This window comes from Mucilaginibacter sp. 3215 (genome assembly GCF_050433785.1).
Lineage (GTDB): Bacteria > Bacteroidota > Bacteroidia > Sphingobacteriales > Sphingobacteriaceae > Mucilaginibacter.
The window spans coordinates 346,030-461,372 of record NZ_JBNPWO010000001.1 but is presented as its reverse complement, the minus strand read 5'-3'; the positions used below and the strand labels follow the sequence as shown (position 1 = coordinate 461,372).

At 42.3% G+C, this 115,343-nt stretch carries 90 protein-coding genes (2 of these 90 only partly in view); 56 read left to right on the top strand and 34 right to left on the bottom strand.

The features are described from left to right. From ABIC84_RS02080 to ABIC84_RS02070, 3 genes are all read left to right on the top strand, one after another. A protein-coding gene (locus tag ABIC84_RS02080; protein ID WP_090526978.1) for a FecR family protein crosses the window boundary here: on the top strand, positions 1–245 show its 3' end. 853 nt of this gene lie to the left of the window's left edge; the window shows 245 of its 1,098 coding nt (coding positions 854–1,098); its start codon lies off the left edge, out of view; its stop codon occupies positions 243–245. Between the two features lie 189 nt (positions 246–434). Next, positions 435–3,755 (top strand): SusC/RagA family TonB-linked outer membrane protein, encoded by a 3,321-nt coding sequence (locus ABIC84_RS02075; RefSeq protein WP_090526976.1) that lies wholly within the window; start codon positions 435–437, stop codon positions 3,753–3,755. An 11-nt stretch (positions 3,756–3,766) separates the two neighbouring features. Further along, entirely contained in the window at positions 3,767–5,944 is a 2,178-nt protein-coding gene (locus tag ABIC84_RS02070; RefSeq protein ID WP_254780092.1) for a glycoside hydrolase family 3 protein, read from the top strand. Between the two features lie 156 nt (positions 5,945–6,100). On the opposite strand, the gene ABIC84_RS02065 is transcribed toward ABIC84_RS02070, so the two are convergent. Next, positions 6,101–7,327: an RNA polymerase sigma factor gene (locus ABIC84_RS02065; protein ID WP_429262523.1), complete on the bottom strand. Its 1,227-nt coding sequence runs from the start codon at positions 7,325–7,327 to the stop codon at positions 6,101–6,103. Between the two features lie 40 nt (positions 7,328–7,367). After that, positions 7,368–7,718, bottom strand: coding sequence for a YciI family protein (locus ABIC84_RS02060; RefSeq protein ID WP_176627490.1), 351 nt, complete (start codon positions 7,716–7,718; stop codon positions 7,368–7,370). Positions 7,719–7,910: 192 nt separating this feature from the next. Between ABIC84_RS02060 and ABIC84_RS02055 the strand changes: the two genes are divergently transcribed. Continuing rightward, positions 7,911–8,897, top strand: coding sequence for an aldo/keto reductase (locus ABIC84_RS02055; protein ID WP_354483821.1), 987 nt, complete (start codon positions 7,911–7,913; stop codon positions 8,895–8,897). Between the two features lie 83 nt (positions 8,898–8,980). Then, positions 8,981–9,334, top strand: a complete 354-nt coding sequence (locus ABIC84_RS02050; protein WP_090526967.1) for a TfoX/Sxy family protein — start codon at positions 8,981–8,983, stop codon at positions 9,332–9,334. A gap of 248 nt (positions 9,335–9,582) precedes the next feature. Here ABIC84_RS02050 and ABIC84_RS02045 read toward each other — a convergent pair whose 3' ends face one another. The 3 genes from ABIC84_RS02045 to fbaA all read right to left on the bottom strand — a co-directional run bounded on the left by ABIC84_RS02045 (position 9,583) and on the right by fbaA (position 11,665). Next, a complete protein-coding gene (locus ABIC84_RS02045) occupies positions 9,583–10,008 on the bottom strand; it encodes a GNAT family N-acetyltransferase (RefSeq protein WP_429262522.1) in 426 nt (141 codons plus the stop codon). Further along, a complete protein-coding gene (locus tag ABIC84_RS02040) occupies positions 9,965–10,483 on the bottom strand; it encodes a low affinity iron permease family protein (protein WP_090527640.1) in 519 nt (172 codons plus the stop codon). Before ABIC84_RS02040 ends, ABIC84_RS02045 begins: the two co-directional genes overlap by 44 nt. A 102-nt stretch (positions 10,484–10,585) precedes the next feature. After that, positions 10,586–11,665 (bottom strand): class II fructose-bisphosphate aldolase, encoded by a 1,080-nt coding sequence (gene fbaA / locus ABIC84_RS02035; protein WP_090526963.1) that lies wholly within the window; start codon positions 11,663–11,665, stop codon positions 10,586–10,588. 269 nt (positions 11,666–11,934) lie between these two features. Here fbaA and accD point away from each other — a divergent pair, with 269 nt between their 5' ends. The 3 genes from accD (at position 11,935) to ABIC84_RS02020 (ending at position 15,757) form a co-directional block, all read left to right on the top strand. Then, positions 11,935–12,780: an acetyl-CoA carboxylase, carboxyltransferase subunit beta gene (accD, locus tag ABIC84_RS02030; protein WP_429262712.1), complete on the top strand. Its 846-nt coding sequence runs from the start codon at positions 11,935–11,937 to the stop codon at positions 12,778–12,780. 318 nt (positions 12,781–13,098) lie between these two features. Further along, positions 13,099–14,982, top strand: a complete 1,884-nt coding sequence (gene htpG, locus ABIC84_RS02025; RefSeq protein WP_429262521.1) for a molecular chaperone HtpG — start codon at positions 13,099–13,101, stop codon at positions 14,980–14,982. A 259-nt stretch (positions 14,983–15,241) separates the two neighbouring features. Next, entirely contained in the window at positions 15,242–15,757 is a 516-nt protein-coding gene (locus tag ABIC84_RS02020) for a DUF4251 domain-containing protein (RefSeq protein WP_429262520.1), read from the top strand. A 94-nt stretch (positions 15,758–15,851) separates the two neighbouring features. Here ABIC84_RS02020 and eutC read toward each other — a convergent pair whose 3' ends face one another. The 13 genes from eutC to ABIC84_RS01955 form a co-directional block, all read right to left on the bottom strand. Continuing rightward, complete coding sequence (gene eutC / locus ABIC84_RS02015) at positions 15,852–16,610, bottom strand: ethanolamine ammonia-lyase subunit EutC (RefSeq protein WP_429262519.1); 759 nt, start codon at positions 16,608–16,610, stop codon at positions 15,852–15,854. Between the two features lie 245 nt (positions 16,611–16,855). Continuing rightward, the gene (locus ABIC84_RS02010) at positions 16,856–18,223 is read right to left on the bottom strand and encodes an ethanolamine ammonia-lyase subunit EutB (RefSeq protein WP_429262518.1); all 1,368 of its coding nucleotides are present in this window, start codon (positions 18,221–18,223) and stop codon (positions 16,856–16,858) included. A gap of 97 nt (positions 18,224–18,320) precedes the next feature. After that, on the bottom strand, positions 18,321–19,673 hold the full coding sequence (gene eat, locus ABIC84_RS02005; protein ID WP_429262517.1) for an ethanolamine permease: 1,353 nt from the start codon (positions 19,671–19,673) through the stop codon (positions 18,321–18,323). Between the two features lie 280 nt (positions 19,674–19,953). Then, positions 19,954–20,883 (bottom strand): sugar phosphate isomerase/epimerase family protein, encoded by a 930-nt coding sequence (locus ABIC84_RS02000; RefSeq protein ID WP_429262516.1) that lies wholly within the window; start codon positions 20,881–20,883, stop codon positions 19,954–19,956. Positions 20,884–21,104: 221 nt separating this feature from the next. Then, entirely contained in the window at positions 21,105–23,705 is a 2,601-nt protein-coding gene (locus ABIC84_RS01995) for an MGH1-like glycoside hydrolase domain-containing protein (protein WP_429262515.1), read from the bottom strand. Between the two features lie 203 nt (positions 23,706–23,908). Further along, a complete protein-coding gene (locus ABIC84_RS01990) occupies positions 23,909–24,979 on the bottom strand; it encodes a dipeptidase (protein WP_429262514.1) in 1,071 nt (356 codons plus the stop codon). 13 nt (positions 24,980–24,992) lie between these two features. Beyond that, on the bottom strand, positions 24,993–26,105 hold the full coding sequence (locus ABIC84_RS01985; protein ID WP_426586806.1) for a D-TA family PLP-dependent enzyme: 1,113 nt from the start codon (positions 26,103–26,105) through the stop codon (positions 24,993–24,995). A gap of 124 nt (positions 26,106–26,229) precedes the next feature. Further along, complete coding sequence (locus ABIC84_RS01980) at positions 26,230–26,733, bottom strand: RidA family protein (protein ID WP_429262513.1); 504 nt, start codon at positions 26,731–26,733, stop codon at positions 26,230–26,232. Between the two features lie 125 nt (positions 26,734–26,858). After that, entirely contained in the window at positions 26,859–27,935 is a 1,077-nt protein-coding gene (locus ABIC84_RS01975) for a hypothetical protein (RefSeq protein ID WP_426586802.1), read from the bottom strand. A gap of 89 nt (positions 27,936–28,024) precedes the next feature. Further along, positions 28,025–29,131, bottom strand: a complete 1,107-nt coding sequence (locus tag ABIC84_RS01970; protein WP_426586800.1) for a hypothetical protein — start codon at positions 29,129–29,131, stop codon at positions 28,025–28,027. Between the two features lie 106 nt (positions 29,132–29,237). Beyond that, positions 29,238–30,053 carry a hypothetical protein gene (locus tag ABIC84_RS01965; RefSeq protein ID WP_429262512.1) on the bottom strand — a complete coding sequence of 272 codons (816 nt, stop codon included), beginning with the start codon at positions 30,051–30,053 and terminating at the stop codon, positions 29,238–29,240. Between the two features lie 29 nt (positions 30,054–30,082). Beyond that, on the bottom strand, positions 30,083–31,639 hold the full coding sequence (locus tag ABIC84_RS01960) for a phosphatase PAP2 family protein (RefSeq protein ID WP_429262511.1): 1,557 nt from the start codon (positions 31,637–31,639) through the stop codon (positions 30,083–30,085). Positions 31,640–31,669: 30 nt separating this feature from the next. Further along, positions 31,670–32,602 carry a transporter gene (locus tag ABIC84_RS01955; protein WP_208102495.1) on the bottom strand — a complete coding sequence of 311 codons (933 nt, stop codon included), beginning with the start codon at positions 32,600–32,602 and terminating at the stop codon, positions 31,670–31,672. Positions 32,603–32,630: 28 nt separating this feature from the next. On the opposite strand from ABIC84_RS01955, the gene ABIC84_RS01950 reads away from it, so the two are divergent. After that, a complete protein-coding gene (locus ABIC84_RS01950) occupies positions 32,631–32,792 on the top strand; it encodes a hypothetical protein (RefSeq protein WP_373613370.1) in 162 nt (53 codons plus the stop codon). Positions 32,793–32,860: 68 nt separating this feature from the next. Here ABIC84_RS01950 and ABIC84_RS01945 read toward each other — a convergent pair whose 3' ends face one another. After that, positions 32,861–33,412 carry a hypothetical protein gene (locus ABIC84_RS01945; protein WP_373613369.1) on the bottom strand — a complete coding sequence of 184 codons (552 nt, stop codon included), beginning with the start codon at positions 33,410–33,412 and terminating at the stop codon, positions 32,861–32,863. A 162-nt stretch (positions 33,413–33,574) separates the two neighbouring features. Between ABIC84_RS01945 and ABIC84_RS01940 the strand changes: the two genes are divergently transcribed. The 4 genes from ABIC84_RS01940 (at position 33,575) to ABIC84_RS01925 (ending at position 36,926) form a co-directional block, all read left to right on the top strand. Continuing rightward, positions 33,575–34,135, top strand: a complete 561-nt coding sequence (locus ABIC84_RS01940) for a YeeE/YedE family protein (RefSeq protein WP_429262510.1) — start codon at positions 33,575–33,577, stop codon at positions 34,133–34,135. 1 nt (position 34,136) lies between these two features. Continuing rightward, positions 34,137–34,547 (top strand): DUF6691 family protein, encoded by a 411-nt coding sequence (locus ABIC84_RS01935; RefSeq protein WP_429262509.1) that lies wholly within the window; start codon positions 34,137–34,139, stop codon positions 34,545–34,547. Positions 34,548–34,606: 59 nt separating this feature from the next. Continuing rightward, on the top strand, positions 34,607–35,191 hold the full coding sequence (locus ABIC84_RS01930) for a TlpA family protein disulfide reductase (RefSeq protein WP_429262508.1): 585 nt from the start codon (positions 34,607–34,609) through the stop codon (positions 35,189–35,191). Between the two features lie 187 nt (positions 35,192–35,378). Continuing rightward, on the top strand, positions 35,379–36,926 hold the full coding sequence (locus tag ABIC84_RS01925) for an alpha-N-arabinofuranosidase (protein ID WP_429262507.1): 1,548 nt from the start codon (positions 35,379–35,381) through the stop codon (positions 36,924–36,926). A 310-nt stretch (positions 36,927–37,236) separates the two neighbouring features. Here the strand turns inward: ABIC84_RS01925 and ABIC84_RS01920 are convergent, their stop codons facing one another. Beyond that, positions 37,237–39,813, bottom strand: a complete 2,577-nt coding sequence (locus ABIC84_RS01920) for a phosphoenolpyruvate carboxylase (protein WP_429262506.1) — start codon at positions 39,811–39,813, stop codon at positions 37,237–37,239. 274 nt (positions 39,814–40,087) lie between these two features. Between ABIC84_RS01920 and ABIC84_RS01915 the strand changes: the two genes are divergently transcribed. The 8 genes from ABIC84_RS01915 (at position 40,088) to ABIC84_RS01880 (ending at position 54,119) form a co-directional block, all read left to right on the top strand. Further along, complete coding sequence (locus ABIC84_RS01915; protein ID WP_429262505.1) at positions 40,088–42,244, top strand: FUSC family membrane protein; 2,157 nt, start codon at positions 40,088–40,090, stop codon at positions 42,242–42,244. A 206-nt stretch (positions 42,245–42,450) separates the two neighbouring features. Continuing rightward, positions 42,451–43,596, top strand: coding sequence for a methionine aminotransferase (locus ABIC84_RS01910; protein ID WP_188832631.1), 1,146 nt, complete (start codon positions 42,451–42,453; stop codon positions 43,594–43,596). A gap of 176 nt (positions 43,597–43,772) precedes the next feature. Next, on the top strand, positions 43,773–44,558 hold the full coding sequence (locus tag ABIC84_RS01905) for an amidohydrolase (RefSeq protein WP_429262504.1): 786 nt from the start codon (positions 43,773–43,775) through the stop codon (positions 44,556–44,558). A gap of 216 nt (positions 44,559–44,774) precedes the next feature. Then, positions 44,775–46,049 carry a TolC family protein gene (locus ABIC84_RS01900; protein WP_429262503.1) on the top strand — a complete coding sequence of 425 codons (1,275 nt, stop codon included), beginning with the start codon at positions 44,775–44,777 and terminating at the stop codon, positions 46,047–46,049. Positions 46,050–46,069: 20 nt separating this feature from the next. Beyond that, positions 46,070–47,173, top strand: a complete 1,104-nt coding sequence (locus ABIC84_RS01895) for an efflux RND transporter periplasmic adaptor subunit (RefSeq protein ID WP_223266271.1) — start codon at positions 46,070–46,072, stop codon at positions 47,171–47,173. A gap of 69 nt (positions 47,174–47,242) precedes the next feature. Next, positions 47,243–50,380 carry an efflux RND transporter permease subunit gene (locus ABIC84_RS01890; protein WP_429262502.1) on the top strand — a complete coding sequence of 1,046 codons (3,138 nt, stop codon included), beginning with the start codon at positions 47,243–47,245 and terminating at the stop codon, positions 50,378–50,380. A 207-nt stretch (positions 50,381–50,587) separates the two neighbouring features. After that, positions 50,588–53,635, top strand: coding sequence for a GH92 family glycosyl hydrolase (locus ABIC84_RS01885; protein ID WP_429262501.1), 3,048 nt, complete (start codon positions 50,588–50,590; stop codon positions 53,633–53,635). Between the two features lie 115 nt (positions 53,636–53,750). Continuing rightward, the gene (locus ABIC84_RS01880) at positions 53,751–54,119 is read left to right on the top strand and encodes a hypothetical protein (protein ID WP_429262500.1); all 369 of its coding nucleotides are present in this window, start codon (positions 53,751–53,753) and stop codon (positions 54,117–54,119) included. A 64-nt stretch (positions 54,120–54,183) separates the two neighbouring features. Here ABIC84_RS01880 and ABIC84_RS01875 read toward each other — a convergent pair whose 3' ends face one another. Next, positions 54,184–55,062, bottom strand: coding sequence for a polyphosphate kinase 2 family protein (locus ABIC84_RS01875; protein ID WP_426586772.1), 879 nt, complete (start codon positions 55,060–55,062; stop codon positions 54,184–54,186). Positions 55,063–55,312: 250 nt separating this feature from the next. On the opposite strand from ABIC84_RS01875, the gene ABIC84_RS01870 reads away from it, so the two are divergent. Together ABIC84_RS01870 and ABIC84_RS01865 are read left to right on the top strand one after the other, a co-directional pair. Next, a complete protein-coding gene (locus ABIC84_RS01870) occupies positions 55,313–57,640 on the top strand; it encodes a penicillin-binding protein 1A (protein WP_429262499.1) in 2,328 nt (775 codons plus the stop codon). A gap of 113 nt (positions 57,641–57,753) precedes the next feature. Continuing rightward, the gene (locus ABIC84_RS01865) at positions 57,754–60,969 is read left to right on the top strand and encodes a DPP IV N-terminal domain-containing protein (RefSeq protein WP_429262498.1); all 3,216 of its coding nucleotides are present in this window, start codon (positions 57,754–57,756) and stop codon (positions 60,967–60,969) included. A gap of 82 nt (positions 60,970–61,051) precedes the next feature. Here the strand turns inward: ABIC84_RS01865 and ABIC84_RS01860 are convergent, their stop codons facing one another. Further along, complete coding sequence (locus tag ABIC84_RS01860) at positions 61,052–62,053, bottom strand: phosphotransferase enzyme family protein (RefSeq protein ID WP_429262497.1); 1,002 nt, start codon at positions 62,051–62,053, stop codon at positions 61,052–61,054. A 91-nt stretch (positions 62,054–62,144) separates the two neighbouring features. Here ABIC84_RS01860 and ABIC84_RS01855 point away from each other — a divergent pair, with 91 nt between their 5' ends. Both ABIC84_RS01855 and msrB read left to right on the top strand, forming a co-directional pair. Beyond that, positions 62,145–62,705 carry a fasciclin domain-containing protein gene (locus ABIC84_RS01855; RefSeq protein WP_429262496.1) on the top strand — a complete coding sequence of 187 codons (561 nt, stop codon included), beginning with the start codon at positions 62,145–62,147 and terminating at the stop codon, positions 62,703–62,705. A 113-nt stretch (positions 62,706–62,818) separates the two neighbouring features. After that, on the top strand, positions 62,819–63,289 hold the full coding sequence (gene msrB / locus ABIC84_RS01850; RefSeq protein WP_429262495.1) for a peptide-methionine (R)-S-oxide reductase MsrB: 471 nt from the start codon (positions 62,819–62,821) through the stop codon (positions 63,287–63,289). Here msrB and ABIC84_RS01845 read toward each other — a convergent pair. Then, positions 63,276–63,632 carry a GIY-YIG nuclease family protein gene (locus ABIC84_RS01845; RefSeq protein WP_110584795.1) on the bottom strand — a complete coding sequence of 119 codons (357 nt, stop codon included), beginning with the start codon at positions 63,630–63,632 and terminating at the stop codon, positions 63,276–63,278. The two genes, msrB and ABIC84_RS01845, sit on opposite strands and share 14 nt — an antisense overlap. Before the next feature lie 86 nt (positions 63,633–63,718). On the opposite strand from ABIC84_RS01845, the gene ABIC84_RS01840 reads away from it, so the two are divergent. The 6 genes from ABIC84_RS01840 to ABIC84_RS01815 all read left to right on the top strand — a co-directional run bounded on the left by ABIC84_RS01840 (position 63,719) and on the right by ABIC84_RS01815 (position 68,037). Then, on the top strand, positions 63,719–64,495 hold the full coding sequence (locus ABIC84_RS01840; protein ID WP_429262494.1) for an XRE family transcriptional regulator: 777 nt from the start codon (positions 63,719–63,721) through the stop codon (positions 64,493–64,495). A 74-nt stretch (positions 64,496–64,569) separates the two neighbouring features. Then, positions 64,570–64,929 carry a hypothetical protein gene (locus tag ABIC84_RS01835; protein ID WP_429262493.1) on the top strand — a complete coding sequence of 120 codons (360 nt, stop codon included), beginning with the start codon at positions 64,570–64,572 and terminating at the stop codon, positions 64,927–64,929. Positions 64,930–64,994: 65 nt separating this feature from the next. Then, the gene (locus ABIC84_RS01830) at positions 64,995–66,128 is read left to right on the top strand and encodes an aminotransferase class I/II-fold pyridoxal phosphate-dependent enzyme (protein WP_429262492.1); all 1,134 of its coding nucleotides are present in this window, start codon (positions 64,995–64,997) and stop codon (positions 66,126–66,128) included. Beyond that, positions 66,121–66,738, top strand: coding sequence for a dethiobiotin synthase (gene bioD, locus ABIC84_RS01825; protein WP_426586755.1), 618 nt, complete (start codon positions 66,121–66,123; stop codon positions 66,736–66,738). The genes ABIC84_RS01830 and bioD overlap by 8 nt, the downstream gene beginning before the upstream one ends. Positions 66,739–66,787: 49 nt before the next feature. Continuing rightward, entirely contained in the window at positions 66,788–67,678 is an 891-nt protein-coding gene (locus ABIC84_RS01820; RefSeq protein WP_426586753.1) for a 3-hydroxyacyl-CoA dehydrogenase family protein, read from the top strand. Between the two features lie 68 nt (positions 67,679–67,746). Continuing rightward, complete coding sequence (locus tag ABIC84_RS01815; RefSeq protein ID WP_175489978.1) at positions 67,747–68,037, top strand: YXWGXW repeat-containing protein; 291 nt, start codon at positions 67,747–67,749, stop codon at positions 68,035–68,037. Positions 68,038–68,149: 112 nt separating this feature from the next. Here the strand turns inward: ABIC84_RS01815 and argS are convergent, their stop codons facing one another. The 3 genes from argS to ABIC84_RS01800 form a co-directional block, all read right to left on the bottom strand. After that, positions 68,150–70,078 (bottom strand): arginine--tRNA ligase, encoded by a 1,929-nt coding sequence (gene argS / locus ABIC84_RS01810; protein ID WP_426586749.1) that lies wholly within the window; start codon positions 70,076–70,078, stop codon positions 68,150–68,152. Positions 70,079–70,426: 348 nt separating this feature from the next. After that, positions 70,427–71,122: an ankyrin repeat domain-containing protein gene (locus tag ABIC84_RS01805; protein ID WP_429262491.1), complete on the bottom strand. Its 696-nt coding sequence runs from the start codon at positions 71,120–71,122 to the stop codon at positions 70,427–70,429. A gap of 12 nt (positions 71,123–71,134) precedes the next feature. Next, positions 71,135–71,563, bottom strand: coding sequence for a DUF1801 domain-containing protein (locus ABIC84_RS01800; RefSeq protein WP_429262490.1), 429 nt, complete (start codon positions 71,561–71,563; stop codon positions 71,135–71,137). A 141-nt stretch (positions 71,564–71,704) separates the two neighbouring features. Here ABIC84_RS01800 and ABIC84_RS01795 point away from each other — a divergent pair, with 141 nt between their 5' ends. Continuing rightward, positions 71,705–72,115, top strand: coding sequence for a DUF1348 family protein (locus ABIC84_RS01795; RefSeq protein ID WP_426586743.1), 411 nt, complete (start codon positions 71,705–71,707; stop codon positions 72,113–72,115). Positions 72,116–72,464: 349 nt separating this feature from the next. After that, the gene (locus ABIC84_RS01790) at positions 72,465–73,130 is read left to right on the top strand and encodes a response regulator (protein WP_426586742.1); all 666 of its coding nucleotides are present in this window, start codon (positions 72,465–72,467) and stop codon (positions 73,128–73,130) included. A 34-nt stretch (positions 73,131–73,164) separates the two neighbouring features. On the opposite strand, the gene ABIC84_RS01785 is transcribed toward ABIC84_RS01790, so the two are convergent. Next, positions 73,165–73,566 carry a hypothetical protein gene (locus ABIC84_RS01785; protein WP_426586741.1) on the bottom strand — a complete coding sequence of 134 codons (402 nt, stop codon included), beginning with the start codon at positions 73,564–73,566 and terminating at the stop codon, positions 73,165–73,167. A gap of 246 nt (positions 73,567–73,812) precedes the next feature. Between ABIC84_RS01785 and ABIC84_RS01780 the strand changes: the two genes are divergently transcribed. Continuing rightward, complete coding sequence (locus ABIC84_RS01780) at positions 73,813–74,319, top strand: hypothetical protein (protein WP_429262489.1); 507 nt, start codon at positions 73,813–73,815, stop codon at positions 74,317–74,319. A 142-nt stretch (positions 74,320–74,461) separates the two neighbouring features. Here the strand turns inward: ABIC84_RS01780 and ABIC84_RS01775 are convergent, their stop codons facing one another. The 4 genes from ABIC84_RS01775 to ABIC84_RS01760 all read right to left on the bottom strand — a co-directional run bounded on the left by ABIC84_RS01775 (position 74,462) and on the right by ABIC84_RS01760 (position 84,379). After that, positions 74,462–74,935: a hypothetical protein gene (locus ABIC84_RS01775; RefSeq protein WP_426586738.1), complete on the bottom strand. Its 474-nt coding sequence runs from the start codon at positions 74,933–74,935 to the stop codon at positions 74,462–74,464. A 112-nt stretch (positions 74,936–75,047) separates the two neighbouring features. Beyond that, on the bottom strand, positions 75,048–75,746 hold the full coding sequence (locus ABIC84_RS01770) for a head GIN domain-containing protein (protein ID WP_426586736.1): 699 nt from the start codon (positions 75,744–75,746) through the stop codon (positions 75,048–75,050). Positions 75,747–75,819: 73 nt separating this feature from the next. Then, positions 75,820–81,126, bottom strand: coding sequence for a PKD-like domain-containing protein (locus tag ABIC84_RS01765; RefSeq protein ID WP_429262488.1), 5,307 nt, complete (start codon positions 81,124–81,126; stop codon positions 75,820–75,822). A gap of 679 nt (positions 81,127–81,805) precedes the next feature. Next, on the bottom strand, positions 81,806–84,379 hold the full coding sequence (locus ABIC84_RS01760; RefSeq protein WP_429262487.1) for a BamA/TamA family outer membrane protein: 2,574 nt from the start codon (positions 84,377–84,379) through the stop codon (positions 81,806–81,808). Positions 84,380–84,726: 347 nt separating this feature from the next. Here ABIC84_RS01760 and ABIC84_RS01755 point away from each other — a divergent pair, with 347 nt between their 5' ends. From ABIC84_RS01755 to ABIC84_RS01710, 10 genes are all read left to right on the top strand, one after another. Continuing rightward, on the top strand, positions 84,727–85,026 hold the full coding sequence (locus ABIC84_RS01755) for a hypothetical protein (RefSeq protein WP_426586730.1): 300 nt from the start codon (positions 84,727–84,729) through the stop codon (positions 85,024–85,026). A gap of 299 nt (positions 85,027–85,325) precedes the next feature. Then, complete coding sequence (locus ABIC84_RS01750; RefSeq protein ID WP_429262486.1) at positions 85,326–86,390, top strand: hypothetical protein; 1,065 nt, start codon at positions 85,326–85,328, stop codon at positions 86,388–86,390. A gap of 10 nt (positions 86,391–86,400) precedes the next feature. After that, the gene (locus tag ABIC84_RS01745) at positions 86,401–87,228 is read left to right on the top strand and encodes a cytidylyltransferase domain-containing protein (RefSeq protein ID WP_429262485.1); all 828 of its coding nucleotides are present in this window, start codon (positions 86,401–86,403) and stop codon (positions 87,226–87,228) included. A gap of 7 nt (positions 87,229–87,235) precedes the next feature. Then, complete coding sequence (locus tag ABIC84_RS01740) at positions 87,236–88,102, top strand: transketolase (RefSeq protein ID WP_429262484.1); 867 nt, start codon at positions 87,236–87,238, stop codon at positions 88,100–88,102. Position 88,103: 1 nt separating this feature from the next. Continuing rightward, on the top strand, positions 88,104–89,042 hold the full coding sequence (locus tag ABIC84_RS01735; RefSeq protein ID WP_429262483.1) for a transketolase family protein: 939 nt from the start codon (positions 88,104–88,106) through the stop codon (positions 89,040–89,042). 11 nt (positions 89,043–89,053) lie between these two features. Next, positions 89,054–90,394: an aminotransferase class III-fold pyridoxal phosphate-dependent enzyme gene (locus ABIC84_RS01730; RefSeq protein WP_429262482.1), complete on the top strand. Its 1,341-nt coding sequence runs from the start codon at positions 89,054–89,056 to the stop codon at positions 90,392–90,394. A 2-nt stretch (positions 90,395–90,396) separates the two neighbouring features. Beyond that, positions 90,397–91,200, top strand: a complete 804-nt coding sequence (locus ABIC84_RS01725; protein WP_426586718.1) for an SDR family oxidoreductase — start codon at positions 90,397–90,399, stop codon at positions 91,198–91,200. 15 nt (positions 91,201–91,215) lie between these two features. Further along, the gene (locus tag ABIC84_RS01720) at positions 91,216–92,655 is read left to right on the top strand and encodes an N-acetylneuraminate synthase family protein (protein WP_426586716.1); all 1,440 of its coding nucleotides are present in this window, start codon (positions 91,216–91,218) and stop codon (positions 92,653–92,655) included. Position 92,656: 1 nt separating this feature from the next. Beyond that, positions 92,657–93,640 (top strand): sterol desaturase family protein, encoded by a 984-nt coding sequence (locus ABIC84_RS01715; RefSeq protein WP_429262481.1) that lies wholly within the window; start codon positions 92,657–92,659, stop codon positions 93,638–93,640. 7 nt (positions 93,641–93,647) lie between these two features. Beyond that, complete coding sequence (locus ABIC84_RS01710; protein WP_429262480.1) at positions 93,648–94,025, top strand: DMT family transporter; 378 nt, start codon at positions 93,648–93,650, stop codon at positions 94,023–94,025. Positions 94,026–94,033: 8 nt separating this feature from the next. Here ABIC84_RS01710 and ABIC84_RS01705 read toward each other — a convergent pair whose 3' ends face one another. Then, positions 94,034–94,954, bottom strand: a complete 921-nt coding sequence (locus ABIC84_RS01705; RefSeq protein WP_429262479.1) for a hypothetical protein — start codon at positions 94,952–94,954, stop codon at positions 94,034–94,036. A gap of 452 nt (positions 94,955–95,406) precedes the next feature. On the opposite strand from ABIC84_RS01705, the gene ABIC84_RS01700 reads away from it, so the two are divergent. The 3 genes from ABIC84_RS01700 to ABIC84_RS01690 all read left to right on the top strand — a co-directional run bounded on the left by ABIC84_RS01700 (position 95,407) and on the right by ABIC84_RS01690 (position 100,451). Beyond that, positions 95,407–98,025, top strand: coding sequence for a DUF5686 family protein (locus tag ABIC84_RS01700; RefSeq protein WP_429262478.1), 2,619 nt, complete (start codon positions 95,407–95,409; stop codon positions 98,023–98,025). 453 nt (positions 98,026–98,478) lie between these two features. Continuing rightward, complete coding sequence (locus tag ABIC84_RS01695) at positions 98,479–98,649, top strand: hypothetical protein (protein ID WP_429262477.1); 171 nt, start codon at positions 98,479–98,481, stop codon at positions 98,647–98,649. A gap of 389 nt (positions 98,650–99,038) precedes the next feature. Beyond that, positions 99,039–100,451: a pectate lyase family protein gene (locus ABIC84_RS01690; RefSeq protein ID WP_426586706.1), complete on the top strand. Its 1,413-nt coding sequence runs from the start codon at positions 99,039–99,041 to the stop codon at positions 100,449–100,451. Between the two features lie 90 nt (positions 100,452–100,541). Here ABIC84_RS01690 and ABIC84_RS01685 read toward each other — a convergent pair whose 3' ends face one another. Both ABIC84_RS01685 and ABIC84_RS01680 read right to left on the bottom strand, forming a co-directional pair. Continuing rightward, positions 100,542–101,525 carry a hypothetical protein gene (locus ABIC84_RS01685; protein ID WP_426586704.1) on the bottom strand — a complete coding sequence of 328 codons (984 nt, stop codon included), beginning with the start codon at positions 101,523–101,525 and terminating at the stop codon, positions 100,542–100,544. 3 nt (positions 101,526–101,528) lie between these two features. Beyond that, positions 101,529–102,959, bottom strand: coding sequence for an MBOAT family O-acyltransferase (locus tag ABIC84_RS01680; protein WP_429262476.1), 1,431 nt, complete (start codon positions 102,957–102,959; stop codon positions 101,529–101,531). Between the two features lie 395 nt (positions 102,960–103,354). On the opposite strand from ABIC84_RS01680, the gene glmS reads away from it, so the two are divergent. The 9 genes from glmS to ABIC84_RS01635 all read left to right on the top strand — a co-directional run. Then, on the top strand, positions 103,355–105,193 hold the full coding sequence (gene glmS, locus ABIC84_RS01675) for a glutamine--fructose-6-phosphate transaminase (isomerizing) (RefSeq protein ID WP_429262475.1): 1,839 nt from the start codon (positions 103,355–103,357) through the stop codon (positions 105,191–105,193). A 404-nt stretch (positions 105,194–105,597) separates the two neighbouring features. Beyond that, complete coding sequence (locus ABIC84_RS01670; RefSeq protein WP_429262474.1) at positions 105,598–106,266, top strand: polysaccharide biosynthesis/export family protein; 669 nt, start codon at positions 105,598–105,600, stop codon at positions 106,264–106,266. 34 nt (positions 106,267–106,300) lie between these two features. Further along, positions 106,301–108,613, top strand: a complete 2,313-nt coding sequence (locus ABIC84_RS01665) for a GumC family protein (protein WP_426586696.1) — start codon at positions 106,301–106,303, stop codon at positions 108,611–108,613. Between the two features lie 495 nt (positions 108,614–109,108). Next, entirely contained in the window at positions 109,109–109,672 is a 564-nt protein-coding gene (locus ABIC84_RS01660; RefSeq protein ID WP_426586694.1) for a UpxY family transcription antiterminator, read from the top strand. Next, positions 109,662–110,960 carry a nucleotide sugar dehydrogenase gene (locus ABIC84_RS01655; protein ID WP_426586692.1) on the top strand — a complete coding sequence of 433 codons (1,299 nt, stop codon included), beginning with the start codon at positions 109,662–109,664 and terminating at the stop codon, positions 110,958–110,960. Before ABIC84_RS01660 ends, ABIC84_RS01655 begins: the two co-directional genes overlap by 11 nt. A gap of 4 nt (positions 110,961–110,964) precedes the next feature. After that, positions 110,965–112,404, top strand: coding sequence for a lipopolysaccharide biosynthesis protein (locus ABIC84_RS01650; RefSeq protein WP_426586690.1), 1,440 nt, complete (start codon positions 110,965–110,967; stop codon positions 112,402–112,404). Continuing rightward, positions 112,401–113,576 carry a DegT/DnrJ/EryC1/StrS family aminotransferase gene (locus ABIC84_RS01645; RefSeq protein WP_426586688.1) on the top strand — a complete coding sequence of 392 codons (1,176 nt, stop codon included), beginning with the start codon at positions 112,401–112,403 and terminating at the stop codon, positions 113,574–113,576. The genes ABIC84_RS01650 and ABIC84_RS01645 overlap by 4 nt, the downstream gene beginning before the upstream one ends. Further along, complete coding sequence (locus ABIC84_RS01640) at positions 113,573–114,430, top strand: glycosyltransferase family 2 protein (protein ID WP_426586686.1); 858 nt, start codon at positions 113,573–113,575, stop codon at positions 114,428–114,430. The genes ABIC84_RS01645 and ABIC84_RS01640 overlap by 4 nt, the downstream gene beginning before the upstream one ends. Before the next feature lie 23 nt (positions 114,431–114,453). Beyond that, positions 114,454–115,343, top strand: partial view of a glycosyltransferase family 4 protein gene (locus tag ABIC84_RS01635; RefSeq protein ID WP_426586684.1) — the 5' portion only. The gene runs 280 nt beyond the window's last position; 890 of the gene's 1,170 nt are visible here — the first part of the coding sequence; the start codon lies at positions 114,454–114,456; its stop codon lies off the right edge, out of view.

The following is a 115,343-nucleotide window of genomic DNA, read 5'->3' as shown; positions in this document are numbered from 1 at the left end:
GTGCCATTTTAGAGACTTCGTGGACACAGAATAAACTCATTTTCAGGGATGAAAGCTTTGCCGACCTCGCCATGCGCATGGAACGCTGGTATGGTGTTGAGATCAAATTTAAAAATGATGAAATGAAAAAGTACCGTTTCAGCGGCACTTATGAAAAAGAATCCATTACTCAGGCTCTTGACGCATTACGCATTACCGAAGATTTTCATTATAAAATTAAAAATGCCGCTATTTATATCTATTAACTGATAATTCTACAGTTAGTTATCAGTACATTTGTTCCCATCAGTTGGCTTGGCTGTGGCTTTACAATATTCGTAATTGTTACCTACCAATTCGGTCATTTTACACTATTACCTGTGCTAATTATAAAATTTATGTAAATTTAGGCATCCCCAATGGATGTCGGCGACAGGTTTAGGTTATCAGTATAAATGAAAATACGGTTTACGTTAATATTATTCTTCAATTTACTGGCTATATTAACTGTATATTCACAAACCCGCGTCACTATCAATTTAAAATCGGCCGATTTTAAAAAGGTGATCTCAGCAATCGAACATCAAAGCATTTATCATTTTGTTTATAGTGAAAGAAAAATCCCTGCTTTAAACAAAGTTGACATAGATTCTGATAATGAAGATGTTAAAAGTATTTTAGATAAAATTTTGGCCAATTCGGGCTTCGCTTATACCGAGCTTGCCAATCACCTGATAGTAATTGCCCCGATTGATGAAATAGTTAATGTAGTTAAAGTAACGGGCGTTGTTGTTGATGAGAATGGCGCGCCGCTTGCAGGCGCTACAGTTAGGGTAAGAGGTTCAACCATGGGCTCACTCACCGACGCGAAGGGGGCGTTTTTGCTTGAAGTACCCTCCGGGTCAACATTGATAGTGAGTTTCGTAGGCTACGTTACAAAAGAGGTAAAACTTATTGGCGCTGTACCGGTAACTATTTCGCTTACGGTAAGTAACGTGCTAAACGAAGTGGTTGTAACGGCACTTGGCATTAACAAGGAACAAAAAAAGGTGGGTTATTCAGTAACTACTATTAGTGGTGAGGTGCTTGATAAAGCCAAGGAATCAAATGTAGCATACTCGTTGGAGGGGCGCGTAGCAGGTTTAAGTATCAATGGCATAAACGGCGGACCAGGATCTTCTGCGCGTATTTTACTAAGAGGCGTTACAAGTTTTGGTGCAAGCGCGCCACTCTTTATTATTAATGGTGTGCCCATGGATAATACCCAAAGGGGATCGGCCAATGAATGGGGCGGGGCCGACTTTGGCGATGGCATCAGCAATATAAATCCCGACGATGTTGAAAATATGACCGTACTAAAGGGCCAGGCGGCATCGGCACTTTACGGAGCACGCGCGGCCAATGGCGTAATTTTAATAACTACCAAAACAGGAAAAAAAAACACTCCATTTGGTGTTGAATTTAATACCAATTACCAAACTGATAAAGCAATTAATACCTTTGATTATCAAACACAATACGGCCAGGGTTTGTATGGGATAAGGCCGACTACCGTAACCAATGCAATATCCTCAGGCAACTATGGCTGGGGTGAAAAACTGGATGGTAAACCCACAATTCAGTTTGATGGCGAATATTACCCCTACTCCGCCGTAAAAAATAATATCAGTAAGTTTTACCGGCAAGGTTATACTTTTACCAACACTGCTGCATTTAGCGGCGGTAACGACAATGGTAATTTCCGGTTGTCGTTATCAAACCTTAGCAACGGCTCAATAGTGCGTAACAGTGATCTCAATCGCAAAACGTTCAACTTATCGGCAAGTCAAAATGTTACCAAAAAACTGAATATTAATGTTGTAGCTAATTTTATCAACGAAACTTCTAATTTAAAACCCAACCTGAGCGATGGGCCTTTTAATGTAAATAACATTCAATACCTGGCAGCCAACGAAGATCAGGCTATCCTTGCGCCGGGTTATGCCCCAGATGGCAGTGAAATAAGATGGAATAGCGACACCTTTACTACAAACCCTTATTTTACCGTTAATCGGTTTATTAATGATGTAAACCGTAACCGCTTAATAGCCGCATTATCGGGTAAATACAATTTCAATAATTGGATGTATGCACAGTTGAGGTTAGGTAACGACATCCTTTACGATAAACGAAAAACGGTTACCCCAACCGGAACCGCTTATTACGCCGGCGGAATGGGAGGACTTGATGAACAGTCAAACACGCGACGATCTGAACTAAACAGTGACCTGCTAATAGGTGCCAAACATGACATTATTGCTAAAGTGCTGAGTTTTGACATATCTGCAGGGACTAACCTACGTAAAAACACATACGAATACACGAAGCTTTTTGGAGGCCCATTCATTATACCATATTTTTATAGCTATAATAATTTGAACATCAAAAACAGCAATTACAACTATAATAGTACCGAAACGCATTCAAGCTATTATGCTGTTGATTTTTCATTAAGAGACTATTTAACAATAACTACTACCGGCCGCTACGATACCTACTCCACGTTGCCAAGTGATAACCGGAGTATCTTTACGCCTTCGGTATCGGCAAGTCTTTTATTTTCCGATCTCGTTCATATCCCCAGCCTTGACTTCGGAAAATTAAGGTTATCGTATGCGCAAACGAGCGGCGAGCCAACTGATGCATATGTAACAACCCAATACTACACAACAAATTATTCAATAAACGGTGTTGCCATCGGGAGTTTCAGCGACAGCCTGCCCAATTTATTCCTTAAGCCTTACACGCTTACCGAAATGGAAGCCGGCACCGAGCTTAAATTTTTAAATGGCAGGCTTGGAATTGATGTAGCCTATTTTCACCGTAAAACAAAAAATGAGATCATTAAAGGAGACCTTGATCTGGCAACCGGTTTTGCACGGCGGTTTATCCCTACGGGCTCAACCCAAAACAACGGCATTGAAATTGAGCTAAGCGGCACTCCTGTTAAAACAACGAGTTTTAACTGGTCGCCATCGTTTAATTTTACCTATGTACAAAACAAGATCCTTCAAACAGACGGTACTCCCGAGTCGGCTAACATAAGCTTCGGTACTTACCGCCCGCTAAATGCCGCTACAGCACTGGTTAAAGGCTTGCCAGGTCCCCAGATTATGGCCAACGATTACCTTAGAAACGATAAAGGACAGATCATTTTCGACGAAAATGGTTTACCCATGGCCGGCCCCCGTGTACCTATGGGTAGCGCGGTACCTAATATATACGGCGGATTAAACAACAATTTCGCATTTGGCAAACTAAGTCTCTCATTTTTGATCGATTACCGTTTTGGCAACAAAATATTATCGGCTACAAATTATAATAGCATTTACAGGGGCTTTAACCAGCTTACCCTTGCAGGCAGGGAAAACGGCGTTGTTGGCGATGGCGTAAACGCCAATGGTGAAAGGAATACCATTGCTGTACCTGCGCAAAACTACTACCAAGCGCTGGCCCAAAATGTATCTGCATTAAATGTGCTTGACGGCAGGTTTATTAAATTACGGCAGGTTACTTTTGGCTATACTTTTTCAAAGGGCTTTCTTAATAAAACACCGTTTGAAGGCATAACCTTTTCACTGGTAGGCAGAAACCTCTGGACCATCATGAAGCGCTCGGCCAATATCGATCCGGAATCTGGATTTTCGCCGGATATAAAATATGCCGGAATCGAGGGAGCAAGCCTTCCGCCAACCCATACTTATGGAATAAATATTAACTTTAAACTCAAAAAATAAATCATCTAAAAATGGCTTCCACCATAAAACACAAACTCCTATGTTGTTTGGTAATGCTTACGGCATTACTAAAATTTTCTACCGCAAATGCACAAGCTCCTTTTTATAAAGACGGTTCGCAATCGATTGATTCACGCGTAAAAGATCTTTTATCGAAATTAACCATCGAAGAAAAAATCTCCTTATTAGGCTACCGCAGCCAGGCCGTGCCACGTTTAGGCATCCCTGCCTATAACTGGTGGAACGAGGCTTTGCATGGCGTAGCCCGTGCCGGTGAAGCTACCATATTCCCACAGGCTATCGGGATGTCGGCTACATTTAATGAAGATCTGTTAAAACAGGTATCAACGGCAATATCAACTGAAGCCCGTGCAAAATATAACCTGGCCATTGCACAAGACAGGCACCTGCAATACATGGGACTTACCTTTTGGACGCCCAACATCAATATTTTCCGCGATCCGCGCTGGGGACGCGGGCAGGAAACTTATGGCGAAGACCCTTTCCTGACCGGCCGTATGGGCTCAGCTTTTGTTAAAGGTTTGCAGGGCGATGATCCTAAATACCTGAAAACATCTGCCACGGCCAAACACTTTGCCGTACACAGCGGCCCCGAAGCCACCCGCGATAAATTTGACGCTAAGGTTGATGAAAAAGACCTTCGCGAAACCTACCTGTATGCTTTTCACGAACTGGTTAAAAACCACGTTGAATCGGTAATGAGCGCCTACAACCGTGTTAACGGTGTACCAAACTCTATCAATAAAATGCTACTTACCGACATTCTGCGGAAAGAATGGGGCTTTAACGGCCATGTAGTAACCGACTGTGGTGCCCTGGATGATGTGTACCTTACCCACAAAACACTACCAACTGCGGTTGAAGTAGCTGCTGCTGCCATCAAGGCTGGTGTTGACCTGGATTGCTCATCCATTTTGCAGAACGATGGTATCAAGGCCATTAAACAAGGTTTACTTACCGAAAAAGATGTTGACCAGGCCTTGAGCGCTATCTTACGCACCGAATTTAAACTGGGTTTTTATGACGATCCGGCCGCTAATCCTTATCATGGTTACGGGGCCGACAGTGTTCACAATGAACAACATTTGGCTTTGGCCCGTAAAGTGGCCCAGCAAAGTATGGTATTGTTAAAGAACAACAACAATGTTTTGCCATTCAAAAAAAGCAGCTACTCCAGCATTATGGTGGTTGGGCCAAACGCGGCCTCGCTCGACGCCATGATAGCTAATTACCACGGCACCAGCAGCAAGGTGATCAATTTTGTTGAGGGCATTACCGGCGCTGTTGATAAGGCAACCCGTGTTGAGTATGATTTAGGGTGCGACTATAAAGATACCACCCATTTTGGCGGCACCTGGGCTGCGGGTAATGCTGATGCTACCATTGCTGTGATAGGCCTCTCCCCCGTTTTGGAAGGCGAAGCAGGCGATGCTTTCCTATCTGAAAGCGGCGGCGATAAAAAAAACCTGAGCCTGCCTGCCAGCGAAATTGCCTTTATGAAAGAACTGCGCAAAAGTGTAAAAAACAAGCCCCTTGTAGCAGTAATTACCGCAGGCAGCGATGTTGATATATCCGCTATTGAGCCTTATGCCGATGCCATTATATTTGCCTGGTACCCCGGCGAACAGGGCGGTAACGCTTTAGCTGATATTATTTTTGGCGAAGTTTCGCCATCTGGTCACCTGCCGCTTACTTTTTATAAAGATATGAGCGACCTGCCTGATTACAGCGATTACAATATGAAAAACCGCACCTACCGTTACTATACCGGCCCGGTGCAATATCCTTTTGGTTTTGGTTTAAGCTATACGTCGTTTAACTACACCCTGGGCAGTAAATTAAAAACTACCTATAAAAAAGCCGATACCCTTGCAGTAACAGTAAACGTTAAAAACGCCGGTAAATTTAATGGCGATGAAGTAGTGCAGGCGTATATTAAATATCCCAACATCGACAGGATGCCGGTTAAAGAATTGAAAAGCTTTAAACGCATCAGCCTGGAGCAGGATAAAGAAGGTACCGTTACTTTGAAAATCCCTGTTCAGGATTTACAGAAATGGGACCTTGCCACACACAAATGGAAGCTTTATCCCGGCAGCTACAAATTAGTACTGGGCAGCAGCTCGGCCGATGAAAAGTTGGTAGCTGATTTCAAGATATCTAATTAAAAACTAATAAAGACTTACGAAGTTTTAAAAACTTCGTAAGTCTGGTAATACTTAAAGGTGTCATTGCGTGGAACGAAGCAATCCCAAGCTATACAGGCGAACCTGCTTATCGGGGATTGCTTCGTTCCTCGCAATGACGTTTTTTTTATAACTAACTCACAGTAAAGCCTCTAAATCCTTCATAATTCTACTTTTATCTGTAGCGGTCTTAGCCAGTTTCAGGGCAGTTTGCAAATGCGATACTGCCTTTTTACGATCTACCCCTGTATACAAGTAACCAAGCAGCACATGGTACAAATGATTAGTATCCAATTTTAACTTTTCGGCCTCAATAATGGCATTCTCCTTCCCTTTTACCTTTGCCAGGGCATAAGCCCGGTTCAACGCAGCCGCGGGCGAATAAGCAGCGATAAGTAACCTATTGTAGAGCATTAATATATTTTCCCACTTTTCGGTAGTATCAGTTTTAACGGTATGCCAATAAGCTATAGCAGCTTCAATATGATATTTACCGGCGTCGTTTCCTTTTTTTGAGGCAAGGTTTAGGTAGTATCGTCCTTTTACTATCAAATCATCATTCCAAAGCATTCTGTCCTGGTCATCATAGCGGATCATTTCGCCATGTTCATCTACCCGGGCATCAAACCTTGAAGCATGAAAACACATCAATGACAACAAGGCATTCACCTCGGGCAGGTTGGTTTGCTTGTTTTCTATAAGGAGATAGTTAAGCCGCATGGCTTCTAAACACAAATCTTTTCGCAATGTAGTGCTCTGGCAGCTGGAGTAATAGCCCTCATTAAACAGCAGGTATAAAGTTTTCAGTACGATGCCCAGCCGATTAATAATATCAGCCGGTTCAGGGAAAACGATCTTCACTTTTTGTTCCCGAAGCTTTTCCTTAGCCCTGAACAGGCGTTTATTAATGGTTTCTTTATTCGATAAAAAAGCCTCGGCAATTTCATCAATTCCGAAACCGCAAAGGATACGTAATGCAAGGCCAATCTGCGCCTCGGCCGGCAATACCGGGTGACAAATAGCAAACATCATTTGCAGCTGGCTGTCGCTAATATTTTGGTCAGAAAGATCGATCTCTGCCTCGTAATTATCCTCTGCAACAATCCCTTCGGCTATTTTTTGCTTAAACCTGGAGCCACGCCTTACATAATCGGTTGCTTTATTGCGGGCCACGGTATATAACCATGCTTTAGGATTATCCGGCAACCCCTTGATTCCCCATGTTTCGGCAGCAGTGAGGAAAGTATCACTGGCAATATCTTCGGCGGCTTCTATATGTTCAAAGCCGAAATAATGGCATAATACCGCGATTATCTTTTGATACTCGGAGCGGAACAGATGTGGTAGAAGCTGATCTTGCTGCATAAAACCAGCAGCCTCCCGTATATGGGAGGCTGCAAATCAATTACACTTCCATTGGGATGATAGGACGAACTTCAACACTGCCCCCTACCGACAGGATCGGGCAGCCCTTTGATAACTCCGTGGCTTCTTCCAGCGATGACGCTTTGATAATACTGTAACCCCCTATGGCTTCCTTAACCTCAACATAAGGGCCGTCTGTTACTACATTGTCAGGTTTTACTACGCTGCCAGCGGTATCCAACCTATTGCCTACAGCAACCAGTTTGTTTTGCGCGGCAATCCCGCCAATCCATTCGCGCCAGTAATTCATCATGGTTTGCATCTGTTCGGGCGACCGCGTTGCTGCAGTGGCTTCTGCGTCTCTTCTGAAGATCAATAAGAACTCGTTCATGTTTTTTGAATTTAATGGTTAAAAACCAAAAGACGATCAGGGTTGGCTGAATTGGACAACCACTCATTTTTTTTTCAAATTAACCAGAAAAAGTTAATCTGCAATGTATAACCTTACATAATACTTATAAATTGAGGTTGATGTGCTTTTGTTATTTCACGTACTTTGATAGTACAACAATACTACCACATTATGAAATACAGAAAATTAGGAAATACCGGAGTTGAACTTTCGGCCATTGGACTGGGATGTATGGGCATGAACCATGCTTACGGCAAGCCGGATGACGATGAATCAATAGCCACCCTTGAAAAATCAATAGAAATAGGTATTAACTTTTGGGATACGGCCGATGTTTATGCCAATGGCCGCAATGAAGAATTAGTATCAAAGGTATTGGTACCCAATCGTGATAAGATCTTCATCGCCACCAAATTTGGTTTCAGGGCCGGTGCCGATGGCAAGCTGACTGAATTTGACGGCTCGCCGGCTTATCTTAAAACCGCGGTTGAGCAGAGCTTAAAACGCTTAAAAACGGATGTGATTGACTTGTACTACGCCCACCGGATCGACCCAAATGTGCCTGTTGAGGACATGGTTGGCGCCATGGCCGACCTGGTAAAAGAAGGTAAAGTAAAATACCTGGGGCTGTCTGAAGCTTCGGCAAACTCTGTCCGTCGTGCACACGCGGTGCATCCAATTAGTGCCTTGCAAAGTGAATATTCTTTATTAACGCGCGATGTAGAGGCTGAGGTATTGCCCGTGTGCAAAGAGCTTGGGATTTCATTCGTGCCATTCAGCCCACTGGTACGTGGTTTGGTAACAAACGCGTTGGATGTAACCAAACTGGCTGATAACGATTTCAGGAAAAGCCTGCCCCGTTATCAGGATGCCAACGCCGAAAATAACATGGGGCTGGCTCATGAGTTTGCAAAGCTTGCCACTCAAAAAAATTGCACACCTGCCCAGTTGGCGCTTGCCTGGGTGCTGGCACAAGGCGATAACATTATCCCTATTCCAGGAACAAAGAGGAGAAAATACCTTTTGGACAATGCAGGTTCGGTTGATGTGGAATTAACAGCCAATGATTTACAGGATATTGAAACCGTTTTAGCTAAATACCCGGATACCGGCGACAGGTATAATGAGGCTAATTACAAATTTGTTGATAAGAATTAATTGTAATTTTATTTCACTAAGGCGCTAAGACGCCGGATTCCGTTGCCGTCTTGGCGCCTCTGCGTGAAAAAATATAAACCCTTATGGCATATAACGAACAAATGGCCGATCGTATTCGCGAAGAATTAATGGACCTTCCGGTGGTGGAAGAAAAGAAAATGTTCCAGGGAGTTTGTTTTATGGTAGATGATAAGTTATGTGTTTGCGTACGCGACAATAGCATTTTGTGCCGCATTGGCGAACAACAAGCCGCTATTGAACTTGAGAAAGGAAACTGTAACCAAATGGTAAGCGGCGAAAGAGTAATGAAAGGCTATGTTTATGTTGAAGACTTCAACCTGCAAACCAACGACCAGCTGAATTACTGGATTAATTTGTGCCTTGAATTTAATCCGCTGGCAGAAGCATCTAAAAAGAGGAAATCCAAAAAGAAATAACCCTCATTTATTCACCGTTGGTTTATCGACCATAGTAGTCAGTCTGAGTGATTAAATCCGATGGCCTCTGAAGGTGTAATGACAAACTTTGAACTGTCAGTCTAAGCCCATCGAAGACTCGCGCGCAGAGGCCCCGCCCACCATGTTTCGAGAGCCTCAACATGACATCCTTTTTAACTTGTCATGGGCAGGTAGGAAGCAACAACGCTTTCTTTACTTTTAAATAGTCGCTGCAAAACGACAACGTTTTACTTCTTCACCATTTTATAATGTTTGATCCCGGCTTCTTCAAACTCCGGCCCTGATGCTTCAAAACCCAGTTTTTCATAAAAAGGTACCGCGTGGGTTTGCGAATTAAGATAAACATAATCCGCATCGGCTGGCAAATCAGTTAACACCGCTTTCACCAGCTCTCCTCCTATCCCAAATCCTCTGAACGTTTTCAATACGGCAAACCGCTCAAGCTTATAACCATTTTCGGTTTTACGCCAGCGGCAGGCACCGGCCGGTTCTCCATCAACGGTAGCTAAAAAATGATGAGATACATCTTCATGTTCATATTCCAGCTCGGGAGGGCAATTTTGTTCAACTACAAATACTTCCCGCCTTATGGCATGCACGATATCAAGATCAGCTTGCTCCGTTACTTTTTTTACTATGGTTTTTGCGGGCATTGATGTAATGCGGTTTTGTTTTGAAATGATTGAGTTTTGTGGTGTGGTTTTCCCTCGCGGCATCAATAGAGTGCGTACAGGTGATATCATCTTCCTCTTCGGCAAGGCCGGCCAGTTCCACATAAAATTTATGCAATTGATCGAGCTCCTTTTCGGTAATATCTTCAATATCAACCATCCGGTTACTTGCCCCCTGGTGCGAGGCAAGCAGCTCATTCAGTTTCAAATGTATAGCCTTCGAATCTTTATTTTGTGATTTCTGGATCAAAAAAACCATCAGAAAAGTAACCACAGTGGTACCGGTATTGATAACCAGTTGCCAGGTATCTGAATAATGGAATAACGGTCCGGTTATTCCCCAAACAATGATAATACCAAAAGCCGTGATAAATGCGCCCGAACTGCCCGTGGCTATAGTGGCCCAATTGGCAAAGCGTTCAAATAAATTCTTTTTCTTTTTATTAATTTCAACCATATAGCAGACTTTATCTTTTTTTAATGGAGCCGCCTGCTGCCTGTAAACAACAAAGCGCCTGTACAACAAATGTACAAGCGCTTTGTTAATTTCTGATGAATATTATAATTTGCTGTAAACGTCGATACAGTTAAGGTCTTCAAAGGCAACAGAAAGCCTTTTTACAAAGTTTTCCTCACCTTTACGTAACCAAACACGCGGGTCATAATATTTCTTGTTGGGAGAATCCTCACCATCCGGGCTGCCGATCTGGCTTTGCAGGTATCCTTCTTTTGATTTATAGTAATCTTTAATGCCTTCCCAGTAAGCCCATTGCATATCGGTATCAATATTCATTTTGATAGCACCGTATGAAATAGCTTCGCGGATCTCTTCCTGGCTTGAACCAGAACCACCGTGGAATACAAAGTTGATCGGTTTTTCGGCAGTTAAACCAAATTTTTGTTTAACATATTCCTGTGAGTTATGCAGGATAACCGGCTGTAACTTAACATTACCCGGTTTGTACACACCATGAACGTTACCAAAAGCAGCAGCTACAGTAAAACGGGGGCTTACTTTTAAAAGGTGCTCATATGAATAAGAAACCTCCTCTGGCTGGGTATATAAACGTGAACTGTCAACGTCAGAATTGTCAACACCATCTTCTTCACCGCCGGTTACACCCAATTCAATTTCAAGGGTCATACCCATTTTAGCCATACGCTCAAGGTATTTAGCCGAAATTTCAATATTCTCTTCAATAGGCTCTTCTGAAAGGTCGAGCATGTGCGATGAAAATAAAGGCTTGCCGGTTTCAGCAAAAAACTTCTCGCCATGATCTAACAAGCCGTCAATCCAGGGTAATAATTTCTTGGCAGCATGGTCCGTATGCAGAATAACTGCTACGCCATAATGCTCAGCCAACAGGTGAACGTGCTTTGCAGCAGATACACCACCTAAAATACAAGCCTGAAGTTTTGAATTATCCAATGATTTGCCGGCGTAAAACTGTGCACCGCCATTTGACAGCTGAATAATAACCGGAGAGTTAACAGCTTTAGCTGTTTCCATAACTGCATTGATAGTGTTAGTACCAATAACGTTTACTGCCGGCAAAGCAAACTGATGCTTTTTTGCTGCTTCAAATAGTTCCTGCACCTGATCGCCGTGCAGAACACCTCTATAATTTTTTAAATCCATTAGCGTTTATTTGGGGCTCGAAGTTATAAAATTTATTGAATTCGGATAAGCAATCTTAAAAGTATATTAAAACGGTAGTAAAAATAGGGTTAATTTAAAAATATGATATAATTAATTAACAATCCGATCCTTTTATTACAAAAATAGCATTAAATAAGTAATTAAACTTTCAAGCAAACAATTTGCCCTCCATAACTTTTTATATACCGGCACTACATGTTTAATATTTTTTGTTTCTTTGTACCCAATTGAAAGAGTTAGACACAGATATGGCATGGTTTAAACGAGAGTTGAAAGGGATAATTACGACTACTGAGGAAAAAAAGGAAGCCCCCGATGGCATCTGGAATAAATGCCCTAATTGTAAAAAACCTTTACACTATTCTGAGCAGGTAGAAAATCAATATGTGTGCCATTACTGTGGCTTCCACCTGCGCATAGGTTCAAAAGAATATTTTTCGGTACTATTTGATAATAACGAGTTTACAGAACTTTTTTCTGACCTTACCTCGGGTGATCCGCTTCATTTTGAAGACACCAAAAAATACACTGACCGGCTTAAGGAAACTCAGCACAAAACAGGTTTAAAAGATGCAATAAGGGCAGGCGCCGGTAAAATTGACGGTCAGGACCTGGTTATTGCCTGTATGGACTTTAACTTTATTGGGGGATCAATGGGATCGGTAGTTGGTGAAAAGATAGCCCGCTCTATTGATTACTGTATCCAACATAAAGTCCCGTTCCTGATGATCTCAAAATCAGGTGGTGCGCGCATGATGGAAGCCGCGTTTTCGTTGATGCAGATGGCTAAAACATCAGCCAAACTTGCCTTACTTGCACAGGCAAAAATCCCTTATATCTCATTACTTACCGATCCTACTACAGGCGGTGTAACAGCATCATACGCTATGTTAGGCGATATCAATATTGCCGAACCTGGCGCGCTGATAGGTTTTGCAGGGCCAAGGGTAATTAAAGAAACTATTAAAAAAGATCTACCGAAGGGTTTCCAGACTGCCGAATTTGTGCAGGAACATGGCTTCCTTGATTTCATTGTTGACAGAAGAGAAATGAAAGAAAAATTAGCCTCGTTTATCAAAATGATGGCCGATTAACGATATAAGCAATCTTTATTATATGGTAAGGGATAAGCTTAAATGTTTATCCCTTATTTTTTTGCTATAGCTTTTGGAAAATCGTCATTGCGAGGAGGAACGACGAAGCAATCGCGAACTCTGCAGGGGCACTTACATAGCGTCTGTAAAGTTGGGGATTGCTTCGTATCTTGCAATGACGGGTGAATAAGCCTTACCTCCACGACTTATCTGACCAAAACCCCTCATCCTGCCATTTTGACAATATAATAACAATTGGAACACACATTGATGTTGCATTGGCGACAATCATTAAATCAATCCTATTAAAATATAGTTATGCAAGAAAAAGGCAGCATTTCGATCCACACCGAGAACATTTTCCCGATCATTAAGAAGTTCTTATACTCTGATAATGAGATATTTCTGCGCGAGCTGGTATCAAACGCGGTAGATGCTACCCAAAAAATTAAACGTTTAGCTTCATTAGGCCAGTACACCGGCGAACTTGGCGACCTCCGTGTTGAGGTTGCTTTTGATGCAGACAAAAAGACCATCACCATTAGCGATAATGGTATCGGTATGACCGCCGAAGAGATTAAAAAGTACATCAACCAGATCGCTTTCTCAGGCGCCACCGAATTCATGGAGAAATTCAAGGAAGCAAAAGATGCCAACGAGATCATCGGTCGCTTTGGTTTAGGTTTTTATTCAGCATTCATGGTGGCTGATAAGGTGGAGATCCAAACCTTATCATACCAGGAAGGCGCAGAGCCTGCTTTCTGGGTATGCGACGGTAGCACCGAATTTGAAATTGGCGAAGGTATTTTAGAAGAGCGCGGTACTGAGATCACTTTGTATATCAATGATGAATCGGCTGAGTTCTTAAGCCAGTACAAATTGCAGGAGATCCTGGATAAATATTGCAAATTTTTACCTGTGCCTATTAAATTCGGCACTAAGACAGAATCCGTTGAAGATGGCGTTGACGAAGAAGGCAAACCAAAATATACTTCAGTTGAAGTTGATAATATCATCAACACCACCAACCCTATCTGGACAAAAGCACCATCTGAATTAAAGGACGAAGATTATCTTGACTTTTACAAGCAGCTTTATCCATTCAGCGAAGATCCATTGTTCTGGATCCACCTGAATGTTGATTATCCTTTCAACTTAACAGGTGTACTATATTTCCCTAAGCTGAAAAATGATTTTGAGTTCCAAAAAAACAAGATCAAATTATTTAGCCGCCAGGTATTTATTACTGATGAAGTAAAAGATATTGTCCCTGAATTTTTAATGCTGTTGCATGGTGTTATCGATTCACCGGATATTCCGCTTAACGTATCACGCAGCTTTTTGCAAGCGGACAGCAATGTTAAAAAGATCAACAGTTATATTACCAAAAAGGTAGCTGATAAATTGTCAGACCTGTTCAAAGCAGACCGTAAAGCTTACGAAGAAAAATGGACCGACATTGGCCTGTTTGTAAAGTATGGTATGGTGAGCGAAGACAAGTTTTATGACAAAGCCAAAGACTTTGTTTTGGTTACCAACACCGAAAAACAAAACTTTACGCTGCCCGAGTATAAAGACAAAGTTGAAGCTAACCAAACAGATAAAGACGGTCAATTGGTTTACATCTACACCAATGACCCTGCGAAACAGGATTCGTTTATCCAGTCTGCCAATAAAAAAGGCTATGATGTATTGGTGATGAACTCTCCTATTGACAATCACTTCATCAGCCAGTTGGAGCAAAAATTAGAGAAAACATCATTAAAACGTGTTGATGCTGATGTTGCTGATAAACTGATTAAAAAGGATGACGCGCTTGAAACGGTACTTACCGAAGAACAAAGCACCCAGGTAAAAAGCATTTTTGATAAAGCCATCAACAAGCCAGCTTACAACGTTCAAATAGAAAGCCTTAACCCAGACGAGTTACCGGTTACCGTAACTATGGACGAGTTTATGCGCCGCATGAAAGATATGGCAGCTATGGGTGGTGGAATGAGCTTTTACGGCAACATGCCTGATAATTACAAGGTAATTGTAAACGGCAACCACAAACTGGTAAGCCGCATTTTGCAGGAAGAAGACGAAACTGTACAGGCGCAGCTTTCAAAACAGGCTTTTGACCTGGCGCTGTTATCACAAGGTTTATTAACCGGTGCAGATTTAACCGAGTTTGTTAAACGCAGCGTTAGTTTGATATAATATTTCAAATCCCCTCTTGAGAGGGGGCGCGGAGGAATGAGCGTTAGCAGGGGTGTGTTTCTGCGTTAGAGTTATCAAAGCAGAAACACACCCCTCCACCCCTCTCAAGAGGGGAATCGCACAAGCTGGCCCTTTTTGATATTTTCTATTTCAAAAGCCACCCAAACCGGGTGGCTTTTTTGTTTAAAAGATTGCTTAAATTTGAGTGTACTTAAACCTAAATAACTCTTTGCCGTCTAAATATTTAAACATTTATATCATGAAAATCTTAAACAAGATAGCCATTGTGGCTGCATTTATATTTATTGGGCTTAACGTGACTTATGCCCAGACCAAAGCCGAGAAAAAAGCGGCAAGGCAAGCTGAGATCAAAAAAATGATCGATGATCAAAACTTTGTTTTTAAAGCAAACTACGCTTTGCCGATGCGTGGCGGTACAAGGCCGCTTACCTCTGATTACGATCTCACAGTAAGTAAAGACACCATTGTATCATTCTTACCTTATTTTGGCCGGGCCTATGTAGCTCCACCTCCCGGAACAACAGATGGCGGAATCAAAGTTAATACTACAAAGTTTACATACTCATCGACCCCAAAAGGCAAGAGCTGGAATATCACTATTAAACCCAAAGAAAAAAACATAGCCGACTGGCGCGATGTACAAACGTTTAATCTAAGTATTTCGCAGGATGGCTACGGCTCCCTGCAAGTGATCAGCAGTAACCGTGATCCAATATCATTTAATGGTTATGTGGAAGCGAGAAAAAGTAAGTAGGTAAAGCTTAAAAGCTAAAAGCCCAAGGCTTAAAGCAGTAAAAATTGGCCCGGAGCATAAAGCTTTGGGCCTTTTGCTTTCGGCGTTCAGCTTATCAACCTTCAGCTATAAGCCCCGCGTTATCCTTCAGCTCCACTCCCGACAGTTTCCGTTTAAATGCTTCGTTAATTAAATAGAAAATTTTCCTTGCTGCTTTTCTATAGGTTAAACCTTTGGGGCGGATATTAGAAACGCAGTTTCGTGATTCGTCGGTTAAGCCCGGTTTGGGGTTATAGGTAAGATATACACCAAGACTATCCGCGGCACTTAGACCAGGGCGCTCACCAATCAAGATCAAAGACAGTTTAGCCTTCAGGCCATACCCAATATCATCGCCAATAGCTACCCTGCCTTGTTCAACCAGACTTATTGGCGCAAGCTTTAAACCATCGGCAACCAACAAAGGAATTAGCGCATCGAGCAAACCAATTGTATTTTCATTTACCGCTGTCGCAGAGAGACCATCAACTATCATAATAGCCACATCACTTTCAATACTGTAGCCGTTTAACTCATTCAATGAGGCCTCATTAAGTTTACGCCCAAGATCGGGCCGTTGCAGGTATTGCCGCCGGTCTGTTACCTGGCTATGCAGGTGCAGGATAGGCTGTTCAAAGTGTTTAAGGGAATTAGTTAGTTTGCCTGAATTTAATTCAGAGTATACAGCATCACGTGCATGCGCATGTGCCAGTTTAAACTCAAGCGACTGTTTTAAGGGGATACTCGTTCCCACCCGGCCAATAGCTATCCGCGCGGAAGTAAATTCCTGCAAAGCTTTTAGTGGCTCAATTTCCTGTGGGATATTTCGTTTCATTTAATGGTTTACTTATGTCCTTGATATAGCAGCAACCTGTCACTCTGCCTTCGCTCGGCTCCAGCTGAATGACCATTATTCATAGGCCCCCGGCCTGTGTGCCATAAGAGCTTACGTCGGCCAGAGGCCGTGAGATAGCCGACACTCGGCTGGAGCCGAGCGACGGCAGAGGATGACGCCGTATTTTTTATTTTTCGTCAGTTCAAAAAACCTTTTATCTTTCGCCTTTACCCTTTCGCCTTCAATCAAAAACCTCTCAACAACCCGTGTTCCGTAACAGGCAGCATATAACCTTTATCATCAACAATCCCCTGCTTTATCAACCAACCCTCAAACTCGGGAGCGGGTTTCAACCCCAATACTTTACGCAGGTAAAGGGCATCATGAAACGAAGTTGACTGGTAATTAAGCATAATATCATCCGAGCCCGGAATACCCATCACAAAGTTGCAACCCGCTACACCAAGCAACGTAAGTAGGTTATCCATATCGTCCTGATCGGCTTCCGCATGATTGGTATAGCAAACATCAACTCCCATGGGCAAGCCAAGCAGTTTTCCACAAAAATGATCTTCAAGCGCGGCACGAATAATCTGTTTGCCATCATACAAATATTCGGGGCCAATAAAACCAACTACAGTATTCACCAGCAAAGGATTAAACTTACGGGCGACGGCATAGGCCCTCACTTCGCAGGTTTGCTGATCTACCCCGAAATTGGCATTGGCCGATAGGGCGCTACCCTGTCCGGTTTCAAAATACATTACATTATTGCCAACAGTACCCCGCTTTAACGATAGTGTGGCCTGGTAAGCTTCCTCAATCAAGCTTAAATTAACCCCGAAGCTGGCATTAGCTTTTTCCGTGCCTGCAATAGATTGAAAACATAGGTCGACAGGGGCACCTTCGTTAACCAATTGTAATGTGGTAGTTATGTGGCTTAGCACGCAGGTTTGTGTAGGAATGTCGAAACGGTGCCGTAAGTCATCCATCAAAGTTAATAAACTGCTTACCGCCGCTGGACTATCAGTTGCCGGGTTGATGCCTATAACAGCATCGCCGCTGCCAAATAATAAACCGTCGATAATGCTGGCCGCTACTCCCCGCGGATCATCAGTTGGGTGGTTGGGCTGTAAACGGGTACTGAAATGCCCTTTTAAACCGATAGTATTGCGAAAGCGGGTAACTACCTGGCATTTATTGGCCGTGGCAATCAGATCCTGGTTACGCATCAATTTAGATACTGCAGCAACCATTTCGGGTGTTAAGCCGGGAGCTATAGTTGTTAAAGTAGCACAGTCAGTTTCATCACTTAATAACCAATCGCGCAGTTCACCAACCGTTAAATGACTGATGTGGCTAAAGGCTGTCTCATCATGATCATCAATAATAAGGCGGGTAATTTCATCATCCTCATAAGGGATCACCACTTCGTTTAAAAAATTTTTAAGCGGCACATCGGCCAGGGTAATTTGTGCAGCCACACGTTCCTCATACCCGGCGGCACAAAGCCCGGCCAGTTCATCGCCCGAGCGATAAGGCGAAGCCTTCCCCAGTAACGTTTTAAGGTTGGGAAATTTATAAACCCGGTGATGTATGTTGTGGCGGTACATATTTATATCATTATGTCATTGATCATTGGGTCATTTTTTTCAATCATTATGTCATTGGGTCATTATTCAAAAAGCGAACAAACAAATGACTTATGACTCAATGATTAATGACCTCATCATCCATCGGTGCGCTCATCATGTCTTCTGTTAATGCAACTTTATGTTTACCCATCACTATAAAAATCAGCAATACAATTACTAATCCTCCTGCAAAAATGAGGCTCATATCGGGGTTAAAATATATAGTAGCAAATAAGCATACTACACAAATAACCAAAGCTATTGCCGGGAAAACCGGGTATACCGGGGCCAGGAAGGGCCGGTTTAAGCGCGGCTCCTTTTTGCGTAGTATAAACAGGCTCAGCATACTCATGATATACATAACCACTGCACCCAGTACCGAGAGCATGATGATCTGATCTGTTTTAAATTTATAAATGAAGATGGAACTTACTATACCGCTTATCACAAGGGCCCAATGCGGCGTTTTGAACCTGTGGTTAATATCAGATAGCATCCGGGGTAAATAACCACTGCGCGCCATAGCAAATACCTGCCTTGACGAAGCAAGGATGATCCCGTGCAGCGAGGCAATCAAACCAAACAAACCTATACTGGCAAATACTTTGGTTAAGCCATTACCTTTACCCAATACTATCCCAATAGCCTCGGGCAGCGGATAATCCAAATGGCTTAGCTTGTGCCAGTCGGTCAACCCGCCGGTTATGATCATTACCCCTAAAGCCAGCACAACTAATGTTACGATGGCCGAAATATAGCCGCGGGGGATATTCCTTTTGGGGTTCTCCACTTCTTCGGCCACCATGGCTACCCCTTCAATAGCGAGGTAAAACCAAACTGCAAAAGGCAAGGCTGCAAATACGCCAGCCCAACCAAAAGGCATAGGATTTGTAAGATAGTTTACCATTTTAAAATGCGGCGACACAATGCCCAGGTAAAGCATTAGTTCAACCACAGCAAGTATGGTAATGAATACCGAAAAGGTTGCCGACTCCTTTACGCCCAACATATTGAGCAAGATAAAAAGAACATTAAAGCCCATGGCGGCCGCAGTTATAGGAATTACCGGATATAAAAAGTGAAGGTAACTTCCCAAAGAAACCGCCACGGCAGGCGTAGCGACCAGGAAGTCCACAAGCGTTGCATAACCCGCTATCAGCCCGCCAAATGGCCCCATGGCTCGATATGCGTAAGCAAAAGCGCCGCCCGCATGAGGTATGGAGGCAGTTAATTCGGTATAACTAAAAATAAATGTAATGTACATTAAGGTGATAACCAGGGTGGCTATCAGCAGCCCGATCGTACCTGAAACAGCCCAGCCTAAATTCCATCCGAAATATTCGCCCGAAATAACCAGACCAACGGCTATGGCCCATAGATGGATAGGTTTTAGGACCCGTTTTAAATGTTCTGTAGATGTTTCTGCCATGCGCCGCCGTTATAAATAATATTTTATCGCCTTAAATTACTCAACAGGCAGGTTAAATCAAAATTACGGCACATTATGGAATTGTTAAGCCCTGCTTTTTCAAAAAACACAACAATTTACAGCACCATCTTATATAAAAAAGCTTACAAACCAAAACAACACAAAACTCAAAGCTGCCCATAGCCACTAACAATAAAAACAGCGGGTAAAATTCAATTTACCCGCTGTCATTCTATTATAAAAACAATCAACAGTTAGTGATTCAAACTACTTTTCCTATTTAAACCATTAACTTATCTTTCAAATAAGCCATACTTGCGGTAATACTTGCAAAGGCATCCTTAGGCATATCATGCTCGACAAAAAAGTGCTGCATCCCTGCTGATTTTGCCGCCGCAAAAATCGGTTTAAAATCAATGGTGCCGCCACCTACCGGCTGTATATTTTCCCTGCCGGCGTCCAGATCCTTCACGTGCCAAAGCGGGAAACGCCCCGGGTGCTCCTTAAACATCTCCACCGGATTTTTACCTGCTTTAACAGCCCAGGCCAAATCAAGCTCCATTTTTACATTATTTGCATCGGTTTCACTTAGCAGCAGATCATAGGGTACTTTGCCATCAACTGCATGGAACTCCATATCATGGTTATGATAAGCAAACTGGATCCCCGCTTTTTTTGCAGCCTCCCCAGTTTTGTTTAATACCTCAATGGTGCCTTTTATTTCTTCAAGTGTAGCCGTAGGCGAATTAGCACAAACCAGGTATTGAACGCCGCCTTCAGCAACCTCGTCAATCACCTGCTGCATATTATCGCGCAGGTTCAATACAGGAGGCAATACCATCGGCTTACCATCTGCACCTGCAGGCATTTTTGCTCCCGGTGGCAGTTTAAACGGAGCGCCAAGAACATGGTGCGAAGTCCAGCTCATGCCCAGGTCATTCACCATAGCTTTAAATTCTTTAGGTTTCATACCATAGTATCCGCCTTTTTTACTAAAAGCCGATTCTATTTCTTTGTAGCCAATAGCGGCTATTTTGCTAAGCGTACCCTTAACATCTTCGTCAATAACGCCAAAAAAAGTAAACAACTGTAACCCAACAGGATGATGCTCCATATTAGTCAAAAAACCTGCCGCTTTGCCCGATAAGGCCATGCCGCCAAGCACCAATGCCCCGGTGCCTTTAATAAAATTTCTTCTGCTGTAATTCATGCTTCGATAATGGTTAATAATTAACTGGTACAGTAAAGCTAATTAATTAATAATGAGCAAAGAAATCTTATTGTGTCTTTTTTACACAATAATTATATCAAACTAAAAGCATAACGCTGAAGGCCGATTGACAGATGGAAGGGTGTACATGATCTGCAGCAGTCCAACCATGGCACAGTGTTGATTTATAGCACCGTGCCAGGTTATTATATACATACACCCTATTCCAGATACAAACAATTGGCAATCAGGCCTGTCCAGCCGGTTTGATGTGCGGCACCTAAACCAAGACCTGTATCGCCATCAAAAAACTCATAAAACAAAATGTGATCTTTAAAATGCGGATCGGTTTGCAGTTTGGGATTTTTACCATACACCGGCCGCTCAGCATTTTCGTTTTTCATAAACAGTTTGGAAACCCGGGCATATAGTTCGTTAGCTACCTCTTTCAGGTTCATAAAATTTCCCGAGCCGGTTGGGCATTCTATTTTAAACTCATCGCCATAAAACATATGGAACCGGTGCAAACTATCAATAATCAGGTAATTGATGGGCATCCAGATAGGGCCGCGCCAGTTGCTGTTACCACCAAATAAACCGCTGTCACTTTCGCCCGGCACATAGGATATGCCAAATTCAACTCCATTTACCGAAACATGATAAGGATGTTTAAGGTGATACTTTGAAAGTGAACGGATCCCATAGTCGCTTAAAAACTCATTTTCATCTAACATGTATTTGAGCAATGACTTCATCCTGTAACCACGCAGCAAACTTATCAGGTGCTTACCGTTACTCCCCTTCTCGTTCCAGCGTGAAACCAGCGATGCAAGATCGGGCCGGTTTTCAGCGAACCATTTCATACGATCTTTAAATACCGGACTTTCCATGATATCTTTTTCGTCCAATACTTCGGTAGCAAACAGTGGAATCAACCCTACTATACTCCGTACCCGCATTTTAATAGAACCATCATCAGGGAAACGGATCTGATCATAAAAAAAACCGTCGTCATCATCCCAAAGGCCTTCATTGTTTTCGCCCAGGTTTGACATGGCCCCAACAATATAAATGAAATGCTCAAAAAACTTGGAAGCGATATCAGCGTAAGCTTTGTCGGTTTCGGTAAGCTCGGTGGCAATGCGAAGCAGGTTAAGCGAATACATGGCCATCCAACTGGTACCATCGGCCTGTTCCAAATGCTGCCCGGAGGGTAAATGCATGTTACGGTCGAAAACGCCAATATTATCCATGCCCAGGAAACCACCCTCAAAAATATTGTTCCCCGATTGGTCCTTACGGTTAACCCACCAGGTAAAATTAAGCATCAGTTTGTGAAAAACCCGCTCCAGGAAATAAGTATCCCCTTTTCCATTGTTATTTTCCTTATCGGTTTTATATACGTTCCATACAGCCATGGCATGTACCGGAGGGTTTACATCGCCAAAGTCCCATTCATAGGCCGGCAACTGCCCATTCGGGTGCATATACCAGTCGCGGGTAAGCAAGATCAGTTGATTTTTGGCAAAAGTCATATCAATAGTTGCCAACGGAAGGCAATGAAAAGCCAGGTCCCAGGCTGCAAACCAGGGATACTCCCATTTATCGGGCATCGAAATAATATCGCGGGTATTCAGATGTGCCCATTTACTGTTACGGGCCTTTTCTCTTTGTGCGGGAGGCCGCGGCATCCCTTTGTCTCCGCCCAGCCAATGGCGGATATCTGAATAGTAAAACTGCTTGTTCCATAGCATACCGGCAAACGCCTGCCGCTGAATAAGACGGCGATCGGGGTTCATTGCAGCACCATGGATATCATTATAAAATTGATCGGCTTCTGTTTGACGAATATCAAAAACCTCGTCAAAATCTTCGAAACTATAATTGGCATCTTCAGACAGGCGCAAACGCAAGACTACACTTTGCCCCGCCGGGATATTCAGATCGTAGTTTACCGCTGCTTTGGTACCCATATTTTTAGGGGTTACGGTATTCTCACCACGTACAATATAATCGTTTATACCGTCTTTATAATACTTCCTGCCATCGTCATAATTATAAAGCTTGCGCGAGTTGGTTTCGTTATCGCAGAACAGGAGTTGAGCCTCTCCTTCGGTATGCAGCCACATTTGTCCAAGGTCTTTATGAAAAATGCTAATCACTTTATCCGAAGACGCACAAAGATCTGGCTTGCGTGAATCATACCCCCAAGCCCAGGTATTGCGGAACCATAAGGTCGGCATTACATTAACCGGTGCATCTTTATCACTACGGTTATGAACGGTTATTTTTATCAGGATGTCTTCCTGGGCGTTTTTTGCATATTCGGTAAATACGTCAAAGTATTCGTTATGATCAAAGATACCCGTGTCCATCAGTTCAAACTCCGGATCCTGGCGGCCGCGGCGTTTGTTCTCATCAACCAGCCACTTATAAGGGAACTCATTTTGCGGATATTTATATAGCGTTTTCATGTATGAGTGCGTAGGCGTACTATCTAAATAATAGTACATCTCTTTTACGTCTTCACCATGGTTACCTTCGGGGTTACTCAGGCCAAAGTAGCGTTCTTTAATAATAGGGTCTTTTTTGTTCCACAACGCAATTGCAAAGCAAAGGTATTGCTGCCTGTCGCAAATACCGGCTATGCCCTCCTCACCCCAGCGGTAAGCCTTGCTGCGGGCCATATCATGGGTAATATAGTTCCAGGCATCACCGTTGGCACTGTAATCCTCACGAACGGTACCCCATTGGCGGTCGCTCACATAAGGTCCCCACTTTTTCCAGCCTGTATCCTTTAACCTTGATTGTTCTGCATTCATAGTATAGGTAGCAAATTTACCCTATCCTCAATTTAAGGTAAGTGTTTTGCAAAGTAGATTTAATTAGGTAAAAATACGTTAAGGTACGGTTTGTTTTACCGTACTATGAAGAATAGGCAGAATTTGAAGGTTGTTATTCGTTTAGTGCTATCGCTTCGACCAGTGTCTAAACTGCCTACAGCAAACTAAAAACTGCAAACTGATCAAGCCCAGGCCTTCCTTAAAAACCTAAGCCAGTTGCCATGCATCATATTTTGGATATCCGCATCGGTATAGCCGCGTTTCCTTAACAGGTCAGGCACTTTTTGCAAATCGGCAATTGTTTCCAGATCATAAGGGCATTGCTCACGGCCGAAGGCCCCGTCAAGATCAGTGCCCATGCCAACATGCAGCGCATTACCGGCTATCTGGCAAATATGATCGATGTGATCAACCATGACTTCCATATCACAGTTCATTCCTTTTGGTGTGGATACACCCCTCACCCAGCCCGGCACCATCATCCAGGCATCAAGCGCTGCTCCGATCACCGCGCCGCGGCCTATCAGGGCTTTGATCATTTCATCACTGTACTGGCGGTTATGGTTCACCAACGCGCGGCAATTAGTGTGGCTGGCCCAAACATGGCCGTTAAAATGGTCAAGCGCTTCCCAAAAGCTGTCATCGCATAAATGAGTTGCATCTAAAATGATATTCAGGCGCTCCATTTCTTTTAGCAACTCATGACCTTTTGGCCCCATGTAACCGGTGGCATCGGTACCCTGTGCATACCTGCCGGGGCCATAATGCGCTGGCCCAACCGCCCTTAGGCCATAATTATATGCCCGCTCCAGGTATTTAACAGTTACTATAGAGTCAGCGCCTTCCAAACTCAAAATATATCCCACCGGCTTCTTTTCCGCCGGTGTGCCATCATTCCAGAGTTCAAGATGTTTTTCAAGTGATGACAAATCATTCACCTGCACCATTTCCCCGGCATCTTCCATGGCCTTATACCAGGCTACCTGTCCCTGGGTTTGTGCCCATGCCTGTTCAGGCGAGTGCCAGCCGGGCAAGGGATTATCCGGTGCTACGTAACGACCTATCTGTGTAGCTACTACCAGGCCAATGTTGCCTTTACGTAATTCGGGCAGGGCAACAACCGCTTTGGCGCGATCGGGTTTATCAGTTAAACCTCTCTCGCGTTGGTTTACCTCAGCCAGCGGACGCGTGAGGTCGCGGTTCCACTCCAGTGCGTTCATGCTTAAATCTAAATGGGCATCTACAACAAACATTGCTTAGGGGAAATTAAATGGTGATCTTGCGGTCGCGGGCCTCGTTGAGCCACTCGCCGCTTATATTTTCGTGCTCAATAGTATAAACGCGCTCGTATAACGCAACAGTAGGGCAAATATGGTGCGGAATGCCATAAAGCACATCGCCTACCTTATATTGGTGATTGGGTCCCGCTTCAACTACCAAATGTTCTTCACTTTGGCTTACCGGGTAAAGTTCGGGCGCATTTAAAAAGTAAATGCGTTTACTTAATTCATTTTCTGCCGAAACCGACTTATGCCCAACATCCAGACAAAGCTTTGTTGCGCCGGGCAGAGAGATTACACGTGTAATAACCAGTGCGGCAGGCAAAAAATCCTGCTCGGGCATACCCACCTGGTAGCCTTTGTCCCAGTAAACAAACGTACCGGGGCTGCATTCAACGTATTTACGTTTAGTGTGAATGGAAAAAGTTGGCGAACCACCAGCCACGATAACCGGTTCGGGATAGCCCTTACCTTTTATGGTTTGCTGCAATTTAAGTACGGGGGCAAATGCAAACTCACAGCGTTCGGCCCGTTTTTGCAGATCGACATCATGAATGTGGCCGTCATAAGCGTGCAAGCCTACCGGGTTAATACCCGGCAATACACCGCAATCCATATAAAGCTGCAAAGCTTCAAAACCTGGCGTTATACCTGTACGGTCCATACCTACGTTCAAGTCCAGATAAACATCGACATTAGCATTAAATCTTACCGCTTCGTCAGAAATCTCCTTTGCCGATGTGGAGTTATCAACCAAACACGAAAAACGCGTATGCGGATAAGCATGGATCAGCCTGATGAAACGGTGCAGTTTAGGCCCCTGGGGTTGGTAAGCCAGCAAAACATCGGAGGCCTTGCTTATGGCCAGCAGTTCGGCCTCGGCGATGGTAGCGCATTTGAACTTGCTGATGCCGGCCTCCAGCAGTAAAGCGGTAACTTCGGCATTTTTATAGGTTTTAACATGTGGGCGCAAACGCTTAATATCATCAATCATGCCGGTAAGCGTGGCTATGTTTGTTTTAACCCTGTCGGGGTAAACCACCAGTGCCGGGGTATCCAACTCATCAATATCCTGTATATTATACCAGTTAACGGTCATGGTTTAATTATTTTTTCATGTAGAGACGCATAATTGCGTCTTCGAATATACAGAGCCGCCATTATGGTACCTCTGCAAGCGGGATACGCAATTATGCGTCTCTACAGAATGGAAATTGTAGATTTTATTCTAATTCAAACAGCGCTTCAATTTCAACGGGGATATTATCGGGTAATGAGCCCATACCTACCGCGCTGCGTACGCCTATGCCATTCTCCTCGCCCCAAATTTTGGCAAAAAGTTCACTTGCGCCATTTATGATGAATGGGTGCTTTTCAAATTCGGGTGTACAGTTAACCATGCCCAACACTTTTATAACACGTTTTATCTTATTGAAACTGCCGATGTTGGCTTTAATGGTAGCAAGCATAGTTAAACCAACCTGTTGTGCGGCGAGCTTGCCAGCTTCCTGGCTTACGGTATCACCAATGCGGCCAATAATCAGCGAAGCATCATCCTGTACCGGACCATGGCCCGACAGGTATAAATATTTGCCATCAACTAAACATGGTTTATAAACGCCAAGTGGTTTTGGTGCAGGCGGCAGATTTAAACCCAGCGCTGCAAAGTTTTCTTCGGGAGTGTTCATGAACGTAAAACTATTGTTTTTAAGTAAAAAAGTATCCATAAAAAATAATTTTACACGAATGCTGCCCACCGAAGAGAATTTAATTCCGAAAAATTAGTTTTAAATAAAAAAGCCGGGGATCTCACTCCCGGCTTCACCAAATCAACTAAGTAGTATATATAATCTCAAAATTTAAACGACACTCCAAAATTGATAGCATAATCGGCAAATGCCGCGTCGCCGATAACGTATTTACCGGTGGCTATCGAGTTTTCTTTATCAGTAACACTTTGTGTGCGGTCGCGTTTCAGGGCGATGGGCACGCTGGCAAAAATGCTCACCTTTTTAAAGGCGTAGCTTAGGGATGGCTCGGCCGAAATAATATAACCCGGACGGCGGAAAGCATCGCTTTTACCGATCAGGTCATGAACAGGGATCCCCTCAATACGACCGCCTGCTGATATAGTGAACACATGCGCTATGGTGTAGTTAACACCTAAACGGGCAAGATACTGATCAGGCACGCTTGAAATAGCTTCGTTTGCAAGCGTAGCGCTCAATGTTTCGCGATAAGTACGGGTACCGTTGGTATTGCGCGGGTTGCTCATATAATACAGGTTACTATACCCGCTAAACCCACTGCCAAAACCCAGGTAGCCATTTGCTTCGGCAATGATGCCAACGCCGCCATCGCCTAACTGGATAGATTGATCAACAGGGCGTTCGGATGGGATCACGTTATAGAAATGTGATTTATAATTAAAATCGCCGGTAGGCAGCTTAATACCTAAACCAACCTGGATATTACCATTGCTTTTGCGGCTGTCAAACAACCACCTGTTAACAACGATGCGGGCATCACCAATACCTTGGGAGTATGACTTACGGCGCTCTTTACCGCCATGCTCATATAATGAAGAACGGGTGTTAACAAGGTACGGTACACCAACAGATACCGACCAATACTGATTAAAATTACGGGTAAGGTTTAGATCAAAAGTATGCTGATGGTTAATCACCTCGTTACCTATCACCAGGCGCTGCTTTTGCTCATCGCTGCCTTTAAAATGACGGAACGATTTAAAATAGCGCCACGAAGCGGTAAGCTCCCAGCCTTTGTATGAGGTATCCTGAGTAGTATGCTCCATGTTGCTGAACGGGCCATCAGCCTTAATGGCAACACAGCCCTGGGCATGCACACCAGTATAAGTTAACGTCAGGCATATCGCTGTACAAAAAAGAAATTGTAAAGTATGTTTCATAATATAATGTTTACGTTAAGGCGTTTTGTAAATGATTGGTTAAATAAAGCCGGGGATTCACGCCCGGCTTTAATCGACAAGCCAATTCTCTATTTAATTCTAAAAGTTACTCCTACGTTAATGGCATAATCTGCAAATGCAGCATCACCCTGGGCATAAGTTCCTGTTAAGCGGGTTGTAATTTTATCCGGTACACTTTGAGTGCGGTCGCGTTTTAATGCTACAGGAACAAAAGCATAAATTGAAAATGATTTAACACGATAGGTAACGCCGGGCTCGGCAGAGATGATATATCCAGGCCTGCGGAAGCCATTACTGCCACCTACCAGGTCATGCACGGGCAAGCATTCGTAACGAACACCGGCCGAAAAATCAAACTTGCTGACACCATAACTTGCACCACCGCGGATCATTACCTGGTCGGGCACACTCATTACGTCGCTTCCATTGGCAACCGCCTTGGCACTTGGCGTACCCCCACGGGCCGATGACACACCATTTTGCTCCCTTGGACTAATGAGGTAGTAAAAGCCTCCGTATAAGCCAAACTGATGCGTGAAATTATAATATGTATTAATCTCGGTAGTGATACCGGTGCCGCCATCACCTAACTGGATAGACTGATCAACGGGACCAAGGGTTTTGCCATCATTGGCAGCTGTATGGTAAAAATAATCCTGGTAATTATAGTTTCCGGTTGGCAATTTTATACCCAACCCAACCTGGATATTTCCGCGACGCGCCTTTGCCGGGTTTAGCAGCCATGCATAAGCGGTTAAACGTACATCGCCCAAACCAAATGAATGAGTTTGCAAACGTTCTTTACCGCCATGCTCATATAATGATGAACGGCTGTTGTCAACTATCGGCAAGTCCACAGCAAACGACCAACGGTTATTGAATATGCGGGTTAAAGTAAGATCCTGCGTATATGAATGATTAATTACATTAGTTCCCTGCGCAATACGTTGTTTTTGCTCTTTGGTACCCACAAAATGTTTATAAGAACGAAAATACCGGTTATTACTGTTTAACAGCCAGCTACCGCTATTGGTAATACTATCGGGATGTTCATCCATAGTACATAGGCCACCCGTACTTCTGATGGCAACACAGCCTTGTGCGTTTACTTTTGCAAAGGTTGTAAATATGATGATCGTTATAACGCCAATAAATTTCAGGACCGGTTTTTTCATAGTGTTATTAAAAGTGTTGGTTTGCATTTGCAATTGTTTGGTTAGTAAGTTTATAGGGCAGGGTAATTTTCACCCTGTTCAGTAGATATTTTTTTGTTTTGATGATTTAGCTTGCTCTTAAATGTGAGGTATGTTTAAAAGGCCAAAGTATAGATCCGGCAGGGGCTTTCTTAAGTGCAAACCATAAGGCCAGCAATATACCATAGCTCCCGCCACGTTCTATCCACTCAAACATTTCGTATTTGGGATAAAAGAGCTCGCTGGATATTTTCCATATAATAAAAACGAGGAGTATATTTTTAAAAGGACGAATAAGCACTGTTAACGCAGCCAGCACCTCAAACAAGCCAACAAACTGAGCCGTTTTAGCCGGATCGGCAAAACCAAGCGTATGGTATTGATTTAATAAACCTTGCTTTTGGATAAGGTTGAGCCAGCCATGGCCTATTAGCAGCAAAAATGCAAATACCCTTAACCAGGTAATAACTTTAGCCAGGGCTTCGGCATTTATACTAACATTATCATCCATACGGGCAATCCATTGTTTTTTACCTAAGGGGAACCCTCCCTGTACCAGCAGTAAAGTAAACGGTGCACCGTAATTGCCGGCCCGTTCAATGAACTCAGCAAAAGGTTCGCCCGATAATGGGCGCATAGATGCAGTAGCCAGTCCCCAAACCACCAGCCATGCAGCTATGGCACGGGTTGGGTAAAACAGCATAGAAATCCCCATCAATATATCAACGGTACCTACATATGGCATCAGGGTATAGGCCATTTCTTTACCTATTCCAAAAACACCAAAGTAGTTACACCAGGTCTGCTTGGTGATAATTCCAAAAGCACCATGCCCAATGAAACACATAATCACCGCAAGGCGAAGTGTGAAATATATCTTTTGATCCTTTGTTAAGCTGCGCATTGTTTATTCGTCCTCAAATCAACATCCTGTTATTTCGCGTCTGCCCTATCAGCCTTCCCTCTGTTAACTGCGTACTGGCCAACTTTATTTCCGGTTACCAAACCAACTTCGCAGTCGCTACGATAGTGAATAGCCCCATACAACCTCGACATAGCCGCCGCATGCGCCATATCGGTAAATTTACTCCCCCTATCAGGCAGCAAATAGGTTAGTACAGTAGCAGCCGCACCGCTAAAGTTAGAGTGACCTGACGTATACGCCGGAAAATTTGGTACGCCGGTTAATGTTTTGATATTTGGGTTAGCCTGCGACGGGCGCTGGTTAAAGTAAAAATATTTAGTATCCCAACATACAATAGCGGCGTCCATTTCGGCCATATTCAATAATGCAAAGTTACGTGCCCAGCGTACTTCGCTGTAATTTTGTTTTACAAATTCATCAGCTGCAATAGCGTTCCAGTGACCTGTAGGCGTATAAGTACCGGCACCATCGGCCCAGAAAGCAACCAGCTCTTCATGATCGCGGCTATGGTCTTTACTGAATGACAATACTTCTTCTGTTTCTTTTTTAAACTCGGCCGAATTTGTTGCGTACGGAGCCGGAGGTCTGATTGCAGCTACAGTAGTCGAGTCGAACAAGAAAGGCGCAACTTTTGAAAACAACGGCAGCATCGGTGGCCTTTTGGGGGTTTCCAGGCTTACCCAAAATTGCTCGCCTTTGGCAGCGGTGATGGTTTCAAAGCTTTTCCATATAGCAGGAGAACCGCCGGCTTTGCCTGCCCCGTCGTTACGGGCGCGGGTGGCAAATATGGCAGCTACCTGCCTGCCTAACGATTCGCCGGCAGCAAATTCGCCACGGGTATTAGCTCCTGATGCCATCCTGTATAATCTTTCTTCATCAACCTTTTGTTGTATATAGGCTACATCCGCAGGGAATAATAATTTCATGATCTCAGATGTCGCACCAGATACTACCGCGTCCTCGCTTGGGTACGAAGGCAGGTCGGATGCCGGGATCAGTGCTTTAACACCCGAGTCGTTTTTATATGGTGCCGTACGTTTATAAACGTTTTTGAAATGCCATGCAGCTATCAGCGCATCATATTGTGCAGCACTTACATAAGCGTAGGCACGCGCAGCATAAGGCGGGTTTGAAAACGGAAACTCCGGGTAATTAAAAGGGTTGGCCGAGTTTGGTGCCGGGTAAGTGCCATCAGGGTTCTGGTACGGCGGTATATTATGTTTGGCCACCAGTTCGCGCAAAATCTCATTCCATCTTAATACAGAGCCCGCGCTCCAATATTGGATCTTTGACTGCTGATCGCTGGTTAGGTTTTTCTGTAATCCTTTGATCTCGTTCAGATCGGCTACATAGGCCGGTGATGTAACAGCATCAGGCGCGGCTACGTTCAACACACTAAAATCTTTAACCAGCACGGGGTTCCAGGTATCGGCAGTAAGATCCAGGTTTGAGGGTTTAAGCGCCGGGTATAACGCAGTGCGGTCTAAAATATCTTTCCTGCACGAACTAAACGTTGCCGCTGCCAACGTTGTAATTGTAAATATATTAAGTATAGTTTTTTTCATTTTATTGATCATTGATTGTCCAACCGCTAATTACTTCTCTTTTTTGGTGCTAAATACATAATACACGCCTGCAAATCCCGACCGGGTTTGGCCTACATTACGTCCGTTTAAAACATAGTTACCGCCTGCAGTAAACTCAAGCCCGCTGATAGACTGGAAACTGTATTTCAATATTAAACCAACAGCGGTGCTATTCATGCGGTTACTTGGAAAAGGCATATCGTTTTTACGGATATCAAAGCCGCTTGTACTTGTAATTTTTGTAAAAGTGGCCTCGGCATTAAATTTAAGGCTGCGGTAGCCGCTGCTAAACATAAAGTTGGTAGCGTTTGGTAACTGCACCTCGTTAGTGTAATGCATTTCGGTAGTGTAGTACGAATTTCTGTCGATAGTAATATTATCGCGGCGAATGTACTGACCTGAGCCAGCCACAAAGAATCTGCCTGTCTGATAGTTAAGCAAGGCGCGTAAGGCCACGCTTTTGCTGTGCAAACCTACAGACAGGGGTAAAAAATCGGCTTGATAATTGGCTAAAGGCAATGAACCCGTAGCTATAGCATGAACGCTAAACAAACCACTGCCTATCTCCTCTTTTACGGCCATCCATTTAAACGAAACCATAAGATCCTGGAATGACTTTTCGCCTCTTAAAGTACCGGCCGAAGCGTTAGTAGTTACATAAGGAACCATGAATAGCAGGTTGATCCGGTTTGAAAGACCATAATTACCACCCAGGCTGTAAACATTGGTACTCACTGTGCCCAAATTTGGATTGTCCCGTTTAAAAGTACCTTCCCAGTAATGGTCCCAACTCCCATGGGTATATACTGCGGCAGCACAAAAATAATTTTTAGGGATCATCAATGCATCAGCATCGGTTTGGGCTTTGGCACATTGCGCAACAGCCAATAAAAAGGAAACTACAATACAACATCTGTAAAAATACAGCGACATAAATTTCATTACGTTTAAATAAAGGGTATAACTAAAAATGGTAAAACAAAAGCCGGATCAACATTATCAACTGAAATCGCTTAACCACCGATTTGTTGATAATACATCAGCATTAAGAAGCATGATCAAAGCTGTAAACGAAACTGTTGTACCTAAAATTAACAGCACAGTTGTTGTGCAGGTTCAAACAACAAAATGATAAAAAAAGCTTTGTGTCCTTAAGAGCAGGCACAAAAATCAATTTAACTCATAATTTACAGGCAATAATCAGCAGGCAGAGTTTGGCGGTTTGCCGGGCGACTCGATGAAGGGTGAATTTACATGGTAGGCTATAGGGCGTGGTTTTACCTTTAATGTCCTTCCGTAAGATAAGAATTGATAATGCATAACCTGGAAGCTGTATTCGCCCCCGGCGTTTATCTTTTTTTGCGATGAATCATGCCCCTTTTTACTTAAAGGCACATCGCTTATTTCTTTAGCAATAATGAGGTTTGCATTAACCAAACGGGTTTTAACACTATTGGCTATACAAATAAATGACATGGTATCCTGCGTAACCTTATAACGCAGGTAATTGTAGTAAACACCTTTTAATTGCAGTTGCCCCTGATCATGGACATAGCCACTCCAACTGTGAATTTTGGGAAGATGTACAGGAATCTTGATCTCTACAAGTTTGGTAGCGTCAACCTTATTTTCATAGATCTGCTTAACAATTTGTACTTCGGACCGGTGAATAAAATACTCAAATACTAAACTATATCCGCCCAAATTGAACAGATGTACATTTAATAAGAGTATCGCTATAAGCTTCTTCACCAAAAGAAATTTTGTCAGGGTATATAATTGCCAGTAAATATATGTAACAATATTGTTAAAACAAATAAAAAGTAAAATTGTATCAAACACAGTTAAACGCCAGCCTAATTAGTATTTTGCCAATTTACATTAGATATATTTGCGGGTATTAACCTGTAAACTATGGATGTGATAACCCAACCCTGGCCCTGGTATGTAGCCGGCCCGCTGATAGGCCTTGTTGTACCTGCCCTGCTTATTATCGGGAATAAAACTTTTGGTATCTCATCATCACTGAGGCATATCTGCGCGGCATGCATTCCGGCTAATATTTCCTTTTTTAAGTATGATTGGAAAAAGGAAAGCTGGAACCTGTTTTTTGTTGCCGGCATCGTTTTAGGAGGCTTCATATCCGCGGAATTTTTATCAGCCAATCACCCGGTCGATATTAATCCGCAAACCCACGCTGTGTTGCAGCAACAGGGCGTTAAGGATTTTAACGGATTACTGCCAAAAGATGTTTTTAGCTTCGATCAGCTCCTTACCTTAAGAGGTTTTATTTTTATGGTGATCGGCGGTTTTTTGGTAGGCTTTGGCACCAGATATGCCGGCGGCTGTACATCAGGCCATGCCATTATGGGCATTTCCAACCTGCAGTGGCCATCCCTTGTGGCGACATGCTGTTTTATGGCAGGCGGCTTTATCATGACTTGGTTTATTTTACCCTACCTATTACATTTATAATATGCACAATATCAAATACCTGTTTGCAGGCCTCCTTTTTGGCATAGTGCTGGTGAAATCAGAAGTGATATCGTGGTTCAGGATCCAGGAAATGTTCAGGCTGCAATCGTTTCATATGTATGGTATCATTGGCAGTGCTATTATTGTAGGAATGATCTCTGTTATGATCATTAAACGCTATAAGATCAAAACCCTTACCGGCGATGCCATCGTTATCCCCAACAAAAAATTTAATTGGGGCAATGTATATGGCGGGTTGATATTTGGTTTAGGCTGGGCAGTCACAGGCGCCTGCCCCGGTCCTCTGTTTGCGCAGATCGGAAGCGGCTTTTTGGTTACTTCGGTTACGCTTTTAAGCGCTATTTTGGGGACCTGGGTTTATGGCCTGCTCAGAGAAAAATTACCACATTAAATTAATTTCATGCAAAGGCGCAAAGCAGCAAAGAATTTACAAGCCCTTAATATCAATTCATGATCCAACGAAAAAAGATCCCGGTTTCAAATATTTTCAACATCCTCATTATGGCATTGGCATTGTTGATAATTTTTAACCCAAATTCAAAAGGCTATCTGATCAGGGGATTGATGTCGCTGGGTTTTTTCCAGCCCGATCCCGGAGGGTACGCTAAGCATCACGAAAATGTTGCCAATGTACCGGATATCCAGTTTAAAGATGCAACCGGTAATAACATATCGTTAAGCACCTTAAAATCTAAACTGGTATTTATAAACTATTGGGCTACCTGGTGCCCTCCCTGCATCGCAGAAATGCCTAAAGTAAATGAACTCTACAAAAAATTCAGGAACGATCCAAAAGTTGCCTTTCTTTTGGTTGATGTAGATAACGATCTGCCTAAAGCCAAAGCCTTTATGCTTAAAAACAGGTACGACTTACCTTTATATATACAAGAGAGCAATGTACCCGGCACTTTGTTAGATGGAACTATCCCTGCTACCCTCGTATTTGATAAAGAGGGCAAGCTTATTTATAAACACGCCGGCGCGGCAGATTATAGCAGCGAACAGTTTGAAGAGTTTATTAAGAACCTTGATTAGCTTGATTAAAGGATTTCATGATAATCTGAATCTTGCAGGTTAACCGCTGGCTTCGTTTCCAGCCTGCTTATAATTCAAGAAAATCCTCCAATCCTATTAATCACGGTTCTTTTTTATTGTTATTTCAACACTTATTCTCAAAATTTTTCTTTTCTTTACTGCACAATTAGTTAAATCCTAAGTTTCAATGAAAAAGAACCCGTTTTTACACCTCGGCGTTATCGCTTTGTCCTTATTGAGCTCGGCATCCTTCGGGCAAACAGGTACACTTAATATCAGTACCGATTCAAAAACAACCATTAGCAAGCACATTTACGGCCAGTTTGCCGAACACCTTGGCCGTGGCATTTATGGAGGCTTTTGGGTTGATAAAAATCTTCCTGTAAAAAAACAGGACCGCATCAGGCTTGATATTGTTGATGCCCTCAAAAAGATAAAGATTCCTAACCTGCGCTGGCCCGGCGGCTGCTTTGCCGACGAATATCACTGGCGCGATGGTATTGGTCCGGCTACCGCACGCCCACGCATGGTAAATACCAATTGGGGCGGTGTTACCGAAGATAATAGCTTTGGCACGCATGAGTTTTTGGAACTTTGTGATTTACTGGGTTGTGAGCCTTATATTGCCGGTAACGTTGGCAGCGGCACGGTTGACGAAATGTCGAAATGGATAGAATATCTTAACTCAAACAGCAGCAGTACGGTAGTACAGGAACGCAAAAAGAATGGGCATCCGGCTCCTTATAAAGTAACATTTTGGGGCGTAGGTAACGAAAGCTGGGGTTGCGGCGGCAATATGACACCTGAATATTACTCCGACCTTTTTAAACGATACGCTTCATTCGCTAAAGATTACCCCGGCGCCAAATTAAATAAAATAGCCAGCGGACCGAATGCAGATGATTACCGCTGGACGGAGGTTTGCATGAAAAACATTTCGAGCGGGATGATGGCAGGTTTATCGTTGCATTATTATACCATACCAACAGGTAATTGGGGCAAAAAAGGTTCGGCAACTAACTTTGACGAGAAAGAATACTTTAGCACTATGGTAAACTGCCTTAAAATGGAGGAACTGGTTACCAAACATTCGGCCATTATGGATAAATATGACCCGGATAAAAAAGTGGCCCTCGTTGTTGACGAATGGGGCATCTGGACCGACCCGGAACCCGGCAACTGGGGTGTTCTGTATCAGCAAAATAGCTTGCGCGATGCTTTAATAGCAGGCACAACGCTTAATATATTCAATAACCATAGCGACCGTGTTAGAATGGCTGCACTTGCACAAGCCATCAACGTACTGCAGGCGTTGATATTAACTGATAAAGAAAAAATGGTGCTAACGCCTACCTACCATGTATTTGATATGTATAAAGTGCACCAGGATGCCAAATATCTGCCCATTAAGTTGAGCGTACCTGATTACAAAGTTGACGGCAAAAAGATTGAAGCTGTAAATGCATCTGCTTCGCAGGATGCGGCCGGCAAGGTACACATCTCATTAGTTAACCTTGATCCGCACAATACCATTACTATTACAACCGGCCTTAGCGATGTAAAATGGCAAACCGTTAGCGGCCAGGTATTAACTTCGGCTAAATTAACCGATATTAATACATTTAAAGATGCCAACAAAATTCACCTTAACGCTTTTACCGGCGCTAAAAAAGACGGTGACAAACTGGTAGTAAGTCTGCCTGCAAAATCAATCGTAACACTCGAATTGAAATAAAATTCCTTTCCCTAAATACAAATGAGGCTGCATCAAATACAAATGATGCGGTCTTTTTTTTTGCATATAAAGCAATTGAACAAACACGGATAACCAACCTGTTAGTTTTAAGCTTTACGTATTCTGCTTTTAATTTTATAATGGCTCCCGGTTTTTTCTTTAAGTTGAGGACAGTGGCTTTTCAGATCAAAAGTTAAAACCTTTGAAAAAGTTTTTAACACCGCCCATCATGATCATATAATTAAATCAAAAAAAATCCACCTGCTATTGCTAACAGGTGGATGGGGATATAAATTAAAACAATAAACTCTTAAGCCAAATTGCGCCCGGCATTTACAATACCGTAAACCGTACGGATCACCAATTTATTATAAACATCATTAAGCTCAGTATCCTTTTCATAATTGATACATTGCAGGGCGTAGTGCTGAATGATCACCAGCGGTAACACTATTTTTTCGCGAATAGCGATAGAACGCCGTTCAACCGGGTATTCTTCCATCAGTACAGTGCTACCGGTTAGTTCAAGAAGCATTTCGCGGGTGAGGATAAACTCATCACGAAGCATTTTCCAGAAGGCGCCAAATTTTTCATCCTGTTCCAGGTACGCTGTAACCCTGAAGTCCGACTTCGACATCGACATCATACAGTTATCCAGCATAGTTTTAAAAAAGCCTGATGTTTGGTAAAGTTCTTTGATCTCGTCCCAGCCGCCGGTTTCTTTAACTTGTTTAAGTGCTGTACCTACACCATAAAAACCGGGGATACTTTGTTTTAACTGGCTCCATGAAGTTACAAAGCTGATAGCCCTAAGGTCTTCCAGTTTCAATTGAGCTCCCGCATTACGTTTAGTTGGGCGGCTGCTGATATTAATCCTTGATAATAATTTCAGCGGACTGAATTTTTCGAGGTATTCAACAAACAGCGGATGTGCACGCAGATCGATAAACAGCTTATAGCTTACATCGGCCATTTGCTGAATGAGTTCCTTGTGACGGTAATCCAGCAGATCGTTACGGTTGGGATGCAATGCTGAAATAATACCTGCGTTGATCAGTTGCTCCATATTAAATTGGGCAGTTTCAACAGAGCCGTATTGTGAACTAACGGTTTGCCCCTGTATAGTTAACTGGATATGCTCGTTAGCAATCTCTTTACCCATCGACGCATAGAAACGGTGTGTTTTACCACCACCGCGGGCCGGGGGCCCTCCCCTGCCATCAAAAAACGCCAGCTGGATGCCGTATTTACGGGCCATCGCGGTAAGCTCAACTTTAGCTTTATATATTGACCAGTTAGCCATCAGGTAACCGCCATCCTTAGTACTATCCGAAAAGCCAAGCATAATAGTTTGCTGGCTCCCCCTGTTTTTTAAATGTTCTGCATAAAACGGATGTGTATACAACTGTTCCATGATGCCTGCAGCATGTTCCAGATCGTTCACGGTTTCAAACAGCGGCATAAAATCGATGCTTAAGCTGTCTTTTTTCCACCCGCTCCATAAAAACAGGTTAATCAACTGCAAAATATCCGAAGCGCGCTGACAGTTACTGATAATAAAGCGCTGGCACGCCCTTTCACCATTACCCTGTTGAATTTGCTTAACCAACCTAATGGTATCCAGTGTATCGTGGATCATAGCATCTTTTTCCTCTTTAGGGCAAACAAAATCGGCCTCTTTAAAGGTGATGCTCTTTATTTTATCTTCCTCGCTTAGTTCCGAATAACCTTCCGCTACACCTGTGTCAATATTTTTGGTTCCGTATTCAAACACCTTACGTAAAATACGGCTGTCCTGCCTGATATCAAGTGTTGCAAAATAACATCCAAAAAGGCGTACCTTCTGGATCATATCCTCAACAATATTCACGAACAAACCATCGTGATCCCGAAGGATAACTTCTTTTATAGAAAGCAGCAGCTCCAACAGTTCGCCTTGAAGATCAACCGGGGTTAATTGTTCGTTAGCGTTTTTGTAAAACAGCGTTTCCAGTTTAGTCATGGCCTCCTCAACACCACGGAAAGTGATCCGGCGCTTAAGTACCCTGAAATCGCGGTAATAACATCTGAACAGGCGCTGCCTTAAAAAGCTGGCAACTTCTTTAGTGGTTTGGGTTGTTACGTTAGGATTACCATCACGGTCGCCACCTGGCCAAAAACCAAGCTCCAATATCTGGCGGCTTGCAGCGTCGATATCAAACTCCTCTTCCAGTTTTGACTGGATCCCAGATACGGCATGATAAAATATATTTTCCAGGAACCAGGAAAGGCTGATAGCCTCATCAACCGGTGTCGGCGATGTTTTATTAAAAAATGGCGTTTTACCTAATTGCTGCAGCAATACATCAATATTATTGATATCGTTGGTTTTTACAGCTTCAATTAAATCCGTCATGATGCCTAGCACCGTACCTGGATAAAACTGCGTAGGGTGAGCAGTAAGCACCAGGCGTAACGAAAAATCTTTTAATCTTTCACTGATATCCTGCCGACTTTCATCACTGATGGCTGCATGCTGCAACAGGCTTTGCAGGGTACCACTGTCATCAAACTTACCTATTTTATTAAATGACGAATCTTCAATGGCGTCAAATAAAACCACCTGCCGTTCAATGTACTGAATAAACCTAAACATGCGGTTAATCTGCTCGCGATGATCGATATCCGGTACATACTTTTCAAAAAACGACTCGATAATATCTGTCGGCGAATCATGGGTAATAGCGCCTTTCTCACAATGCGAACTAAAAAACGGTAATAAGATCCCTGTATCCTTTACCTGGTAAAACGGAAGTGTTTGAAACAAACTGTTATATAACTCAAATCGGGTAACAACCTCGTTATTGAAGGCTGCTTCTCTTTGGCTGAGTTTTAACGTTGGCGACATAGTAAAAAATTAAATTGAGGTAAAATTGATTGGTTTAGCTTTTGGCCTTTTCCGGGGGGTGAATTTACTGATCTTTAATTTAATTTCATCAAAAAGTAAATATTTATTAACGCAAATCTTCAATTAATGCCATTTTTATCAAAAACAGATACATAAATTAAAATTATGTAAATTTGAAACGTCATTTTAGGCCAATAAATTATATTTAATAAAAACAGGCCGAACAAACAAAATTGCTTATAATAGTTCTGTTATTTACAAAGCTACTGCTACCATGTCTATAAACACCAGGGAAATAAAAAGTTTCTTTTACAGTCAATATTTTTCTGATGGGATCCGCATTTGTATAGGCATTTTACTGCCCTCCCTCCTGCTAATGCAGTTTGATAAGTTTGATCTGGGCCTTACACTTTCACTGGGTGCATTGTGTATCTGCGTTATAGATACTCCCGGCCCGGTGTCGCACAAGCGTAATGCTATGGCGGCCGGTAACCTGTGTTTGTTTTTGGTTGCTGCTATTACCGGTTTTGCCCGGCTCAATGTATTTACGCTTGGTTTCGAGATCACCTTCTTCGCTTTTTTGTTTTCCATGTTTACAGTTTATGGCAACAGGGCAGCATCCGTAGGCACTTCATCGTTACTGATCATGATCTTTATGATGGATAAGGCATTGGCAGCTCCCGAGGTATTGGGTTACAGTGCAACTATCTTAGCGGGTGGCGTTTGGTATATGATCTTCAGTTTGTTGTTTTTCGGTATCCGCCCTTACCGCGCGGCACAGCAGGCCCTTGGCGAAAATGTTACCGATATAGCTCGTTTTTTACGCATCAAAGCCGATTTTTATTTGTCGGATACCGATATTGATGAAAACTACCGCAAGCTGGTTTCCAAACAAATCCAGGTGAGCCAGCACCAGGATGCTGTGCGCGAACTGCTTTTTAAAAGCCGCATCATGGCCCGCGAATCAACGGCACCAAGCAGGATCCTGGTACTTACCTTTGTAGACCTGGTTGATATTTACGAGCAGATCATGGCCACGCACTATGACTACAACCACATTCGCGAAAAATTTAAAGACACTGGTGTACTTACCGAAATAGCCCGTATTATCCATAACATGGCCGATGAGCTTGATGATATAGCCTACATTATATTATCAAACACCCGTCGCCGCCATCTCACTGATTTTAATATCGAGCTGGAAAAACTAAAAATAAAAATTGACTCCATCGGCAAAAGCAACCAGGAAACCAGCAATCTGGTACTAAAAAAGGTATTGGTAAACCTGCGTTCACTTAGCGAGGGTATCAACAATATTTATAAGTACTACAGTTCAAAAGCAGCCGAATCATTAAACGAGCCCAAAGGCGATGTAGAGTATTCGGCTTTTGTTACCCACCAGGATTTTGCACCGCATATTTTCTTCGACAATTTTACGCTGGCATCCGGCGCATTCAAACATGCCCTGCGTGTAGCGTTGGTATGTTTGGTAGGTTTTATCACAGCTAAATTAGTATCATTAGGCCATCATAGCTATTGGGTGCTGCTTACCATTATTGTAATATTGAAGCCCGGGTTCAGTCTTTCAAAACAGCGTAACTACCAGCGTTTAATAGGCACTATTGGCGGTGGTGTTATTGGTATAGCCATACTTACCTTTATCCCTAACGTCACCGTGCAGTTTATTTTCCTGGTGATTTTTATGATGGGTGCCTACAGCTTTCAACGCCTTAATTATGTAGTGAGCGTAATTTTCATGACGCCTTATGTACTTATATTGTTCAAGTTCCTGGGCGTTGGATTGCTCAATGTAGCCCAGGAAAGAATTTTGGATACCGTCATAGGTTCAACTATCGCGCTGGTGGCCAGTTACCTGATATTCCCCACCTGGGAATTTGAACAGATCCAGGAAGCACTTAGGGATGTGTTAGTGGCCAACATCAATTACCTGGTTACCATTGCCGAAAGCATCTCGGGTAAAATGATCAGTATTACCAGTTACAAACTGGCGCGAAAAGAGGTTTATGTAAAATCGGCCAACCTTTCGGCCGCATTTGAGCGCATGACATCAGAACCTAAAAGCAAACAGCGTAAAATAAAGGATGTACATAAATTTGTGGTGCTTAACCATATCCTTTCATCATACATCGCTACCATTGCATCAGCACAAAGCAAAAAGGAAATCCCGGTTGCACACCCCGAAGCCATGAAGCTCATCAAAAAAAGTATAACCGTTTTGAACGATACCGGTCAAAAACTGCATGCTCAAAATATTGAATTTAATATAGGTAAAATCCCCCCTGTTAACCCGGAAGCTCTAAAGCCGGTAGCCCAGGCCGAAGATGCTTTGTTGAAAGAGCAATTAGGCTTTATCAATAAGATCAGCTACGATATTGCAAAGATTACGGATAGTATATTGCTTGAACCATGATTTAGAGGATTTAGGATTGCCCTGACGCCAGGTAATGTAGGGTAAAGACCTATAATCTCCTCTCTATAGTATCAGAATAATCTTCTAATCCTAAAAATCATGGCACAGCAATATGTTTAAACCTTTAAATTAAAATATTTCCAAATACAAAAAATACCGGGTTATGGGGATACGTTCATAATGATTTTTCCCTACTTTAGCCATTGATGATACCTGTTGTTTCAAAATTACCCCAAACCGGAACTACCATATTCACCATTATGTCGGCCCTGGCCAACGAACTGGGTGCAATAAATCTGTCGCAGGGTTTTCCTGATTATGACTGTTCGCCCGACCTGATTGAGCTTGTAAATAAAGCCATGAAAGAAGGGCATAATCAATACGCGCCCATGGCTGGTGTCATGGCTTTAAGAGAGCGTATTGCCGAAAAAACCGAAAAGCTTTACGGCGCGGTTTATAACCCCGAAACAGAGATTACCATCACTGCCGGTGGTACACAGGCCATTTTTACAGCTATAAGTGCTGTAATTCACCCCAACGATGAGGTGATCATATTCGAGCCGGCTTTTGACTGCTATGCCCCTGCCATAAAACTGATGGGCGGCGTTGTAAAATCGCTTGCCCTTGAGCCGCCTAATTACCGCATTGCATGGGACATGGTTAAGCGGTTGATCAACCAAAAAACAAAAATGATCATCCTTAACTCGCCTCATAACCCAACGGCAACTATTTTGCATAAGGAAGATATTGACGAGTTGAGCGCATTGGTAAAAAACCAGGATATCCTGATCCTTAGCGATGAGGTATATGAACACCTGATCTATGATGGCGAAACCCACCACAGCATGGCCCGCTACCCTGATCTGCAGCAGCGCAGCTTCATCGTAGCATCGTTTGGCAAGCCTTTTCATGCTACCGGCTGGAAGGTGGGCTATTGCATGGCGCCTGCTTATTTGATGAATGAGTTCAGGAAAATCCACCAGTTTTTGGTATTCGCCGTAAACACTCCTATTCAGTATGCCATCGCCGAGCATTTAAAAAACGAAGAAACTTATCTCGGCCTGGCCGAATTTTTCAAGGAAAAACGCGACTATTTTAGAAAAGGCCTTGAACAAAGCCGTTTTAAGCTTTTGCCATGTTCAGGATCATACTTTCAGTCAGTAAGTTACCGCTCTATTACCGACGAAAAAGATGCCGACTTTTCTATCCGTGTGGCGAAGGAATTTGGGGTAGCGTCCATACCTGTTTCGGCCTTTTACAGCAAGGGGATTGATCACCATGTATTAAGGTTTTGTTTCGCCAAAAGGCAAGAAACTTTAGATAAAGCCGTTGATAGGTTAATTCGAGTTTAATTTTTGGTTAATGGTCCATAGATCATGGATCATAGCCAGATCATAAGTTTGATTTTGGATCATGGTCTATAATTCATGGATCATAGCCAAATTGTATAAGTTTTATCCGTATGGATCAACCAACCATCATGCATTTTTGCCATGATCCATGATCCATCAACTATGAACCAAATATTATGGAGAATCTTAAAATTACTGTTTTTCAAGGCTACCTTTTTTGGGAAAATACCGATAAAAATCTTCAGAATATTACCCTCAGGTTATCGGGAGGGATCCGCGAAAAAACAGATCTCATCATACTGCCCGAGATGTTCAGTACGGGTTTTACCATGAACGCCGCCGAATTGGCTGAGCCTATGAATGGCAAAACCATGCAATGGATGGAAAAAATAGCCAAACAATATGATTGTGTGATAACCGGGACCATTATTATTAAAGAAGGTGGCAAGTACTACAACCGGTTAATCTGGATGCGCCCTGACGGCAGTCATGAACATTACGACAAACGTCACCTCTTTGCACTTGGCCAGGAACATAATACCTACACCGCCGGCACCAAAAAGCTTTTCGTTGAACTTAACGGCTGGAAAATTTGCCCGGTAATTTGTTATGACCTGCGTTTCCCGGTGTGGCTGCGTAATATAGAAGCTAATCCTTACGATCTGCTCATTGTGGTTGCTAACTGGCCCGAGCGCAGGGCTGCGCACTGGCGTACCCTGATACCTGCCCGTGCGGTTGAAAACCAGTCGTACGTGATAGCAGTTAACCGCGTAGGCCACGATGGAAACGAAATTTACCATAGCGGCGATTCCACCTGTATCGATCCTAACGGTAAGGTAGTTTACTATAAACGTGATGAAGAAGACCTTTACACTTTCAGTATCATAAGTGATGAGGTTGAAAAAGTGCGCCGTGCACTACCTTTTTTGAAAGATGCGGATAATTTTGAAATAAATATCTGAAAGAACCCTGATTCATAGGATTTGAAGATTTCTTGATTTTGTCTGAACCGGAATTTGAAGAATATATTGAATTGCCAGAATATAGAATTCAATAAATTCTTCAATTCGTTTAATTCGAGTTCAGACAGTTCCCGTTCCTACCATTAGTTTTCTTTCACTTCATACAAAATTCATAACCGTTTCGAATTTTTGTACTGTAGAATTGAAGAAGGAAACATGCGTACTATAAAATCCCTGCTATTTATATCACCGTTATTTTTTAGTTTATTAACACAAAAGGCCGAAGCGCAAACAGATACGTTAAAGATCACTTTCCCTGATGCTGAAAAACAGTTCATTGAAAACAACCTAAGCCTGCTTGCCCAAAAGTATAATGTTGATGCCTCAAAGGCGCTCATTCAACAAGCTAAATTATGGGACAACCCTGTGTTAAGCACCGACCAGAATATCCATGACGGTAGCACCAATAAATTTTTCAACCACTCAAACGGAGGCGGACAAATATTTGTCCAGTTAAACCAGGTGTTTGCCACTGCCGGCAAACGCGGCAAACAGGTAAAAGTAGCCGAAGACGATGCTAAAGTTCAGGAAGCCGCCTTTAATGACTTGATGCGTAACCTTCGTTATAATCTGCAGCTTGATTTTAGCCAGTTGGGCTCCTTGAATGCGCAACAATTAGTTTATCAAAACGAAATTAAATCAGCCACTGAACTGGTTAATGCAATTCAAAAATCATTTGATGTAGGTAATACCTCAATGAAGGACCTCATCCGTTTGAAAGCCCTTTTGTTCGGTTTGCAAAATGATATGGTTGAAAATAATCGCCAGATCAACGATCTGCAAACAGAGCTTAAAACATTACTGCAAACAAAGGAAACCACATTTGTACAGCCTGTTATAAATGATAAGCCGGTAGAAACCGTAGATCTTGATGTGCAGTCGCTTATTAGTCAGGCCATGACCAACAGGCCCGATTATTTATCGAACCAGTATCAATTAAATTCGGCCACCCATAATCTTGCTTATCAAAAAGCCCTTGCCGTGCCTGACGTTACCTTAGGTGCATCATACGATCAAAACAGCAGTTATGCCCGTCATTACTATGGCTTACAAGTTGGTTTTCCGATACCGTTGTTTAACCGCAACCAGGGCAATATCAAGTCGGCACAATACAATATCAAAAGCCAGGAGAGCACTCTGAAACAAAATGAATTCCAGCTTAAAAACGATGTAGTTGCTGCTGTTAATCAATATAAATTGAATGTGCAGTTGTTCTCAACCCAGCAAATCGCCTTTAATGAACAGTACGACAAACTGTTTGGTGCAATGCTCAAGAGTTTCCAGCAGCGCCAGATAAGCCTTGTGGAGTTTGTAGACTTTTTCGACACCTATAAGGACACCAAATTAAAAATATTGCAACAGCAATTCAACCTGCAAAAAGCAATTGCCGACCTCAATTTTGCTGTTGGCATTACCGTAATAAAATCCTGACTAAACTTTTAAGACTTACTATGATGAAAAGAGAAACGCTGTTTTCCGGCATCTCAGCTTTGCTACTACTTGCCGCTTGCAAAGGCAAGACACCTCCTGCTGTTGAAAACAAACAGGTAACTGTGAGTGATTCGATGGCAAAAATTATCACAATCGATACTGCCAGGATCGCTACCATAAAAAATGAGCTTACACTTTCGGGCGAGGTATCATATGATGACAACACCGTTGTTAAAGTATTTCCTTTTTCAAGCGGGCAGGTGTTAGATGTAAAAGTTTCGCTGGGCGATAAAGTGAGCAAAGGCCAAACCCTCGCCATTGTACGCAGTGCCGATGTTGCAGGTAATTATACCGACCTTAGCTCGTCAAAATCCGACCTTGCTATTTACAAACGTCAGCTTGAACAGGCTGAATATCTGTACAAAAACGGCATCTCAAGCGAGCGCGATTATACCGAGGCTAAAGAAAATTTCAACAAAGCCGAAGCTGCCTACAACAAAGTAAAAGAGCAAATTGCAATCAACGGCGGCGGTAATACCAGCCCCGGCGGTACATTGGTGATCAAAGCGCCTGAAAGCGGTTTTGTGGTTGAAAAAAATATTACAGCAGGCGGCTATATCCGTCCGGATAATAACAACAGCATGTTTACTATATCCAACATGAAAGATGTTTGGATCTGGGCCAACGTGTTTGAATCAGACATTAGCCGTGTTAAAGTAGGTTATACAGCCAAAGTTACTACGATTGCCTACCCCGATAAAGTTTTTACCGGCAAAGTTGACGCTGTTAGTTCTGTGCTCGATCCGGACAACAAAGTATTGAAGATTAAAATCGTATTGCCCAACGATGGCATGCTGCTTAAGCCGGAGATGTTCACCAGTGTGGTAATAGCCAACAGTGAAAAAGCGCAGTCGGTTGCTATACCAGCAAAAGCCGTTGTTTATGACAATAGTAAAAACTTTGTAGTGGTTTATAACAGTAAAGACGATTTGAAGGTGCGCCAGGTAGCGGTTATTAAAACCGTTGAAGACACCACCTATATATCATCAGGTTTGCAAGCCGGTGATAAGATCATCTCAAAAAACCAGCTGCTTTTTTATGATGCCATTGCCGGCAACAACTAACAGGTGGGTAAACCAAAATTGACGGGTTTTAAATCCGGGCATTTACGTTTTTAAAATACAAAGACTACAATGAACAAGTTCATCAAAAATATCATATACTTCTCGCTCAGGCACCGTTACTTTGTGTTTTTTATGACACTGGTATTGGTAGCATTAGGTGTGTGGAGCTATACCAATACCCCTATCGAGACTTTTCCCGACGTTACCAATACACAAATCATTATTATAGCCCAATGGCCGGGCCGCAGTGCCGAAGAGATGGAAAAAATGGTTACCATCCCTATGGAAACCGTTTTAAACTCGGTACAAAAAAAGGCTAACCTTCGTACCACATCATCTTTTGGTTTATCATACATCCGTATTATTTTTGATGATGATGTTGATGATGCGTTTGCCCGCCAACAGGTATTAAGCCGCTTGGGCAACGCTGATTTGCCTGATGGTGTTAAACCCGAGGTTGAACCGCCATACGGCCCAACAGGTGAAATTTTCCGTTACACCCTAAAAAGCCACACCAAATCTTTGCATGACCTTACCGCTATACAGGATTGGGTGCTTGACCGCCAGTTTAAATCAATCCCCGGCGTAGCTGATGTGAACAGTTTTGGTGGCGAGGAAAAAACTTATGAAGTGAGTGTAAACCCTTCGCTGTTACAAAAATACGGTCTTACTTCGCTTGATGTTTACACGGCCCTTAATCGTAGTAACATTAACGTAGGTGGTGATATCATCGAAAAAAACGACCAGGCTTATGTAGTGCGTGGTATTGGCTTAATTAATAATATCGAAGAAATTCAGAATATTATTATCAAAAACGTTAATAACGTTCCTATCCTGGCCCGTGATATTGCCGAGATTAAAGAGGGTGGTTTACCGCGTTTAGGTCAGGTGGGCCGGGATAAAAACAACGACGTTATTGAAGGTATTGTGGTAATGCGTAAAGGTGAAAACCCTGCTGAGGTATTAAAGCTCATTAACCAGAAAGTTGTCGACCTCAACAAAAGCGTGTTACCTGCCGATGTAAAGATCTCCACCTTTTATGATCGTACCAACCTGATGGATTTTTGTACCGAAACGGTGATCCACAATTTATGCGAAGGTATCATCCTGGTAACCGTCATCGTATTCCTGTTTATGGCCGATTGGCGCACAACGCTCATTGTTGCTATCATTATACCGCTGGCATTATTGTTTGCATTCATCTGTTTACGGTTAAAGGGAATGAGCGCCAACCTGCTCTCTATGGGTGCAGTCGATTTTGGTATTATTATAGATGGCGCGGTGGTGATGGTTGAGGGAATCTTCGTGGCGCTTGATCACCGGGCTAAGGAAGTGGGGATGCAAAAATTCAACGGGTTGGCTAAACTTGGCCTATTCAAAAATGTCGGCGCCGAGATGGGTAAAGCTATCTTTTTCTCCAAGCTTATCATCCTTACCTGTTTGGTACCAATTTTCGCATTCCAAAAGGTTGAAGGTAAAATGTTCTCACCTCTGGCTTACACTTTGGGCTTTGCTTTGCTTGGTGCGTTGATCTTTACCCTTACCCTGGTACCAGCTTTGTCAAGTATCTTACTTAACAAAAATGTAAGGGAGAAGCATAACCCGGTAGTGATATTCTTTGAAAACGGTATCCGCCGTATGTTTAGTTACACATACCGTAACCAAAAACTAAGTCTCATTGTAGCAATAGCCTTTATGTCGGTTACATTCTTTTCGGCTAAATTTTTAGGTTCGGAATTCCTTCCGCAGCTTAACGAGGGCGCCCTGTGGGTAACCGCGCAGCTGCCAATGAGTACCTCGCTGGAAAGTTCGGTTAAGGTAACTGATAAAATGAGGCAGATCCTGTCAACCTTCCCCGAGGTGAAGCAAACCCTGTCGCAAGTGGGCCGTACCAATGACGGTACCGACCCTAAAGGTTTCTTTAACGTGCAGATCCAGGTTGACCTTCTGCCTAAAAAAGAATGGAAACGAAGCATCAGCCAGGAAGAGCTGATAGCCGAAATGGATAAAAAGCTGAGTCAGTTTCCGGGTATTGTATTTAACTATTCGCAGCCTATTATAGATAACGTAGCTGAGGCTGTTGCAGGTGTACCTGCATCTATGGCAGTAAAAGTATTCGGGCCCGATTTCCAGGTGCTTGATCAGAAGGCCGATTCGGTAATGGCTGTGCTCAAGAAGATCCACGGTGTTGAAGATCTCGGGATCTTGCGCAACCTTGGTCAGCCGGAGTTCCGCATCGAGCTTGATCAGCGCAAGATGGCACTTTACGGAGTGTCTACTGCCGATGCCAACTCGGTTATTGAGATGGCTATAGGCGGTAAAGCGGCCTCACAGCTTTATGAAGGCGAACGTAAATTTGATATCCGGATCCGTTACCAAAAACAATTCAGGGATACTCAAAGCAAAATTGAGAACCTGATGGTACCTACATTAAACGGTTCAAAAATTGCGATTAAAGAGATTTCTAAAATCACCACACTAACTGGCCCCGCATTTATTTACCGGGACAATAACATGCGTTACATCGCTGTGAAATTCTCGGTGCGTGGCCGCGACTTAGGTAGCACCATAGCCGAAGCGCAGGAAAAAGTAGGCGCCGCCGTAAAACTTGACCAGGGATATTCATTTACCTGGAACGGTGAGTTTGAAAACCAGATCAGGGCATCAAATACATTAGCGCACGTAGTGCCTGTGTGTTTACTGGTGATATTCCTGATCCTGTTCATCACCTTCGGTAACGCTAAAGACGCAGTATTAGTTATCTTAAACGTGCCATTTGCGCTGATAGGCGGCATTTTAGCATTACATATTACAAACACAAACTTTAGTATATCGGCAGGTATTGGTTTCATTGCCTTGTTTGGTGTATGTATCCAGAACGGTGTGATCCTGATCTCGGTTTTTAAGAAAAACATTGAAGAAAAAATGCACCTCGATGAGGCCATTATGCAAGGCGTGATATCACGTGTACGCCCGGTAGTGATGACCGCGCTGATGGCTGCCATTGGTTTAATGCCCGCAGCTATTTCAACCGGTATTGGTTCGGAAACTCAGAAGCCGCTGGCTATAGTAGTTATAGGTGGGCTTGTGACCTCCACCATACTAACCTTATTGATATTACCTATTATTTACGCAATCGTGTACCGTTTAATACACCGTCGTGAAAACCGTAAACTGCTGAAAAAAGTAGGTATGATAAAAGGATAAAACTGAACACTAATTATTTCGAATTAAATCGAATTTCACGAATTAGTTATTCTAAAACAAATAGCGATGGGGATATGCCTGTCGCTTTTTATTTTTAGCGACCATTTATAATACTAATAATACAATAGGGAACTTTCCTGTTAGCAAATATTCGTGGTAATTAGTGTAATTTGTGCACACTCAAATCATATAATTGGTTTTAATAATATGTCATTGATCAAACCTGTATTCCGCTCTGCTTTGCCGGTCGCCCTGTTGCTTGTTCTGCCTTTTTTATCATCGGCACAAAAGAAAAAAGAGAAGGAAAAAGACTACGCCCAACTGGTTGATCCATTTATAGGTACTGGCGGACATGGGCATACTTATCCCGGTGCGGTGAGGCCTTTCGGCATGGTACAGCTTAGTCCGGATACCCGGTTGGAGGGTTGGGATGGCTGTTCCGGTTATCATTATACCGATAGCCTGGTATATGGTTTCTCGCACACGCACCTGAGCGGTACCGGTGTGCCTGATTACTGTGATGTATTGTTTATGCCAACCACCGGCGATCCTAAATTTAAAAACACCGAATACCGCTCGCACTTCAGCAAAAAGAATGAGAGTGCCACACCAGGTTATTATAAAACACTGCTCGATAAATATAATATTGGCGTTGAGCTAACTGCAACTACCCGTGTAGGTATGCATCGCTACACTTACCCTTCAACCGATAAGGCAAATATCATTATCGATTTGCAACACCGCGATGAGGTTTTGGATTCATGGATAGAAGTGGTAAATGATCATGAATTACGTGGTTTCCGTATGTCGAAATCTTGGGCCGATAAACAGCAGGTATATTTTTACGCTAAGTTTTCAAAGCCTTTTAAAACTTACGGTATTGCTTTAAATAACCAGGTACAAAATGGCCAAAGCAAAGCACAGGGCAAGAATGTAAAGTTGTTTTTGCAGTTTGATAATCCCGGCGAAGTGATCAGCAAGGTGGGTATCTCGTCGGTAAGCACCGAAGGTGCTTTAAAAAACCTGGATGCAGAAATACCTGATTTCGACTTTAAAAAAATTCAGAAAGATGCCAAAATAGCCTGGAACCATGAATTGAATAAGATTCAGGTAGAGGGCGGCGCACCGGCCCCGGCAACCCAAACCCAACCCGTAGGCGGAACCAGCCCCTACAGTTATGCTCCTCCTGCTAAAAAAGTAGTGCAGCCAGACTATGCTAAAATCAAACAAACCATATTTTATACCGCCTTATACCACAGCATGGTTGCTCCCAATATTTACAGTGATGTGGATGGGCAATACCGTGGTATGGATCAACAGGTACATACAGCTCAGGGATTTGATTATTACACCGTTTTTTCCTTATGGGACACCTACCGGGCTGAGAACCCGCTGCTTACGCTGATAGACCGCAAGCGCACGCTCGATTTTATCAAGAGTTTTATGGCGATGTATGATCAGGGCGCCTTATTACCGATATGGCCGCTTGCGAGTACCGAAACTTATTGCATGATCGGCAATCATTCTATCCCGGTTATTGTGGATGCTTACGCGAAGGGCATCCGCGATTTTGATGCCGAGAAAGCTTTTGCCGCCATGAAAGCCGCCGTAAACCGTAACCAGTTTGGGCTGGATAATTATCGCCAAAACGGCGCAGTTCAATCAGATAAAGAAGATGCGTCTGTGTCTAAAACATTGGAGTATGCTTATGACGATTGGTGTATAGCCCAAATGGCAAAAATGCTCAACAAAACCGACGACTATACCCAATATATTCAGCGGGCACAATACTGGAAAAACGTTTTCAATAACCAGAACACCTTTATGCAGGCCCGTGCAAACGGCGGCTGGCTGGAGCCTTTCGATCCTGCAGAGATCAATGGCAATTATACCGAGGGCAACTCCTGGCAGTATTCGTTCCTGGTACCCCACGATGTAGAAACCCTGATTGATAAAATGGGCGGCAAACAGGCATTTGAAAATAAGCTCGATGAATTGTTTAGCACACAATCAAAACTTAGCGGCAGTGACATTCCCGATGTAAGCGGATTGATAGGCCAATACGCACATGGCAACGAACCAAGTCATCACATGGCGTACTTATATAATTTTACCGACTCGCCGGATAAAACCCAGTTTTATGTGAGCCGTATTTTGCGCGAAGAATACAGCAACAAACCTGATGGTTTAGCCGGTAATGAGGATTGCGGGCAAATGTCGGCTTGGTATGTGATGAGTTCTTTAGGAATTTACAATATTGCACCCGGCCAGCAGGGTTTTCAGATTGGGATCCCGCAGTTTGATAAGGCAGTGATCAATTTGGAGAACGGCAAAAAATTCAGCATTATTAACCCCGGCGCTGGCATTACCCGCAGCAATATCTATCTGCAGGGCATGAACCTTGATAAAAACGTGTACAGTAAGCTTTTTATCAACTACGATGATATTACCAAAGGCGGGGATTTTGAAGTGTTTACCGGCAGGCTGGCTAATAAGATCTTTACCCAGGACCTGGAAAAACCTGTTTCAAAAATTACGGATAACCTGATTATTTCTAACCCATATATCATTGCACCTGCTAAATCATTCAAACAGCCTTTCACCCTTCAAATCAAAGACCAGGATGCCGACGCGAAAATCTATTACACGCTCGATGGCTCTGCTCCTACTGCATCGTCAACACCTTATACACAGCCAATTACTATTAGCGATAACATCCTGGTAAAAGCTATCGCGATAAAGGAGGGTAAAAGCAGCTTTATTGATGAGGCAAGTTTCATCAAACTCCGCAACGATATTAAGCTAACTATACAGAACAAATACCTGCCAAACTACGCGGCTAAAGGCGATGAATCATTAATTGATGGACAGCACGGCACTACCAACTGGCGTTTAGGCAATTGGCAGGGCTACCAGGGAAAAGATTTTATAGCCATTGTTGATATGAGCGCCGTTAAGCCCATCAAACAAATCAGCATCAGTACATTGCAGGATAGCCGAGCATGGATTGTGTTCCCTAAATATGTACAATTCTGGACATCAAACGATGGTAAAACCTATAAGCTGGCTGCCACCGTTAATACCAAAATTGACATTAAAGATACCAACGTACAAACACAGGAGTTTGTCACGCCACTAAACACTAATGCCCGTTACATTAAACTCATTGCCAAACAATACGGCCCGCTTCCAGATTGGCATGAGAATAAGGGCAGCCAGTCCTACATTTTTGCTGATGAGATAACCGTGGAGTGATTTTAGATGTGTGGATGTGCAAATGATTGAAGTTTTGCTATAGCTAACCATTTAAAAATGAATAAAACTATTTCATTTTTAAACGGTTAGCTTTATACAAAAAACTTTACCACACATGGAAAATTACAAACCAACAACCGACGACGGTAAGACCGCCGGCATCATCAGTTATTTTACGCTTATCGGGTGGCTTATTGCTTATTTTGCATTATACACCAACAATAAAACACCGCTTGCATCCTACCAGATGAGGCAAACCTTATTGTTTCACCTGGTTTCAATTCTTATTTCATGGATTGCCGGTTTTATTATAGGCATGGCCTTTGTAACATCAGGAATATTCATTGGTGCGTCTATCCTCTGGATTATACGCTTGGGCTTACTGGTTATTTGGATCATCGGTTTAATTGGCGCAATTAACGGCGAAAGAAAACCAATGCCCCTTATAGGCGAGCCCGCACAAAATATGTTTTCAGGCATTTAAGATTTTCACAGCGCAGTTTAAGACTTACGAAGTTTTGAAAATTTCGTAAGTCTTAATATTTCCGTTATTGTTTTTCTAACAACTGTTTAGCCTCCTGTAGTTTTTCCATTTCGTCTTTAGGCAAAACAGGGAATTCCAGCTTCAACTTTTTCAAGGTATCCCTGATTATAGTTGATATCGCGATGCGCGTAAACCATTTCTTATCAGCCGGGATAACATACCAGGGACAATCATCTGTAGCAGTTTCGTTAATGGCTTTTTCATAAGCTTTCATATACTCATCCCAATGCTCCCGTTCCGCAATATCGCTGGCCTGGAACTTCCAATTTTTTTTGGGGTTATCTATTCGCTTTAAAAACCGCTTTTTTTGCTCCTGCTTTGAAACATTAAGGAAAAATTTAATCACAACAGTTCCGCTGTTACAGATATGCTTTTCAAAATTGCGGATGCTCTCATATCGTTGTTCCCAAAACTGTTTATCAATATCTTCTACTTGTTTTATCGCGGGGTTATTTTCTTTTAAAACAAGCTCCGGATGGACTTTAACGACAAGCACATTTTCATAATGCGACCTGTTATGGATACCAATACGCCCTCTTTCAGGCAGGGCTTTATAATGTCGCCATAAAAAATCATGGTCATAGTCTTCTGAACTGGGCTGTTTAAAGCTATACACCTGGCAGCCCTGCGGGTTTATGCCCGACATAGTGTGCGCTATAGCACTGTCTTTTCCGGCAGCATCCATCGCCTGAAAAATAATAAGCAATGAATAACTATTTGAGGCATAAAGTTGCGCCTCCAATTTAGAAGTTTCAGCTATCAGTTCATCCAAAACAGACCGAGCATCTTCTTTTTCGTAACCATCACTAAATGCAGGATCATGATCACTCAGCGAAAATTTGCTATTACTTGGTACTTTAAATTGTTCTGTTAAACTTTTCATATAAATAGATATCCATACAAAGTACAAAAACAACATTAAAGTTTTAGCAACTTGATTTCAAATACACGCGGCAACCTTCAATAGGCGATTTTTTATATCCAAAAAGTTTTTGATTTATTTATTGTGTACTTTGCACAATATAAATATGTATTATGCCAGCGTTAACCTAAAATTTACCTGTCTATTTTACGTTGTTTATATTTGTTAAACTGCACTATGATATAGTGTCATAATTTTACATCTTTACCCAATGTTCAGACGTATACGCAACCGATTTCTGAGATATTTTGTCATATTCATTTACTTCGTAATTATTTTCTTTTGTTCTATTGAGCTTAACTTCCTTTGGCTTTTCGGATACTCACCTGACATGCAGGATATTAAAAGCCCCGTACTTTCGGTGGGATCGGAAGTTTACACTGCCGATGGAAAGCTAATAGGCCAATATTACAAGGAGAACCGCTCACCAATTGAATTTAAAGAGATCTCCCCCAACCTCATAAACGCCCTTGTGGCAACTGAGGATGTGCGGTTTTACAGTCATGGCGGCGTAGATTTTTACTCCTTTTTTACCAGTGTGCTCTCAACAGCCAAAGGCGACCGCCGCGGCGGCAGTACCATAACCCAGCAGTTAGCCAAAAACCTTTTTGAAACGCGTAAAAAGAAATCGCAGGGCGTCATTAAGCATATCCCGGTACTGCGCACCATTGTTTATAAATGCAAGGAATGGCTTACTGCTTTTAAAATTGAGCACGTTTACAGCAAGCAGCAAATATTGACGTTGTACTTCAATACCGTGCCCTTCGGCAACAATTCATACGGTATTAAAACAGCATCGTTAAAATATTTTAATAAGCAGCCCGGCACCTTAAACCCTGCCGAATCAGCCTTACTTATCGGCATGCTGAAAGCTACATCGAGCTACAACCCCATTAAAAATCCGCAGCGCGCTACCGAAAGGCGCAATACTGTATTGGGACAGATGGAGAAATATAAGTTCCTCACTGCCGACCAGTATAAAAGTAACGTCGCATTGCCACTCGGGCTCGACCTGAGTTATGTTGAAGACGACTCCCACGGCGATTCATACCTGCGCCGCGCCGTTGAGAAATGGCTGGATAAATGGTGTAAGGAAAATGATTACAACCTTTATGAAGATGGCCTGAAGATCTATACTACCATCGATTCAAAAATGCAGCAATATGCCGAAGAAGCTGTTACCGAAAAAATGAAGATGCTGCAAAAACGCTTCTATAATCTTTGGGGGAACAAAAATCCGTGGCGCGATTCAAAAGGCGTTGAGATCAAAGATTTCATTCTCAAAAACGAACAAAGGCTCCCTATTTACAAGCTACTTGAAAAAAAATACGGCGGTGATACGATAAAGATCCAGGATTACTTTAAAACGAAAAAGCGGATGACTGTGTTTACCTGGCACGGAGAACAGGACACTACTTTTTCTACTATAGATTCTATAAAATATTACGCTAAGATCCTGAACACCGGCATGATGACACTGGAGCCATCAACCGGAAAAATAAAAGTTTGGATTGGCGGTATCGATCACCGTTTCTTTAATTACGACCACGTAAACCAAAGCCGCAGGCAAGCAGGTTCAACCTTCAAACCTTTCGCTTACCTTACTGCGCTTGACAATGGTTTTACCCCTTGTGATAAATTTACTGACAAACCAGTATCGATCAAATACAAAGACAACGGCGAAGATAAAGTTTGGGAACCCAACAACGCCGACTTCCATTTCTCTTATCGCGAAATGTCCCTGCGTTGGGCAATGGGTAAATCTGTAAACTCTATTACTGCTCAGCTAACCGAAAAAGTAGGTTGGGATAAAATTGTGGAATATGCCCATCGCTGCGGTATTGAAAGTCCTTTAAAATCAGTTCCATCAGTATCGTTAGGTTCAAATGATGTTTCAGTTTATGAAATGGTAAGGGCGTACAGCACATTCCTTAATAAAGGTGAAAAACTTGATCCACTGCTGGTTACAAAGATCACCGATCAACAGGGTAATGTAATACAGGAGTTTAAGCTTAAAACCGAAAAAGTATTGAGCGAAGAAACAGCCTGGCTCATGCTTTATATGTTCCGCGGTGGTATGGAAGAACCCGGCGGTACTTCCCAAGCACTTTGGGAATACAACGGCCTATGGAAAAAAGACAACCAGATAGGCGGTAAAACAGGTACATCATCTGATTATGTGGACGGCTGGTACATGGGCATCACCAAAGATCTGGTAACCGGTGTTTGGGTTGGTGCAGATGACCGTTCTGTACACTTTACTACTTCCGAAACCGGTGAAGGCTCGCACACTGCCTTACCTATCTTCGGCAGCTTTATGGAGAGGGTTTATGCTGATAAGTCCTTAGGATATACTTACGGACCATTCCCAAAACCATGGACCAAGATCACCAAAACTTATAATTGCCCGTCGCCGCATATTGAAGAAGATACAACCTCAACAGATAGCATAAGCAACCCAATTGATACAACAGGCGTAACACCTGTACAGGAAAACAATCCGGAAAACCCGGAAAACACTCCGCCGGGCAATAAATAAAGGATTATCGGCGCTTACTTTCTGTTAATGAAGAGAAAATGAATAAGGTTGTTTTTTAATTAAGAGCAACCTTATTTTGTTAAATTAGCCATATCTATTTAGTTAAATAATATATGAATAAAGTTTACTCACTTTTCAATAGAGTTAAAAAGCACACCATTATATTCATTTGTTTTGTTGGCCCGCTGTTGATAAGCATCAATGCCAGGGCGCAATATTTTGGCCAAAACAAGGTAAGGTACAAAAACCTTAAGTTTAACGTTTATAAAACCCCTCACTTCGAGATTTACTATTACCTGAAAAATGATAGTATGGTAAAACGCTTTGCCCAGGAAAGTGAACTGTGGTACACCCTGCATCAACAGGTTTTCAAGGATACATTTAAACATGCCAATCCAATAATATTATATGCCAACCATCCCGATTTTCAGCAAACAACCGCTATTGATGGTGAAATTAGCGTAGGTACAGGCGGTGTTACCGAAGGCCTAAAAAACCGGGTGGTGATGCCGGTGATGGAAACCAACCAAACCACGAGGCACGTTATCGGGCACGAGTTGGTACACGCTTTCCAATATCGTTTATTGCTGGGACATGATTCATCCGAATACGAAAATATAAACAACATTCCGCTTTGGATGATAGAGGGTATGGCCGAATACCTGTCTTTAGGTAAGAAGGACACTTATACAGCCATGTGGATGCGTGACGCCTATTTGAACCATGATATTCCTACTGTTCGCGATCTTACAGAAAGCAGCAAATACTTCCCTTATCGTTATGGCGAAGCTTTCTGGTCCTTCATAGGTTCAACTTATGGTGATACGGTTATAGTGCCCTTCTTTAAAAACGCCGCCAGATTTGGTCTGGAATATGGTATCAGACGTACATTTGGTTATGATGACCGGACGCTCTCCCGACTTTGGAAAAACTCTATCGAGGCTACTTATAAACCATTTTTAAAGGATACCACTCAAACACCAAAAGGCATCAAACTGGTTGACAGTAAAAACGGCGGTGACCTTGTGGTTGCTCCATCCATTAGTCCCGATGGCAAATATGTCGCCTTTTTATCGGCCAAAAGTTTATTCAGCATTGATCTTTATTTGGCCGATGCTAAAACAGGGCGCATATTACGAAAGCTCACGAGTAAGGTATCCAACACCCATATTGATGAGTTTAACTTCATCGAATCGGCAGGTGCCTGGTCGCCAGACGGGACTAAATTCGCCTTTAGTGTATTTAGCAAAGGGCGTAACAGGCTCGATGTAGTTGACCTGAAAAGCGGCAATGTAATTGATGATATTTCGATGGAGCAGGTAGTCCAGTTTAGTAACCTGTCATGGTCACCCAACGGCAAGGATATCGTTTTCCAGGGATTGGTAGAAGGGCAAGGTGATCTGTACTCTTATAACTTCGATACTAAAAAGATCACGCAACTTACCAACGATAAGTTTTCCGATTACCAGCCAAGCTATTCACCGGACGGTAAAAAGATCATCTTTTCGAGCGATAGGACCACTTATGATCAGTCGTTGGAGCAGGATATCCCCTTTAATCTGGCCGAGCTTGATCTAACAACCGGAAAAGTAACCGACATTAAAATTTTTAACGGCGCAAACAATCTGAACCCGCAATATTCGGCTGATGGCAAGCAGATCTACTTCCTGTCAAACCGTGATGGCTTTCGCAACCTTTACCGCTATACTATCGCGTCGGGTCAGATAGAACAAATGACCAACCTGTTTACCGGCATTTCGGGCATTACTGAATATTCACCGGCATTAAGTATTTCCAATCACGATGACGTGGTTTACTCTTACTATCGCGCGCAAAAATATTCCATTTATAACGCCAAAGCGTCCGACTTTACTCCTGTTGTTGTGCAGCCGGGTGAAGTTAACTTTGCAGCAGGCACTCTGCCGCCAAACCGCTCTGTTGGCGTCGACCTGATCAACTCTAACCTGAACAACTTTTTAGCCTATCGTAAAATCCCGACTGATTCGGTTAAGGCTATTCCGTTCCGTTCCAAGTTTAAGCTTGATTACCTTGCAGGAAGTGGCATTGGTGTTGGTGTAAGTAACTTCTATGGCACAAGTCTTTCAAGCGGGATCCAGGGCGTATTCAGTGATATATTGGGGCGCAACCAAATCTTTGCCGCTGCATCGGTAAACGGGCAGATCTATGATTCAGGCGCTGCTGTAACCTACGTAAACCAAACTGGCCGCTGGAACCTTGGTGTGGGCGTTTCCCACATCCCTTACCAGTTCGGCTTCAATACAACTACTTACCCGGTAAGAAATGTGGGCGGTAAAAATCAAACCGTTTACTCGGATAACATTGACATTATCCGCAATTTTGAGGATGCGGGCAGGGTGTTCACCTCATACCCTATTTCCAGGACAACCCGTTTTGAGGTGAGCGGGGCTGCTTCGCACAACTATTACCGCGTTGACCGCTACAGCGATTACTACCTTATTGATACTGCGGTAGTAAATGGCAAGCAGCAAATAGGAATTGGTAATTACATCAGCTCCGACAGGAAAAAAATCCCTAACGAAGAGGAGTCTGCAACCCTTAATCAAAATTACGGTTCAACCTATTTCTATAATTTAAAATCATATTCCATTCTAACGCTTTCAACCGCGTTAATTGGCGATAATTCGTTTTTTGGTGTAACAGCGCCGTTGAATGGTTTCAGATATCGACTGGAAGCGGGTTATAACTTTGGCACGTATCGTTTCTTTTCGCCTACTATTGATGTAAGGAAATATGTACGCACCGCCCCTGTAACCTTTGCGGCGAGGTTCTTTGCAACGGGCAGATTTGGTGATGATAAGGGACTTTATCCCTTATTTGTAGGCTATCCATTCTACATCAGGGGTTACGAAGGGCAAACATTTTATAACAACGGTAAAGCTACAACCAACGGCTTTACTATCGATCAATTATCAGGCAGCCGTTTAGCTGTGTTTAACTTTGAGGTACGTTTACCATTTACCGGCCCCGAAAAATTGGCTGCCATAAAATCAAAATTCCTCTTTACCGATCTTAACTTATTCTTCGATGCAGGTTTGGCCTGGAACGCCGGAGATCATATCTATTTTCAGAAAGATCCGCCGGTGATTGGTCAACAGGATTTTATAAACTCTGACGGCACTACTACAACACAAAACGTTTACGGCCGGGTACCTGCCTTGAGCGCGGGGATTTCTCTTCGTATTAATGTATTTGGTGCTTTTATTTTAGAGCCTTATCTGGCTGTTCCCTTTAACCGCAGCGACGTTAAAAAACCGTTGTTTGGTTTAGGTTTTACACCGGGTTGGTAATATGTAATATCACTTATATGATGATAAAACAGAAAAAGCGGCTGCATGGCCGCTTTTTCTGTTTTATATGCCTAACAATAAGCTATGACAATAAAAGATGAGCTGTCTCCATCCATTTCTTAATCAATGCGACGCGGTCTTTCATAAACTTAGGCCCCCAGAACAAATTCGACCAGTCATCAAAGTTTTCATACTGAAAGCCAAAATAAAACACCCAAAATCCAAAACCTAAATATGGTATGGCGGCTATTTCTTCAGTTGATAAGGGCCGTACTTTACGGTAACTATTAACAAAAGTCCGGAAAGCATCACGCGCTTCTTGCTTAGTGATTTTTCCGTAGGTAAACTCTAAAAAGTAGTGAATAAAAAAAGATGTAATATCATAAGCCAACAGGCCTTTACCTGCGAAATCAAAATCAAAGAAAGTTATATTACCCGCATCATCGAAATGAAAGTTTTTCGGGAGAAAATCAAAATGGCAATAGCCATAACTAAAACCTTCGTCAAATTGATTATACCTCCCAATTACTTCAGCGGCAGTTTGCTTTAGATTGGCAAAATCATCCTCCAGTCCAACGAATGCAGGCTCAAGTATTTTAAGTGGATTAATGATAACAGTTTCTATTGAGTACGTATGACGGTAATAGCTTAGCTCAATTGCAGATGTAATATTATGAATGGCGGCCATCTCCCTACCTACGGTTTCAATCTGCTGACCATTCATAGTATAAACAACGTTACCTTGTGCCCATGCAAACAAAACACCATACCGGGTTCCTTCGGCCGCGTTGAAAACCTGCAATATTTCGCCATTTATATCAGGTATTGGCCGGGATACCTTTGCACCTCTTTGAAACAGGATAGTTAATAACTCTACCTCGCCTTTGATCTCTTCCAGCTTTCGGTGTGCATCCCTGTAAATTTTAAAAATGTACTTTTCGGCTGCATTTTCTATAATATAAGTGTCGCTCACATTGCGGATCAATAACCGGCATGTTGTATGGCTTAAACCATAACTTTCCTGAAGTTTTATATTCAGCGCTTTTGAGGATAAGGTTGAGTATTGCGTAGGGAAGATTTCCATAGGTTAACAAAGGTAGCTTATAATCTACAACCTGACTATCCATTTTAAAACCTATTTATATTTTGTATGTTTAACCTATAACCTACACACTATGAAAAAGTTACTGCTGTTAATATCCATTGTATTTTGCCCGGCATTATTGCTGGCCCAAACCGCAAACAAAAGCAGTAATACCACAGCAATGCTCCCGGCCAATGATATTGTAAAAAACATATCCGCAGCGCCCAATACGCATACCTTTTACATTTTTATTCAAAAAACAAACCTTGCACTCACTTATACCAGCCGGGGACCAATCACCGTATTTGTGCCGGTTGACGACGGATATAGCGACATGCCTACCGGAAAGTTCGACTCTCTTGCCAAACCTGCGCATATTTGGGAACTTACAGATTTAGTTACCTACCACGCCATTGCCGGGCAGCTAAAAGCAAAGGATATTCAGAAAAAGATCAACAAAGGAAAAGGGTTGGCGGTGTTTACCACGCTATCGGGCGGTAAATTGTTCGCTAAAATAGATAGCAATAACAATATTGTTTTGATTGATGGCAACGGAGGTAAAAGTACAATCAGTCAGTTTGATATTAAACAAAACAACGGCATAGTACATCTGGTAAACAAAGTACTGGTACCCAAAAAGAAGCTCATATAAACAGACTGCCAAATGACAATCCTCATACAATAAAATTACGTATTTGAGTTAAAGCTCATAATAGTTTCCGGCAACGAAAAGGAAGCATCTATAACATCAAAACATAATGGGTTATGAAAACAACAGTGATAGCTTTAAGCATCCTGATAGCATTAGGATGCCAAAATACCAACGGGCAGGGTGCCAAACGTAAACTGAGCAAACCTGCCGATGAATGGAAAAAGACGCTTACATCCAATCAATACCATATTATGGTTGAAAGTGGCACCGAGCCACCCTATCAGAACGAATATTGGAATAACCACGAAAAAGGTGTTTACGTAAGCGCCGCAACTGGCGACACGCTATTTACCTCTGATGACAAATTTGACAGTGGTACAGGCTGGCCAAGCTTTGTTAAACCGGCTGACCCTAAAAAAGTTGCAATAATTACTGACAACAGCTACGGCATGAGCCGCGACGAGGTTATCGAAAAAAGTACAGGCTTACACCTCGGCCACGTATTTGATGACGGCCCTGCCGACCGCGGCGGCAAAAGGTACTGTATGAACTCGGGCGCTTTAAAGTTTATTAAAAAGCCATAACCCTGCGACTTGCATTTAATGACGGGCGTAGCTGTGGCCTTACACGTAAACCCTGCTCATATTTTAAGCCAATGGTGAGGTCTATCCAATCGGCATTAACAGATCTGATCATTTTTTCTTTTTGCGGGCGTGTAAAAGTGCTCACCACTTTAAAACGTTCCATTGCCTGCTCTTCGGTATTGATCTCCTCAAAATAAACCAAACGGTTAAGCTGCTGTGCATTATCGAAAAACAAAGTTGGCATTTCGCTGTAAAACTGGATGGTTTTCATCAGGTCTGAACATAGGCCAACATGCAGATTTTTACGGTTCCTGTCGGTAATGATATAAACAAAACGTTTCATTTTATGATAAAAAATTTGGTGAACAGATAATTATTACTAACTTTATGAGCATAAAATTACTAATAAATTTAGCAAATCCAAATTTTATGTCAATAATTTCACAAAATATTAAGTTTCTCCGCAAAAAGAAGGGTTTAACGCAACAGCAATTTGCGGATGAATTAGGTATAAAACGCTCATTAGTAGGTGCTTACGAAGAAGACCGGGCCGATCCTAAATATGACCTACTAAAAACATTAGCAACCTATTTTGATGTTACTATTGATGACTTTATCAACGAAACCATCAACGAAAAATGGCAGCCAAAACCAAAAGGCAACCCCGCCAACCTGCGAATCCTGAGTATTTCTATTGATAAGGAAGAAAATGAAAATATAGAAATGGTGCCCGTAAAAGCCAGCGCCGGATACCTTAATGGTTATGCCGATCCTGAATACGTGGCACAGCTTCCTAAGTTTTATCTGCCTATGTTTAAACAAGGCACTTACCGTGCTTTCGAGATCAAAGGCGACTCCATGCTACCCCTTGTATCCGGTACTATTATAATAGGTGAATATGTAGAGAATTGGGGCGATGTGAAAAGCGGCGAAACCTATGTAGTAATATCTAAAAATGACGGTGTGGTTTACAAACGCATTGGCAATAAATTTAAAGAGAACAAAAAGCTAAAGCTTATTTCTGATAACCCGGTTTATGAACCTTATGAAATATCGGGCGAAGATGTACTGGAAATATGGAAAGCTAAAGGTTATATTTCAACACAATTACCAACACCTTCTCCTGAGCCTACCATGGAAAGCCTTACAGCAATGATGGCCCAGATGCAGCGTTCGATATCCAACTTACAGCAAGGCAACAATTAAGTTACATCGGCTTTTTTAAACCATTACGATCTATCTTTATCATACTGATAAAACGTAAATTAAATTAAAAAGCTATGAAAAAATTATTGTTAATGTGCTGCTTCCTTTTAGGAATTTCAGCAGCCAGCTACGCACAGGGTGGCATGAGAAGAAGCCCGGAAGAAAGAGCAAAAGATTTGCAAACCCAGCTTAAATTAACAGATGATCAAACTACTAAGATCACGGCAATTTACAAAGAGCAGGCAACCAAAATCGACAGCGTACGCACTGCTGCCAACGGCGACAGGGATGCAATGCGTTCGGCAATGCGCCCCATGATGGAAGCAACCAACACCAAGATCAAAGCTATTTTAACAGCCGAACAAGCTGCAGCTTATGATAAAGCAATGAAGGAAAGAATGGACCGCATGCGCCAGGGCGGCGGCGGCCGGTAAACATTATCAAATAGAAAAAAGCGGCCAATGGTCGCTTTTTTTATTTTTGCACAAAACGAAGCACATTGAACTCAGCCGAAGATTTTTTAAAACGCAAACTGCAGGAGCGACAACAAGCTGGTAACTACCGTGAACTGAAACCCGAAAACAGTAGGGTTGACTTTTGTTCAAACGATTATCTCGGTTTTGCCCGTTCGTTAGTTTTAAAGCAAAGCATCGCTCAGGAAGTAAACACCAATCCGCTTAGCTTAAACGGCGCAGCCGGGTCAAGACTGCTATCGGGCAACATCCGATATGCCGAAGATCTGGAGGATCAAATAGCTGCTTATCACCAAAGTGAAGCCGGCCTGCTTTTTAATTCGGGTTATGATGCTAACCTGGGTTTGCTTTCGTCCCTGGCCCAGCGCGGTGATACGCTAATTTTGGACGAGCTGGTACATGCCTCGATCATCGACGGCGCAAGGTTAAGCTATGCCAATCGCTATAGTTTCAGGCACAATGACCTGGAAAGTTTAGAAGCCAAATTAAAGTTAGCTAAGGGCAACTGCTATGTGGTTATTGAAAGTGTTTACTCCATGGATGGAGATACCCCTCCCCTTTTAGAGATTTTCAACCTTACTGAGAAATATAACGCCGCCCTGATTGTTGATGAAGCACATGCTGTAGGTCTCTATTCTAAAGGGTTGGTTTGTGAACTTGGTTTACAGCAAAGGATCTTTGCCCGTGTGATTACGTTTGGTAAAGCTTTGGGTAGTCATGGTGCAATAGTACTTGGAAGCAGCAACCTACGGAATTACCTCATCAATTTTTCACGTTCTTTTATTTATACTACTGCTGCATCTTTCCATCAGCTTGCGGCGATCAAAATGGCATATCAGCTATTGGAAAACTCAAACGAGGCCATCATTAACCTAAAAAGGAACATTCGGTTATTTAAACAGAAAGTAAACGCGGGCGAAACCTATACACTGCTAAACAGCGATAGCTCCATCCAATGTATCGTGCTCAAAAGTAACGAAACAGCCCGGGAAGCAGCCAGGCAGCTGCAAACCAATAATCTTGATGTGAGGCCCATTTTAAGCCCTACGGTTCCACAAGGTACCGAGCGCATCAGGATCTGCCTGCATAGTTTTAATACCGAAAATGAGTTAACTTTGCTTGCTGCAACGCTTAACAAATTTATACTATTACATGCCTGATAAGCAACCGATATTTATTTCCGGTATTGATACCGGCATAGGTAAAACCTTGGTTTCGGCTATTTTAACCGAAAAATTAAACGCAGATTACTGGAAGCCCATACAGTCGGGCGATCTTGATAAAAGCGATACGCTGAAAGTTAAAAGTCTTATCTCAAATCCGGTTACCCAATTTTTCCCGGAGGCCTATGCTTTAACTCAGCCATTCTCCCCTCATAAATCTGCTGCCCTTGATAAAGTGACTATCGATCTGGAAAACATCGTTCTGCCTAAAACCGATAACCAGTTAATTATAGAAGGAGCCGGTGGTTTGATGGTACCTTTGAATGATAATTTCCTGATCATCGATCTCATTAAACAGCTTAATGCCCGGGTAATACTGGTAAGCAAACACTATTTGGGCAGCATTAACCATACCCTGCTTTCGTTACATGCATTAAAAAAATACGGCATCCCGGTTATGGGGGTCATTTTTAATGGAGATAAGGATATCTATTCAAAAAGTTATATTCTTGAATATTCAGAAGTTGCCGATCTCGGTCAGATCCCTGAATTTAAAACTATCAACAAAAAAACCGTTAAAGAGGCTGGTAAGTTTATTACCTTGTAATCGGCAGCTTTCATAAACCGATATTTTGCCGGCTTCGTAAATATACACTATGGAAAACATCACTGTAATTGGCTCAGGTACTATGGGCAACGGTATCGCCCACACTTTTGCCCAGCATGGCTTTAAGGTATCATTAGTTGATATCAGCGATAACGCCCTGAGTAAAGCCCTGCAAACTATTGACAATAACCTGGACAGGCAGCTGAAAAAAGGCATTATAAATGAAGATGTAAAAGCCCAAACTATGAGCCGGATCCATGTTTTTACTGATCTGGCAGAAGGTGCTCAAAATGCCGACCTTGTAATTGAAGCGGCTACCGAAAATCAGGAAATAAAACTTAAACTGTTTAAACAGCTGAGTGAAATTTGCAATGATAAAGTTATCCTTGCTTCCAATACCTCATCTATCTCCATCACTAAGATTGCATCGGTAACCAAATCCCCGGGCAACGTTATAGGCATGCATTTCATGAACCCGGTACCGGTGATGAAGCTTGTCGAAGTGATACGCGGATATGCCACTACTGATGCCGTTACCGAAACCATTATGGAGCTTTCGCGCACTTTGGGCAAAGATCCGGTTGAGGTTAATGATTATCCAGGCTTTGTAGCCAATCGGATTTTAATGCCGATGATAAACGAGGCTATTTACACCCTGTATGAAGGTGTAGCCGGCGTACAGGAAATTGATACGGTGATGAAACTGGGCATGGCCCACCCTATGGGACCGCTGCAATTAGCTGATTTCATTGGGCTTGATGTTTGCCTTGCTATTTTGAAAGTTTTACACGATGGCTTTGGCAATCCCAAATATGCGCCTTGTCCGTTGTTGGTAAATATGGTTACGGCTGGCCACTTAGGAGCCAAGACAGGTAGCGGGTTTTATAAATACTCCGCGAGTAGCAAAGATTTGGTTGTGGCCGATAAATTCATAGCCTAAACGCCGTTAAACTTTCGATGTTGGATGTTGTCAAAAGTTATTATACTGAACAACTAAAAACATCTGAAATGAAAACCATTGCTAAATTAGGAATAGTACTCGCCCTAACAGGCTCATTATTTGCATCATGCTCAAGCCAGGCTTACGTAACCGAACGCCCGGTTGAACCGGTTTATGTTCGTCCGGTAGCTCCCTACCCTAATGCTGTTTGGGTACCCGGCGAATGGGTTTGGCGCGGTAACCATTACGTTTACCGCCAAGGCTTTTATGCAAGGCCAAGATATAACCGGGTATATGTTCAGGGACATTGGCAACCAACCAATCGGGGATATGTTTGGGTAAGGGGGTATTGGAGGTAGCCCCCCGGCCCTAAAGAGGGAGTTATAAAACAGAAAGCCTTTAGCATTTTTTTTCTGCTAAAGGCTTTTTCTTTTAACCGCTCTTGTTCCCCCCTTAGGGGGGTAGGGGGCTTTACATCCTTTCCGGCACTTCAATACCTAAAAGTTTCATCCCTTTGCTGATCACCTTGGCTGATGATGCCGATAAGGCCAGACGGAATTGTTTTGAATCCTCATCTTCAGCCTGTAAGATCGACTTTTCATGATAGAACTTGTTATATGTTTTAGCAAGCTCATATACATAATTGGCGATAACAGCCGGGCTATAACCTTTTGCAGCTTCTTTAACTGTTTCAGGGTATTTATCAAGTAATACAATTAAATCGCGTTCAACGCCTGCCAGTTCAGTTACAGTCGGTTTAATTCCAACCTGATAATCAGCCCTGCTTAATACCGACTTAATCCGGGCGTGGGTATATTGAATAAACGGTCCGGTATGTCCCTGGAAATCTACCGATTCGTTAGGATCAAACAGCAAACGTTTTTTTGGATCGACTTTTAACAGGAAGTATTTAAGTGCGCCCATACCAATGGTATGATATAATGCAATCTTATCTTCTTCGTTAAACGCATCAACCTTGCCCATGGCTTCGGTTTGCTCTTTGGCGGTTGCTTCCATCTCGGCCATCAAGTCATCAGCATCAACTACTGTGCCCTCGCGCGATTTCATTTTGCCAGATGGAAGATCAACCATACCATATGATAGATGAAACAATCCATCTGCACCTGTTTTACCCAATTTCTGCAATATCAGGAACAGTACTTTGAAGTGATAATCCTGCTCGTTACCTACCACATAGATTGATTTATCCATGTTGTAATCGTTATACTTTAACTGTGCGGTACCCATATCCTGGGTAATGTAAACCGATGTACCATCTCCACGAAGCACCAGTTTTTCGTCAAGACCGTCTGACGTAAGGTCTATCCAAACCGAGTTATCTGCTTTTTTAAAGAATACGCCTTTTGCAAGGCCTTCTTCAATAATATCTTTACCTAAAAGGTATGTGTTAGACTCGTAGTAGTATTTATCAAAGTCAACACCCAGTTGCTTGTAAGTTTCAGCAAAACCGGCGTACACCCAGCCGTTCATGGTGCGCCAAAGATTCATTACCTCTTCATCACCGGCTTCCCATTTTTGCAGCATCTGCTGGGTTTCGATCATGATAGGAGTGGCATTTTTGGCTATCTCTTTGATCTTATCTTCTTCGCCTGCAATTTTCTCATTCAGTTCGCCGATCAGCTTTTGATTTACTGCATCGGTTTGAGCAAGTTTATCCTTTACCTTAACTATGGTAGCTAACGAATCTTCAATCTTCGTTTTCTGATTTTCTTTAAACACCGAAAGATCATGCTTTTCATAAACATCGTTCAGAACAGGTTTAAGCTGCTCTCTCAGTTCCTTATCAAACAGCACATAATACTTGCCTACCAAATGATCGCCTTTCATACCAGATGATTCGGGAGTTTCGCCGTTACCGAACTTTTGCCAGGCCAGCATGGATTTACAGATATGGATTCCGCGGTCATTAACCAGGTTGGTTTTGATCACCTCATAGCCATCGGCTGCCAGGATCTCAGCAACCGAATAACCCAACAGGTTGTTACGGATATGGCCAAGGTGCAGCGGTTTATTGGTATTGGGCGATGAATACTCAACCATCACCTTTTGTCCGTTAGGTTTTGCTGCCGCGAAGTCATCGGCAATAATATTATTATATAACTGGCTAATCCAGTATTCGTCGGTTATTGAAAGGTTCAAAAAGCCTTTGATCACATTAAAAGAAGCAACTTCCTTCAATTCGTTTTTGAGGTACTCCCCTATTTCGGTGCCGGTTTGTTCCGGGCCTTTGCGCGAAAATTTGGTGAACGGGAAGGTTACTATGGTTACTTGTCCTTCAAACTCTTTACGAGTTTCCTGTATGCTAACGGCAGCCGGTTCAATATCAGTTTGGTATAGTTGTTTAACTGCTTTTACGGCTGCTTCAATAATAAAATCCATTCGGCAAAATTAAATAAAATGGGCAGATTGCGAATACTAAAATGGTGATGTTTACACGTAGACTAGGAGGCACCATACGGAGTCATATTAATATTATGTCATACCGTAAATACATAACAGGATTATCTCAAAATCTGTAACCTTTTTTGGGACGAGACCTTTTGGTTAATAAAACTTCATGCTGAAGAAATTGCTTTATCAATTCGTCAGGTTTAGCCATTTCAAATTCACTAAAATCAAAACACGGCGTAACGGCACAGCACCTCCTTTAGAACAAACATTCAGCAGCAAATCATGTGCTATTTGCATATTGAAAGACGCAATTACGCGTCTCTATGTAAAAAATATTTAACAGGCAAACAGCTTTAAAACGCCCTTCTGGTTATTTTGTTCTGCCAATTTCTTGGCAGATAGGCCATCCTTATTCTTGATATTAAAGTCAGCGCCATATTGCAGTAATAGCCTGATCTGGTCAAGTTTGTACTTTCGTTTCACAGCATGAAAAAGTGTCGTATTTCCATCCTTATCAGCAAAATTCACATTGGCGCCATTCTTTAAAAACCACCTGGCCACTTCAAAGCGTTTCCAATTGTAAGCAGCCATAAATGGCGTATCATTACCCGCACTACTATCAATTTGTGCGCCGTAGCTTTTAAACAGTTCAGCTGCTTCAGCATCATTATACCAGGTTATGGCATACATACAATGTTCCGGGTCTGCCCCATTTGCCAGCAGGTACTTGTATAACAGCGCGTTTCGTCCACGGGTATAAGCATACCAAAGCGGTGTGGCCGGGAAGAAACCGCATTCTTCTTTTATCCGGTGGATTGAATTGATATTCATACCGCCGGTCAATAATAATTCGAGTATCGTTAAACTATCTTCAGCCTTATCCGGCTTCTTCACAATCTCAACAGCGCATAAATAATGGAGCGCGTTTTTACCATCGTCTTCAGTCCAGGCAAGCCATCTGGGATCTTTCCTGATCATCGCCTTAACAGCTTCAATGTTAAAATCCTTTATATGCTGAATAAATTTAATCATAGTGCGTGTTTGCTATTTATCCAACAGTGCCAACCATGTTTTAACCGCGCTTTTTAATGCATTTTCTTTCACCACAACCTCATCCATACTATAAAAAAATGCCAGGCGCCTGCCATCTGCATAATCGCCGGAAAGCAAACCCGAGGCATCATTGATCTTGGCGCCGGAAAGGAATACCAGCCTGATACAATCTGTTTGGTAAACGTTTGAAACAATCAGGTATCTTTTATACTTTTGGGGATCAAAAGGTTTCATCTCTCCGGTATACAAAAAGCTTGGTGCATTCCATTTGATGTGTTCGCCAATTTCATCGTCAACACTTAGGATGATTTTTCTTAAAGCCTCTAATACTTCCTTTAGTAGATGATCAAGCTTTTGCATATATGCATCTACACCTTCAGAATCGGCAAGGATGGCTGTTTTTGCAGTTTTGGCTTTCATGATTAAACCGGTAATAAATTGGTTGTGAGGCTTAATCTAAGTTAAAAAAAGAATAGTTAATACCAAAGGAACCGTAAATAGTACCACAAAACGAACATGGATCCTTTTAACTTTGGTGAATCAAATTAGATTATTACCATCATGGAACAGAGGCTGCCACTCCCCCCATTTAATTTTGAAACTGCCACCCAAAAAGTACAATTGGCCGAAGATGCCTGGAACAGCCAGGACCCGGCACGGGTTTCATTAGCATATACCATTGATACCGAATGGCGCAACCGCTCAGAATTTGTGAACGGCCGCGAACAGGTTGTTGCATTTTTAACCCGCAAATGGCAAAAGGAACTTGACTATAAGCTAAAAAAAGAACTCTGGGCCTTTACAGATAACCGCATTGCTGTAAGGTTTGAATATGAATACCATAACGCCCAAGGAGAATGGTTTCGCGCTTACGGTAACGAGAACTGGGAGTTTGACGAAAACGGGCTTATGCAAAAACGCTATGCCAGTATCAATGACTTACCCATCAGGCAAGAAGACAGGCGGCTGTAAAAATAGGATAACCCATTGTAAAAGCCGACGGCTTTTACAATGGGTTAAACATCAATATTAAAATAATTAAGTAAAAAGGTTTAGGCTCCTCTTCAGTTAGGTTTATAAACGTTCGAAGTAATTTCTACATCCTTACGCTTTTAATGGTCATAAGCATATTTCATTCAGGGGTACAAATATTAAACCGGGGGGCCTTTATATCTCAAATTTCGTTTAAGCACTAAAAATTAGAAAGGGTGAAATCGCCCTTTTTTTAGTTCAAAACAGATAATAAAATGAAATAGAAGTTCATTATTTTTCATACTTTGCATTATAGTTAACACCGGTTAACAGATATAACCTTTAATTAATGCAAACTTCTACATCGGCCGCGCCTATACAAATTGCCATTATCGATAACCACACTTTGTTCAGGCAGGGCATGATTAGCCTGCTCGAAGACTTTAAAGAGGTTGAAATTCTTTTCGATGCTGAAAACGGGGAGGATATGATCAGTAAACTTAAAAAGTCATCCTTGCCTGATATTGTTTTGATGGACATTACCATGCCTGTGATGGATGGTTATAAAGCAACCGCCTGGCTACGGGAAAACCACCCAACGGTAAAAGTATTGGCGCTAAGCATGTCTGACGAGGATAAACCGATCATCAACATGCTTAAGAACGGGGCGGTTGGTTACATGCTTAAGGATTCGAAGATCAGGGATGTAGTGTATGCGATGCAAACTATCCAGAAGCATGGTTACTACCTTAATGAACTGGTAAGCGGCAAATTGCTTTATACCATGCAAAATAAAAATGCAGCTGCCGATAAATCCAAAGAGCTTACCTCTAACGAACTTACATTTCTGAAACTAAGCTGTTCAGAGCTAACCTACAGGCAAATTGCCGATGAAATGAACCTGAGCCCTCATACTATTGATAACTACCGTGAATCACTGTTTCAAAAATTCGGGCTTAAGTCAAGAACGGGTATGGTGCTTTTTGCTATTAAAAACCAGATCATAAGCGTATAAGGCCCTTTCTGATCTCAATCTCTTTTATCATATGCTAAAAAATCAGTTTAAGCACAAAAGGTACCACAATAATCCCCAGGCTAATCAACACATAATTACGGTAAATTTTGCTGCCGCGACTTGGATATAGGTTCATCAGCTTATTATAGCGGTCATTGTAAAAAATGAGCAGATAATTCAATATCACAAAGGGAATAAAAAATACAAGCAAACCGGCAATGAAGGCATTTATAGCCTTATCTCTTGTTAGGTCTATTGTAAAAAGGATAGGGATATCAGTAAAAGAGCGGAGAATAAATAAGAAGGTTAGCAGGTTAACGCCCTGAATTAGTGATATTGGAATAATTGTAAATGCCTTCCAATTACCATCTGTCCCCTTCTTTGCCCTTTCTTGCGTTATGGCGTCAACCCAGATCTTATAATAAATGCTCAACATTTGCTTTTCATTTATATACAACTATTTTAACTAACCCTAAAACCGGCATGTTAGTTTGCATTACTATTAAGTAACTGACAATTACTATATTCCGTTAGTAATGGCAATTCGTTACGATATTTCGTCATCTCAAAGTCAGCAACAAACACAAAATCCTCATTATCAATAATATAAAAAATAGGCATTGGTATTGATCTTCATATGCCAATCACTTTAATAATATCATTAACCTTAAAATCACTTTTTATGCCAAATCATCTATCAACGTTCGGAATTATCCATACTGCAATAAGCCTTGTGGGAGTTGCCGTTGGTTTTATAGCCTTATTTCAGGATGGAAAAATTGCCCCCAAAACAAAAAACGGCAGGCTTTACGGCATTTTTACTGTGCTGGCCTGCTTAACATCATTCCTGGTCATGAAAACAGGGCACCTAAGCAGCGCGCATAACCTGTCTTTTCTTATTTTGATATTATTGCCTGTTGTTTACTATGCTCCGTCATTGCGCGTTTTTGGCAGTAAGGCAGATTATGTGCAAACTTTAGGCATGACGGCCACCTTATTCTTTTCGTTGGTGCCCGCGGTAGTTGAAACGCTTACAAGGCTCCCTGTTGAACAACCATTGGCCGATGGGCCCGATTCGCCCGTAGTAAAAACAGGGCTTTTAATTTTACTGGTATTATTTATCATAATTATGATATACCAGGCAATTAAACTGAAAAGCCGGCGCAAAGGATTTACCCCGGCTATGTGAATTGATATTTCGCCGGTACTTATCTTGATATTTTAAGCAGAGGTATGGAGTCTTGTATCCGCTCGGCTCAACGTGTGGCCGGCGAAATTAATAAGGTATAAACAAAAAAGCACCCCTCTCAGGATGCCTAAAACAAACTAAATCAAATAACTTTATCCTGAAGTACCATCGAAAAAATGCTTTTCACAGCCGCTCCGATATTGTCTTTATAGTTTATGGTCAATTTATAATTGTCGACAACAAATGCCGAATTGGTATAAAATTGAGCGTTAGAAGGCTCGGTACTGATAACATTACTACCTTCACTTACCGTTTTTTTTGCGATAACAATGTTTAATCCATCTCCTTTAGTATGAAATTTCCCGGTGTACTGAACCGTTGTAGAATTACCATTTGTATAAGTTACATCGGCCAAAACAAAAGTACTATCCGACGAGAATACTAAATAACGCGCCTGTTCCCCCTCTTTAACCGGAATATACCACTGGCCAAAAAGAGATGTATTTTTTTGGACAGGTTGCTGCGCCTTGTCTTTTTTACAGGCGCCAAGAGAAAACAAAACCGATAGCAACAGGCAAACAGTTAAATTCTTAAATATCAATACAGGCTTAATCATAAAGTGAAGGTTTTAATTAACATTACGATACTTATCAGTAGTTCGCTACATCAATAACAAAAAAAAGACTGCCCAAATAGCGCAGTCTTTTCAATATTTTAATAGCAGTTTATTAGTCAGCTTTACTTACCCTGCCTGAGCCAGCATACCGTGTTTCGCCAATTGTCGCCGTGCCCGAATATACAACACTTCCGGAACCCGAAATACGGGCCGAAACAGTTTTACTGGCAATTAAACTAACGTTGCCCGAACCGGCAATTGAAGCTTCAACAGTTTCTGTTGTTAATGATTTGCCGTTAATCTCGCCTGAGCCCGAGATGTGGCAATCGGCCATGCCTGTGCTGCCTTTGACATCAATAGAGCCAGATCCGCTGATCCTCAGATCCAGCGTACCTGATTTAACAGCAGTTTTGATATTCCCCGAACCGCTTAATGCAATTTTGGCATTCTCGCCAGTTATAGTACCATCAACAGTTGTGTTTCCGGAACCGCTGTTAGCAAGGTACCTGAGGCTTTTGGCTGTAATGTAAATATTAGCGCGCTGAATGTTGCGGTGGTTTTTCCAGTGATCTTTAAATTCAACTTTTAATATGCCGTTTTCTACTTCAGTTTTAATATCATCAACTACATTGGCATCAACATCAAGTTTCAGGCTTTCGGTTCCATCAATTTTAATAAATACGTTAAACGGGCCGCCACAGGCAATACCGTTATAACCGGATACATTGCGGGTTACAGTTTGTGCGGAAGCATTAAAGGCTATCGAAACCGTTAGTAACGAAGCCATAAGTGAGAAAATTAGTCTTTTCATGATCGCGTGTTTAAGAATATGACGCGTCTTCTAAAAAAACGTTGCAATTTTTTTGATTTTCTTCCGTGCCAGCCTATCTGAGGATAGTTACAGAACCCGATAACGGCGGCTTGCCCATCTTAAGATCGATAATATAAAAATAGGTACCTGCCGGCAACTGCTGTCCGTTAAAATTACCATCCCAGGGCACGCCATAACCCATCGAATGGTATAATCTCTGGCCATACCTGTTAAACACATCTACTGTCGAACTTTCATAAGCAACCAGGCCTTTCACCTCCCAATAATCATTAAATCCATCGCCATTGGGCGTAAACGTATTTGGCGCAATAATATCAGGTGAAACTTTAACGATAGTTTGGCTTTGGTTAACGCAACCACGAACATCCGTTATATAAAGTGTATAAACAATATCTGCATCGCCCGTTACCACCGGTTCTTTTATTTCGTTATTACTTAAGCCTACGTTTGGCAGCCACAAGTAATGTACATTGTCATCGCTTATAGTTGGCGTTAAGGTGATGGTGTGCCTTTTCAATACATATCTTATTCCGCCTGCATCAACAACTGGCGGCGGTATAAATTTAATCACCATATCATCGCTGGCTGTATAACATTGTCCTGGCGTGTTTGCAGTAAGCGTAAGCTTTACTGAACGATTTTTTACATCCTCTTCAGAAGGAGTATATACGGCTCCCTGGGCATTCTCCGCGTAAAGCAGTGTACCTGTACCGGAGCTTGTCCACTTGCCGCCGCCTGGTATCAGGATATTTCCATCCAGCTTAATAGGGTCGCGCTTTGCGCAAACTTCCAGATCGGTGCCGGCATCGGTTCCAGATGTTTTACCAAAAGTTATAGTCATTTCGGAAGTGGCAATGCTACAATTGTCTTTACTGGTAGATGACAATACCAACGTTACCGACCCGGCGGCCTTCTCCTCAGCAGTTGGCTCATACCTTGCATTTAACTCATTACCAGATGGCAAAAACTGGCCCGGATTGGCATCTTTCTTTGTCCATACTCCGGTTTTTGCGCCGCCGCCTATCTTGCCAGCCAGTTGAACATACTGATCGGTAACACAAGCCAGTATATTTACACCCGCATCAGAAGTTGGCAGTTTGTTCACCGCAACCTCTTTGGATGCTACCAGACTGCTGCAACCATTAACTGTAACATACAAGGAATAAGTGCCGGCCATATCTGAGGTAACGTTTTTGATTTCGGGATTTTGTAACAAGGATTTAAAACCATTGGGTCCTGTCCAGGTATAAACAGCATTCGGGGTAGTCGGCACATTCAGTTTAATAGTACTGTTTACGCACACCGGCGAATTTGTTCTGATATCGGGCAGTGGTATTTCGGGTTTAACTTTTACCACATAGGCAAACCGCGCGCCATTACATCCAAAAGCGGTTGGCGTAATAATGTAGGTTACATTTACAGTTGATGCTCCTTTGTTAATCAACGCCTCGTCAATCTTATTACCAGTTTTATTCACCACTGCCGCATTACTAATTCCGGCCACAGCGGCTCTGCTCCACGTAAATGTTGCCGAGGGAACATTTGAAGTTATGGTATAACCAAGCGGCTCACCGCTGCAGGTTGCATCTGATGTTTTACTGGTAATGATAACTGATGGGTTAACGGTAACAACCCATTTAAAAGGTGTCCCCGAACAGTTGCTGGTTTTATAATTATATACGTAGGTAACATCAACGGGCGCATTAGTAGTATTAAACAATACTTCGCGGATTAACCCGGCCATTTGCCCTGATACAGACTGATTACTAACGCCCGAAACCGCGCTCCTCGACCAACTGAAGCCGGTGCCCGGAATATTAAAAGTGATGGCATAATTATCAGTTGTTTTGTTACATAATGTACTGGTTGGGGCACTTGTAACCTGTGGGGATGGATAAACCGTTACCACATAACTAAATGGCGTACCCGAACAACCTTTAGCAGATACAGGTGTTATTACATAAGTAACATCAACAGGATCGCTCGTGGTGTTAATCAATGTTTCGGTTATTTGAGCAGATGTTTCAGCTGAAACGGCGACATTGCTAATCCCCTTCACGGCCGCACGTGACCATAAAAACGTAGTACCAGGGGAATCGGCTGTTATTGAATAATTTTGGGCTATGCCGCTGCATATATTATCGGCAGAACCACTGGTAATAACCGGCAAAGGGGTAACCGTTATATCAACTTTAGTGCGCATACTTACACACCCATCCACAACAGCCTGCACATAGTAACTGGTATTGGCTATCAAACCCGGTGTTACATAGCTATCATTAATTGAAAGCAAAGAGCCACCGACCGGAGCGTCATACCATTGATATGTACCCTTTGAACCGCTGGCGGTTAACGTAGTATTGCTGCCTTCGCAAGCTGGCACACTTTTAACTACAGGAGCAGGTGGCGGCTCAGTAACCGATACTGTAACCGCAGTCATGCTGCTTGTAATACCATTGGATGTTGTATTTACATAATACGTGGTTGTTTGAGTGAGCGGAGGGGTGATAAAATTAGGCCCGGTAGATAACAACGTACCGTCTTCGGCTGCACTATACCAGCGATATATTCCGTCAGGCGCCGTAGCTGATACAGTAGCTATACTACCCAAACATGTAGTCGTGCCCGATACTGTTGGCGCCCGCACAGTGGAGCCAATATTAATTACAACTCTGTCAATCCCCGGTCCGCAACTGCCCGGGTCATTTGAGGTTAAAGTGAGTATTACCTGTTTTTCACCGGCAGCCGGGGTATATGTAGTATTCAAATCTGTCGCATCAGCAAATTTGCCCAGCCCACCTGACCATTTCCCCCCTTTTACATTGCCTATGCTGCCAGCCAACTGGGCGGTTTCGCCAGCTTGTATGGCCTGATCGGGACCGGCGTCTATCCTCGCACCAGACACTATTGTTACCTTTGTGCTGACTGCACTGCCTACGGTTCCGTCGGGATTATAGATGGTATTGGTAACTTCATATGTTCCCGGGGTTGTTTTACTCAAATTAATTTCACCAGTTGCTGTACTCACAAAAGTTAAACCTAAAGGCGATGCCGAAAATGTACCCGCACTTGCATTTGCCGAAAACGTTGGCTTAGGGTTGGTTTCATATTGACAAAACGGCCCTCCATAGGTAAACTTTGAATTAAATATGGAAGTAATTTCAACCCCGGCACTATAGGCTGACGAACATGGGCCACTACCTGTTAAAGTAATGACATATTTACCCGGCGTACTCGCCCTGACATTTATCTCACCGGTATGGTTATCGACAAATACCAAACCTGCCGGCGATACGCTGAAAATACCGCCCGATGGATTATTGATGACAGGCTTAGGGTTAGGGCTTTGAGGACTATAGGTACCCGACGTATAAACAAACCGCACCTCTTCAGCAACATTGATTGAAACCGTTACCGGCACGCGATTGCTTACACAATCGCCAACCCTGCTTTGTAAATAATAAGTTGTTTTTTCGGACATAACCGGGGTATTAAATGTGTTTCCGATAAACAAAGGGTCCCCGGAATCAGAGGTAGCAAACCACAGAATTTCCCCATTGCCCTTGGCTGTAATCTTTGCTGATGAGCCCGAGCATACCGATACATTTTCGGCAATTGGGGGTGATGGCTGCAGATTTACCTTTACCGTAACCGCAGTACGCTTGCTAACGCAACCATTTGATGAACTTTCAACATAATAAGTTGTTGCCTCAGTTAAATTTGGAGTGACATATGTTGATCCTGACGATAAAATTGTGCCCCCTACAGCGCTGTCATACCAGGTAAAACCCGTACCGGTTCCGGTCGCAATAAGCACCGCCGACCCGTTGTAACAAACAGAGGTAGCAGGCACCTGGGGAGCCGTTACCGGAGGAATAACCGTAACCGACACAGCTGTCCTGGCGCTGGTACATCCATCAAGAGTGGCTTGCACATAATAAGTTGTACTTGATGTCAATGCCGGAGTTGTATATCCCGCCCGAGATGATAGAAGCTTCCCGCCCATCGGTGCATCAAACCACTGATAACTATCATTACTCGCAGATGTTACTGTTAATGAAGCTACCGAACCTGAACAAACCACGGCTCCCGCCGCTATAGGGGCCGCTACAAAGGGCCTAACAATCACCTTTACCGGTGCACGGTCACTTTTACAGCCGGCAACAGTAGTATTTTCGATATAATATGTAGTTGTTTTAGTTAATGCGGGCGTAATAAATTGCAAACCCGGCATCAATAACCTCCCGCCTGTTGGCGCATCATACCAGGCATATGTCCCTGCAGGGTTCTCAGCAGCCGTTAATGTAGCTGCTGAATTATAACAAATGGTAGTGGTTTGAGATGCCGGTGCTGCCGGTATCGGGTTAACAGATACAGTTACTGGTACGCGCGGGCTAACACAATCATTAAGTACTGTTTGCACATAATAAGTTTTGTTGGCAGTTAATACCGGCGTTGTATAATCAGGACTCGAAATAAGTGGGACACCTCCTGTTGGCACATCAAACCATTGAAAAAAACCTGCAGACGCATCGGCGTGTAAAGTTGCCACTGAGCCGGAACAAATATTATCATTTGAAGTTACCGGCGTAGCGGGTGGGGGATTAACTTTAGCGACAACAGCTGTGGGAACGCTGGTACAGCCATTAATTACAGCAACAACATAATAGGTGGTAGTTTTAGATAATGATGGGGTAACAAACGACGGCCCGGTTCCCAAGACAGCTCCTCCGGCCGCCGATGCATACCAGCTATAGCTTTGCCCGCCGCTTGCTGATAACGTTGCAACCCCGCCCACACACACAGCAGCTCCCGTAACTTCAGGCTTACCGGTAATATATACCGCGACCGCCGTTCGGGGACTTGTGCAGCCGGCGACTGTGGTTTGTACATAATAAGTAGTCGATGATATTACCGGAGGGGTGGTAAATGTACTCGAATTTGCCAAAAAATTACCGTCCGCATCAAACCATTGATAATCACCCCCCGGCCCTGTGGCGTTAAGCGTTGCCTCACTATTTTGACAAACTACTACATTTTTAGCTGTTGGTGCGGCCGGTGTATTAGCATCAGCAATTGTTATGCTCTTTGTAACGCCCTTGCACCCGGCAGTTTTATCAGTAACAGTTACTTTATAAGTACCTGATTTATTTACGCTGATAGCAGGACCGGTTTCGCCGGTACTCCATAAATAAGTATAAGGAGCTATACCAGCAGTCGCGGTAGCTTTTAACACCACCGAGCTGCCCGAACAGATAGTTGTTGATGATGCCGAAATATTAGCGCTCAAAGTGCAGTTTTGCGCTTTCGCTTTGAATGAGAATAACAGGAATAATAATATTAATAAACGGTTGTTCATGAACCTCCCACAATGCCTTACAAATCAAATCCACAAATGACGAGGTTGTTAAAGCTTCTATTTGCAAAATCACTTCAGGGTATAAAATAGTTTTGCACCCGCCATAACAAAAATCAGGTTGGGTTTTATACGCCGTAATTATTCAAATTGTTTAGGTTGAGAGGTTTTAATATTAATTATTTTTAAATTTTATTTCAAATTAAGATATATAAATGAAAAATCGCACAAAAGTTATTTAAAAAGAAAGCAAAAATAAGTTTAAATTAACCAATAATTAATACAGTGATATTATGGAGCTCCATTAAGATACCGATACTACTCAAACGAATTTATCAGTCCGCTTTTAGCAGTTACTCTTCAATTGAAATAGTGAACTAAAAAAAGCCGAGATAAGCAAATCTTGTTCATCCCGGCTTCGTAGCAAAAATGATCTTCTATTAATTACGGGGCATTCAGGAAAGCTGCTCAGATCAATAACTTAAGAATTAGGAATTATAAAGAAATATATTTCAAGCCTGTTTAGTGCTTGGCATAAAGGCCTCTTAATTCTTCTAACATTCATACAGCCAGGCAAACCAACCATATAACAAACTCAAAATCAAATACTAACAAAAAAAAGCCAAAACCTTTCTGATCTGGCTCTTTCTTTATACTTTATGCTGGTTTTCGCAAAGGTTAATCACAACCTAAAGTTAAGTGATATATAAGGATACCAGCCTTCGCTTGAATGACCCGCCAGCAACTGCAATACTGTTAAACTTGCCGGCGCAAAATATAACCCGCCGCCCGTACCGGTATGCCACTTATCTGAGTGTTCATCCTTAATCCAAACGCGGCCGGCATCATAAAAGCCTACCAAACCTAACTGACCGGGTATAATGTAACTGGCAATGTCTGCAAGTTTAACCCGTCCCTGAAAATTATTAAATACCATGTGCTTACCCGCAAACCGGTTTTGCAGATAGCCAAGCAAGTTACCCTGCCCGCCTAAAAACATAGACTGGTAAAAAGCAGGGTTACCAAAACTTACACCACCGCCAACACGATCAGATAATACAATGGCACCTCCGGGGGTTAGCTTTTGATAATACGTAAACTCCGGCCTGATCTGCACAAATGATTTGGAGTAACTGTTAAGCCCTTCATACCCTTGCACCGTTACAGTAAAATAGTACCCCTTTGTGGGCAGGATATTATTATCGCGCTGATTTGTGGTATAATTAATCAATGCGCCAAGGTGAGCCTTATCTTTTCCAACTGTTAAGCTATCGTAAGAGTTGATGAGCGATGTTTGATTAATAAACCGCCCGGCATTGTCATGGAGGTCAAGGTGGTAAAACTGAAATGAGGGCCCTATGCTGATATCGCTGTTTTTGCCCGTATGCCACCGTAAAGCCGGATCAAACTGGTAAATATCATACCGGGTACGATAGTAAGTACGATAACCCTGAAATTTATTTAAAGGGCTTTCATTACCAAGACCAAAAAAGTTCACGGTATTATCCGGCGACTGGATGTTGGCTTGCATGGTAAAATCAGCTTTACCTACGGCATCTATCCACTCACCGCGGTATTTGATCCTAAAAGCATCCGTAGCAAATGAATGGGTTATCATTACCTGCTGCAAGGTTGAATAAGGCAACTTCCTGAATCCATCGTGCCCGGTATATTGAAAACCCAAACCGAGTAAAAAACCATCATCCTTATTTAATGCAGCTGTTGCCAACGGCATCCATACGTTATATAAGTTAGTTGGTAAAAACCGGGTGTTTAAAGTGTCGTTTGAAAGATGGTTGTTTAACTTGCCCACATCCCCTGTAAAATTGGTACTATCTCTCCGTCCGTAAAATTTCACTGTTTGTGCCGACTGCTTAACCTCAACAGTTTTGCTGCCTACACTATCAATCAATCTTAACTTAATAGGCGAGTTGGCATTATTAATAACAATACGGTCATCTCCGGCAGACGCATACAATCTTATTTCTTTAGTAATTTCGGGTTTATACACCATATCCATAAACTGATCTTTGGTTTCACCATCCTTGTTCAGTTTATTAATAGTTATTCGCATAGCTCTGTCCGGCGCATCGGCAATAGTGATCAGTTCGCCTTTATCGGTAGCACGGATATCCACTATCCGGTTAGTGAATTTATAATACTCACTCATTGCTGCCGGGATATTATCCCGGCGTTGTTTTAATATAGCAAGCAGCTCATTACGCCTTAATTTATAACTTTCTGCGGGCAGGCGTTTTAAGCTTTCTTCAAGCACGGCATCAGTTTCGGCTTTAACAAATTCATTGGCAATCTGCATCCACCGTTCATAGCTTATTTGCGCATCCGGGTACTGTTTCATGAACCTTGTTTTGAAAAGAGAATATTTCACATGCGGAATATCCCCGGTAAAATCTTCCAATAAGGGATCAATCCAGGGCAATGCAGCAATACTCGGAAACACGCCCTGTGTAACATGAAATACCTGGTCACGATCCCGGGGTATAGCAACATAGGTTTTACCTTTACCATTTTTAGTATCAGCCCAGCGCCATTGATCTTCGTGCCTGTCCCAGTCGCCCATTAAAAGATCAAGCATGCGGGCACGCAAAAAGCCTTCTCCATCCAGCCTGTTATCGTAGCTTTTAAGCAGCTGCCCTTCCATTTTAAGGGTATTATCCGACGAACCAACGGGCTCCCTTTCCTCTATCAAACATACGGTACCAACAAACAACTTACTATATTGTCCAAGTGCGGGATCTTCGGCCACAACACCTATAACCGGGTTAGCATGCGGCACGCGCGCTGCTTCAGCGAGAGGCGGCACGATCAAGGCCGAATACGGATGCTGGCCACTAAACTCGTCGCCAACCCAATCAACAGCAAAGGTACCTTGCAAATTTTCGGGCAACAGCTTATCCGGTGTTTTTTCAACACTGCGTAGTACCCATTCGCGGCCGGTTTTATCTTCCAAACGTAACGACTTTGATTCCATTCCGCCACCCTGTTTAATAGGTGTTAGCCCGCCATTTATTTGCGATATTTTTATAACCGGAAGCTTCACTTTCATGGCCCAATCCTTACGATAATTTTCGCCGAACAGCCAACGGTGGATACCAGTTACATCATCATATGACGCGTGAACACTTACAACGGTACTATCCGGAAATTTTTGCCAGGCCGATGGTGCTATGGCCTGCGCATTGGCGTACACAGCCGAACCCGTAAGGAATAAAAAAACAAGTATCTTTTTTGTCATGAGGTAATGTGTTTAAGATGCAGGGAGTTAAATACAATGAATTACTTGCAACATGCATACCAAACACACAATATCTTATATCACAGCAACTTAGCAAGCAACAACGTAAAAAAAATGACGATATATCGTTATTTATCAGGTATATTCTTAAATAACTCAATAATAGCTTTATTAATCATCGCCTATTTGTATCTCAATGTTGCGATAAAAATAAACAATCTGCGATTATTTTACACATCCGGCCGGAGGTTATGTTATTAGATTGTTGATATTGACCGATAACATTTGTCATTATCCTCTGCCGGTTTTTATAGATTTTGTTAGTTTTACCTTACTCCTGTTTATATATGTCACGTAACGATAAATCGCCACACATCCTTAATGCTGCATCAAATTTACTGGGCTTATGTTTTGTGGTGCTTACCTCATTAAAATTCCTGAAACTTTCCGAACGGACGTATATTGATGAAACAGTAACTATAGCCTTGGTTTTCTTTATGCTCAGCTGTATCTTATCGTTCCTTTCAATCAGGGGCAATATTAAGCCCGGCGGTCATCTCGAAACCTCAGCCGATTATTTTTTTCTCGGTGGGATGATCATTTTGTTTGTCACTGCCATTCTTATTATATTTAAGGTGATGGTTTAAAACGCTGCTACAAATAAATACAAGCAGAACCCAAACCCGACAACGAACTTATATTAAACGGGTTATCCCAATCAATACCGGCACTTTATTAACAACATACATTATTTGTTAATAAATAATACACTCCAACATCCTGCTTAATAATTTGATAACGCAGACTTCGCATTATCTAAAAATAGCCCCCCTACATTTATCAAATTATAAGGCGTTGCCCTTTGCTCTGCCTCGTAATTTAAAATTAAAATGATAAAATTATTAATCATTGAATCTAAACGCAATTGCTGATTGAGATAAAAAGGATGAAGAAAATATTATTCATTACCGGTTCAATTAATCAAACCACGCAAATGCATCAGATAGCTAAGGAGCTGCCTGAATTTGACTGCTGGTTTAGCCAGTTGTTTACTGATAACACTACTTTAAATACTATCATTAATAAAACAACCCTGCTTAGCGGCACGGTGCTATCTACCAAATTCAGGATTCTCGCTGAAGGGTATCTAAAAGACAACAATCTACAGATAGACTTTCAGGCCAAAAAGCACAAATATGAGCTTGTGGTTTATTGCACCGACCTGATTGTGCCTCAACGTATGCTTAACACCAAAACTATCTGGGTGCAGGAAGGTATGATTGATCGTTACACTCCCTGGAGCAGCGTTATCAGAAGTCTGAAACTTCCTCCTACGCTATGTGGCAATACCTCGTTAAACGGGTCTTCAAACATCTGTGATGTTTACTGTGCGGCATCAGAAGGTTATAAACAGTACTTTATGGACAAGGGTACCGATGAACGCAAAATTGTGGTAACCGGTATGCCTAATTATGACAACCTGGTTCAACACGTAAATAATGATTTTCCGCATCATAACTATGTAATGGTAGCCACTACCGATATGCGCGAAACATTCCGCATTGAAAACAGGATTGCCTTTATTAAAAAGGCGGTAAGAATTGCCAATGGCCGCCCGCTGCTCTTCAAACTTCATCCTAATGAAAACTTTGAACGGGCCGAAAAGGAAATCTACGCTAATACCCCGGCCGGTACATTGGTATACAGGCATGGCAATACCAACCATATGATAGCCAATTGCTGCGAGCTTATTACCCAATACTCAACCGTAGTTTATACAGGTATCGCCTTAGGCAAAAAGGTCCATTCGCTTTTTGATGTCAATGAGCTTAAAAGGCTTGCGCCTATCCAAAACAATGGTGTATCAGCAAGAAATATAGCTGCTATTTGCCGCGGTTATTTAAACCATAATGGCGATAAGGAAAGCTTTGATCCGGAATTTGCTATGGAAAAATACCAGGTTAGCCAGCAGGAGGCCCGGTTAACCGAAGAACTAATAGCTAACTGGTAATCATTTTACCGTGAAAGAAAAGATATTAATAGTAGTACAAGCTCGCATGGCTTCAAGCCGGCTACCTGGCAAAGTAATGTTGCCTATATTGGGTAAAAGCCTGCTAGCCCGGATGATTGAGCGGCTTCAAATGATCAGCCATGAGGCAGAAGTAATCATTGCCACATCCGAAACGCCGGATGATGATATCATCATCAACGAAGCTATCAACATAGGTGTCCCTTATTATCGTGGCAGCCTGAATAACCTGCTCGACCGCCATTATCAGGCCGCGAAATTGCATAATGCGGATGTTGTATTAAAGATCCCCTCTGATTGTCCGCTGATTGATCCGCGCATCGTTGATCATGTATTGAATTACTTTTTTGCCAACCGCAACGATTTCGATTTTGTAAGCAACCTCCACCCGGCAACTTATCCTGATGGCAATGATGTGGAGATCATGACCATGGAATGCCTTACCAAAACATGGGAAGGTGCAACGCGCGAGTTGGAACTGGAGCATACTACTCCTTATATCTGGGAAAACCCGCAACTGTTCAGGGTTGGCAATGTAACCTGGCCTGCCGGTTTGGATTATTCTATGTCGCATCGCTTTACAATTGACTACGCAGAAGACTATTATTTCATAGAGCGTGTATTCCGCGAATTATATGCAGATAACAATAATTTCTCGTGCGATGATATCCTTAACCTGCTCAATCAAAAATCCGAGATCTATAACATCAATGCACAATATGCCGGGGTAAACTGGTATCGGCACCATGTAGATGAGTTAAAAACCATTACATCTGCCCAAACCAAACAGGCACCCACAAAAAACTTACAGGAATTATAACAAGCGAATGATAACAGTGGAGAACAACAATTACCAGGGATTAACAGACACCGCTCTGAAGGTACGGGAGCACATCATCCGCATGTCTACCGATGGCGGGTGTTTTACAGGTGCATCGCTATCGGCGGTCGATCTGATCGTTTATTTATATAGTCGCTTTTTAAACATTAACAAGGATAATCTTGATGATCCAAACCGCGATTACCTTTTTTTGTCAAAAGGCCATGATGTGCCTGCCTTGTACGGCACTTTTGCCGAACTGGGCTTATTGGAAAGAGAACGTTTAAAAAACCACCTGCTACTTAATGACCATATTTACTGGCACCCAAACACCAAAATTCCGGGTATCGAGTTTCACTCAGGCTCGTTGGGGCATTTGCCATCGGTAGCCATTGGTGTTGCTTTGGACCTGAAGATCAGCGGCGGCACAAACAAAGTTGTTTGCATTTTAGGAGATGGCGAACTGAATGAAGGCTCCTGCTGGGAGGCCATGCTGGTAGCCAATGCTTATAAACTGGATAACCTGCTGTTCGTGGTTGACCGTAACCATTTTCAGGCCAATATGCGTACCGAAGACCTGATTCCGCTGGAGCCGCTTGCCGATAAATTTGAAGCCTTTGGCGCGGCAGTTAAAAGAATAAACGGCCACAGCTTTACCGAGCTTGATGAAGCATTTGGTGCTTTCCCTTTTCAAACCGGCAAACTCAATGTAATTATTGCCGATACCGTACGCGGCAAAGGCCTGCCAAGTATACAGGAACGCGCCGATAGGTGGTTTTGCAATTTCAATGCAGATGAGATTCAGCAACTTTTACTGGAGCTGCATGGCGAACATCAAACAACATTAACATCAGAAACTTTAGTGGTGCGATAAGATGAGTTACGAAGAACTTTTAACCCAAACAGCCCTTGCCAACGAGCAGGTGATTGTAATGACCGCCGAAAACCGTGCATTGGTACGTAACCTGCCGGGCATATTAGGCAAACGTTTTATTGATACGGGTATTACCGAGCAAACCATGATCGGTGCAGCAGCGGGCCTTGCCCTGCGTGGCCGCACCCCCGTGGTACATGCGCTTGCCGCTTTTTTAACCATGCGCGCATTTGAGTTTGTACGTACCGATGTTGGCATTGCCAATTTGCCGGTCAAGCTAAGCTCGTTCATCCCCGGTTTTTTATCAGACGGCAACGGCCCCACCCACCAGGCCATCGAAGATATTTCAATCATGCGCGGCATCCCCAACGTAACCGTTTTCGCCCCTGCCGATGAAGATGATCTTGTAAAAATGCTGCCACAGATCTGGGAAAGCAAAAGCCCGGCATACACACGCATCAACACACGCAAAACCACTTACTTACACGAACCTTTTACCCCAGGCAAAGCCGAAGTGATAGCCGAAGGCAGCGACGTAACCATCTTAACCTACGGCCTATTATTTGAGCAAGCACTGATTGCCGTTGAAATGCTGAAAAGCGAAGGCCTTTCTGTTGGTTTGATCAACATGCGCAGCCTTAAACCTGTTGATGAGCAGGCTATATTGAAAGCATCGGCACAAAGCAAACTGGTAGTTACGCTTGAAGACCATTTTTTAACCGGCGGTCTTTACACCATTGTAGCCGAAGTTTTATTAAAACACCGTACCACAGGTAACGTACTACCTATGGCTTTGAACGAAAAATGGTTCAGACCGACACTGCTTCCATCTGTATTGGAGCACGAAGGTTTTACAGGCAAACAGATTGCCGAAAAAATACTGGGTTACCAAACTGCCCACAACCAACCACAAATTTTAACACCTGAATTTTCAGAATAAAAATATCGATCATGGCTAATAAAATTGAGCTTAACAACAATTATCCCGACATCACCGAATCGGATAAATTATACGAACGCGCTTTAAAAGTTCAGAAACCTGTTACGCAAACCCTGGCTAAAGGCCCGGGGCAATTTACCAAAGGCGTGGCTCCAAAATACCTTGTAAAAGGTAAAGGATCGCACGTATGGGATGTTGACTGCAACGAATACATCGATTTAAACTCGGCCATAGGCCCAATCTCTTTGGGTTATGCTTACCCTGCAGTTGACGAAGCTATTCGGCAGCAATTGAACGATGGTATCACCTTTTCATTGATGCACCCTTTGGAAGTTGAACTTTCTGAACTGGTACAACAGGTTGTGCCGAATGCCGAAGCAGTAAAAATCTCTAAAACAGGTGCCGATGTATGTTCTGCTGCTATCCGTGTAGCACGTGCGTTTACCGGCAGGGATAAAGTATTTTGCTGTGGTTATCATGGCTGGCATGACTGGTATATCGGCATAACCAGCCGTAACTCCGGCGTACCTGAAGCTATCCAGGATTTAACTTACACTTTTGAATATAACGACATTGAATCAGTTAAAGCTGCTTTGGATGAAACTGTAGCAGCGCTGATACTGGAGCCCTTCATTTTTGAGGCACCAAAACCAGGCTATCTGCAGGAACTTGCCGAAGTTTGTAAAGCTAATGGCACCCTGCTTATTTTCGATGAAATGTGGACTGGTTTCCGTGTAGCCGTTGGCGGCGCACAGGAATATTTCGATGTTAAAGCTGATTTAGCCGTATTTTCAAAAGCATGTGCCAACGGTATGCCAATAGCATTGTTAACAGGCCGCGCCGACGTGATGGAGTTGTTCAACTCTGAAGTATTCAGCTATACAACCTTTGGCGGCGAGGCTTTATCATTAGCGGCTTGCATCGCTACCATCAATGAGCTTCGCGATAAAAAAGTACCTCAATATCTTGACGAGCATGGTGCGCTCTTAAAAGATGGCTATAACAGTCTTGCCATTGAATTGGGCGTTGATAAATACACACGCTGCGTTGGTTTTAACTGCCGCAGCATGGTAACCTTTACCCCTGATGCCGGCAACGGCCTGGAAGTGAAAACTTTCATGCAGCAGGAAATGATAAAACGCGGTGTACTTTGGGCCGGCTTCCACAACATGTGCTACAGCCACACCACCGAAGATATCGATTATACCCTTGCGGCTTACCGTGATGTGTTACCGTTGTTAAAGGCGGCTATCGAAAGAGGTAATATCAAAGATCAGCTGAAAGGTGAAGTGTTAGAGGCCGTTTTCCGTAAGGTGAGCAATTACAACATCAAACCTAAAAGCATAGCCTAATTATGGATCTGTTTTCATTAAAAGGGAAAACCGCCGTAGTAACGGGCGCTTTAGGTTTGATAGGCCGTAAACATTGCGAGGCCCTTGCAGCAGCAGGTGCAAATGTAATAGTAGCCGACATAAACGCCGAAGCAACCAGGGCATTTGCCGCACAACTGGGCGATATGCACCTGGGCCTGGGTGTTGACGTAACCAGCAAGGAATCCTTAATTGACGCGCTCAACGCAACGCTTGATAAATATGACGCTGTTGATATATTGGTGAACAACGCCGCCATTAACGATAAATTCGAGAATCCGGCCATGGCCAAGGAGCTATCGGCGTTTGAAAACTATCCGTTAGAGGCTTTCCAGCAATCGCTTAACGTAAATATCACCGGCGTGTTTTTATGCTCGCAGGTATTTGGTACACAAATGGCCCTGCACCGCAGTGGAAGCATCATCAACATAGCATCAACCTATGGTATGGTAGGGCCGGATCAAAGCATTTACCGCGATTCGCGCGGGCAGCAAACTTTTTACAAGTCGGCAGCATACCCGGTTACTAAGGGGGCTATCATCAATTTCACCCGCTTTTTAGCAGCCTATTGGGGCCATACCGGCGTGAGGGTAAATACCCTTTCTCCGGGCGGCGTTGAAGCCGGACAAGCCGAAGATTTCATTGGCAACTATTCAGCAAAAACTTTATTAGGGCGCATGGCCCAAGCGTCAGACTATCAGGGCGCGCTTATATTCCTGGCCAGCGAGGCATCGGCTTATATGACCGGCGCTAACCTGGTTGTTGACGGAGGATGGACAGCTATTTAATTTAAACCAACTATTATGAACGAGATTTTGAAACAAAAGGCGGCCGGCATTAAACTATTGCTAACCGACAATGACGGGGTTTTAACAGATGCCGGCGTATATTACAATCACGACGGCGAGCTTTTAAAAAAATTTAGCATGCGCGATGGTATGGGGGTTGAGCGCCTTCGCAAATTTGCTGGTGTAAATACAGGGATCCTTACCGGCGAAAACTCACCGTCATTAATTAAAAGAGCTGAGAAATTACAGATCGCCGAACTTCATGTAGGTATAAAAGATAAAGCCACTATTTTCAAAGAAATCTGCAGCCGATTAGATCTACAACCTAACGAGGTTGCCTTTATCGGAGATGATTATAACGATCTGGAGGTAATGAAGCTGGCCGGTCTAACCGCTTCGCCTGCCGATGCCTTACCGCGTGTTAAAGCCCAGGTAGATTTTGTAAGTTCATTAAATGGTGGCGATGGTTGTTTCCGCGAATTTGCAGAGCTAATTATTGAAGCTAAAAGTGATAAATATCTATCAGGCACCAGGAACGGTAGTATCGCTTTGCAAAATGGCCGTGTAATTGGCAAAGGCCAGCCAAGCTATATCATTGCCGAAATTGGGATCAACCATAATGGTTCGCTTGAAACCTGCAAAAAATTAATTGACGAAGCTGTAGCTGCGAAAGCTGATGCTGTTAAATTTCAAAAACGTACACCCGAAATTTGCGTACCGCGCGATCAGTGGGAGATTGTGCGTGATACCCCATGGGGCCGGATCACCTATATCGATTACAAACGTAAAACCGAATTTGGCATAGCCGAATATGCAACCATCGACCAATATTGCAAAAAAGTAGGTATCGATTGGTTCGTATCTGCCTGGGATGCGCCATCTGTTGATTTTATGGAGCAATTTGATACCATCCTGTACAAATTAGCATCGGCATCATTAACAGATTTTGCCCTGATCCAACGGATTTTGGAAACCGGCAAACCTTTGATGCTTTCAACCGGTATGTCAACCATGAAAGAGATTGAAACCACTATGGATTATATCAATGCCTTTGATGAAAACTATCCCTTGTTTATCGCTCACTCAACTTCGGCTTATCCATGTCCTCCGCAGGAGCTTAATCTTAAAATGATCCAAACGCTTGAGAACAAATATCCGGGCATCCCAATCGGTTATTCGGGCCACGAAACAGGCCTGGCAACTACAGTAGGTGCTGTGGCTATGGGTGCGACATTTGTTGAACGTCACTTTACGCTCGACCGTGCCATGTGGGGGTCTGATCACGCTGCATCTGTTGAGCCACAAGGGTTGCAGCGCTTAGTACGCGATATCAGGGATGTGGAAACAGCAGCTGGTGACGGTGAAAAACGTGTTTACGAATCAGAACTTGCGCCAATGAAGCGTTTAAGGGTGAACATCAGCGACGAATACAAAGAGAAGCCAAGCGTTAAATAAAATGTCTCCGGAAAAATTAACTACCATAATTACATCCATTATCCTTTTTTGCTGGATAGGATTCATCATTGCCTGGGAAAGGATGTCTCCTTACAGAAAGGGACTTAAATTTTTCAGGGAAGGATTTTGGATTGATTTGGTATGGTATACGCTGATACAAAGCTACTTTTTAAAGATCATCATTTTCGATTATATCATTACGCCGTTAAAAGCGCAGTTCGATTTGTCGCATTTTCAATTTGTAAGTAGCTGGCCGGTGGCATTACAGGTATTGTTCTTCCTGTTTACACATGACCTTTATATTTACCTGTTCCATCGCTTTCAGCATTCCAATAAATTTTTCTGGCGTATTCATGAGGCGCACCACTCGGGCAAGGAGGTTGACTTTTTAGCCGGTTCACGTTCGCACATCATGGAGATCATCATCAATCAAACTATTGAGTTTGCACCTATCATTTTGTTAGGTGCAGACCCAATAGTTATACCGATAAAAGCTATGTTGGATGCCATGTTTGGCATGTTTATACACGGCAATATCAAGGTAAATATGGGCAAGCTTAAGTATATTATTAACTCGCCCCAATTGCATTTATGGCACCATGCCAATTACCAGGAGGTTTTTCATGCCAACTTCTCTACCAAGTTTTCATTTTGGGATTACCTGTTCGGTACCGCATATGATCCCGGGCACACGCCGGGCAACAAACCCGAAAACTGGGGTCTTTACTACGATTACCCTAAAGATTACTTTTTACAGCATGCCTTCAGCGTAAAACGCTTCGACGAAAAAAAACTACTCAAATACCGCTGGTTCAACTGGTATTATCACCTAAGGCCCCGGTTTATGAATTGGCTGATAGCAATCATGCCTGCAAAGCTAAAAACTGCCATTCCTGTTAAAATAAACAGCGCGCCTAAATTGGAGATTGAGCAACAACCAGTTACCTTAGTAACCGAACAAGAAAACGTACTACAACAAAACTAACAACATATTGGCCTGGCTATATATTTTAATCGCAGCCGCGTTTGAAGCGGCCTGGACGTTCTCGCTAAAATTCATGAAATTCAGCGATCTGAAGGCGCTCCGTCTTAACTCTGTATTAAGCCTGCAGCATGGATTGCCTGTATGGTTGCCTTTTGTAGGTTATATCGTATTTGGTATTGGCAATATCTATTTCTTCTCATTGGCTATAAAACTGGTACCAACCGCCGTCGCGTATGGTGTTTGGACGGCCGTAACGCTCATCCTGATCAAATTAGTCGAAGTTTCGTTTTTAAATCAGCGCCTCTCCTACGTAGAAATATTTTTCATGCTACTGATCATGACAGGCGTTTTAGGTTTGAAATTTTATGGTCCGGAAATAAAATAAACTTACTGTTATTTGCCCAATGCTTCCTTTCTTAGCTTCGCCCTCAGAGTATCAAACCGCACCCAATAAATGTGACAATCCTTTTCGCCGGTGCCTTTGGTATAAAACATGTACTTACCATCGGGAGTTACATATTGGCCCCAGCGATGGGCATCACCACTATTAATCAGCGGACCAAGGTTTAGCGGTACTGTCCAGCTATGATCGGGCTTACGGAAAGTGATTCCAAGCTCACACTCATAATCGGGCTTTTCCTTGTAACTGATGATCATGTATGATTCATCAGACGCTACGTAAAAATCACCGTCGAATGCTGGTGTATTAATAACCGGGCCAAGGCTTTTAATAACCGTGTCTGTTTTAGAAATGGTAAGCGTACAAAAATCGTAAGTGCTGTAATCTTTTACACTTCCTGCGTTGGCGTTGCTGCCAACATAAAATGTCCCGTTATTGGTTGGCATAAAATCATATAGCCCATAGTTCTTTTTTAGAAAAGCGACGGGAGTTGTCCAACCTGTTTTATTACGGTGCGATACCCAAACAAAGGCGTGTTTACCATCCCCCTGCCCGGCAAAATACATACGCTTACCATCAATAGAAAACGTTGGTGCATAATATCCATAGTTAAGCACAAAGGGGCCGCGCCACTTATTACCTTTATATTTAAAGTAACGGATCTTATTGCCCTTTGAATTAAACCAATGCATAGCATTGCAATAATAAAATTCTTTACCGTCTGCAGAAAACGCCGATCTATCCATTGCCATACCGCTATCCGGCTCCAGCATTTGCTGTGCAAAAATACGCGGCGTATCATTTGGCCGGATTTCACCCAAATAAGCGCTTTTGCTGTTGAGAAAATTATTTTGAGCGAATAAAGAATTGCAAAAGCAGCAGCCTAAAAACAAGGAAATGATAAAGGTTTTCATGATTTGAAGACAATTTATTTTAGTGGGGAATATATATGTAAAGCAAAGTTAGGAGCTGCGGTTACAAACGCCCGTTCAAACTTGCTCAAGTTTAATTCAATTAAAATCAAGCCCGATTAACGCTTACCATCTCTCAAATTGAAGTGAGTGATATACCGGTTAACTTGTTACCACTGCTATTTGACTGCGTTAAACCAATTAAAAAGGTGCAAAGGGGAAGCAGGCCATGTTTGAAGTTGAAATAAAAGGGAAGGACATGTTACTTGACAAAAACAGTAAGTTCTGAAGGCAGATTAATAAGGGCGTCACAATGCTGTTAATCTTAAAATAATACAATCCTCCGAGACAATTCAAATTTAATTTGTACGTTTAGGAAAAATGAAACGTATTCCCGGGTCACTCCTGTAATACGCGTAAAACTGAACCCTTTTGTTTTTTTAATCTGCCACAATTTGCTATCTTCTTTTGAGATTTCTTTCCGTACATCAGGTTCAATACAACGGCTATTTCCTTATATTTTAATTGTACTATTTACAATCCCGCTGTGTGGCGTAGCGCAACAGCCGGATAGCTTAAAAAAAGCATCGACACAAGTAACAACAAGCGTCCGTGGGCAAGTAGTAGATGACGCCTCGGGGCAGTCGCTTCCGGGTATTAACATTAAGCTTGTTGGTAGCAGGTACGGAACCATTGCGGATGCCGACGGGAAATTTGAGATTAACGCTCCCGGAGCTTTTACGCATATTACTTTCTCGTACATTGGCTATCAAACTATTACTAAAATAATTAAACCCGGACAGGTTAATACTCTTCATATAAGATTACACGATAGTCAAACCCAGCTAAAAGAAGTTAAGGTAGTTTCCGGAAAAAAACAGCGTTATCGTAATAAAGGAAACCCGGCGGTTGAACTTATTCAGCAGGTTATCGACCATAAAAAGCAAAACCGCATGGAAAGTGCCGATTACCTGCAATATGATCAGTATGAACGGATCAATTTATCGTTTATCGATGTCCCTTCCAAACTAATAAACGGCCGTTATTTTAAAATGTACAAGTTTATGCTTGATACCGTGAAAAATAACGGGCAAACCCAGATACTGCTCCCCACCTACCTCAGCGAAAAACAATATCAAAATTATTACCGGAAAGAGCCGTCTAAATCCATCCGGGTGCTCAAAGCACAAAAAGAAGCCAACATTCTTAAATTTATCGATACCGCGGGCTTGGATGTGTATATGAACCGTCTTTACGGTGATGTAATTGATATTTATGATAACAATGTTTTTATCATAACCAACCAGTTCCTGAGTCCTATTGCCGATCACTCGCCCAATTATTACAAATTTTTTATTACCGATACCATACAAACAGCCAAAGAAAAGCTGATTGAGCTAAGTTTTACACCACGCACCAAAGGCGACCTGCTTTTTGAAGGCAAGCTATTGGTAAGCATGACCGGCAACTATGCTGTACGGAGCTGCGAGCTCAATGTAAATAAGCAGATCAATATCAATTTCATGCGAACGCTCAAGATCACGCTTGATTTTGAGCAGAACCCTAACGGCCGGTATTTTTTAAGCAAAAGCGATGTTAAAGCCGATTTCGGCATCTTAAAAAACAAAGGGCTTGGTTTAATGGGCGAACGAACGGTAATCTTCTCTAACTATATAGCAGACAAACCGCTTCCCGCCACATTTTACGATGGCAAGGAACTGCAGATAGCCCCCGATGCAGACAAACCCGACACCTTATACTGGGCACATAACCGGCCGGATACACTGTCCGATCATCAGTCGAAGATGTACCCGCGCATCTCCCGGTTAGAAAAAATGCCGCAATTTAAACGGGCAACCTGGTTTGCAGCTACGTTTACCGGTGGTTATGCCAAAGCAGGCCCGGTGCTGATAGGCCCTATCGGCACATTTTATTCCCGGGATAGCCAGGAAGGTTCCCGCTTTCAGATAGGAGGACGTACCAATCCCGAATTAAGCAAATCAATATACTTTGAGGGCTTTGGCGCTTACGGTACGCGAGATAAGGCTTATAAATACAATATCGCAACCTTTTACTCATTCAATAAAACACCTTTTTACCGCTACCCTAATGACTATCTTAAAGCAAGCTATTTAAATGACGTTAATGTGCCCGGGAGGGATCTTTCTACTATCAATCAGCAAGCCGCGCTTTCTTCATTTTCGACAGGAAAAACAATATACTGGCTTTACAGTAAGATTGCTAAAATTGAATATGTAAAGGATTTTGAAAATCATTTTTCGTTCGATCTCGCATTCAGGAACTGGAACCAACGCCCCGCCGCGTCATTAGTTTTTCAATATAATGATGATGCCAATACCCTGGTTCATGATATTACTACCAGCGAGCTAAACCTCGCTTTCAGATATGCACCTCATGAACAAATATTACAAGGAACAGTATACCGCCGTACCATCTACAGCAAATACCCCATCATGAATTTGCAGATCAATCATGGTTTTAGAGGCTTGTTCAATGGCGCGTATGATTTCACCAGTGTTAAAGCAAGCATTTTCAAGCGCTTCTATCTCTCGCAGCTTGGGTACACAGATATTACCGTACTTGGAAATTATTTGGTGGGCAAAGTACCTTTCCCACTCCTGAACTTAGCCCCTGCGAATCAGTCATTGGCTTATGACGAGGACGCCTATAACCAACAGACTTATCTCGAGTTTGTAAGCGATCATTACGCGGGTATCAACTTAACGCATAGCTTCAGCGGCTTTTTACTGAATAAATTCCCATTGATAAGACATCTGAAATGGAGAGAATATTTATCAGCCAAAATATTATTCGGCGGCTTGCGTAACGAAAATAATCCACTCTATTCGCCTAACTTGTTCCGGTTCCCGGTTGGTGGTAATGGAGCAAATGGCACTTACGCCTTAGGCACTAAGCCTTATATAGAAGCCGGAGTAGGTATAGGTAATATCTTTAAGTTTTTGCGGATAGATGGAATCAAGAGGTTTAACTACCTTGACCATCCGGGCGCCGCGGAATATGGTGTTAAATTTAGTTTCGCCCCGGATTTTTAAAGTAGGTTCCGGTTGCAGCCGGAACTTAAGTGTAACAGTTAAAAATTATACTTTCCCGGGTCTATATTTCTTTATCACGAATCAGGCTGACTAAAAAGGATGCGGCTGTATCACAAGTCAAATTGACCACTCTTGATGTTGTGTTACCTATAAATTGAAGGTTTAGCCGATAATATTATATAAAAAGGTGGTTTACGCATTTCTTGAGAAAACACTACTCAAATTATTGATCATCAACAATATAATAAAAAATCAACCCTAAATTGTGTTAACTCTGTAAACCCCCTTTTTAGTAAAGCCAATCCAAAGCTATATTCGCTCAAGTATCTGAATAAATAAAAAAATGAGGCTGATCATAATTGGTGATACGGCTCATCCGCAGGTAAAATAATTGATAATATTAATGCTGATTCCCCCAGAGGGAAATTACAACTCATTTATGGATGTAACCCAATGGCTTATATTACTGAACAAGCAGGCGGCAAAGCATCAGATGGATACAAAAGAATTATGGAAATTGAAGTAGAGGAACTGCACCAGCGACTTTATATTTATTGGCTCAATGGATATGATACTCAAAGCCGAAGAATTTATGTCATCATTTTTCTCCAAAATTATTTGTGAAGTCGTTTAAAGGACAAGTTAGAATTCAATAAGTATGTTGAAATGTCATAGTGACCACGTTAAGTGCCAGCTTTTTGTAAAGCTGCCTTCACAATTTAATGCTTTAATTGCAAGTTAAAAATACTGGGCAAAACATAGTTTTGAAGTGCCATAAGACAATAATCGACGAAAATTGTTTTTTCTTTTGAACTAAAATTGTCATTTAAATGTCATGAAGTGTGAAATACTTCACAACTACACGTGTCACAAATACACATAACTTTATACGTTTAAACAACAGAATCAGCATTTTTGAACTATTTATGCTTTTAGTCTATATCTTTAGGTAAAAATTAACGGTAATTTTTAATATAAGACCACGTTTCGAGGGCTTAATTAAAAATTATAACATGCAAAAAACAAAATCTTTAAAAAAAATGACTTTTGGCAGTTTGGCACTGAGCGCAATTATCCTCATCGGAAGTTGCTCCAAAAATGCAGACCAACCAGTAACCGTTCCAATTAATGATTTAAACGCCAGCAAAAGCCTGGCAACAACAGCCCCCACCGTCTACACGATGGCCACATCTTCAATCCGGTTAGATGAAGGTTACTCTTACAAATTCAGCCCCGTTCAGGTAAGCGGCGATTCAAACACGCAGCCAACAGCGTCAACACTCCAACTTTATGAAAATGGTGTTGCGTTAGGTCCGGCTCATTCTGTTCACAGTGACATCAGAAACCTTGGTAAAGGGCGTTACAGTCACTGGGATACCGGATTGTATTTCTCAACTTCCGACAATAGCAGCCCTCTGACAAACGGAAGAAAGTACACTTACACCCTTACCGGTACAACAACTACTACCACCACAACCGCTCCGGCTACAAGTACTTCAACAACAACCGCATCGGGCTCCGTTTTGAGTACAGTATTAACCGGTTACGCTGCTGTTAACGGTACAACAACCGGTGGTAAAGGCGGTACCACGGTAACTGTAAACACACTGGCTGCGTTCAAATCTGCGGTGTCAGGCAATTCGCCCAAGATTGTGTATGTTTCCGGAACAATTAGCGGATCAGGCGTAACTCCTGTGTATGTTGGTTCAAATACCACCATCATCGGTAAAACCGGCGCCGTTTTATCAAGCCTTAACCTTTACCTGTTCACTGTAAGCAATATCATTATCCAAAACGTTACGTTTAGAAACTACGTAACCGAATGCGGTGTTTACGTTAAATTCCAGTCGAATCACGTTTGGATTGACCATTGCGATTTTGCAACAGACCGCAGCCATGGCTGGGATTACTGGGGTAAAGATATCGGCGTTGCCGAAGGCTCTGACTACGTAACCATTTCATGGAACAAATTCCATGACACCTACTTGTCATTGCTTATTGGCTCGGTAACAAGCGATGCTGTTACAGCCAACACCGGCAAGCTACATGTTACATTGCACCACAATTACTGGTACAATGTGGCCGAAAGGGAACCAACATTGGTATTTGGTAGCATCCACATGTACAACAACTATCATTTAAACAATGACGGTTATTCTATCGGTGCAAGGTACGGTGGCACAGTAAGAACAGATAATGAGTATTTCTCAGGCTGTAAAAAACCACTTACTACTAACTTAGATGGCGATCCCGTAGGTTACTTCAGCGGGGTATCAACCAACATTTATTCTAATTGCGGTGCCAATAACATTACCTCATCTTTATCAAGCTGGGTGCCGTCATACGCTTACAGTTCATTGCTTGATGCTGCTGCCAACGTTCCGGCAGTAGTAACAGCAGGTGCTGGTGTTAAAACAGTTAATTAAATTATTCCCCCCTTTTTAAGTAAAGGCCGCTTTTATGATAAATCATAAAAGCGGCCTTTACTTTTTATTGATCCCGACTCCAATGCAATATTAATCTTTAGACACAGGTTCTTCATTTTTACTGAGGTATTGAACGTTAGCCGCAGGACTTAATCTTTTTTTCATAAAAGCCACGATAGTATCAGTATACAAATCAGCCCCTCTGCCGTTTAAATGCGCCCTGTCCGAATAGTATTCTGGGTTTTTAAAATATACATCGTTGGTAAAATCGTGAAAAATAACCTTGTTGCTGTTACAAATACTTTTCAATTTTAAATATGAATTCTGTTGGGTATCATCGTTATACCTTGGCGATACAAATACAAACAACTGTATTTTTTGCCGCCTACACTCATTTATAAAAAAATCCAGCGCCTCTGCGTTATCGGCCGATATGCTGTCTGAATATGGCTTAAGCGATGTATGGTTTGAAACCCTGCTGACATCCATTTTATTATCCAACGGATTAAAACCCATGACTGTGTTTCCTGATAATAAAAAGTAATGCTGAAATATAGAAACCACCTGGCCATTGTAGCGATATGTTTGAAGATGGCTTTTTATTAGCTCCAGCCGGCCCTTCTTTTCAATCATATTGCCGATAACATCCGATTGTTTTAAATAAGGCAGTAAAATGGAAAGCCTGTTCTTTTCATCTTCCTTTTCACTTAACACATCGCTGGTTACATCCAAAACAACAATCTTAGGAACGTGGCGCTTCAATGCCAGTTCAAATATTGCTGTGCTGTATAGAAGCCCTTCGCCATCCCGGCCGCCATTGAAACAACTTAAGTTCAAACCATTTTTTATAAGCGATGAATTATAATGATGTGAAGCTCTTGAGCTCCCCAAAACCAACACGTCTTCATTTAAATTATACACAACGTGATTAGCTACGGCGTATTCGCCGGAAACCTGGTGTGTAAAAAAATAATAAAGAAATATACCGGCTGCCTGATCAACAGCCACAAAAGCCACAATCATCAATAACAACCTGATAAAAAACTTTTTGCTGCTTCCTTTAAACTGCTTCATAATTTAAAACTGAAAATAAATGAATTGTCCGCCGTCAAAAACTCCAAATAACAGGATTATAAAAACCAACCCTAAATAGGAAGCCATCCGGATCCTCCAATTTTCATTGTGAAGAAACCGTAATGAATGATGGCCGTATTCCTGCTTTATTTCGTAAAAAAACAAGGCGGCGATAGCCATCAAGTCATACAGAAAATAAGAAGGTTCGCCTATAAAAAACCCGTGTTTGTAAACAAAAACCCCCTTCAACAAACCCCAGGCCTGCTCCAATGATACAGCCCTGAAAAAGATCCAACTTATAGTAACCAGGGATATTGTAAAAGATATATTTAAGAAATTGGCAAATACTCCGCTGCCTAACCCTAATTTACTTGCTGTTGCCTTCCTCCATTTCTGCGTTGCCATTCCGCAGATGAGATAAAACCCGTGTAAAGCGCCCCAAACAATAAATGTCCAATTGGCGCCATGCCACAAACCGCTGATCATAAACACGGCAAATAAATTTAAATACAACCGGCCTTTGCTAACCCGGTTGCCTCCTAAGGGGATATACACATAATCTTTAAACCACGTAGAAAGTGAGATATGCCACCTGCTCCAAAATTCGCTTATGCTTTTTGCAAAATAAGGCCGTTTAAAATTTTCCATCAGTTTAAAGCCCATCACTTTGGCGCTGCCTATCGCAATATCCGAGTAGCCCGAAAAGTCGCAATAAATCTGGACTGCAAAAAACAATGAAGCAAGCACAATTGTGGCCGAGCCGTGTTCAGGATAATTGTTGAAAACAGTTTTTACATATATAGATAACCTATCGGCAACAACAACCTTTTTAAAAAAACCGATCAGCATTCGTTTTAACCCTTCAGAAACATCCAGGGCATTAAAATGATGTTCGGTTTTAAATTGCGGTAACAGATTTTGAGGACGTTCAATAGGGCCGGCAACTAATTGCGGATAAAACATCACGTATAAAGCATAAATACCGAAATGCCGTTCGGCCTTTTGATGGCCCCGGTAAACTTCAATAGTATAGCTCATGGCCTGAAAAGTGTGAAATGACAACCCTATCGGAAGCAGGATCTGTAAAAACGGAATTGGGTTAGTGTACCCCATCCAGTATAGCAATCCCGATAAATTGGCATTAAAAAAATTAAAATACTTAAATACAGCCAGTACGCCAATATTTGCCGTAAGGCTTAATATTAACAAAAGCTTCTTCTTCTTAGGGTCACTAACTTTTTCCAGGTAAATGCCCGCGGTATAGTCGATAATTATTGTAAAAAACAGGATGAGGATATAAATAGCTTTAAAGAACATATAAAAATAGCAGCTTGCTATAAGCAGCAGCAGCCACCTAAATTTATGAGGCACCAGAAAATATAAAGCCGTTACCACAGGAAAAAACAGCAGAAAAGTAAATGAGTTGAATATCATCGCCAGGTTCTTTTTGGTTAATTAAACCTAACTGAAAATAAAATGATATAAAATAGGAGCACTGCAATCGTAAATCATTCTGTAAAATCACGCAACAAACTTTACAGCCAAAATCTGATCAGGAGGCTGCAAGTTCAGGAACACAGGCACAGTAACCCCAACGTGAATTGATTCTCTAACCAACTGATAAAAACTCTCAACCGGGCTTATCATATAACACAACAACTAAAATGTAAAGCGATTTATATCCTTTTACAGTTTAAACGTGTAAAATGGCGTCAGATTTACAATTTACGGGCAATTGAACGGGGCTCATACTTTATTGATAGTCAATTAGATAATTTTACTCATCAAGTAACAAATAAACTTAATTTATCATTTAAAGACCTAAAACTATGTGCGGAATTGTTGGTTACATCGGATCAAGAGATGCGTGGCCCGTTGTGTTGAACGGCCTCAAACGATTAGAATATCGTGGTTATGATAGCGCCGGTATTGCTATTATAAATAATGTAGGCTTCAGTGTGTATAAAAAAACCGGGAAGGTGGCATGTCTTGAGGAGCACACCATCGATAAAGACAAAAGCGGGCATGTTGCCATAGGACATACCAGGTGGGCCACACATGGCGCCCCATCTGATGCAAATTCGCATCCGCATAGCTCAAACGATAACCGCCTGCACATTATCCATAATGGGATCATCGAAAATTACCTGATCCTCAAAGAAGAACTGCTTGCCCGCGGGCACACCTTTAAAAGCGAAACAGATACCGAAATCCTGATCCACTTAATTGAGGAAATTCAAAATATCGAACAAACTGATTTACTGGAGGCTGTCCGCTTGGCCTTAAATACAGTGATAGGTGCTTACGCCATAGTTATTCTGGACCGGGAAAACCCCGATCAGCTGATTGCCGCCCGAAAAGGCAGCCCCCTGGTTATTGGTGTTGGCCATGGCGAATATTTTATTGCATCAGACGCCACCCCTATTATCGAGTACACCAAAAACGTAGTGTATTTAAAAGATAACGAAATAGTACAGGTTAAACCCAGTGGGCTTTTAATAAAGAAGCTTGACAATGTTGTTCAAACCCCATTGATCCAGGAACTGGAATTAAAGCTTGAATCGTTAGAAAAAGGCGGCTTTGAGCATTTTATGATGAAGGAAATCTTTGAGCAACCGCGATCAATAAGAGATTGTATGCGTGGCCGCATCTTTCCGCTTGAAGGCAAGGTTGAGTTAGGTGGCATTAAACAATATACCGATAAGCTTAAAAATGCCGAGCGGATAATTATTATTGCCTGCGGCACCTCGTGGCATGCCGGCTTAACAGGCGAATATCTTATTGAAGAATATGGACGCATTAAGGTGGAAGTTGAATATGCTTCCGAATTCAGGTATCGTAACCCCATAATTACTGATAAAGATATCGTAATGGCGGTATCCCAATCGGGGGAAACTGCCGATACATTAGCCGCCATTGAGATAGCTAAAGAACGGGGGGCAACCATCCTGGGGATCTGCAATGTTGTTGGTGCATCAATTCCGCGCGTAACTGATGCCGGGGTTTACACCCATGCCGGCCCGGAAATAGGCGTGGCCTCAACCAAGGCCTTTACAGCGCAGGTTACTGTTTTAACTTTAATTGCTTTATATATCGCACAGCACAAAGCTACTTTAACGCCAGGCAAGCTCACCAATTTATTAACGGAGCTTGATACCATACCCGATAAAATTCAAACGCTGCTGCAGGATAATGATTTGATTGAAGACATTGCCTGCAAAATAAAGGATGCGCCTAACTGCCTGTTCTTAGGACGGGGTTTCGGTTTCCCCGTAGCTTTGGAAGGAGCTTTAAAACTAAAGGAGATCTCTTATATTCATGCCGAAGGTTATCCCGCCGCCGAAATGAAGCATGGACCAATTGCATTAATTGACGAGCAGATGCCGGTGATCTTCATCGCCACAAAAAACTCCTCGTATGAAAAAGTGATCAGCAATATACAGGAGGTTAAAGCCCGGAAAGGAATAGTAATAGCTATTGTTACCCGTGGTGATGTTAAAGTAAAAAACATGGCCGATTACTGCATTGAAATACCCGATGCCGACGAAGCCTTTTTACCACTGCTGGCCACTATCCCGCTACAACTTCTCTCCTATCATATAGCCGTAAAACGGGGCTGTAATGTTGATCAGCCCCGTAATCTGGCTAAATCGGTTACAGTAGAATAATTTGTAATAATTAACCAACAAACTCCATAAAAAAAGCAGGCTCAGGCCTGCTTTTTTTTATGTGCTGTTATTTCTGGGTGTAACCACTATTATATGAACGTGTAGCCCCAAATTCCCAACTCAGACACTTTTTTCTCATCCCTTTACACATGCCTACATTACTGCTTTACATGTTCTGTAAAGACTAAGATACAGGTTTACAAAAAAACGGCAATCGACTAAAACCGTATACGATCGATGCCCAAATAGATAAATTTGACTAACCAAATAAACCAGTTCAAAATAGTTCCCTAAACTCTCTTAAACTATTGATGATGAAAAAAATTAATATATACTGTTTCATTACAACATTGCTATTGATAACCGGATGTGCCGGAAGTCGGGATCTTGTTTACTTCAGCAACATGGCAAATACAGGTGCTGCAAACAACAATACAAACGGAACAGTAGTCATTCATCAGAAAGACATTTTAAATGTAACTGTTACCAGCTTAAACCCCGAATCGAACATGTTGTTCAATGGCAACAAAAATGTGGGCTTAAACAATCAATCAACCCGCGGCGGATATAAAGTAAATGAAAATGGATTTGTGAATTTACCGCTTATAGGTGACTATAAAATTGAAGGGCAAACCATCGAGGAAGCACAAACAGAAATAGCTAAAAAGCTATCGGCTTTTGTTAAAAGCCCGGTAGTTGACATCCAACTTCTAAATTTTAAAATAAGCGTGATAGGCGAGGTTAACAAACCATCAACATTTATAATAACTGATGAAAATGTAAACTTACTTGAAGCATTAGGTATGGCCGGGGATATGACAGTTTATGGACGCAGGGAAAATGTATTGGTGATCCGCACAGAAAACGGACGCAGAACAATGAACCGCCTTAACCTTAATAAAGTTGAATCGATGGATTCGCCTTACTTCAACCTTAAACAAAATGATATTGTTTATGTGGAGCCCGACAAATCAAAGGCAGTTGAGTATAGCCAGAGCACGCGCTTAGCACCAATAGTAGTGGCCTCAATTTCGGCATTGGCCGTATTGGCGGCAGTACTTTTAAGAAGATAAAATACAGTTTTAGAGATACCTAAGAATAGCTGACATGGATAACAATTTTATTTTAAAAGAACCTTTGCCGGGCAACAAGTTCAGGAACAACATTAAGCCTTATTTAAATGGCTGGTATTTATTCCTGATAAGCATGGTTATCTGTTTTGGCGCAGCCTGGGCATACCTTAACTATGTTACCCCGCTGTATAAAATAACAAGTACACTGCAAATCCCCGACGATAAAAAAGGCGATGGTATTTTAAAAGCTACTGCTTTCAGCGACCTGAACATGTTTCAGGAAACTAAAACCGTGGATAATGAAATGGAAGTATTGCGGTCAAAAGATTTGATTTATAGCGTGTTCAAAAAACTTAACCTGGAAACTTCCTATTTTGATGAAAGTGGCTTTCAAGTAAAAGAACTGTATGGTAATGAGCGGCCTTTCACCATTACTGTAAAGAGAATAGGAAAAACCGGCTATTTGAAAAAACTATATATCCAGTCATATTCACAAAGTAAGTTTTTGTTAAAAGAGGAAACTAAAACATGGATCTACAGCTATAATCAACTAATTAATCACAAGGATTATTCATTTAAAGTAGAAAAAGGCCCGGCCCTTGCAGATAATGAAACGCCGATACTGATCCAGTTTAAAAACCTTACCAGGCTGGCAGCAGCTTACAGCGCCGGATTATTACAGGTAAACCCTGTAGTTAAAGAATCAAATACCTTAACCTTAAGCCTGGTTGATGCTGTGCCAGAAAGAGGGGTTGATATTCTTAACAATATCATATCTACCTATAACGCCGAAAACGTTGTTAAGAAAAACGTTACAGCCGTAAACACCATATTATTCATTGATAAACGATTACATGATTTAGAACAGGACCTGTCATACACCGAAGGTGATATTGAAACTTTTAAGCAAAGGAATGGAGCTGCAGAGATTAATGCAAGCACACAGGTAAATCTGACAAAATCTGCAGAATATAATCAACTGCTTGAAGAATCAAATACTCAATTGGGTATTGTGAATTCCATTGAAGCATATTTAAAAAACTCGGCTAACCAATATGATGCTGTACCCAGTACCATGGGATTGAAAGATCCGGCGTTAAATACCCTGGTTAGCCGTTTCAACGACCTGCAGTTGGAAAGGAACCGTATGTTGGGCAGCGCAAACCTTGCCAACCCCCTTATTGAAAACCTGAGCAACCAGATAGCCAGCCTTCGTGTAAATATTATGGAAAACCTCAGTAATATTAAAAAAGGCTTCTCTATCAGCCACAAATTGCTCAGCCAAAATTCTGCCCAGTATGACTCCCGCATCCGCTCGGTTCCGTCGCTTGAACGGGGACTTTTGCAGCGGAGCCGTGAACAGGGGGTAAAAACTAATTTATACCAGTACCTGTTGCAAAAAAGGGAAGAAACAGCGTTGTCCTTATCAGCTACAATTCCTTCATCGCAATTGATTGATAAACCTGCTGCTAATCCGATAGCTGAATTCCCCAAGCAACAGCTCACCTATTTATTCGCTATTATAGCCGGATTATTTATGCCGGGAATTTACATCTTCCTGAAAGATAAATTTAGCCTGAAAATCAGGAATCAATCAAGCCTGCTGAATATAAAAGGAGTAAAGATTCTGGGCGAATTATGCCATAATAATGAAGGTCAGAGCCCTGTAGTTATATCTAACGGCAGTAATACCAACATTTCAGAACTGTTCAGATATATCAGGAGCAATATTGGTTTCCTGAACCAGGGAACGCAACACAAAACCATGCTTGTTACATCGTCTATGAAAGGTGAAGGCAAAACCTTTTTTAGCATCAACCTGGGCTTAACGCTCGCTATGCTCAATAAACGGGTATTAATTATGGAATTTGACCTGCGCAAGCCCGATTTGCTTAAAAACATCAACATGGAGCAAACCAAAGGCATTACAGATTTTTTAATGGGTGATACCAATTCACCGGCTGAATGCATCCAGGCTTATAATGAATCAGATAACCTTTTTGTAATGGGAAGCGGCAGTAAAGCAATTAACCCTGCCGAGCTATTGTCAGATAAACGGCTTGACCTGCTTTTTAACTGGTGCAAAACCGAGTTTGATTATATCGTACTTGACACATCACCTGTTGGTGCCGTTGCCGATGCTTTTAACCTGGCTAAATACGCCGAGTTGAGTATTTATATTGTACGGTATAATTATACCAATACCGAGCAATTAAGTATCCTCAGAGATATTTATGATAATGATAAATTAAATAACCTTATGGTAGTGTTTAACGATGCGAAGAAAGAAAACCGGGAGGCGTATGCCTACGGTGGATACGGATATGCATCGGCATATGGCAGTTGATAGCTACCATTTTACAATAGCATAAGGTTAATGCTATACGTGTTATAAACTTTTAATTAGACTGTTTGCCGCTGTTCCATGTGACTGGATTGGCGAAGCCGTAAGCAACACAAGTTGCAGTTGTTATGAACCAATAACCGGGTAAAACCGGAGAATTATATAAGCCGTTAGCTTACTTTTTTACTGCCTGACCAGTGTGACTGGATTGGCGGAGCCACAGAAAGACTAAGACACCTGTCAGATTTTAAGATAAACGGGAAAAACCGGCGAATATTATAAACCATTAGTTCGATTATTTTTTATTAACCGCCTAACCATGTGACTGGATTGGCGGAGCCGCAGCCAACACAAGCTACGGCTCTAATAAATCAGATAACCAGGTTAGTAATTTTCAATTACTATTTTTTTAAACCATCATCACTTGCGCCATGTGAGTGAGTTGGCGAAGCTATAATAAGCCATTATTAATTCCCCCGATCCAACTTTATTCATTTTATGGAAACCCAATTAAGAACACCGCAATTTCGCATGACAAATTATCATGAAAAAAAATGGCTTGTTATTTACACCAAGCCCCGATGGGAAAAAAAGGTGGACAAGCTTTTGAAGCAAAATGGCATTGAATGCTATTGCCCGGTCAGAGATGTAGTAAGCCAATGGTCTGACAGGAAAAAGGAGATCAGTATCCCTCTGTTTAGCTCCTATGTATTTGTTCATGTCGATGCCTATGAGCAGTCAAGGGCACTTTACGTAATGGGGGCGTTAGGCTTTGTTTATTATATGGGCAAACCTGCTGTAGTGCGGGACAACGTAATAGACGAAATCAGAACAAATCTTGTTCGCTACAAAGACATGGAAATTGTGAGCCTTAAGAACCTCACTGTTGGTGATACAGTTAAAATAAAAGATGGCGCTCTTGTAAATCAAATGGGGAAGGTGCTGCAAATACAGGGCAAAAATGTATTAATGGTTTTTGAAACCATCAATTGCGCTTTGGTAACACGTGTTTCAATCCAAAACTTATCAGTTCATAACATCAGCAGAAATCATGAAAATTGAGAATTACCAACCTAAATTAGGCATTATCGGTCTTGGTTATGTAGGCTTGCCCCTGGCCGTTGAATTTGCAAAAAAATACAAGGTTATTGGCTATGATATCAATGTAGATCGCATCAATGAGCTCAAATCGGGCATCGACCACACTTTAGAGATCGACTCTGACCAATTAAATGCAGTAATTACCCCTGTTTGCACAACCGCAACCGGTTTATACGTTACTGATGAAATTGAAAAATTACGGCAATGCTCCATATTCATTGTAACTGTGCCAACCCCTGTTGATAAAAATAACCGGCCGGATCTTTCTCCGTTAATAAATGCCAGCCGGGTTGTAGGCAAAGTGTTAAAAAAGAATGATATTGTGGTTTACGAATCAACCGTATATCCCGGGGTAACAGAAGACGAATGTATGCCCATCTTAGAAAAAGTATCGGGGCTTACTTATAACGTTGATTTTTTTGCAGGCTACTCGCCTGAAAGGATCAATCCCGGAGATAAATTACATACAGTTTCAAAAATCCGCAAAATTACATCAGGCTCTACTCCGGAAACAGCCGAGACTGTAGATAAGCTTTACCAATCAATTATTACAGCCGGCACATTTAAAGCACATTCAATAAAAGTAGCCGAGGCTGCCAAGGTAATTGAAAATGCGCAGCGCGATATAAATATTGCTTTTGTGAACGAGCTGGCCATGATTTTTAATAAACTGGGTATCGATACCCATAAAGTATTGGAGGCAGCGGGCACTAAATGGAATTTTCTGAATTTCCGCCCAGGCCTTGTTGGCGGCCATTGTATTGGGGTCGATCCATATTACCTTGCACAAAAGGCCCAGGAAGCAGGTTATCATCCTGAAATTATTTTGGCCGGCCGGCGTATAAACGACTCTATGGGTGCATATGTTGCTGATCAGTTTATTAAACAAATGATTTGCCGTGGTACATCAATAACAGATAGTGAGGTGCTGATACTTGGTTTCACCTTTAAAGAAAACTGCCCCGACGTGAGAAATACCCGTGTGATAGACATTGTTAAACGGTTGAAGGAGTATAAAGTAAAAGTGCATATCCATGATCCCTGGGCCAACGCGGCACATGCTAAAAAAGAGTATGGCATCATCTGCGAAAACGGCGAATCAAAAACCCGCACCTATGATGGGGTTTTACTTGCGGTTGCCCATGAGGAGTTTAAAGAAATGAATATAAAAGCACTTTGCAAACCTAATGCCGTATTATATGACCTGAAGGCGTTTTTACCGGAAGAGGTTGTTAACGCCCGGCTTTAAAATTATGAGCTATAAACAAAGAGCTGTGTCCGGCATAGTATGGGCGCTATGGCAGCAATTAAGTTCAAAGGTGGTAAGCTTCGGCATATCCATATTCCTGGCACGGATCCTGGAGCCGTCACAATTTGGTTTGATAGCTATGCTGTCGCTTTTTATTTCGGTTGGCAACAGCCTCCTGGATAGCGGTCTCACAGCTTCGCTGATCCGCACAACCGATGCCGATCAGCGCGATTATTCAACCGTTTTCTATTTTAATATCATTGGCAGCAGTATCCTTTACCTGATACTTTTTATAACGGCGCCGCTCATCGCTGCTTTTTATCACCAGCCACTGTTAACGTCTGTTGTGCGCGTTTACACCTTAATTTTAATTATAAACGCGTTTTTTGGGGTACAAAGCACCTTACTGGTCAAGGATCTGAAGTTTAAAAAACAAACCAACATTCAAGTCCCGTCGGCCATTGGCGGCGGAATATTGGGTATCATACTTGCAAAATTAGGATACGGCGTTTGGAGCCTGGTTTGGATGGGCTTATGCACATCTTTTTTATCAACGGCCATACATTGGATCACTTCAAGCTGGCGACCGGCACTGATATTTGATAAGGCTTGTTTTAAAAAGCATATCCACTTCGGCTACAAAATGACATTATCAGGTTTAATTGATACCGTTTATCAAAACATTTACCTGATAATCATAGGTAAGTTCTTTTCGGCAACCCAGCTTGGCTACTACAGCCGGGCCGATTCGATAAGTCAATTACCGATAAGTAATATTTCAGCAGCTATAAATAAGGTTACCTACCCAATGTTCGCAGAGATCTCAAACGACCCGGTACAACTAAAAAATGTATATAAACGGCTTATGCAGCAGGTAGTATTCTGGAACGCACCGGCGCTTATATTGCTCAGTGTTATTGCGAGGCCTTTGTTTCACATCTTATTAACCGATAAATGGCTGCCAGCTGTTCCGTTTTTCCAGTTGCTATGCATAGGTGGTATCATGTACCCGCTTCATTCATACAACTTAAATGTTTTGAAAGTAATGGGACAAAGCGCCTTGTTTTTAAAGTTAGAGGTTATTAAAAAGGTTTTAAGTGTAGTGGGCATCCTGCTCTTTATTCCCTTCGGAATTTATGGATTATTATACTTTCAGTTACTTTTTAACATAATAGCTTACTACATCAATTCCATTTACAGCGGGCGCTTAATTGACTACCCAGTTACCGAACAGGTGAAGGATATTTTGCCAACTGTAACGTTGGCCGGAAGTATCGGCCTTTGTTGTTATTTTCTCGACAAGTTGCTGATCAATGATTTTTTCATCCCGACTATGCAAATTGGCATACTACTCATAGTATTCATTGCGGTTTATTATGGTGCCAGTTTGTTAATTAAACTCTCCGCTATTAAAGATTTTAACCAATTAATCCTAAAAAGATGATTCCAGTAACCAAACCATTTCTCCCTGCCGAAAAGGAATTCAGAGCCTATGTTAAAAGTATCTGGGAAAGGCAATGGCTTACCAACAACGGGCCCCTTGTGAACACGCTCGAATTAAAGTTAAAGCAATACCTGGGCGTTAGTCATATGCTGTTTGTTACAAACGGTACAATAGCTTTACAGCTGGCCATCAAAGCACTTAACTTAAGCGGAGAAATTATCACAACGCCATTTTCATTTGTTGCTACTACAAGCACTATTGTATGGCAGGGTTGCGAACCTGTATTTGTGGATATTGACCCTGAGACACTGAATATTGATCCGGCTAAAATAGAAGCTGCTATCACACCCAACACATCGGCTATACTGGCAACACACGTATTCGGTAACCCATGCGATATAACAGCCATACAAGCTATTGCTGATAAACATAACCTTAAGGTGATCTATGATGCCGCACATTGCTTCGGTACTTTTTATAAAAACCGCTCCGTATTTGAATATGGCGATATCAGTGTAACCAGCTTTCACTCAACCAAATTATATCACACTATCGAAGGCGGCGCTGTATTTACCCAGGATCCGGAGTTATTAAAAACCATGGCATTGATGCGCAACTTCGGATATTCGGGTGTTGACACTTTTTCTGAAGAAGGTATCAATGCAAAAAACAGCGAGTTTCATGCTGCAATGGGTTTATGCAATCTGCGCCATGTTGACGAGATACTTAAAAAAAGAAAGTATTTGTATGAGCAATATCTGCAGCGCCTGGAAAACCTGGATGTTCAGTTTCAAAAACTTGAAAACGAACAGGATTACAATTATGCATATTTCCCCATCGTTTTTCAAACAGAGGCCCTCATGCATCAAAGCAAAGCAAAATTAGAGTTAGCACAGATTTACTGCAGAAGGTATTTTTATCCCTCGCTGTCATCATTACCATACGTAAAAAGCCAACCAATGCCTGTTTGCGATTCCATAGCCTCACGGGTGGTTTGTCTTCCTTTATATCATACACTATCACTGTCAGATCTCGACCTTATTTGCAGGTTATTACTCCGTGCACAAAACTTCGACAACAACTTTAAACCGAAACATTTTGGCACACTGGTGACCGATAAAATTGAATCTGAGATAAATGTAAGGGCAGCGAATGTAAATGGAACGGTATGAATGATGAAGAAATAATGGTAAGTGTTCTCTGTATTACTTACAACCATGAAAAATTCATTTCCGAGGCTATCCGAAGCTTCTTGATGCAGAAAACCAACTTTAAGTTTGAGATCATCATTGGCGACGATTGCTCGACAGATAAAACCCAGTCAATAATTAAATTTTACTCAGAAACCTATCCCGGCAGGATCAATCTTATAGCCTCCCCTACCAACTTAGGCACGCATAAAAATTTAATTAATTGTGTTACACAGTGTAGGGGCAGGTATATAGCTCTTTGCGAGGGCGACGACTACTGGATAAATGAATATAAACTGCAAAAGCAGGTTGATTTTTTAGAAAACAATGCCGACTTCGTTATTTGCTGCCATTACCACAAAGTGATAAACGTTAATAATAAAACACTTTACGTACATCCTAACCCAACACCGATAATACATACATATGCCGATTTGCTGGCGGGGAAACAGGAAGAAACAAAAACAGCAACGGTTGTTTATCGCAACATTCCCGAAACCCGTCAGCTGTTTGCTACCCCCTGGTTTTTTGAATGTTTTGCCGGCGATAAAATATTTAAGCTATGGGCCACCCAGCATACCGGCGGTAAAATTTATGTAATACCCGAGGTAATGAGCTGTTATCGCAATCATGAGGGCGGCGTGTGGAGCATGATCAACGCCAAGGCGCGCATGGAAATGGTTATAAGTGATTTCAATTTAATCATCAAAAATTTCACATACTCGGCGATCGCTAAAAAAAGACTTTTACTGCTTTATGTAAAACGCTATCTGCTTTTTGAATTACAAAACAAGCGGTTTCGTAAAGCGTACGAGACGGTAAAATACCTGCTATAACTGCCAGCGCATTTAACATTAACATGAACATACAAGCCGCCCCCTTTTCAAAACCCGTTCTGTTTTTCATTATTCCGTCGCTTAGAGGTGGGGGAGCAGAAAGGGTTATCATTTCGCTTGCTAATTATTTTAATAAAAACAACTTCCAGTCGGTACTTATTTCTTTAAACAATGATGTTCCAGCATATGAAATTGATGATGATGTTAAGGTATTTTACCTTACTGACCGTCAAAAAAATTGGTTTGTTTACAGATTGTATCATATTGCCGAAACTTTTTTTAAACTTATCAAGTTGTTGCGGGCTCAAAAACCGGTGTGCGCTTTATCATTTATCACATCCGCCAATGTTTGGACTGGTATTACCTGTTGGTTTACCAGGGTGCCTTACATTGTTTCAGAGCGCACTTCGCCCGATAGAAGCGTTATCAGGTTTAATTACTTGCGTAAACAACTGGCTTTAAACTTATATAAAAGAGCGGACGCAGTTGTAGTAAGTGCTAAGGGAGTTGAGGACTGTCTGCTTAACGACAAAGACTTTAAAGTGCTCACAAATATCGAGCGCATAACAAATGCCGTAACCATTTTCCCATCACCGTCAGAGAAGAAGGTTCACCATCGGAGGTTTATTCTGGGGGTTGGCCGTTTGGCCTACGTAAAAGGCTTTGATATCCTTATTGAAGCCTATGCAAAATCAGGCCTTTCCAACGTCGATCTGATTATCGTTGGCGATGGTGAAGAACGCGCTAACCTCGTTTGCCAGATCTTTAATCTGGGGTTAAGAGAACGGGTATTGCTGCCTGGCAGCAAAAACAATCTTCAGGATTATTACAACCAGGCCGATATGTTTGTCTTACCATCGCGCAACGAGGGATATCCTAACGCTTTAGTTGAGGCTATGAGCTTTGGATGCCC

Excerpts from the sequence above, each read along its gene's own strand:
- ABIC84_RS02075 (WP_090526976.1), top strand. The coding sequence starts at position 435 with ATGAAAATACGGTTTACGTTAATATTATTCTTCAATTTACTGGCTATA.
- ABIC84_RS02070 (WP_254780092.1), top strand. The coding sequence starts at position 3,767 with ATGGCTTCCACCATAAAACACAAACTCCTATGTTGTTTGGTAATGCTT.
- ABIC84_RS02065 (WP_429262523.1), bottom strand. The coding sequence starts at position 7,327 with ATGCAGCAAGATCAGCTTCTACCACATCTGTTCCGCTCCGAGTATCAA.
- ABIC84_RS02060 (WP_176627490.1), bottom strand. The coding sequence starts at position 7,718 with ATGAACGAGTTCTTATTGATCTTCAGAAGAGACGCAGAAGCCACTGCA.
- ABIC84_RS02055 (WP_354483821.1), top strand. The coding sequence starts at position 7,911 with ATGAAATACAGAAAATTAGGAAATACCGGAGTTGAACTTTCGGCCATT.
- ABIC84_RS02050 (WP_090526967.1), top strand. The coding sequence starts at position 8,981 with ATGGCATATAACGAACAAATGGCCGATCGTATTCGCGAAGAATTAATG.
- ABIC84_RS02045 (WP_429262522.1), bottom strand. The coding sequence starts at position 10,008 with ATGCCCGCAAAAACCATAGTAAAAAAAGTAACGGAGCAAGCTGATCTT.
- ABIC84_RS02040 (WP_090527640.1), bottom strand. The coding sequence starts at position 10,483 with ATGGTTGAAATTAATAAAAAGAAAAAGAATTTATTTGAACGCTTTGCC.
- fbaA (WP_090526963.1), bottom strand. The coding sequence starts at position 11,665 with ATGGATTTAAAAAATTATAGAGGTGTTCTGCACGGCGATCAGGTGCAG.
- accD (WP_429262712.1), top strand. The coding sequence starts at position 11,935 with ATGGCATGGTTTAAACGAGAGTTGAAAGGGATAATTACGACTACTGAG.
- htpG (WP_429262521.1), top strand. The coding sequence starts at position 13,099 with ATGCAAGAAAAAGGCAGCATTTCGATCCACACCGAGAACATTTTCCCG.
- ABIC84_RS02020 (WP_429262520.1), top strand. The coding sequence starts at position 15,242 with ATGAAAATCTTAAACAAGATAGCCATTGTGGCTGCATTTATATTTATT.
- eutC (WP_429262519.1), bottom strand. The coding sequence starts at position 16,610 with ATGAAACGAAATATCCCACAGGAAATTGAGCCACTAAAAGCTTTGCAG.
- ABIC84_RS02010 (WP_429262518.1), bottom strand. The coding sequence starts at position 18,223 with ATGTACCGCCACAACATACATCACCGGGTTTATAAATTTCCCAACCTT.
- eat (WP_429262517.1), bottom strand. The coding sequence starts at position 19,673 with ATGGCAGAAACATCTACAGAACATTTAAAACGGGTCCTAAAACCTATC.
- ABIC84_RS02000 (WP_429262516.1), bottom strand. The coding sequence starts at position 20,883 with ATGAATTACAGCAGAAGAAATTTTATTAAAGGCACCGGGGCATTGGTG.
- ABIC84_RS01995 (WP_429262515.1), bottom strand. The coding sequence starts at position 23,705 with ATGAATGCAGAACAATCAAGGTTAAAGGATACAGGCTGGAAAAAGTGG.
- ABIC84_RS01990 (WP_429262514.1), bottom strand. The coding sequence starts at position 24,979 with ATGTTTGTTGTAGATGCCCATTTAGATTTAAGCATGAACGCACTGGAG.
- ABIC84_RS01985 (WP_426586806.1), bottom strand. The coding sequence starts at position 26,105 with ATGACCGTTAACTGGTATAATATACAGGATATTGATGAGTTGGATACC.
- ABIC84_RS01980 (WP_429262513.1), bottom strand. The coding sequence starts at position 26,733 with ATGGATACTTTTTTACTTAAAAACAATAGTTTTACGTTCATGAACACT.
- ABIC84_RS01975 (WP_426586802.1), bottom strand. The coding sequence starts at position 27,935 with ATGAAACATACTTTACAATTTCTTTTTTGTACAGCGATATGCCTGACG.
- ABIC84_RS01970 (WP_426586800.1), bottom strand. The coding sequence starts at position 29,131 with ATGAAAAAACCGGTCCTGAAATTTATTGGCGTTATAACGATCATCATA.
- ABIC84_RS01965 (WP_429262512.1), bottom strand. The coding sequence starts at position 30,053 with ATGCGCAGCTTAACAAAGGATCAAAAGATATATTTCACACTTCGCCTT.
- ABIC84_RS01960 (WP_429262511.1), bottom strand. The coding sequence starts at position 31,639 with ATGAAAAAAACTATACTTAATATATTTACAATTACAACGTTGGCAGCG.
- ABIC84_RS01955 (WP_208102495.1), bottom strand. The coding sequence starts at position 32,602 with ATGAAATTTATGTCGCTGTATTTTTACAGATGTTGTATTGTAGTTTCC.
- ABIC84_RS01950 (WP_373613370.1), top strand. The coding sequence starts at position 32,631 with ATGGTAAAACAAAAGCCGGATCAACATTATCAACTGAAATCGCTTAAC.
- ABIC84_RS01940 (WP_429262510.1), top strand. The coding sequence starts at position 33,575 with ATGGATGTGATAACCCAACCCTGGCCCTGGTATGTAGCCGGCCCGCTG.
- ABIC84_RS01935 (WP_429262509.1), top strand. The coding sequence starts at position 34,137 with ATGCACAATATCAAATACCTGTTTGCAGGCCTCCTTTTTGGCATAGTG.
- ABIC84_RS01930 (WP_429262508.1), top strand. The coding sequence starts at position 34,607 with ATGATCCAACGAAAAAAGATCCCGGTTTCAAATATTTTCAACATCCTC.
- ABIC84_RS01925 (WP_429262507.1), top strand. The coding sequence starts at position 35,379 with ATGAAAAAGAACCCGTTTTTACACCTCGGCGTTATCGCTTTGTCCTTA.
- ABIC84_RS01920 (WP_429262506.1), bottom strand. The coding sequence starts at position 39,813 with ATGTCGCCAACGTTAAAACTCAGCCAAAGAGAAGCAGCCTTCAATAAC.
- ABIC84_RS01915 (WP_429262505.1), top strand. The coding sequence starts at position 40,088 with ATGTCTATAAACACCAGGGAAATAAAAAGTTTCTTTTACAGTCAATAT.
- ABIC84_RS01910 (WP_188832631.1), top strand. The coding sequence starts at position 42,451 with ATGATACCTGTTGTTTCAAAATTACCCCAAACCGGAACTACCATATTC.
- ABIC84_RS01905 (WP_429262504.1), top strand. The coding sequence starts at position 43,773 with ATGGAGAATCTTAAAATTACTGTTTTTCAAGGCTACCTTTTTTGGGAA.
- ABIC84_RS01900 (WP_429262503.1), top strand. The coding sequence starts at position 44,775 with ATGCGTACTATAAAATCCCTGCTATTTATATCACCGTTATTTTTTAGT.
- ABIC84_RS01895 (WP_223266271.1), top strand. The coding sequence starts at position 46,070 with ATGATGAAAAGAGAAACGCTGTTTTCCGGCATCTCAGCTTTGCTACTA.
- ABIC84_RS01890 (WP_429262502.1), top strand. The coding sequence starts at position 47,243 with ATGAACAAGTTCATCAAAAATATCATATACTTCTCGCTCAGGCACCGT.
- ABIC84_RS01885 (WP_429262501.1), top strand. The coding sequence starts at position 50,588 with ATGTCATTGATCAAACCTGTATTCCGCTCTGCTTTGCCGGTCGCCCTG.
- ABIC84_RS01880 (WP_429262500.1), top strand. The coding sequence starts at position 53,751 with ATGGAAAATTACAAACCAACAACCGACGACGGTAAGACCGCCGGCATC.
- ABIC84_RS01875 (WP_426586772.1), bottom strand. The coding sequence starts at position 55,062 with ATGAAAAGTTTAACAGAACAATTTAAAGTACCAAGTAATAGCAAATTT.
- ABIC84_RS01870 (WP_429262499.1), top strand. The coding sequence starts at position 55,313 with ATGTTCAGACGTATACGCAACCGATTTCTGAGATATTTTGTCATATTC.
- ABIC84_RS01865 (WP_429262498.1), top strand. The coding sequence starts at position 57,754 with ATGAATAAAGTTTACTCACTTTTCAATAGAGTTAAAAAGCACACCATT.
- ABIC84_RS01860 (WP_429262497.1), bottom strand. The coding sequence starts at position 62,053 with ATGGAAATCTTCCCTACGCAATACTCAACCTTATCCTCAAAAGCGCTG.
- ABIC84_RS01855 (WP_429262496.1), top strand. The coding sequence starts at position 62,145 with ATGAAAAAGTTACTGCTGTTAATATCCATTGTATTTTGCCCGGCATTA.
- msrB (WP_429262495.1), top strand. The coding sequence starts at position 62,819 with ATGAAAACAACAGTGATAGCTTTAAGCATCCTGATAGCATTAGGATGC.
- ABIC84_RS01845 (WP_110584795.1), bottom strand. The coding sequence starts at position 63,632 with ATGAAACGTTTTGTTTATATCATTACCGACAGGAACCGTAAAAATCTG.
- ABIC84_RS01840 (WP_429262494.1), top strand. The coding sequence starts at position 63,719 with ATGTCAATAATTTCACAAAATATTAAGTTTCTCCGCAAAAAGAAGGGT.
- ABIC84_RS01835 (WP_429262493.1), top strand. The coding sequence starts at position 64,570 with ATGAAAAAATTATTGTTAATGTGCTGCTTCCTTTTAGGAATTTCAGCA.
- bioD (WP_426586755.1), top strand. The coding sequence starts at position 66,121 with ATGCCTGATAAGCAACCGATATTTATTTCCGGTATTGATACCGGCATA.
- ABIC84_RS01820 (WP_426586753.1), top strand. The coding sequence starts at position 66,788 with ATGGAAAACATCACTGTAATTGGCTCAGGTACTATGGGCAACGGTATC.
- ABIC84_RS01815 (WP_175489978.1), top strand. The coding sequence starts at position 67,747 with ATGAAAACCATTGCTAAATTAGGAATAGTACTCGCCCTAACAGGCTCA.
- argS (WP_426586749.1), bottom strand. The coding sequence starts at position 70,078 with ATGGATTTTATTATTGAAGCAGCCGTAAAAGCAGTTAAACAACTATAC.
- ABIC84_RS01805 (WP_429262491.1), bottom strand. The coding sequence starts at position 71,122 with ATGATTAAATTTATTCAGCATATAAAGGATTTTAACATTGAAGCTGTT.
- ABIC84_RS01800 (WP_429262490.1), bottom strand. The coding sequence starts at position 71,563 with ATGAAAGCCAAAACTGCAAAAACAGCCATCCTTGCCGATTCTGAAGGT.
- ABIC84_RS01795 (WP_426586743.1), top strand. The coding sequence starts at position 71,705 with ATGGAACAGAGGCTGCCACTCCCCCCATTTAATTTTGAAACTGCCACC.
- ABIC84_RS01790 (WP_426586742.1), top strand. The coding sequence starts at position 72,465 with ATGCAAACTTCTACATCGGCCGCGCCTATACAAATTGCCATTATCGAT.
- ABIC84_RS01785 (WP_426586741.1), bottom strand. The coding sequence starts at position 73,566 with ATGTTGAGCATTTATTATAAGATCTGGGTTGACGCCATAACGCAAGAA.
- ABIC84_RS01780 (WP_429262489.1), top strand. The coding sequence starts at position 73,813 with ATGCCAAATCATCTATCAACGTTCGGAATTATCCATACTGCAATAAGC.
- ABIC84_RS01775 (WP_426586738.1), bottom strand. The coding sequence starts at position 74,935 with ATGATTAAGCCTGTATTGATATTTAAGAATTTAACTGTTTGCCTGTTG.
- ABIC84_RS01770 (WP_426586736.1), bottom strand. The coding sequence starts at position 75,746 with ATGAAAAGACTAATTTTCTCACTTATGGCTTCGTTACTAACGGTTTCG.
- ABIC84_RS01765 (WP_429262488.1), bottom strand. The coding sequence starts at position 81,126 with ATGAACAACCGTTTATTAATATTATTATTCCTGTTATTCTCATTCAAA.
- ABIC84_RS01760 (WP_429262487.1), bottom strand. The coding sequence starts at position 84,379 with ATGACAAAAAAGATACTTGTTTTTTTATTCCTTACGGGTTCGGCTGTG.
- ABIC84_RS01755 (WP_426586730.1), top strand. The coding sequence starts at position 84,727 with ATGTCACGTAACGATAAATCGCCACACATCCTTAATGCTGCATCAAAT.
- ABIC84_RS01750 (WP_429262486.1), top strand. The coding sequence starts at position 85,326 with ATGAAGAAAATATTATTCATTACCGGTTCAATTAATCAAACCACGCAA.
- ABIC84_RS01740 (WP_429262484.1), top strand. The coding sequence starts at position 87,236 with ATGATAACAGTGGAGAACAACAATTACCAGGGATTAACAGACACCGCT.
- ABIC84_RS01735 (WP_429262483.1), top strand. The coding sequence starts at position 88,104 with ATGAGTTACGAAGAACTTTTAACCCAAACAGCCCTTGCCAACGAGCAG.
- ABIC84_RS01730 (WP_429262482.1), top strand. The coding sequence starts at position 89,054 with ATGGCTAATAAAATTGAGCTTAACAACAATTATCCCGACATCACCGAA.
- ABIC84_RS01725 (WP_426586718.1), top strand. The coding sequence starts at position 90,397 with ATGGATCTGTTTTCATTAAAAGGGAAAACCGCCGTAGTAACGGGCGCT.
- ABIC84_RS01720 (WP_426586716.1), top strand. The coding sequence starts at position 91,216 with ATGAACGAGATTTTGAAACAAAAGGCGGCCGGCATTAAACTATTGCTA.
- ABIC84_RS01715 (WP_429262481.1), top strand. The coding sequence starts at position 92,657 with ATGTCTCCGGAAAAATTAACTACCATAATTACATCCATTATCCTTTTT.
- ABIC84_RS01705 (WP_429262479.1), bottom strand. The coding sequence starts at position 94,954 with ATGAAAACCTTTATCATTTCCTTGTTTTTAGGCTGCTGCTTTTGCAAT.
- ABIC84_RS01695 (WP_429262477.1), top strand. The coding sequence starts at position 98,479 with ATGGCTTATATTACTGAACAAGCAGGCGGCAAAGCATCAGATGGATAC.
- ABIC84_RS01690 (WP_426586706.1), top strand. The coding sequence starts at position 99,039 with ATGCAAAAAACAAAATCTTTAAAAAAAATGACTTTTGGCAGTTTGGCA.
- ABIC84_RS01685 (WP_426586704.1), bottom strand. The coding sequence starts at position 101,525 with ATGAAGCAGTTTAAAGGAAGCAGCAAAAAGTTTTTTATCAGGTTGTTA.
- ABIC84_RS01680 (WP_429262476.1), bottom strand. The coding sequence starts at position 102,959 with ATGATATTCAACTCATTTACTTTTCTGCTGTTTTTTCCTGTGGTAACG.
- glmS (WP_429262475.1), top strand. The coding sequence starts at position 103,355 with ATGTGCGGAATTGTTGGTTACATCGGATCAAGAGATGCGTGGCCCGTT.
- ABIC84_RS01670 (WP_429262474.1), top strand. The coding sequence starts at position 105,598 with ATGGCAAATACAGGTGCTGCAAACAACAATACAAACGGAACAGTAGTC.
- ABIC84_RS01665 (WP_426586696.1), top strand. The coding sequence starts at position 106,301 with ATGGATAACAATTTTATTTTAAAAGAACCTTTGCCGGGCAACAAGTTC.
- ABIC84_RS01660 (WP_426586694.1), top strand. The coding sequence starts at position 109,109 with ATGGAAACCCAATTAAGAACACCGCAATTTCGCATGACAAATTATCAT.
- ABIC84_RS01655 (WP_426586692.1), top strand. The coding sequence starts at position 109,662 with ATGAAAATTGAGAATTACCAACCTAAATTAGGCATTATCGGTCTTGGT.
- ABIC84_RS01650 (WP_426586690.1), top strand. The coding sequence starts at position 110,965 with ATGAGCTATAAACAAAGAGCTGTGTCCGGCATAGTATGGGCGCTATGG.
- ABIC84_RS01645 (WP_426586688.1), top strand. The coding sequence starts at position 112,401 with ATGATTCCAGTAACCAAACCATTTCTCCCTGCCGAAAAGGAATTCAGA.
- ABIC84_RS01640 (WP_426586686.1), top strand. The coding sequence starts at position 113,573 with ATGAATGATGAAGAAATAATGGTAAGTGTTCTCTGTATTACTTACAAC.